Here is a 111,178-nt window from a genome sequence, read left to right on the forward strand (position 1 = left end):
ATTTGAGGGCTCAGCGCCCGCCGCGCTTGCCAAGCCCGAAACCGACGACTACCAAAATCAAACCCGCAGACTCTCGTAATGAGCGAGGGACCAGCGGGGGGCAGGTCAGGTTCGACTCCCTGACTTCGGCCATACTCTGAAATTCAGGACCCATGGGTTGAGCGCGGCGATCAAGGTAAGAAGCACAAGAGTAAAACGCGCCGGTAGGTCAACGGGTGGACAGAACATCAGCCTAAAACGCTTTGACGATGAGAGAGTGCAGGCGCTCCAAAAAGAAATTCGTATCATTAAGGGCTGCATGGAAAAACATCCGCTTACTCATCCCGAAGGCAACAAGTTCAACACCATCACCCGAATATTCAACAACTGCAGCCTTAATCAAGGTGGAAGAAATTACAGCAACTATCAAAATTATTCAGAGAGCGAGAGACTCACCATGACAATTGATGGAGAACCAGTATGTGAGATTGACATTAAGTCATGCTACCTCGCAATCATCGCTGGTAGATGCGGAATTTCATTGGAGCAAGACCCATATTCTGTCCTGCCTTATGTCAAGAAACATTCCGGAAACTGCGAAGACTACACTCGGGCTAGAAAGCTTATGAAGCTGATGGTTTCAAAGCTCCTATCTGTCGACAGGCAACCTACCAACTTCCCCGAAGGTGAACGAGTAAAGATGCAAGACGGCACCATCAAGACCCTTCCAGTTCAAGAAAAATATCAGGTTCCCAAGAAGGTGAGCGCTAAGAGCCTGTTTGCGGAGATATACCAAACCTACCCCTTTCTTAAAACCTTCGAACTTGGTGTGTTCGATCTGATGTACATTGAAAGCAACGTCATGACAGCAACTATTTTCAGCTAGCCCTTGAGGACGTTCCCAGTTTCCCTGTTCATGACTGCCTTATTTGCAAAATAGAGAATCAAGAAAGGGTCCTGGAGATACTGCGAGAAAATCTGAACCACTATATAGGCGCAGTCCCAGCTCTTGACGTAAGCTACCCTGATGGAACCACTCGAATTCTTGAAGCCATATATCCGGATAGTTTTGTTAATTATATAGACTACGAAGAAACTACCGACCAAGAGGAGGACATTGACTATCCAGTTATAGATGAAGAGGACTACTATGCTAACTACAACTCGAATATCTTAGGAGAGAATAATTATAATTCAAGGCCAGGCAGAGAAGGTATAGAGGAAGAAAAGTCCGAGCCCAGGCCGTGGCTGTTAGCAAATCGCCTTGGTAGCGCTCAAAGCGCAAGGGACTCGGGTAGCTCCTAGGGTAATGACTAGCAAGGGAAGGAAGGTCTAACAAGGCCCTCCTACCCAATTCCAATTTTCAGGTCATAGAAGGCCGAATTAGGAGGTGTTAGGCAGTTTCAGGTAGAGACCCCGCCCAGAACATCAACACCTCATAAAACGCCCTCTCACACAGCCTAAAGACGTATTACCACCTGCTCAAGCGCTTCCCTCTGCCGGTCAAGGTTGTAGCCATGCCCGTAGCCCGCCCCTACACCCAACCTCGACGTCCATCCGCCTATTTGGTCCACCAACTCTGGTGAACATCCAGAATTCCGCAACCTGTCCCTGAGGGTGTGTCGGAAACAGTGGCAAGTCAGATCGCCGTACCGACTTCGGATGTACTTGTTGAGGGTGTTGCTGGCATGGGTGGCGACAACCCCAGAAGGCTTCACCCACCGGGAAAAGATAAATTCATCATCCGGTTTCATCTTCGACAACAGGTCGATGGCACTCTTCGCCGCCCCAACCAAGGGAACAGAACGCTCAGACCCTCTGGTTTTCAGTCGCCTCAGCTCATGTGGCACGAAACTGACTACCCCCTCCTGCTGGTTCACATCCGACCAGCGCAAACCAACCACCTCAGCAAGCCTGGCACCGGTTTCTCCGAGTATTGGTAGGATTAGCCGGGTATCTCGTTCTGAGGCCAGGCATGTACCGTAAAGTTCAGCAAGTTGGGCATCGGTGAACACACCCCGTTTCTTGGTATCTGAATTCTCGCCTTTGATGGTCAGACGAGCGAATGGATTCCGCTTTTCCAGATCTTGCTCAAGGAACCCGTACTCAAGAACAGCATGAAGGGACTGGATTCGTCTCCTGACTGTGGCTGTCTTGTTGCCCTTCTCTAGCAGGTAGGCGACCACCTGACGTGCATCGACCCGCTGGTAGGTCTCTATGGCCCTGTTCCCTGCGACCTCGACCAAGGCCCCTACAGCAAGCCTGACGGGCTGCTCAGCGATGTTCTTCCCAGAGAGGTAGTCGTCAGCGCAAGTCAGCAAGTCCAATGATAAACGCTCAAAGGACTGAACCAACCGCGCCACATCGACGGGCATGACCCTGTCAGCTGCCCACACTTCATCTAGTTTGGTTGAGAGAGCTTCGCCGAGATTCGCAGCACGGCTAGGGTCCCTGCCGAAATTTACGCGAACCACCTTAGCTCCGAAGGCATCAGCCACCCGATCAGGTACTCTGCGATTGTAGTAGTAAGAACAGCCACGCTGAACAATGTATCTCATTTTGTGTGCCATGAAGGCCCCCAAGCGTTGGTTAACACTCGGACACAAAAGGAACTTTCTGGTAAGGTTGGCGCACCTGAGAGGATTCGAACCTCTGGCCTCTGCCTTCGGAGGGCAGCGCTCTATCCAGCTGAGCTACAGGTGCCTGCCTGCCCTCTAACCCGAAACCGTGGGGCGCTGCAACACCCTTCTCGAGGGGAAAGCGGGTTCCTGGGCAGGAAAGTTGGCGGGGCCTTTGGCCGGGGGGCGGTGGGTTGCAAACCCACCCTACGGCCCGACGCGGGCCGGGCCACCTGCGTCAGGCAAAGAGATCATGCGCCAGTTCCAGCGCGTCGATCAGCGCGTCGACCTCACCTTGGGTGTTGTACATGCCAAAGGAGGCGCGGCAGGTGGCGGTCACGCCCAGGTGATCCATCAGCGGCCCGGCGCAATGGTGGCCGGCGCGCACCGCGACGCCCTTCTTGTCGAGAATCGTCGAGATGTCATGCGCATGCGCCGCGCCGTCGAGCGTAAACGAGAAAATCGCCCCCTTGCCCGGTGCCCTGCCCTGCAGCTGCAGCCAGTTCAGCCCGGAGAGCCGCCCCAGCGCATATTTCGTCAGCGCCGCCTCATGCGCGGCAATCTCCTCCATGCCGACGCCCATCATGTACTCGAGCGCCGCGCCCAGCCCGATGGTGGCGACGATGCCGGGGGTGCCGGCCTCGAACTTCATCGGCGGGTCGTTGTAGAGGATGCCGTCGCGGTGGACCTCCTTGATCATGTCGCCGCCGCCCATGAAGGGGCGCATCTCGGCCATGCGGTCCTTTCTCATGAAGATCGCGCCGGAGCCCGAGGGGCCATAGAGCTTGTGGCCGGTGATCGCATAGAAATCGCAGCCCAGCGCATCGACATCGACCGGCCCGTGCACCACCGCTTGTGAGCCGTCGATCAGCGTGGCGATGCCGCGCGCGCGGGCGGCGGCGCAGATCGGCGCAACATCGACCCGGGTGCCCAGCACGTTCGACATATGGGTCAGCGCCACCAGCCGGGTCTTGGGGCCCATGGCATCGATCACCTTTTGCGGGTCGAGCGAGCCGTCGGCCTCGATCTCGACCCACTTGATCACCACCCCCTGGCGTTCGCGCAGGAAGTGCCAGGGCACAATATTGGCGTGGTGCTCCATCACCGACAGCAGAATCTCGTCGCCCGGTTGAAGATGTGGCATCGCCCAGCCATAGGCCACGGTGTTGATGCCCTCGGTGGTGCCGGTGTTGAGCACGATCTCGCCTTCATCGGCCACGTTCAGGAACCGCGCCACGGTGCCGCGCACCGCCTCGTATTTCTCGGTCGCGAGGTTCGACAGGAAGTGCAGCCCGCGGTGCACATTGGCATATTCCATCGAATAGGCCCGGGTCACCGCGTCGATCACCACCTGAGGCTTCTGCGCCGAGGCACCGTTGTCGAGATAGACCAGAGGCTTGCCGTTGACCTCGCGGGACAGGATCGGAAAATCCGCCCGGATTGCGTTCACGTCATACATGTGCGGAAACTCCCACAGTGCTTGCCCCGACCACCGAGAGCATCAGGATCAGCCCGAGAACGATGCCGATCCCGGCCAATCCGATCACGCCCAGGGCCTTGAGTGGCGAGCCAAAACGGTGCGCCACGTCGATGAAATTCACGAAAATCCACAGGCCGTAGAGATTGACGACCATCAGCAGAACCAGCGCCAGTCCCGGCGCCAGAAGGGTCAGCACCGTGGCCGCCAGCTGCACCGCCAGCCGCAGAGCCTGCAGCCAGACCACCAAGACCACCACGTCTGACAGCCCCGCCTCGCCCCCCAGCCAGCGGCCGGCGTGGGCAATGGCAAAGACCGTGGCCAGCGCTCCGCCGCCCAGCATCAGGGCGAACATGAAGGGCGTGGCCATCATCGGCGGCAGTGGCTCGCTGGGCGGCTGCACCATCACACCAAGGTGAAAGGCCAGCGCGTTGAGCGCGATGACCAGCGCCAAAGCCTGCCAGAGCACCGCGCGCGGCAGGTCGAGCATGATCAGCCGCGCCGCCGCCACCCGGGGGGTGGTCAGGGTTTCGGTCACCAGTTCGGTCAGGGCTGCGCGGCTCATGCCGGCGCCCGTTCGGCTTCTCTCAGCCCGCCGAGCCAGAACCACAGGAACAGCAGCAGCGTCGCCAGCTCAACGGTCTGCGGCCCCGGTCCGGGCCCGATGAAGCCGGCCAGAAGACCGGTCAGCAGGATCAGCGGCGAGGCGGCGAGCAGCGCCCAGAAGAGCGCCAGCCGCGCGCCGAAAAAGCTGCCCTTGCCGCCCAGCAGCCGCGCCACCAGATGGCTCAGCGCCGCCAGCGCATAGAAGATCAGCGGCGCGATCATCACCCAGGCCAGCAGTGCGCCGCCCAACAGCGGATTGAGCTCCTGCCCCTCCATATGCGCCTGACGCGCCAGCGGCGGCCATTGCGAGACAAAGACCAGCAGGCAGCCCGCCATCAGGATGGCAAGCGCCCGGTCCTCGCGCGGCCCGCGCGACAGCAGCCGGCGCATGACCGCGCCGGGGCCGCGATAGGTGGCGACGATATCCTGCGTGATAGCCATGGCGCAGCGTCAGTCCCGATGCCGGATCAGCCATCCCTCGATGCGGGAGGTGATCTCTTCTGCCAGCGCCGCGTCCTCGATCTCGAGCACCGCCTCGGCGAGGAAGGCCAGGGTCAGCAGGTTGACCGCCTGCGCCTCGGGCACCCCGCGGGAGCGCAGATAGAACAGCGCCTCCTCGTCGATCGCGCCGGAGGTCGAGCCATGCGAACAGGCCACGTCATCGGCATAGATCTCGAGCTCGGGCTTGGCGAGGAACTGGCTGTCCTCGTCCAAGAGCAGCGACTGGCTGATCTGGTAGCCGTCGGTCTTCTGCGCGCCGGCCTTGACCAGGATCTTGCCCTGGAAGACGCCGGTCGCACCGTTGCGCAGCACCTTCTTGAAGACCTGCCGGCTCTCGCAATTGACCGCGTCATGGGTGACGAAGACGGTGTCGTCGTGGTGAAAATCGCCATCCCCGACACAGGCGCCGGCGACATGCGCCACCGCGTCATCGCCGGTCAGCTCGATAATGCATTCGTTGCGCGTCATCACGCCGTTGGCGGTCAGGGTAAAGCTCTTGAACACCGACTCGGTGCCGAGACGGGCAAAGATATGGGTCACCGCCTGGCGTTCGTGGTCGCGGCCCTGAACCCGGACATGGTGCAGCTTGGCGCCATCGGCCACATCCGCTTCCATCACCTTGTTGAAGCGCGCGGCCGCCGGGCCGGCCTCGAGCAGCGTCGCCTCGGCACCGGCATCGAGCTTGACCACATGGTGCAGGATTGCGTCGGAGGTCTCGGAGCGGTGCTCATAGCGGATCGCGATCGGCTTCGAGGGGGTGCCGGTCACATGGATCAGCAGGCCGTCGCTGGCAAAGGCGGTGTTGAGCGCCGCCAGCGGCCGCTGCACCGGCACCTGGCCGTTGGTCTCGAGCGTGCCGTAAAGGCCCTTGGCCCAGTGCAGATCGCTTCGGGTCTCTGCCAGCCGCTCAATGGTCACGCCCTCGAGCGCCAGATCATCGGAGGCCTCGGCATCGAAGACACCGTCCACGAACACGATGTTGAGCCGATCGACCGCGCTGAAGGTCGGCGCTTCGCCGGTCTCGAAGAGCGCGGCGCGCGGCGCCTCGGGCTGGGTCAGCGTGTCGGGACGGGTGTATTTCCAGTATTCGTCGCGCCGTCCGGGCAGGCCCATCTCGCGCAGCCGGCCCAGCGCGGTCTCGCGCGCCGCCTCTGACCAGCCGCCGCGCGGCAGCTCGAGCGTCGCGATCCGCGCCTCGGTGGCGTCCTGTTTGACTTGCGGCAATGCCATTACGCCACCTCCTCCAGCAGATGGGCGTAGCCGTTCTCTTCGACCTCGAGCGCCAGCTCGGGCCCGCCGGTCTTGATGATGCGGCCACCCGCCATGATGTGCACCACGTCGGGTTTGATGTGGTCGAGCAAGCGCTGGTAGTGGGTGATCACCAGAAAGCCCCGGCCCTCCGAGCGCAGCGCGTTGACGCCATCGGCCACCAGCTTCATCGCATCGACGTCAAGACCGCTGTCGGTCTCGTCGAGGATGCACATCTTCGGCTCGAGCATCGCCATCTGCAGGATCTCGTTGCGCTTTTTCTCGCCGCCGGAAAAGCCCACGTTGACCGGACGCTTAAGCATCTCGGCATCGATCTTGAGGTCCTTGGCCTTGGCGCGGATCAGCTTGAGGAAATCGGTGGCGTTGAGCTCTTCCTCGCCGCGCGCCTTGCGCTGGGCATTGAGCGCGGTGCGCAGGAAGGTCATGTTGCCGACGCCGGGGATCTCGACCGGGTACTGGAACGCCAGGAACAGGCCCGCCGCGGCGCGCTCTTCGGGGTCCATGTCGAGCAGATCGTTGCCTTCAAGCGTCGCTTCGCCCTCGGTCACCTCATAGCCGTCGCGACCGGAGAGCACATAGGAGAGCGTCGATTTGCCAGAGCCGTTGGGGCCCATGATCGCATGCACCTTGCCGGCTTCGACTTTCAGGTCGACGCCCTTGAGGATCTGTTTGTCCTCTTCTTCAAGTTTGACGTGCAGGTTCTTGATTTCCAGCATTTTTTACCTCGTGTAAACGTGTGAAGGCCGCGCTGCCCGAAGGGGCTGCGCCGCGCTGATTTCGGATTTCAGGGATGTCAGAGGAGCGGGTAGCTCACGCCGCGAAACAGGATCGAGCCGGGCGCGGTGGCGCTGCGGACGTCCTCGACCCAGCGGGCCGAAAAGACCTGCGCGAAGAGCTCGGGTTGCATATGGACCAGGTTGTGCATGGTGCACATCGCCAGCGCGATGCCCGCCAGCCGGATCACCAGCGTCCCGGAGGGCGCCGAGAACAGCATCGACAGCGCGGTCAGCACCGCCATCGCACCGACGGCGTCGAGCACCAGATGCATGTCGGCGGTCATCTCGGGATCGGGCAGGTCCAGCAGGTGAAACCCGGCCAGCTGCGACAGGACAAAGGCCAAAAGTCCCAGAAAGAGCGCCCAGAACGGCGCCAAAGGATGCGCCGCCGCGGACCGCGTCTTGCGGCGCATCTGCCCAGCCGCCCTCGGCGAGACCCAGCAAGAGCCGGTGCCGTCCGACACCCCGGGCTGCGGCATACAGCTGACCTTCCCGGAATTGATCCGGGCGATCCGTGCCTGAAAGCTCGCCTGTCCCTGGGTGATCATCACTGCTGCCTCTTACGTCCTTTTCTTGCCCCAACGGTCTCGCAGGAACACGGCAGAAATGCGACAGCTTTGCCATCAATGTGAGATTAATCACAGACATCACGCCGCATCCAAGGTCAGTTCGCCGGTCAAGTCGCGCGCCGCGCCCGTGGCAGAGGCCGCCCCCAGATCGGCGATCTCGCGCAGCCCCTTGGCCGGCACATTGCCGACCCACCGCGCGGCGGCCCAGGCGTTCGGCGCGACCGAACGGCCAGGGCGCAGACGCTTTTGCAGTCGTTTGATACGTAGGATCATCTCAGCTCGCCTGTGTTCGCGGGCGCACACGCCCTCGCCCCGTCGCCGCGGCATCGGCGGGCCATAAGGCCCGCCCCGGTGCCGGTCTTACCCGACAGAGCCTTCCAGCGAGATCGCCACCAGCTGCTGCGCTTCGAGCGCGAACTCCATCGGCAGCGCCTGCAGCACTTCCTTGGCAAAGCCGTTGACGATCAGCGCCACCGCTTCCTCCTCGTCCATGCCGCGCTGGCGGCAATAGAACATCTGGTCGTCGTCGACCTTGGAGGTGGTGGCCTCATGCTCGACCCGCGAGGAATTGTTCCTCACCTCGATGTAGGGCACCGTATGGGCCCCGCATTTGTCACCGATCAGCAGGCTGTCGCACTGGGTGTAGTTGCGCGAGTTCTTGGCCTTCGGATGCATCGACACCAGCCCGCGATAGGTGTTCTGCGCAAAGCCGGCGCTGATCCCCTTGGACACGATCCGCGAGCGGGTGTTCTTGCCCAGGTGCACCATCTTGGTGCCGGTGTCGGCCTGCTGGTGGTTGTTGGTGATGGCGATCGAATAGAACTCGCCCTGGCTCTCGTCACCGCGCAGGATGCAGGAGGGGTATTTCCAGGTCACCGCAGAGCCGGTCTCGACCTGGGTCCACATGCATTTCGCCCGGTCGCCGCGGCAATCGGCCCGCTTGGTGACGAAGTTGTAGATCCCGCCCTTGCCGTTCTCATCGCCCGGATACCAGTTCTGCACGGTCGAGTATTTCACCTCGGCGTCTTCCTCGACGACGATCTCGACCACGGCGGCATGCAGCTGGCTGATGTCGCGCTGCGGCGCGGTGCAGCCTTCGAGGTAGGAGACGTAGGAGCCCTTGTCGGCGATGATCAGCGTCCGCTCGAACTGGCCGGTGTTCTCGGCGTTGATGCGGAAATAGGTGCTGAGCTCCATCGGGCAGCGCACGCCCGGCGGCACATAGACAAACGACCCGTCAGAGAACACCGCCGAGTTCAGCGTCGCATAGAAGTTGTCAGAGACCGGGACCACGGAACCGAGGTATTTCTTCACCAGCTCCGGATGCTCGCGGATCGCCTCGGAGATCGAGCAGAAGATCACGCCGGCCTTCTTCAGTTCTTTCTGGAAGGTGGTGCCGACGGAGACCGAATCGAACACCGCGTCGACCGCCACCTTGCGGCCTTCGGCGGGCGCCTCCTCGGCACCTTCGACACCGGCGAGGATCATCTGTTCCTTCAGCGGGATGCCCAGCTTCTCGTAGGTCGCCAGCAGCTTGGGGTCGACCTCGTCGAGCGACTTGGGCTTCTCCATCATGCTCTTGGGGCGGGCATAGTAATACTGGTCCTGAAAGTCGATCTCGGGATAGTCGACCATCGCCCAGTCCGGCTCCTTCATCTTCAGCCAGCGCTCATAGGCCGCCAGCCGCCACTCGGTCATCCACTCGGGTTCGTCGTTGTTCTTGGAAATCAGCCGGACGATGTCATGCGTCAGCCCCTTGGGGGCATAGTCCATCTCGATCTCGGTTTCCCAGCCATACTTGTAGGTGCTGACCTCGCGGACCGCATCCACGGTCTCCTGGTCGACGCCGTCTTTGACCTGGGTCTGGTCAAGAGCTGCCATGATATCTACCTCCGGTGTCACGCCGCACGGGCGCGATGCTTCTCATATGCTGTGCACCACGCCTCGGCAAAGCGCAGCACGTCGTCTTCCGTGTTCGAAGGGCCAAGGCTCACCCGGATCGCACAGGCCGCCTCTTGCTCTCCATATCCCATCGCGCGCAACACGCGGCTGGATTTGACCTTGCCGCTGGAACAGGCGGATCCGGCGCTGATCGCGAACCCGGCCAGGTCCATCGCCATGACCTGCGTCTCGCCCTTCCAGCCCGGTGCGATCAGGCAAAGGGTGTTGGGCAGGCGCGACGTCGATTTCCCGACTAAAATAATCTCTTTTTCACGAGCCTCAATGGCTTTTTCTAGAATATTTCTAAGTTCCGCCACCCGCTCCCAGACACCGGCCTCAAGATCACGCACCGCCTGCGCGGCTGCGGCGCCGAATCCGGCGATGCCGATCACGTTCTCGGTGCCCGACCGGCGGCCCATCTCCTGGCCGCCGCCGCGGATCTGGGCCGTGATATCCAGCCCTCGCTGCAGCACCAGCGCGCCGACCCCCTTCGGGCCGCCCAGCTTATGCGCCGAGACCAGCGCCATCTCCGCCCCCGACCAGGCAAAGGAAAACGGCAGCTTGCCAAAGGCCTGCACCGCATCGGTCAGCGCCAGACCAGTGGGCAGTTCCTGCAGGATGCCGGTCTCGCTGTTGGCCACCTGCAACGCCGTTCGCGCCGGATCCGCCACCGTCACCCGGCCCGCGCCATCCACCGCCAGCGCATCCTCGGTCCAGGCGCCGACGCAATCATGCTCGATGCCGCCAGACACCAGACCGCGCCCGGCCAGCGCCAGTGCCGCCGCCTCGGTCGCACCGGAAGTGAAAACGATATCCGCCTCTCCGGCGCCCAGGGCCTCGGCCAACTGTCGCCGTGCGGTTTCAATCAGACCCTTGGCGCGGCGGCCCTCGGAATGCACCGACGACGGGTTGCCCACCACGTCCATCGCCTTGACCATCGCCGCCCGTGCCGCCTCGCACAGCGGCGCCGTGGCATTGTGATCGAGATACACCCGCCTCACGCACCCGCTCCTTCATCTTGCCCGAAAACCTCCGGGGGGACTCGCCAAAGGCGATGGGGGGCTGGCCCCCCTGCACCCTCAGCCATCATCGACCACCGAGAACAATCCCGGCACCGCCGGACAGGGTGCCAGCTCGTTGCCGACGATATCCGACAGCCGGGTCTGGTGCAGGAAGACATAGACATGCGCCGAGAGCCCCTCCCACAACCGGTTCGAAAGCGATTGCGCCCTGCTGCCAGACAGACCGCCACTGGCGCCGGCGCCCTTGTGCATGGCGTCCACCGTCTCGTCCACCGCCGAAAGCACTTCGACCACGCGGATCTCGGTCGCAGGCCGCGCCAGGCGATAGCCGCCGCCGGGGCCGCGCACCGAGGCCACGAGTTCGGCCCGGCGCAACTTGACGAAGAGCTGTTCGAGATAGGGCAGCGAAATATCCTGGCGCTGCGAGATCTCGCCCAGCGTCACCAGCCGCCCCTCCGGCTGCAGCGCGATATCGACCAGCGCCACCATCGCATAGCGCCCCTTGGTACTCAGCTTCATCGGTTCTCCCCCAGGGCGCCTGCTGGCCAGTTGACCTCAGTAACCATTAGGCTTATCTGCCACAAGCCCCGTTCCGCTTCCGGCATCGGGTTTAGAACCATTCTAAGGTAGTCGAGCAATTGCGTCAACAATTGCCGTGCCTGTGCGAGGAGTACAGCCCGTTATGCCCGAGGTCATCTTTCCCGGTCCCGAAGGACGGCTCGAAGGCCGCTATCACCCGCAAAAGGAGCGCGATGCGCCGATCGCCATCGTGCTGCATCCGCACCCGCAGTTCGGCGGGACGATGAACAACAAGGTCGTCTACAACCTGCATTACGCCTTCTACAACATGGGTTTCACCGTGCTGCGGTTCAATTTCCGCGGCGTCGGCCGAAGCCAGGGCGAATATGACCAGGGGGTGGGCGAGCTCTCGGATGCGGCCTCGGCGCTGGATTACCTGCAGTCGATGAACAACAATTCCAAGCATTGCTGGGTCGCGGGCTTCTCCTTCGGCGCCTGGATCGGCATGCAGTTGCTGATGCGCCGGCCGGAGATCACCGGCTTCGTCTCGGCCAGCCCGCCGGCCAACATGTATGATTTCTCGTTCTTGGCACCCTGCCCGGCCTCGGGGCTGATCATCAACGGCACCTCCGACCGGGTCGCGCCGCCGGCTGACACCACGTCTCTGGTGGGCAAGCTGCACGAGCAGAAGGGCATCACCATCACCCATGAAGAGATCGAGGGCTCGGGCCATTTCTTCGAGAATGATCACATGGACACGATGATCGGCACCGTCTCGGATTACGTCAAACGGCGTCTCACCGAGACCTCGCGCTGAGGAGACCGTCATGGGCGTGACCGAGGATCTGGCCGACGAGCTGGCCCGCGACACCGTCGAGGCGGCCGAGCTGATCGGCAGCGAGACGCTTGTCGCCGATGTCGCCAAGGTCATCGGCGCCACCTCGACGACGGCCGAAGAGGCCTTTCTGACGGCCGTGCGCGTGCGCATGGCCGCCAAGCGCGGACGGCGCTATCTCGAAGCGCAGCTGCGCGCCTACGAGGCGCAGATCAAACACCAGGACTAGACGCCGCTCTGCGCGCCCTCGCGGGCGCTTATCGCGAGGACGGCCCGCCCGGGCCGGAAGAGCGCGCGCGCACCCGCAGCCAGATGCCGGTGTCAGAGCGCACCGTCAGATGCGCCACCGGCACCGGCGCCGGGCGGTTGCTCAACTCGAAGCGGAAATGCCGCAGCAGATACGACAGCAACAGCGGCCCCTCCACCATGGCAAACCCCGCCCCCGGGCAGACCCGCGCCCCGGCAGAAAACGGCAGATAGGCCTCGCGCAGGCAGGTCTTGCCGTTCTCGGTGGCAAACCGGCCCGGATCGAACCCGTCGGGGTTGTCCCACAGCCGCTCGTGCCGGTGCAGATGCCAGGGGCTGAGCACGATCTGGCTGCCCTTGGGCACGTCCCTGTCGCGGAACCGCTCGGGACAGCGCGCCTCACGCACCATCATCGGCACCGGCGGGTAGAGCCTGAGCGCTTCGCGAAAGACATCGCGGGAGAGCCGAAGGCTGGAGACACAGCTGAAATCGGGGGAGGGCTTGGCGGACCGGCCCTCCGGGGGGAGGTTATTTGGCAAGATGAAGGGGAGCGTCTGCGCTTCTTCGGCAAGCCTGTCCTGCCAGTCGGGGTAGAGCGCCATCAGGTAGAGCGCCCAGGCCAGGGCCGAGGCGCTGGTCTCGTGACCGGCAAGGAAGAAGATCGCCACCTGGTCGACCATCTCGGCGGTGCTGAAGGTCTCGCCGGTCTCCGGGTCGGGTGTGGTCATGATCTTGGTGGCGAGGTCGGCGGGGGCGGTGCCGGCCTCGATCTCGGCCATGCGATCGGCGGTGAGGCTGGTGATCAGCGTGCGAATGGTGCGCGCTGAGGCCCGCGTGTCGCGGCGGAAGAACCGCGGCATCCAGCGCGGCAGCGGCACGAAGGCCGCGAGGTTGAGGATCGGCTGGCTGCGCTGGTAGTGGCGGAACTCCGAGAACACCTGCGCCGCGATCTCGTGCTCGATTGGGATCGAGAACAGGGTGCGGAAGATCACATCGGCCGCCGCATGGCTGGTTTCGGCCTCGACCTCCACGGTCTCGCCGCACCGGGGCGCCATGCGCGTCACCGCGCTCTCTGCCGCCGCCAGCATCGCCGGAAAACTGTGGCGCAGGCGGCCGCCTTCGAAGGCGGGGTCGATGATCCGGCGCTGGCGCTTCCAGGTCTCGCCATTGGTGACGAAGACCGAGTTGCCCAGGAGCGGCCGCAGCCCCTCGCCGATGCGGTCGGACTTGGGGAAATCCTCGGGCCGCGCCTTCAGGACCTGCTTGACCAGGTCGGGCTGGTTGACAAGGTAGGAGCGAAAGAACGGCGTGCGGAACTCGGCCATCCAGGCGCGGTAGAGCCGCGCCGGTTGCGCCGAGAGGATATCGCGGCGGAACAGCGAGAGGTAGCGCAGCAGCGAGACCTTGTCGGCGCGGGCGGGCGGTTTGGGCGGGCGTGTCATGGGGCGGTCGAGGTGAAGCGGTTGACCGGCCGGGTGATCGCCGACTTCGACGATCGACGCGCGCGGTAGCGCTCGGCCAGGGTTTTGGGCCCGGCGGTGATGCGGAAGTAGTCGTAGTCGCCCGGCCGGTCGAAGGCGCAGAGATACTGGAAGTGCAGCCGGAAGAAGCGCCAACGCAGCGCCTTCCAGCGCGCGGGCGACAGCGTCTGGGTGAAGGCGGCCGAGAACACCAGCGGCCATTTCTGGCCCGGTCCGCCCAGCCCGCTCACCGCCACCGGATCGCAGAGCGCGAAGGCACAGCCGTCGCCGGGCGCGGTGACGTCGGCCCAGAAGATCTCGTCGCGTTCGCAGAGATAGGCCAGATCGGCGCGCAGCCGCCAGGCCCGCGGCAGGAAGGTGACCATCGGCACCACCTGGCCAAGGCTGAGAAAACCCAGCGCCGGGCCGTCGGCGCGCACCCGGCCGGAGCGGATCAGGTCGGCCAGCACCGAGACGCCGAGATGGGCGCCGGAGGAATGGCCGACCACCAGGATCTCGTCGACCGGATCGTCGCAGGCGGCGGCGATGCTCTCGGTAAAGCTGGCAATGCGCTGTTCGAGTTCCGGCGGCATGGCGCCGAGCGCCCGGGCGTTGAAGGCGTAATCATGCATCAGGTAATAGACGAAGAGCTTGCCGTCCCAGCGGCGGAACTGCTCGAGCATCGCCCAGGCCAGCGCCGCCCCCGCCGCGCCGCCAAGGAGCGGCCCGAAGAGGCCCAGCCAGGGCCGCAGCACCAGGCCGAGCTTCACCCCGCCCCAGACCGCCAGCCCCGCCAGCAGCGCCTGGCCCAGCAGCATCACCACCGGGTAGAGCGCGGCAATCACCGGACCCTTCTGCAGCCGGGCCAGCCGCCAGAGCGCGCCCGAGCCGATATAGACGAGGGCGGTATAGGCCATCCGCAGGTAGCTCATCGCGATGCCGTGACCCATGGAGGACTTGACGATGTCGGACCAGACCAGCACCTCGACCTCGGTCTTGACCTCTGCGCCGTCGAAGCGGCCGGTGACGTGCCAGCCGTAGTTGGCGGCTTTCGCGCGCGGTCTGAGGGTGATGTCATAGCCCGAGATCGCCGCCTGCCGCGTGCCCTGACGACGGTAGAGTTCGCGGTAACGGCGGGGATGGATCGGGTCGTAGCCGGGGATGTAGAACACCCGGCGTTTGCGGACCGCGCCTGCCGAGCCGGCTGCGCCTGTGTCGGGACTGCTCATCTGCCACTCGCTCTTTTTCGCCGAGCCTAGCGGGGTTTCGTGGCGAGAGTAAGGCGCTGGACAAGCCCTGCGCCCGCTCCTAGACCTGCGCCATGACCGAGACCCTTGATGCCACCCACCTGCTTTGCCCCCTGCCCGTTCTCAAGGCGCGCAAGCGTCTGAAATCGATGCCTGCGGGCGCGATCCTCGAGCTGCGTGCCGACGATCCGGCGGCGGTGGTGGACGTGCCGCATTTCTGCCACGAGGCGGGCCATGCGCTGATCGAGACGCGCCCGGACGGTGACGCCGAGATCTACGTGATCCGCAAGGGCGGCTGACCCTACCCCTCAAGACGGCAGTCAGAAACGAAAAAGCCCCGGCGCATGGCCGGGGCTTTCTGTCTTCAGCGGCCGATCGACCACCAGCCGCGTTTCTTCGGCTTGCTGTCGTCGTCCTCAGGCTCCTGAGCGGTATCGACGGTTTCCAGCACCGGTTCCGGTGTCGCCTCCGGCTCTGCCGGTGCCTCGGGCTCTGCCGCGGGCGCTTGCGCAGCTTCAGCCTCGGGCTTGGGCTCAGCTTCAGCCTCCGGCTCGGCCGGGGTTTCCGCCGCCGGCTGGACCGGGGTTTCCGCCGCCGGCTGGACCGGGGTTTCCGCCTCCGGCTGGACCGGGGTTTCCGCCTCCGGCTGGGCCGGCGCGACTTCTGCCGCCGGCGCCTCCGCCTGCATCTCGGGCTCCGCCGGGGCGTCCGCCTCGGCAGCAACCGGTGCGTGTGCCTCAGGCGCGCTTTGAGCGTCCGGCTCGGCGTCCGCCGGTGCCTCGGCCTGACCCTCGGGCTCTGCCGGGGTGTCCGACCGGAGCTCGGTGTCGGCCGGAGCCTCCGCCTCGGACGTCACCGCCTCAGCGGTCTCGGCGACCTCCTGAACCGGCGTCGCTGCCTCGGTTTCGGGTGCCTCCGCCTCCGGCGCATCGCTCACTTCTGCAGCGGCCTCGACGGCCTCGACCGGCGTCGCCTCGGCAACGGTGGCCTCTTCGGCCGGGGCCTCTTCGGCTTTGGTGCGCGAGGATTTGCGGCGGCTGCTCGAGGTGCGGCGGGTGCGCTTGGGCTTGTCCTCCGAGGCGTCGTCCGCCTCTTTCGGCGCGCGTTCGGCGGCGTCCTTCGCCCCCTCGGCCTCGTCGCTGTCGGCCTCGCCATTGTCCTGGCTGTCGCCGTTCTCCTGGCTGTCGCCATTGCCCTCCTCGGACTTCGACTTCCGCCGACGCCGGCGCCGACGGCGCTTCTTGGGCTTGGGGCTTTCCTCTTCGCCGGTCTCGGGCGTTTCCGCCTCGGCGGGGGCCTCCTCGGCGACCTCGACCTCCTCTTCAGGCTCCTCGGCATCCTCGTCGACCAGATCCATGATCGTGGTGTCGGCCGAGACGACCGGCGCTTCGGCCACCTTGCGGGTGGCGGTCTTCAGCTTCTCGATGGTGAAGTCGGGGCTGACCAGAGAGGGATCGCCCTCGACCCGCACGGCAATGCCGTAGCGCGCCTCGATCAGGGCGATATGCTCGCGCTTGGCGTTCATCAGGTAGTTGGCGATGTTCACCGGGCAGCGCACCAGAAGCTCCTTGCAGCGGCGGCGGGTGCCTTCCTCCTCGAGCTGGCGCAGCACCTGCAGGGCAAGGCTGTCATCCGAGCGGATCAGACCGGTGCCATGGCAATGCGGACAGGGCGCGGTGGTGGCCTCGATCATGCCGGGGCGCAGGCGCTGGCGCGACATTTCCATCAGGCCGAAGCCCGAGATCCGGCCGACCTGAATGCGGGCGCGGTCGGTTTTCAGCTTGTCCTTGATCTTCTTTTCGACGGCGGCGTTGTTCTTGCGCTCGTCCATGTCGATAAAGTCGATCACGATCAGACCGGCGAGGTCGCGCAGACGCAGCTGGCGGGCCACCTCTTCGGCGGCCTCGAGGTTGGTCTTGGTCGCGGTCTCCTCGATCGAGCCTTCCTTGGTGGCGCGGCCGGAGTTGACGTCGATGGCGACAAGCGCCTCGGTCACGCCGATCACGATATAGCCACCGGATTTCAGCTGCACCGTCGGGTTGAACATCGCGCCGAGGTAGCTCTCGACCTGGAAGCGGGCGAACAGCGGCAACTGCTCGGCATAGAGCTTCACGTTCTTGGCGTGGGACGGCATGATCATCTTCATGAAGTCCTTGGCGATGCGGTAGCCGCGCTCGCCTTCGACCAGAACCTCGTCGATGTCGCGGCTGTAGAGATCGCGGATCGAGCGTTTGATCAGGTCGCCTTCCTCGTAGATCTTGGCCGGCGCGATCGATTTCAGCGTCAGCTCGCGGATCTGTTCCCAGAGGCGTTGCAGATATTCGTAATCGCGCTTGATTTCCGACTTGGTGCGCTTGGCCCCGGCGGTGCGGATGATCAGGCCCGCGCCCTGCGGCACGTCGATCTCGCCCGCGATTTCCTTGAGCTTCTTGCGGTCCGGAGCGTTGGTGATCTTGCGGCTGATGCCACCACCGCGCGCGGTGTTGGGCATGAGCACGCAGTAGCGGCCCGCGAGCGAGAGATAGGTGGTCAGCGCCGCGCCCTTGTTGCCGCGCTCTTCCTTGACGACCTGCACCAGCAGGATCTGGCGGACCTTGATGACTTCCTGGATCTTGTAGCGGCGCGGACGCGGCTTGCGCGGCGGCCGGATGTCCTCGTGATCGTCGTCATCGGCCACCGATTCGATATCGCTGTCCTTGTCCGCGGCATCGGGCTTGGCCGGGGTCTCGTCCTCGCCGTCGTCCTCGGTCTCGACCTCGGGGGCGCGGGCGTCCTCGGTATCTTCCGCAGGGGTCTCCTCGGTCGCTTGCGCGGCCTCCTCGCCCTCTGCGGCGGTCTCGGGTTCCTCGACCGGGGTCTCGGCAACGGTCTCCATCGGCGACAGCCCTTCGAGCGTGTCGTCGTCGGCCTCGAGATCGATGGTCTCCATGCCCTCGACTTCACGGCTCTCGACCGCGTCGCTGTTGGCGGTCTTCTCCGCCTTCAACGATGTCCGGCGGCGGCGCTTCTTGGGGCGTGCCTCTTCTTCCTCGTCGCGCGCCTTCATTGCCTCGGCATAGGCGCGCTCTTCCTCCATCAGCGCCTCGCGGTCGGCGACGGGGATCTGGTAATAATCCGGATGGATCTCGGAAAAGGCGAGGAAGCCATGGCGATTGCCGCCATAGTCGACGAAGGCCGCCTGCAGCGACGGCTCGACCCGGGTGACTTTCGCTAGATAGATATTGCCAGCGAGCTGGCGCTTGTTTTCCGATTCAAAGTCGAATTCCTCGACCTTGTTTCCGTCCACCACCACGACGCGGGTCTCTTCCGCGTGGGTGGCATCGATAAGCATTTTCTTGGCCATTGTACTTTCATGCTTTCCCACAAGCAGACGGCCGCGCGGGAGAGCCCGGGCGGCGCGGCGGATTGCAGGAAATGTCCGATTGGGGCGATGGTGGACGCGGTCAGCACAGGCATGGGTGCGGGGCCCATGATGGCCCCTGCTCTTGCCCTCTGAATTCTCGCGCGTTGCATCGCGTTTCTTCTCCGACGGTCCGGCGCATGCGCCCTTCCGCCCGTTTGCGGCCCGCCGCTTTCACAGTCGGGCTGGTCTTGTTGATCGCCGCCACGTCAGTCTGGCGGTCCGGCGATCAGATCGGTCTGTTTCGGAAGGTTCGGGGCGTCTGGCCCGCGTCACTTCGAAAACAGCGAAACTCTCGGGCAGAGGGGCTGCGCCCTTTTGCCTCTCGTCAACATAAGGCGTGAGACGGGGCAATTACAATGACCAATCGTGGCGAAGCGCAAAAGCGATGGCGTTTTAGGTTGGGCTGCGCTGTCGCCGCCAGCGCTGAGCCGCGCCATCGGCGCCCCGGTCATGCCGGAGGCATGACGATGGCGCGCCGGCCTTCGGCCTTGTTCCGCACCGGAGGCAAACCGCAAAACGCGTCCCGGCCCGCCTCACCCCGCAGAATTCAACCGCTTGATCAGGCTCGAGGTGTCCCAGCGCCCGCCGCCCAGCTTCTGCACATCCTTGTAGAACTGGTCGACCAGCGCCGTCACCGGCAGGCTCGCGCCGACCTCGTCGGCGGTCTTGAGACAGATCGCCAGATCCTTGCGCATCCAGTCCACCGCAAAGCCATGCTCGAACTGATCCTCCAGCATTGTCTCGTACCGGTTCGCCATCTGCCAAGATCCGGCTGCCCCGCCGCTGATCACATCGACCACCGCGCGGCCGTCGAGCCCTGCCTTCTGGGCGAAATGCAGACCCTCCGAGAGCCCCTGCACCAACCCGGCAATGCAGATCTGGTTGACCATCTTGGTCAGCTGCCCGGCGCCGCTCTCGCCCAGCCGGCGGCAGGCCTTGGCATAGGCGGCAATCACCGGCGCGGCCCGGTCGTAGGCCGCCTGATCGCCACCGCACATCACCGCAAGCTGGCCGTTCTCGGCCCCCGCCTGGCCGCCAGAGACCGGCGCGTCGACAAAGGCCACGCCCTTTTCCCCGGCCGCCTCGTAAAGCTCGCGGGTCACTGCCGTCGAGACCGTGGTGTGATCGACAAAGACCGCGCCCTTCTCCATGCCGGCAAGCGCCCCGTCCTCGCCCAGACAGACCGCGCGCAGATCGTCGTCATTGCCGACGCAGGCCATGACGAACGCAGCGCCGCGCGCGGCCTCGGCCGGGGTCGCGGCAGCCGCGCCGCCATGCGCGGCGGCCCATGTGTCGGCCTTGGCAGCGGTGCGGTTGTAGACGGTGACCTCATGGCCCGCCTTCGCCAGGTATCCGGCCATCGGATAGCCCATCACGCCCAATCCCAGAAATGCCACCTTCGCCATTGCGTCTCTCCCGCTTTTGTCTTGCACCCAATTCCTTTAAGGGGTTCTCACCCGAGCCGGACGGGATGACAAGAGGCAAGGCAAGAGCGCAGATGGCAAGCTTATTCAAATGGCTGTTCAGGCTGGCAACCGCCCTCGTGGTGCTGTCACTGCTGGCTGCGGGGGCGGTCTATTATCTGGCCTCGCGCTCGCTGCCAGATTACGACAAGACGCTGGCGGTTCAGGGCCTCGACAGCCCGGTCGAGATCGTGCGCAACAACGCCAACGTGCCGCATATCTTTGCCGACAGCGACAATGACGTCTTCTTCGGCCTGGGATACGCCCATGCCCAGGACCGGCTGTGGCAGATGGTGACCCTGCGGCGCACCGTGCAGGGCCGGCTCTCAGAGGTCTTCGGCCGCCGCACCCTGACCACCGACACGCTGATGCGCCGGCTCGATCTCTACCCCAACGCCACCCGGTCGGTGGCGGCGCAGGACGACCGCACCCGCGCCGCGCTCGCCGCCTATGCCGCCGGCGTCAACGCAAGGCTCGACGAGATCAACGCCTCGGCGCTGGGCCGTGGCGCGCCCGAGTTCTTTCTCTTCGACGTGCCAATCGCGCCCTGGCAGCCGGCCGATTCCATCGCTCTGGTCAAGCTGCTGGCGCTGCAGCTGTCGGGCCATCTGGGTGAAGAGGTGCTGCGCGCCAGAACCTCGCTGTTGGTCCCCGACGAAGACCGTCTGCGCGACATCCTGCCGGAGGTGCCGGGGCCGGGTACCGCCGCGCTGCCGGATTATGCCGCGCTGGTGCCGGCGATCGGCAGGGGCCACCAGGACTATGCCCGCCTGCCGCGCGATCCGCTCTCACCGCTGTCGCCGCGCGGACTGGCCGGCGCCTCCAACGCCTGGGCCGCCTCGGCCGCGCGCTCGGCCTCGGGCGGCACGCTGCTGGCCAATGACCCGCACCTGGGCTTCACCGCACCGGCGATCTGGTATCTCGCCCGGCTCGAGCTGCAGACCGGCGGGGTGATCGGCGCTACGGTGCCCGGCGTGCCGGTGGTGATGGCCGGCAAGAGCCCGCATCTGGGCTGGGGGGTGACCTCCTCCTACCTCGACGACCAGGACCTCTATATCGAGCAGCTCAACCCCGACAACCCGCAGCAATACCGCACCCCAGGCGGGTTCAAAGCCTTCGAGACCCGCCGCTCGATCGTGCGCATCAAGGACGAGGCGCCGGTCACCGTCACCCTGCGCTGGACCGACAATGGCCCGGTTCTGCCGGGCTCGCATTTCGATCTTGGCGCGATCACCCCGCAGGGCCACGTCGCCGCGCTGGCCTGGACCGCGCTGGCCGAGGCCGATACTTCGCTCAGCGCCGCCATGGCGCTGATGTATGCCCAGGACATCGAGGAGGCGATGGCCACCGGCGAGGCCTATGTGGCGCCGAGCCAGATGCTCACCCTGGCCGACAAGGACGGCATCGCGCTGCAGCTGGTCGGCCGGATGCCGCGCCGCTCGGAACGTCACGAGAGCCAGGGTCGGATGCCGACCCAGGGCTGGGTTGCCGAGAACCGCTGGCAGGGGCACCTGCCCTATGAGGACAACCCGGTCTTTGTCCGCCCCGAGGGCGGCATCGTCGGCAATACCAACAACAAGGTGATCGACCGGCCCTTCCCCGAGCATGTCTCCTTTCACTGGGGCGACAGCCAGCGGATCGAGCGCTGGACCCGGCTGATGCAGGGCCGCGAGGTCCACACCCGCGACAGTTTCATCGAGGCGCAGCTCGACACCGTGAGTTTCACCGCCCGCTCGCTGCTGCCGCTGATCGGTGCCGATCTGTGGTTCACCGGCGAGGCCGCCCCCGCCGGCACCCTCGCCCGCCAGCGCCAGGTGGCGCTGACCCTGCTGGCCGAGTGGAACGGCGAGATGAACGAGCACCTGCCCGAGCCGCTGATCTATGCCGCCTGGCTGCGGGCGCTGCAGGACCGGCTGATCCGAGACGACCTCGGGCCGCTGGCGGATGAGTATACCCATGTGGAGCCGCTGTTCATCGAGCGGGTCTACCGCGATATCGACGGCGCCAGCGCTTGGTGCGACATCCTGCAATCCTCGCCCGAGGAGACCTGCACCGATATCGCCCGGCTGGCGCTCGAGGATGCGGTGGTCTGGCTCGAGGAGACCCACGGCCGCGATCTGAGCGCGCTGCGCTGGGGCGATGCGCATGAGGCGACCCATGACCACCCGGTGCTGGGCGCGGTGCCGGTGCTGCGGCATTTCGTCAACATCCGCCAGTCGACCTCCGGCGGCGATCACACCTTGCTGCGCGGCCGCACCAAGGGCACCGGGGCGAACCCCTATCTGAACGTGCATGGCGCGGGGTATCGCGGGGTCTATGATTTCGCCGATCCCGACAGTTCGGTCTTTGTCACCTCGACCGGGCAATCGGGGCATTTCCTGTCGCGGCATTACGACGATCTCGGCAGCCTGTGGCGGCGTGGTGAATACATTCCGATGTCATTGGACGAAGAGCTGGCCCGCGCGGCGGCCACGGGGGTGACGCGGCTCACGCCGCGGTAGGGTACGCCCTACGACCGCACCACAAGACGCTGATCCGCGCCATCGCCGACCCGCGGGGTGGCGATCCGACGGTCCTGTATGCCACTTTATGCCGGCAAAGTCCGTATGAGTTCACGACGCAGCGCTAAAGGCGACCAAAGCGTTGCCTCGGGGGGCGGGTCATGCCGGAGGCATGCCTTCGGCATGACGATGGCGCGGCGGCCTGCGGCCTTGTTCCGCACTGGCGGTAGACCGCACCCAACGCCACAGCCACCGTCCCAGCCTTGCGCCGGGACCTCCCAGCCAGCCCAACAGCGCTCTACAGTCGCGAAAACTGCGCTTCCTGCTTGCGTGACCAGGTGACCACCAGCGTGTAGCCCTCCTCGTCCTGGCGCTCATCCGTCACCAGACCGCGCTCAAACAGCCAGGCGCGCTTGCGGCCTTCGCCGAACCCGAGCGTCACCTCGGTCTCGTGCTTCTCGGCATCAAGCGCCCGGGTCACCGCATCGAGGAACTCCTCCATCCCCTCGCCGGTCACCGCCGAGAGCGACACGATCGCATCGTCGCGCGCCGCGCGCGCCTGCAGCGCCGCGCGGTCGTCCGGCGCGATACGGTCGATCTTGTTCCACAGCTCGAGCTGCGGCGTGCTTTCGGGCACGCCCAGACCGCTCAGGATGGCGCGCACATCCTCGGCCTGCTCTTCGGTGTTGTCATGGCTGATGTCGCGCACATGGCAGATCACGTCGGCCGCCAGCACCTCTTCCAGCGTGGCGCGGAAGGCGGCGACCAGCTCGGTCGGCAGGTCCGAGATGAAGCCCACGGTGTCCGACAGGATCACCTCGAGCCCGTTGTCCAGCTCCACCGCCCGCATCGTCGGGTCGAGCGTGGCAAAGAGCATGTCCTTGGCCATCACCTCGGCGCCGGTCAGCCGGTTGAACAGCGTCGACTTGCCGGCGTTGGTATAGCCCACCAGCGCGACGATCGGAAACGGCACCTTGGCGCGCGCCTTGCGGTGCAGGTCTCGGGTCCGGACCACCTTGTCGAGCTGCCGGCGCAGGCGCACCAGCTGATCATCGATCGCGCGTCTGTCGGCCTCGATCTGGGTCTCGCCGGGGCCGCCGACGAAACCGAGCCCGCCACGTTGACGCTCGAGGTGGGTCCAGGCCCGGACCAGCCTTGTGCGCTGATAGGAGAGCGCGGCCATCTCGACCTGCAACACACCCTCCCGGGTGGCGGCGCGGTCGGAAAAGATCTCGAGGATCAGACCGGTGCGGTCGAGCAGCTTGACCCCCCAGTCCTTTTCCAGATTGCGTTGCTGCACCGGGGTCACCGGACCGTCGACCAGCACCAGCTCGACATCGGCGGCCTTGATCCGCGCGCCGAGTTCCTCGATCTTGCCGGAGCCAAACAGCTTGCCGGGCTGCACCGTGCGCAGCCCCACCACTTCTGCGCCGACAACTTCCAGATCGGGCAGCGCGTCGGCCAGGGCCACGGCTTCTGCCAGCGCCGGTTCAGCGGCGCGGCGGTCCTGATCGGACTTGATGTCGGGATGCAAGACCCAGGCGCGGGTCACATGCGCGTCGTGCTCTTTCAAGCGCCCTCGTCACCGTCATAGAGGTTGATGGGCTGGGCCGGCATGATCGTCGAGATCGCATGCTTGTAGACCAGCTGCGACTGTCCGTCGCGACGCAGCAACACGCAGAAATTGTCGAACCAGGTGATCACGCCCTGCAGTTTCACGCCGTTGATCAGGAAAACCGTCACCGGAACCTTGGTCTTGCGCACGTGATTCAGGAACGCGTCCTGAAGGTTCTGTCTGTCCGAAGCCATACCTTATTTGCCTTTATTCTTGCCGTAGTTGCCGCGGATCGGCCCCCTCACTGAGGCGCGAGTATGTCTTGCCCGCAAGGGGTTTTCCAGCCCCGATCGACGACAAATTATGCTGCGGTGCAGCAAAAGTCAATTCCGCCACAGGTTGGGCGACAAAAGCGCGATGATCGCCAGTGTCTCGAGCCGTCCGAGCACCATGGCGGCGCCATAGACCAGCTTGGCGCCGGCGTTGAGCTCGACCAGCACGATCGGCGTCTCGAGCGCCAGGGCGGTGAGCGGCCCGGTGGTCGAGAGCGCCGAGGTGGCAAGCACGATCGCGGCGTCGAACCGCACGCCAAAGCCGCCGAGGATCACGGTGATCGCCGCCAGCGAGAGCGCGAAGAGCATGAAGAAGACCCAGGCCACGAAAGCACCGTGGCGGCGGATGCGCCGGCTGACGGCGCGGGCATTGCCCACCGAGGAGGGATGCACCAGCCGCTCGATCTCGCGTTTGCCGTTGAGGTAGAGCGCGAAGACCCTGAGCAGCTTGACCCCGCCCGCGGTGGTCGCCACCCCGCCGCCGATCATCGCCAGGCCCAGCAGGATGATGCCGGGGCTGTCGAGGCCGGACCAGCTGCGCGCGGCGGCCCAGTCGGCGCTCTCGAAACCGGTGGTCGAGAGGAACGACAGCACGGTGAACATGCTGCCCCAAGCGGCGCGCAGGGCCGACACCAGATCGTCGACCTCGTCGACCTCGAAGGCGCCGACCCAGTGGCGCAGGATCAAGAAGCCCGGCACCAGCACCACGAACAGCAGCCCCATGCGGAACTCCGGGTCATGGCGCAGGTCGGCGGCAGCGCCGGTGACGGTGTCATTGGTGAAGGTCAGCCGCGACAGCGAGAACATCAGGAAGACGAAGACCAGCGCCTCGCCGACGAAGCCCGCGGCGCCGTTCTGCACCCCTCCGATGGGCGAGATGCCCGAGGTCGCCATGGTCGAGGCGGCATGGCAGAAGGCCGCCAGCGGCGCCTCGCCGGCCACCAGCAGGGTGATCCAGAGCGCCAGCGTCAGCCCGAAATAGACCGGGATCAGCCGCCAGGAGGTGCGCATCAGCCGGGTCAGCGGATCGGCGCCCTCCATGGTGGCGACCCGCGCCTCGCCGCCGCCGGGCTCGGCGCTGGCGGTGACCTCGAAGCCGCCGAGGTTGAGCGGCGCGAGGATCGCCGCCGCGGCGATCCACATCAGCAGGCCGCCCATCCAGCCGACCAGCGCCCGCCAGAGGTGCAGCGTGTCCGACAGACGCTCTGGCGCGAACAGCGTGGCCCCGGTGGTGGTGAAGCTCGAGACCATCTCGAGATAGGCGTTGAGAAAGGAGGTGGTGCGCAGCGCCTCGTGGAACGGCACCGCCATGATCAGCGGCAGCACGGTAAAGGCGCCGAGCAGACCCAGCAGCTGCCGCAGCCCGGTGCGATTCTGCGGCTGATGCGACAGGGCGATGCCGATCAGGCTGACAAAAATCAACGTCAGCAGCCCGGCATAGAAGAAGCTGCGCGCCTGGTGGAACTCTGCCGAGGCCAGTGCATGCACCGCCGGCACCATCATCCACATCCCGCACAGCCCCACGAGCTGGAGGAAGAACGGCAGGTTTTTCAGATTTCTGACCATCTAGAAAAAGTCGATCGAGACCTGGAGCAGCCGTTCCACCTCTGGCACGTCCTTGGTCATCGAGAACAGCGCAATGACGTTGCCCTCCTCGATCCTGAGGCTGCCGGTGGGCCGCATCACCTTGCCGTCCTGCAGCACCGCCCCCACCAGAACGCCTTCGGGAAAGTCGATGTCGCGGATCCGCTGGCCGGCGATCGGCGAGGTCGAGAGCACCTCGGCCTCGATCACCTCGGCCTCGGCATCGCCCACCGAATAGACGCCGCGCACCCGGCCGTGGCGGATGTGGCGCAGGATCGAGCTGACGGTGGTGGCGCGCGGGTTGATGTAGGCGTCGATGCCCAGCGGCCCCATCAGCGGTACCAGCGTCGGGTCGTTGATCAGGGCGATGGCAAAGGGGCAGCCCTCGGCCTTGGCACGCACCGCGGCCAGCAGGTTGACCTTGTCGTCGTCGGTGACGGTCAGCACGGCGTCGGCGCGGTGGATATTCGCCTCTTTCAGCAGCGCCGCGTCCAGACCGTCGCCATTGAGAACGATGGTCCGCTCGAGAATATCCGCCGCCCGCTCGGCGCATTTGCGGTTCTTCTCGATCACCTTGGCGCGGATCCGCTCGGTGCGGGTTTCGAGCGCCTGCGCCACCGCGAGGCCGACATTGCCGCCACCGACCAGCACCACGCGCTCCTGCTTGGTCTGCTTCTTGCCGAAGATCTCCATGGTGCGGCCGACATCGTCGATATGGCTCATGACATAGCAATCGTCGCCGGCAAACAGCTGGTCGCCGGCGTCGGGGGCAAAGAGAGTGCCCTCGCGGCGGATCGCCACCACCACCGAGCGCAGGGTCGAGAACAGGTCGGTCAGCTGGCGCAGCGGCGTGTTGAGCACCGGGCAGTCAGCGGTCAGCCTGAGCCCGAGGAACTGCGCCTTGCCGTCGAGAAAATGCTCGGTGTCGAAGGCCGCCGGGGCCGAGAGCCGTTGCAGCGCGGCGTCGGCCACCTCCTTCTCGGGCGAGATCACCACGTCGATCGGCATGTGATCGCGGCGGTAGAGGTCTGAATAGATCGCGTCGAGGTAGCTTTGCGAGCGCAGTCGCGCCACCTTGCGCGGGATCGCAAACACCGAATGGGCCACCTGGCAGGTGACCATGTTGACCTCGTCGGAATGGGTGGCGGCGATGATCATGTCGGCATCGCGGGCGCCGGCCCGGTCGAGGATGTCAGGATAGCTGGCAAAGCCGGCGATGCCCTGCACGTCGAGCGTGTCAGTGGCGCGACGCACCAGATCGGGATTGCTGTCGACCACCGTCACATCATTGCGCTCGCCCGACAGGTGCCGCGCGATCTGCCAGCCCACCTGTCCGGCCCCACAGATGATGACTTTCATGTCACAGGCTCCCCTGCCCTCTGGATCGCGAAAGCCATCCTTGGCAGATGCCGCCAACAGGGTCAACGCGCCGCGCGTCCGGTGCCGCGCGGGCTGTGGCAAATCCGGCAAGGCTCCGCGCCTTCCGGGGCCCGGCGGCGAAAGAGCTTGCAAAACCCGCCCGGGATTGCTGTGAGACGGGCTATCCGCACACCCTACCAGCGAGAGACCCCAGCAGATGACCCCGATGATCCCCCGCCTGCCCGCCCTGGCCCTGCTCTGTGCGCTGACGATCCTGGCCGCCTGCGGCCAGCGCGACAAGGCGCCCGAGCGGGTCTCGGCCAAGGCGCTGGAGTGCATGACGCGGGTGATGTACTTCGAATCGAACCGCTCGAGCCGCGACGGCATGATCGCGGTGGGCACCGTGGTGATGAACCGGGTGGCCTCGGAGGATTTCCCCGACACGGTCTGCGCCGTGGTCTCGCAACGAAACCAGTTCGCGCCGGGGGTGATGACCCGCAAGATGACCGACCGCGGCCTGCCGCTGGCGCAAGAGGCCGCACGGGCGGTGCTGCGCGGAGAGCGTCATCCGCTGATCAGCAAGGCACGGTTCTTCCACGCGGCCTATTACAACGCCAATTTCAACAACATCCACTACGTGGCGACGGCCGGCGGCAATGCGTTCTACGAGAAACGCCCGCCGGCGCTGGTGACCCGCCGGACGCCGCCGAAACAGATCGAAGGCCTCACCGGCGGCTGAGGCCGCGTCGCCGTCGCGCTCGCCGGGAGACCCCGGCGCGGGGGCCGGGGCGCGACGTGGATGTCTGGCAACCATAGCGACACATGGCACCGCTGTAGACCACGCCTCGCCATCGGTTTTGTCTCTACCGTCCCGGCCGCCGCGCCGGGACCTCACCGCTCGCCCGGAGGCCCCGGCGCGGGCGCCGGGGCGCAACGTGGATGATTTGCAGCCAGAGCGACGCATGGCACCGGTGTGGACCACGCCTCACCGCCAGCCACACCGCCGCCGATCCGGCCCCTGCGCCGGGGCGTCGTCGCAGGCCAAGAGGCCCAGAGAGACCGCAGGGCCCTACTGTCCGAACCCCTGCATCGCCTGGAAATCCATCTGTTCCAGCGCTGCCAGCATGGTCTCGGTCTCGGCGCCGGAGGCCTGGATCAGGATACGGTTCGCCACCAGCCCCATGATCTCGTCGTCCTGGATGGCGAATTTCTGGCGGTTCACCCGCTCGACCTTCATCCCCATCATCGCGGCGTTGTTGATCACGCCGGCGACACTGGCGACCATCGGGTTGTCAGCCATCAGCTGGATGGTATAGCGCTGGCCCTCGCCCTCATAGGTCGCCTCGGCCGCGACACCGCCGCCCATCATCGCCAGCCCCTGCGCGGCCTCTTCGTCGAGTTCGCGGGTCCAGCCCTCGGGTGCCGGCGGCAGGAAGGCGCTGAGCGCCCCGGTCTTGAGCCCCAGCAGCTGCTGGCGGGCCAGCTCGATCTCGTCGAGCGCATATTGAATGTCGCCGTCTTGATAGGCGGCGATGGCGCTCTGCAGCGTATCGGTGATCTCGTCGGCGGCCAGTGGCGTCAGCATCAGCGGGGTCGCGGTCAGGCAGGCGGCAGTCAGAAAAGCTCGGGTCACTCGCATGGGACAATCTCTCGTTATGGAACCATGCCCCGGAACCTGCCCCGATATCGCCCTTGAGGCAAGCCCACGCGCCGCGCCTCAGCCCCTCGGCCGCGCCGCCTGCGTCGCCTGCCAGGCGCGCACCGCCTCGAGCGTTTCCCAGCGGTAGCGCGGGTCCTCGGTCACCTTCGCGAACCAGAGCCGCCCCTGGCCCACCCGCCAGGGATCGAGCAGCAGACCCTCCTCCATCGGCCGGCCGGCGGCCGAGACCACCACCGAGACATGCTCGAGCTTGACGTTGCGGGCATTGGCATAGCCCACATGCAGGTCGATCGTCCGCAGCCCCTCGGCCCGCAGCGCGGCGTGCAGTGCATTGGTCCAGTCGCGGCAGACGCCCTTCTCGCGCAGCCCGTGGATCACCTTGATGTTGTGCCTGAGCGGCGGATCGACGACCTGCCAGTCCTCGGCCCAGTCGAGCGGGCGCAGCACCGCGATCCGCGCCACGCGCGCGGCCTCGCCGGCATCGACCCCCGTCCCCAGCGCCAGGAGCGCCCGGGTCAGCTCGGCGATCTTGGCCTCGGGGTCGCCGGTCTCGGCAAAGTTCATCTCGGGCGCCCCGCAGCCCGCCGCCAGCGCCAGCGCCGCGAGGCCAAAGGCCACGCGCCGCCGCGTCATCCTACCTGACATGGATCAGCCCGCCTGTGCCGCCGTCTCGCCGACCCGCGCCACCCGTGCGCCGGATTTCGACGAGGTCACCACGCCCAGCGATTTCAGCTTGCGGTGCAGCGCCGAGCGCTCCATGCCGACGAAAGACGCGGTGCGACTGATATTGCCGCCGAAGCGGTTGATCTGGGTCAGCAGGTATTCCCGTTCGAAGGCCTCGCGGGCCTCGCGCAGGGGCAGCGTCGCCAGGGTGCCGGCCAGCACCACACGGCCCTCTTCCTGCCCCGCCGGCGCATCCTGCGGCAGCTCATGCGCGTCGATCTCGCCGGTGCCGTCGCCGAGGATCAGCACCCGCTCGATCAGGTTCTTCAACTGCCGCACATTGCCCGGCCAGGTCATCGTCTGCATCAGCGCCACCGCCTCGTCAGACAGGCTGCGCATCGGCAGGCCCTGGCCGTCGTGGCAGGCCTTGATGAAATACTCGGCCAGCACCGGGATGTCCTCGCGCCGCTCCTCGAGCGAGGGCACGGCGATCGGCACTACGTTGAGCCGGTGGAACAGCTCCTGGCGGAAGCGCTCGGCGTCGATCTCCTCTTCGAGGTTGCGGTTGGTCGAGGAAATCACCCGCAGGTCGACCCGCACCTTGTCGGTGCCGCCGACCCGGGTGAACTGCTGATCGACCAGCACGCGCAGGATCTTGGACTGGGTGCCCAGCGGCATGTCCGCCACCTCGTCGAAATAGACCACGCCGCCATGCGCCTGTTCGAGCAGACCGGCCTCGATGCCGCGCTCGGCGCTCTCGCGGCCAAACAGCAGCTCTTCCATGGTCTCGGGCTCGATCGAAGCGCAGTTGACGGTGACAAAGGGCGCCTCGGCGCGGGCGGAATGGGCATGGATATAGCGCGCCGCCACCTCCTTGCCGCTGCCCGCCGGGCCGGTGAGCATCACCCGGCCATTGGATTTCGTCACCTTGTCAAGCTGACCCAGCAGCGTGCGGAAGGACGCGCTGTCGCCGACCATCTCGGCGGCGGTGCTCTCCTTGCGCTTGAGCTGCTGGTTCTCGCGCCTGAGCCGCGAGGTCTCCATCGCGCGGCGGATCACCACCAGCAGCTGGTCGATGTTGAAGGGCTTCTCGATGAAGTCGTAGGCCCCTTGCTTGATCGCCGCCACCGCGATCTCGATATTGCCATGCCCCGAGATGATCACCACCGGGATGCCGGGGTTGTCACGCTTGACGGTCTTGAGGATGTCGATCCCGTCCATCCGGCTGTCCTTGAGCCAGATGTCGAGGATCATCAGCGCCGGCGGCTCGTCGTTGAGCGCCGCCATGCATTCATCCGACCCGCCGGCAAGACGGGTGGTAAAGCCTTCATCTTCCAGAATATCCCCGATCAGCTCGCGGATATCGCGTTCGTCGTCGACAATCAGAATATCGCTCATTTGCTCGTGTCCCCTCGGTCCTCTTCACTGGCACTGTCCTGGCCGACCGCCAGTGGCAGTCGGATCACGGCCATCGCCCCGCCGTCGGGCTGGCCGTCAAATCGCGGCGCGTCTTCCAGAGCGAGACTGCCGCCATGTTCCTCGATGATCTTCTTGACGATGGGCAGGCCAAGGCCGGTGCCCTTGTCGCGCGTCGTCACATAGGGCTCGAACAGCCGCGCGCGGTCTTCCGGCAGGCCGATGCCGGTGTCGATGATGCGGATCAGCGCCTGACGGCCCTCTGCTTCGCAGGTGACGCGGATCACCGGCCGGTGGCCCTCTGGCGCACCGCGCTCCTGCAGGGTCTCGATCGCCTCGCCGGCGTTCTTGATCAGGTTGGTCAGCGCCTGGCTGATCATCGTGGCGTCGAGATCGGCCATCATCGGGCCCTCTGGCAGCGCCACGTCGAAGACCACATCGGGCTGGCCGCTTTCCTGCAGCAGCACCGCACCGCGCAAGAGCGCGATCACATCTTCGGGTGCACGCTCCGGCTCGGGCATACGGGCGAACTTGGAAAATTCGTCGACGATGCGGCGCAGGTCGTTGGTCTGGCGCACGATCACCCCGGTCAGCTCCTCGAGCTTGGCGCCGCTCTCCTCGCCCAGCTCGCGGCGGAACTTGCGATGGATGCGCTCTGCCGAGAGCTGGATCGGCGTCAGCGGGTTCTTGATCTCATGCGCGATGCGCCGGGCCACGTCGCCCCAGGCGGCCATGCGCTGCGCCGCCACGAGGTCCGAGACGTCGTCGAAGGCCACCACATAGCCCTCGAGCCCGCCATCCTCGCGGCTTCGCGTCGCCATGCGCACCAGCAGGTTTTCCTGTCGGCCCTCGCGCACCACCTTGACCTCCTGCTGCACCACGTTGCGTTCGCCGGCGGCCAGTTGCTCGAACAGCGGGCCGAACTCGGGCACGGCGACCTTCAGCGGCACGGTCTGGCGGTTCTCGCTCCAGCCCAGCAGCCGCTCGGCCGAACGGTTGACGAAGGAGACCCGGCCGGCATCATCAAGCCCGACCACGCCGGACGTGACCGAAGAGAGCACCGAATCGAACATCCGCCGCCGGCGTTCGATCTGGCGGGTGTTGTCGAGCAGGGTCTCGCGCTGGCCCTTGAGCTGGCGGGTCATCTGGTTGAAGTAGCGGCCGAGCATGGCGATCTCGTCGTCGCCCTCCTCCTCGCGCACCCGCACGTCGAGGTCCCCGGCCCCCACCCGTTGCGCCGCGCCGGTCAGCCGGCCCACCGGGCGCGACAGCCGCTCGGCAAACCACAGGCCCAGCCAGATCGAGGCCAGCACCAGCAAGAGTGCAAAGCCCAGGTAAATCAGCGCAAAATCGAACAGCCGCCGGCCGCGCTCGCTCTCTTGCTGCTGATAGAACTGCGCGGTCTGCTGGGTGTCGTCGAGCAGGTCGAGCAGCTCGCCGTTGACGTTGCGGGAAATATAGAGGTAGCGGTCGGGAAACTCGCGCAACGGCACGATGGCGCGGAACTCGCTGTTCTCCCAATCCTCGATCAGGCTCAGGCTGTTGTCGCCCTGACTGGCGGCAATCTGCGTTGGGCTCGGTTTCTCGAAATCGAACAGGTAGGAGCGTTCACCGCGGGTGCGCAGCTCGCCGGTGCCGTCGATCAGATAGGCCTCGCGCAGCCCGCGCTGGATCAGCCCCTGACCGTCGGTCAGCACCTTGCGCAGGTTGGTGGTGGGATCGCGCATCACCGTCGGCCGCTGGGCGTCGATATAGCCGGCAAGCGCGCGGGCATCCTCGGCCAGATCCTCGCGCTGCTCGGCCTGATAGGCCTTGGCAGCCGACAGGGACGCGCCAACCACCTGCCGCACCCGGTCCGAGAACCAGGTCTCGAGGCCGATGTTGATCGTCAGAACGGCAAAGACCGCCACCGTCACCGTCGGAATCAGCGCCATCAGCGCAAACACCCCGGTCAGCCGCAGGTGCAGCCGCGAGCCGGCAGAGCGCGCCCGCCGCGCCGCCACCATCCGCGCCACCCGTTGCAGCACCAGCGCCGCGATCAGCAGCACATAGACGAAATCCGCCAAAAGGATCAGCCGCAGCCCCGGCGCGCTGGCGCCCATGTTGAGCGGGCCCATGACGAGGAAGGTCGCAAAGGCCAGGCAGGGCCCGAGCAGAACCAGCGTCAGCGTCGCCACATTCTGCACCCGGCGCAGACGCGCCCAGCGGCGCAGACCCTCAAGAGAGACCCAGCCGCGGGGCGGTATTCTACCACCGCCGTTCAAACCTCGTGCCGATGCATGTGCCCCTGTGGCCACAGACCGCCCTCGCTCAGATGTGCCGCTTGCGCGACTAACCGCCATATCATGTGGCACTCTCCAGTCGAACCACAGGGGTTGCGACATCGGGGCCACTCATGTGGCAGTATTACATCAACTTGCGGCGCCGTGTCACGGGAATATCGAGGTCGGTGATTTTCTTGCGGAGGGTATTGCGGTTGATGCCCAGCAGTTCAGCGCATTTCGCCTGATTTCCGCCGGTGGCCTCGAGCGCGATCTCGATCAGCGGGAATTCCACCTCCTTGAGAATACGCTGATAGAGCCCCGGCGGCGGCAAAAGCGCGCCGTGCAGATCGAAGTAACGCCGCAGGTGGCGGGAAACCGCCGCCCCGAGCTTTTCACTGCTGCCACCCGACAGAACCGGCTCCATCTCCGGTTGATTGCCAAGCACCAGCTCAACCTCTGTGCGGGTGATCTCCTCGGCCCGGCTGGTCAGGCTCAGCCGCCGCACCGCGTTTTCCAGCTGGCGCACGTTGCCGGGCCAGCTATAGGCGCGAAACAGATCGGCCGCATCGGTCGAGAGCCAGCGTTTGGGCGCACCGTCTCGTTCGGCGCGGATGAGGAAATGATCGGTCAGCAGGGCGATGTCCTCGACCCGCTCGCGCAGCGACGGCACCTGGATCGAGGCGCCGGAGAGCCGGTAATAGAGGTCCTGCCGCAGCCGCCCCTTGTCGAGCGCCTCGGCCAGATCGCCCTGGCTGGTGGCCATGAAGCGCGGCACGTGATCGCCCGGGGTATCGATCATCCGCACGATCCGGGCCTGGATGTCGTCTGGAATGTCGGTGATCTCGTCGAGCAGCAGGGTGCCGCCCTTGACCCGGGCCAGCACCCGCGCCGGGCCTTCGATGTCCTGCAGCTCGTTGCCGGTGACGGTGACGAAGGGCAAGGTGCGCCGATCGGAAAAGTCGTGAATTGCGCGCGCGATCAAGGACTTGCCGGTGCCACTTTCACCAGAGATCAGCACCGGCAGATCGGTGTTCATCACCCGCGCCACCAGCCGGTAGAGCGCCTGCATCACCGGCGTGCGGCCGACCAGCGGCAGCTCGTCGGGCTGGTCCGGCACCTCGGGCGCCGGCCGCGAGGGCGCGCTGCGCGCCTCGAGCGCGCGGGCGGTGCGCTTCATCAGGTCCGGCAGGTCAAACGGCTTGGGCAGGTAGTCATAGGCCTCGGCCTCGGCCGCCTGGATCGCGGTCATGATGGTGTTCTGCGCCGAGATCACGATGACCGGCAGATCGGGCCGGTCCTGGCGGATTTTCGGCAACATTTCCAGCCCGTTGCCATCCGGCATGACGACGTCGGAAATGACCACGTCACCCTTGCCCTCGCCGACCCAGCGCATCAGCGTGGTCAGCGACGAGGTGGCATGCACCTTGCAGCCCGCGCGGGTCAGCGCCTGTGTCAGCACCGTGCGAATGGTGCGGTCGTCGTCAGCAACCAGAATAGTGCCGTCCATGGGAAACCCTCCTACGCCCCGTCCGCCGCGGCGCCCTTGGGCACCATCGGCAGGGAAATGCGAAACACCGTGCGCCCCGGCACGGAAGTGACTGAAATCCAACCGTCATGGTCGGAGATGATCTTGCTGACCAGCGCCAGCCCGAGCCCGGTGCCGTTCTCGCGGCCCGAGACGAACGGCTCGAAGATGTCGCCCTTGAGCGCCTCGGGCAGACCGGGGCCGTCGTCGATCACCTCGACCTGAAGCGGCAGGGTCTGGCCGGTGCCGTCCGAGCGGCGCAGCCGGAAAGCGCGTTCGTAATAGGTGTGCAACCGGATCACGCCGCCCTCCGGGCCGGCGGCCTCAGAGGCGTTGCGGATCAGGTTGGAGACCACCTGCAACAGTTGGTCGGCATCGCCCCAGACATGCGGCAGCGAGGGGTCGTAATCCTCGATGATCTTCATATGCGCCGCCGCGCCGACCAGCGCCGAGCGCCGTGCGCGATCAAGCACATCGTGGATATTGACCGCGCGGCGTTCCGGTGCCGAGAGGTTGCCGAACTGCTCGACCTGCTCGAGAAGCTTCACGATCCGACGGGTCTCACCAACGATAAGATCCGTCATTTCAAGGTCTTCTGCGCTGAGGTTCATGCTCAGCAACTGCGCCGCACCGGCAATGCCGGCGAGCGGGTTCTTGATCTCGTGGGCCAGCATCTCGGCCATGCCGATGGCGGATTTGGCGGCGGATTTGGCCGATTGGCTCTGAGTCATCCGCCCGGCAAGCTCGCGCGGCGAGATCAGCAGCATCATGGCGCCCGGCGCGCCTTGCAGCGGTGCGACCTGAAGGTTGCATTGCAGCGGCGCGCGGTCGCCGGTGCCGACATCGACATCATTGACGAACAGCGCCGTGCCCTGTTCGCGGGCGCGTCCGAGGCTGTCTTCCAACGGCGCATCGACGGCCAGCCGGTCCCAGACCGGCTCGCCCCGCAGCGCCTTGGCGGACGAGTTGAAGAACCCCTCGGCGGCCGGGTTCACATCGACGATGTGATCGCTGCCGTCGATCCAGATCGCCGGCACCGGCAACGAGGACCAGACGGCATTCTCCGCGGTGGCGGCCGGCGCGGTCATGCTGCCACCTCGGGCTGGGCGGCCAGCGCATCTGGCAGACGGGCGATCACGTCGGCTGGGGTGCGACTGGTGAGAACGGCGCGGCGCAGGCCGGGTTCGGTGCCCGCCACATCCATGTACCAGCCCAGATGCTTGCGCGCGACGCGCAGCCCGAGCTCTTCGCCGTAAAACGTCAACATCGCCTCGTAATGCCTTGTGACCATGTCTGAAAATTCCTTGCCGGTCGGAATGTTCGGCGCCGGCGTGCCAAAAAGATCATGCGCCACCTGCGCCAGGATCCACGGCCGGCCTTGCGCCCCGCGCCCGATCATCACGCCTTGTGCGCCGGATTTCTCCATGGCTTCAGCGGCTTGCGTGCTAGAAGTGATGTCGCCATTGGCAATGACGGGGATGTCGACCGCCGCGCTCACATTGGCAATCGCCGACCAGTCGGCGCGGCCCTTGTAGAACTGGCAGCGGGTGCGGCCGTGGATGGTGATCATCTTCACCCCCGCCGCCTCGGCCCGCCGCGCCAGCTCGGGCGCGTTGCGCAGGGCGTCGTCCCAGCCCAGACGCGTCTTCAGCGTCACCGGCAGGTCGACCGCCGCCACCACCGCTTCGATCAGCGTCAGCGCATGGTCGAGATCCTTCATCAGCGCCGATCCCGCCGCCCCGGCGCCGCTGGCCGAGGTGACCTTCTTGGCCGGGCAGCCCATGTTGATGTCGATCAGCCGGGCGCCATTGGCCTCGATCTGGCGGGCCGCCTCGGCCATCCAATAGGCCTCTCGCCCGGCGATCTGCACCGAGGTTGCCGCGACGCCATAGCCCAGTTCGGCCTTCTCGCGCACGCCGGGCTTGGCTTGCACCATCTCCTGGCTGGCCACCATTTCCGAGACCACCAGCCCCGCGCCAAAGCTCTGGACGAGGTTGCGAAACGGCAAATCGGTGATTCCCGCTAAAGGTGCGAGGAAAACCGGGGGGTTGAGCGATAGGTTTGCCACCTGAATGGTCACGTGCTTAATCCTTGTGCATTCCCCTTCCGGCCTATCGCCTGCTTGCCGCGGTTTCAATCTCTGCCGCCGTTTCTGCGGTTGCGAAAAGGACGCTTGCCCAAAAAACGGGCAGCGACCCCGGGGCAATTGCCGTTTGCTTCGGCAGGTCGTATCAGGCGGCCATGAAAATCGCAGCCCTGATCGTCGCCGCAGGCCGCGGCACCCGTGCAGGCCCCGGCGCGCCGAAACAATGGCGCCCGCTGGCCGGGCGGCGCGTGGTGGACTGGACGCTGGCGGCCTTTGACCGGCCAGATATCGCCGCGCGCGCGCTGGTGATTCACCCCGACGACCGCGCCGAGGCCGCCGGTCTCGACGTGCAGCTGATCGACGGCGGCGCGACCCGGTCGGAGAGCGTGCGGAACGGGCTCGAGGCGCTGGCGGACCAGGAGTTCGACGCCGTGCTGATCCACGACGTGGCGCGGCCCTGCGTGCCGGCAGCTGTGGTCGACGCGGTGATCGCGGCCCTGCACAGGTCTCCGGGCGCGGCCCCGGCGCTGGCGGTGACTGATGCGCTCTGGACCGGCGCGGCCGCGCGCGTCACCGGCACCCGCGACCGCGACGGGCTTTACCGGGCGCAGACGCCGCAGGGCTTCCGCTTTGACGCCATCCTCGCCGCGCATCGCGCGCACCGGGACGAAGCCGCCGATGACGTCGCCGTGGCGCGGGCTTTCGGGCTGGACGTGGCCATCACCCAAGGCGCAGAAGAGAACCTGAAAATCACCCTGCCCGCAGATTTCGCGCGGGCCGAAACCCTGTTGAAAGGAGCCGCGATGCGTATCGGCACAGGCTATGACGTGCACCAGTTCTGCGAGGGCGCCCACGTGATGCTCTGCGGTGTCGCGGTGCCGCACGCGCGCGGGCTCAAGGGCCATTCCGACGCCGATGTCGGCATGCATGCGCTGACCGACGCGATCTACGGCGCGCTGGCCCGCGGCGATATCGGCCAGCATTTCCCGCCCTCCGATCCGCAGTGGAAGGGCGCCGAGAGCCATATCTTCCTGCGCCATGCGGTCGATCTGGCGGCGGAGATGGGCTATGCCCTGGGCAACGCCGATATCACGCTTATCTGTGAACGGCCCAAGGTGGGTCCGCATGCCACGGCCATGCGCGCCGCCCTGGCAGACATCATGGGGTGCGACATGGATCAGGTCTCGGTCAAGGCGACCACATCGGAGAAACTCGGCTTTACCGGCCGAGAAGAGGGCATCGCGGCGCAGGCCAGCGTGCTGCTGGTGCGGGCATGAGCCGGCTGATCGCGACCTGGTTCTACGCCGGCTACCTCAAGCCCGCGCCGGGCACCTGGGGGTCGCTGGCCGCCCTGCCTTTTGCCTATGTGCTGCATCTCGCCGGCGGGCCCTGGCTGCTGGCGCTGGCCTGCGCGCTGGTCTTTGCCCTGGGCTACTGGGCCACCGGGGTCGAGACCGCCGGCAAGGCCGATCATGACCCCTCGGAGATCGTCGTCGACGAGGTGGTGGGCCAGTGGCTGGCGCTCTGGCCGGTGTCCTATGGCGCGGTCTTTGCCGGTGCGGATGTGCTGCGGCTCTGGCCCGGGATCCTCGCGGCCTTCCTGTTCTTTCGTCTGTTTGACATCTGGAAGCCGGGGCCGGTCGGCTGGGCCGACCGCAAGGGCGGACCGCTGGGGGTGATGCTCGACGATGTGCTGGCCGGAATCGCCGCGGCCGTGGTGGTGATCGTGCTGGCGGCGCTGGCGCATCTGGTGTTGATCCCATGAGCCTTGCGGCAGACCTGATCTCGGCGGCGCGGCTGGCGGGGAAGAAGGTGACCTGCGCCGAAAGCTGCACCGGCGGCATGGTGGCCGCGGCGCTCACCGATCCGCCCGGCGCGTCGGAGGTGTTCGGTTTCGGCTTCGTCACCTACGCAAACCGGGCCAAGCAGGACCTTCTGGGCGTGGCGCCCGCAACCCTCGAGGCGCATGGCGCGGTCTCGGAGCCGGTGGTGCGCGAGATGGCCGAAGGCGCGCTGGCCCGCGCCGGCGCCGATGCGGCGGTGGCGATCAGCGGCATCGCCGGGCCCGGCGGCGGCAGCGCCGAGAAGCCCGAAGGCCGGGTCTGCTTTGCGCTGGCGACCGACACCGGCACAAGTTGCGAGACCATCGATTTCGGTGCGCTTGGCCGGGCGCAGGTGCGCGCCCGCGCCCGCGACCATGCGCTGGCCCTGCTCTTGCGCGCCCTGCCCGGAATTTAGGCAGACCTGCGCAATTCACGCACGAAATTCAGGCACACCACGGATGCCGCGGTTTTGTGCGGCCTTGAGCGGCGTTGCTGCTTTTTTTTGCAGCGACTTTGCGGTTTTTCCCGGGAAACCGCACTCAAGAAGGAATCCGAGGGATGAACGGAGCTGATACCGCCTGGATCATCGTCGCAACGGCGCTGGTCCTGTTCATGACACTGCCGGGGCTTGCCCTGTTTTACGGCGGCCTGGTGCGCGCCCGCAACGTGCTCAGCGTCTTCATGCATTGCTACGCCATTGCCTGCCTGATGAGCGTGCTGTGGTTCGTCGCCGGCTATTCGATCGCATTCGGCGGCGGCGACAGCGGGCTCTGGGGCGGGCTCGACAAGATGATGCTGCTGGGGATGAGCACCGATGACCTTGCGGGCACCCTGCCAGAGGTGCTGTTCTTTGCCTTCCAGATGACCTTTGCCATCATCACCCCGGCGCTGATCGTCGGCGCCTATGTCGAGCGGGTGGGCTTCGGCTTCGTGCTGCTGTTCTCCGGCCTCTGGATGCTGCTGTGTTATGCGCCGGTGGTGCATTGGGTCTGGGGCGGCGGCATGCTGGCCGATGGCGGCCTCTTCGGCGAGACCGGCGTGCGCGATTTTGCCGGCGGCATTGTGGTGCATGAGACCGCCGGTCTCGCGGCGCTGCTGATCGCGGTGTTCCTCGGGCCGCGCCGCAACAAGACCACGCCGCCGCACAATCCCGGCTTCGTGATGATCGGCGCGGCGATGCTCTGGGTCGGCTGGTTCGGCTTCAACGGCGGCTCGCAACTGGCGGCCGATGGCGGGGCCGCGATGGCACTGACGGTGACGCATCTCTCGGCGGCCACCGCCTCGCTGAGCTGGGCGCTCTGGGAGAAGATCAAGTTCGGCAAGGCCTCGCTCGTCGGCATGGTCACCGGCACCATCGCGGGGCTGGCCTCGATCACCCCGGCCTCGGGCTTTGTCGGCCCGGTCGAGGCGCTGATCATCGGCGCGGTGGCCGGCGTGCTCTGTCAGGAGGCGGTGAACCTGATCCGCAATGCGCTCAAGATCGACGACACGCTCGACGTCTTCGCGGTGCATGGCGTCGGCGGCATCTTCGGCACGATCATGATCGCGGTCTTCGGCGCCGGCAGTTTCGTGGCGCAGCTGGGCTCGCTGGTGATCGTCGGGGTGTTCACCGTGGTGGTCACGGTGGTGCTGATCTACGTGGTCCGGGCGATCACCCCGCTGCGGGTCGACGAGGAGACCGAGCACAGCGGGCTCGACATCATGGTGCACGGCGAGCGGGCCTACGACCACGCCAGCTGAGCCGCGCCGGGGGGGGGGGCGCACGGGGGCTCTGCCCCCGCCGCCTGCGGCGTCTCCCCCGAGGGTATTTGTGAACAGAAGAAGGGCCCCTGCGGGGGTCCTTTTTGCGCTCGGGCGTGGTGTCGGGGCCCGCGGTCGTGGAACAGGGGCGTGGCGGGGCGTGTTGGTCTGGTGACACAGATGCACAGAGGAAGGCCAAGACATGCATAGCCATACCGCCCGGGTTCAAGACATCGACATGCGCTGGCAGGAGACCGGCACCGGCGATCCGGTGATCCTGGTCCACGGCATCCCCACCGGCCCGGCGCTCTGGCGCCATGTGGCGCCGTTGATCGAGGGCCGCCGGGTTCTGGCGTGGGAGATGGTGGGCTATGGCAGCTCGATCCCCGAAGGCCGCGACCGCGATATTTCCGTGGCGGCCCAGGCTGGCTATCTCGCGGCCTGGATGGAGGCGCAGGGCCTCTCGCAGGCGGTGGTGGCCGGGCATGACCTTGGCGGCGGTGTGGCGCAGATCCTCGCCGTGCGGCACCCCGAGAAGGTGGCAGGGCTGTTTCTGACCAATGCGATCTGCCACGATAGCTGGCCGGTCCCGGTGGTCAAGGCGGTGGCCGCCACCGGCTCGTTGCTGAAACATGCGCCTGACGGATCGGTGCGGCAGTTCATGAAGCTGATGTTCTCGAAGGGTCATGACACCGAGGCCGCGCGGGCGGCGGCACTGGAGGTGCATGCGCCGCAGTACGAAGCCCATGACGGCGCCGAGGCCTTCGTGCGGCAGACGCAATCGCTCGACAATGCCGACACCCGCGCGGTGGCCGAGGCCCTGCCCCGACTTGGCATCCCGGCGCGGATCGCCTGGGGGGTCGAGGACGAGTTCCAGACGCTGGATTACGGCGAGCGGCTGGCCAGGGACCTGGCGGCGCCGCTGCGGCGGATCGAGGGCGGGCGGCATTTCACCCCGGAAGACCATCCGCAGATCATCGCCGAGGAGATCAATGCGCTGGTTCGCGAGGTTGACGCGGCCGAGGCGCCGGAGACCGGGCGGCAACGGATCGGTTGATCCTGGCTTGGCGGGGGCGCCGTTGCTGCGGTGCAGGTCGCGACGCCCCGGCCGGCGTGCGTCTGGGAAGATCACAGGCTGCCGGGCCTGCGGCTGGCCGCGCCCCGGGGCTGCGTCGGCACATGCAACGAACCGAGGTTTGACGGATATCGACTGCGCCCGCCCCCGTCGGGGCGGCGTTTTCGGTCGAAAGCCGGGCGTCAGCGGCGTCTCAGCCGTAGAGGTGTTTCGCCCGGGTCTCGAAGGCGCGCACGATCTGGCGCATCGCCTCGTTGAAGACCACGCCGATGATCCTTTGCAAGATCGCGTTCTTGAACTCGAAATCGACAAAGAACGACACGTCGCAGCCGCCGTCCTCCCGGTCGGTAAAGCGCCAGTCGGACTTCATGTACTTGAACGGGCCGTCGAGGTATTCGGTCTCGATCTCCTTGGCCTCTGGCCAGAGGATCACCCGGCTGCCGAACCGCTCGCGGAAGACCTTGAATGAGATCACCAGGTCGGCCTCCATCAGCACCGAGCCATCGGGTTGCGGCTCCTGCTTGCGGATCCGCGCGGCGGCGTTCCACGGTAGGAATTCTGGATAACGGCCCACGTCCGCCACCAGATCGTACATCTGCTGCGCGGTATAGGGGAGATGGCGGGTTTCGGAATGGGTTGGCATCTGGCCCCGGATTTGTCATGACAGTTCGGGGCCCATGTCGCCCGTTGAACGCCGGATTTCAAGGGGTGGGTCATGTCACAGCGTCCATATGTCATCGATCAGATGATCTCGGCCAAGGCCATTGCGGCCCGCATCGAAGAGCTTTGCCACGACATCCGCGGCGAATTTTCCAAGACCGAGAAGCTGGTGGTGGTGGGCCTGCTGCGCGGCTCCTTCGTGTTCATCGCCGATCTGGTGCGCGAGCTCGACCTGCCGGTCGAGGTCGATTTCATCGAGGCCTCCTCGTACGGCGACGCGATGGAATCAAGCCGCGAGGTGCGGATTCTCAAGGACCTGCGCGGTGCGATCGAGGGCCGTGACGTGCTGGTGGTCGAGGATATTGTCGACACCGGCCACACCCTGAGCCATGTGGTGGCGCTGTTGAACTCGCGCCATCCGGCCCGGCTGCGGTCGATCGCCCTGCTCGACAAGCCGACCCGGCGCGAGGTCGATTTCCGTGCCGACTGGATCGGCTTTGAGATCCCCGATGAATTCGTCGTGGGCTACGGCATCGACTATGCCCAACGCGACCGCAACCTGCCGTATATCGGCAAGGTCCGGTTCACCGGATGACGGCGATGCACTGGCTCTACCGCATGTCGCTCTGGGCCCGGCGCCCGCCTTCGGCCCGCCGTGTCAAGCTGGTGCTGGCGGTGATCGCCGCCTGTCTGGCGCTCTATGCCGTCGAGCGCTGGGTCGGCTGGCCCGAGGCGCTCACCGCCGAGCGGCTGCGTTGGGGCGGGCCACGGCCCTGATCTCAGCCGCCGGCGAGTTCCGCCCCGTGGACCTGCAGCACTTCTGACACCACCGCCATGAACCGCGCCATCCGCGGCGAGCCGGCCAGATCGCGGTGGCAGAGCACCCAGACCGGGATGCGCATCTCGGGCAGCCCGCGTGCGACCCGTTGCAGCCCGGGACAGGCGGCGGCGAGGATCTGCGGCAGGATGGCGATCCCCTGCCCCTGCAGGGCCATCTCGCGCAGGACCAGAAAGCTGTCGGCGCAGGCGGTGATCTGTCCGGACGGCACATGCTCGGCCATCCACTGCGCCGGCGCGGCGCGCGCCAGAGGCCCGGCGAGGCCCAGCCAGCGGGTCTCTTCTGCATCGCGGGCGTAGGTGGCAAAGCCCAGCTCCGCCGCCGCCGTGCCGGCCATGTCGGCGGGTTTGCTGCGCGCCGGGCGCACCGTCACATCCGCCTGCAGCCGACCCATGTCGAGATGCACGTTGCTCGACATCAGGCAGACCCGGTGCGGCGCCATCACCTCGGAGATCCGGCCCATGCCGGCGGCCAGCACCCCGGCGCAGAAACTATCGGTCGAGGTCAGCCGCAGGAAATCGCCCGCCACCGCCGCATCACCGCGCAGCAGGTGGCTGACCCGGCCCAGAGCCTGTGCCGCTTCTCGCGCCGCCTCGATCACGTCTGCGCGATCCGTGCGCAGCCGATACCCCTGTTGCGAGCGCTCGAACACCGGCGTGCCATGCGCCTCTTCAAAGGCGGCGACGCGGCGCAGAACCGTTGCGTGGTTGACCCCGAGCACCCGAGCCGCACCGCTGACCGACCCGGTGTCGGCGACGCACAGCACGAATTTCAGGTCGTCCCAGTTGTCGTTGTGCATGAATGCGGACCTGTTTCGCAGGGTTGCGGAATATGTTTGTGATACGGGACGTGCATACTATGGTTCGCTTTAGGCACCAACTTCGGGAAGGTACTGATGAAAAAGATTGTAACTGTTCTGGCCGCCGCCGCAATTCTCTCTGGCGGGGCCACCGTGGCGCAGGAATACAAGAACCAGATCAAGGCCCGTCAGGGCACGATGTGGGTGATTGCGCTCAACCTCGGCACCCTCGGCGGGATGGCCAAGGGCGAGACCGAATATGACGCCGAGGCCGCCACCATGGCCGCCGAGTCGATCCAGGCGGCGTCGAACGTACATTTCGCGTCGCTGTTTCCCGAAGGATCCGATGGCGAGATGAACGAGGGCTCGACCGCCAAGCCAACCATCGCCGGCGACCTCGCGGGCTTCAACGAGAAATGGGCCGCGCTTGGCGCCGCGGCCGACAAGGCGGTGGCCGAGGTGGGCACCGGCACGGAGGCGCTCGGGCCGGTGATGGGCGCGCTTGGCGGCGCCTGCAAGTCCTGCCACGAAACCTATCGCATCCCGCAGTGATCCTGGCCGATGGCTAAGGTCCTGAAAGTTCTGGTTCCGGCCGCGATCGTCGCGGCCGGGCTGGCTTGGGTTCTGACCGCGCCGAGCTCGGTCGCCGAGGATGCCTTTGTCGACCCCGAGGGTGGCGAAGTCGACCGCGGCGAGACGGTGTTCAATGCCGCCGGCTGCGCCTCGTGTCATGCGGCGCCCGGCGCCACTGGCGACGACAAGCTGGTGCTGGCCGGTGGCCAGTCCTTCCCCTCGCCCTTCGGCGCCTTTACTGCGCCCAATATCTCGCCCGATCCCGAACATGGCATCGGCGACTGGACGCTGCAGGACCTGGCCAATGCACTGCTGCACGGCGTCTCGCCCGAGGGCGCGCATTATTTCCCGGCCTTTCCCTATACCTCCTATGCCAAGATGGGCGACCGCGACATCACCGACCTCTATGCCTACCTGCAGACCCTGCCGGCGAGCGACACGCCCTCGCAGGCCCATGAGGTCGGCTTTCCGTTCAACATCCGTCGCAGCCTTGGCGGCTGGAAGATGCTGTTTTTCGACGAAAGCTGGGTGATGGACGGCAATGACCTTGGCGCCGATCTGACCCGCGGCCGCTATCTGGTCGAGGCGCTGGGGCACTGCGGCGAATGCCACACCCCGCGCAACACGCTTGGTGGGCTCGACCGCAGCCGCTGGATGGCCGGGGCGCCGGATCCCTCTGGCAAGGGCACGATCCCCGGGCTGACGCCGGATCAGCTTTCCTGGTCGGCCACCGATATCGCCTATTATCTCGAGAGCGGCTTTACCCCGGAGTTCGACAGCGCCGGTGGCCATATGGCGGCGGTGATCGAGAATACCGCCAAGCTGAGCGCCGAGGACCGTGCCGCAATTGCCGCATATGTCAAGGCATTGCCGGCGGCAGAGACGGCAGACACGGGGTCCTGAGGCAGAATCGGTGTAGGCTTCTCCGGAGATATCTGGGGGGATATGATGCATGTGGTGATTGCCGGGGCCGGTCCCACCGGGCTGACGGCCGCTGTCGAGCTGGCCCGTCTGGGCGCGCGCGTCACGACGCTGGAGCAGCGCCCTGGCCCCTCCTACCTGTCACGCGCCGTGGGGCTTCAACCGCGCTCGCTCGAGATCCTGCGGCCCTCTGGCGTGGCTGATGCCATCCTGCGCGAGGCGGTGGCGTTTTCCGGCATCACCTTCCACCTGCGCGCCGAAGAGGTGGCCCGCCTGCCGCTGGGCTTCGATGACGCCAGCCGGCTCTGGGGGCTGGCGCAGGACCGCACCGAGGCGCATCTCGAGACCGCGCTGGCGCATTACGGCGAGATCGTCCGCTACGGCGTCGAGTTCCGCGGCTTTCACCAGACCCGCGACGGCGTGGTGGTGGAGACCGGCGATGGCCAGCTTGAGGCGGATTACCTGATCGGTGCCGATGGCGTGCATTCTGCGGTGCGAGAGGCCATGGGGCTCGACTTCCGCGGCCGCGAGTTGCCGGGGCTCTGGTCAATCGCCGATGTCGATGCCGAGGGCTGGCGCGATCCGACGCGGTTTCAGGGCTTCCTGCTGGACCAGGGCGACGTTCTGGTGGTGGTGCCGCTCGAGGAGAACCGGTTCCGGGTGATTGCCTCGCGCGAGGATGCGCTGGCGGCACTGCCGGTGCCGATGGACATCCGCCGGGTGCGCCGGCGCGGCAGCTTCACCGTCTCGGTGCGGCAGGTCAAGCGCTACCAGGAGGGCCGGGTGTTCCTGGCCGGCGACGCGGCGCATTGCCATTCGCCGGTGGGCGGGCGCGGCATGAACCTCGGGATCGCCGATGCCGCCGACCTGGCGCAGAGGATCATCGACGGCACCACCGACGGCTATACCGAGACCCGCCACCCCGAGGGGGCACGGGTGATCCGCCTGTCAGAGTGCGGCCGCAAGATGCTCAACACTACCAGTGCCACCCGCCGCGGGCTGGCGCTCCGGGCGATGAAGCTCGGCGCCGCGATGCCGCCTTTGGGGCGGGCGCTGGTGCGGCGGTTGGTGTCGGGGTGAGCGTGAGGTGCGGTTCGGTGGGTTGGAAACCCACCCTGCGGACGGTTGGGTCGGTTTGCCGGAAGTGGTGGGTTGGAAACCCACCCTACGGCTATGGTGGTGATCTGCCGGGGGTGAAGGTGGGTTGAAAACCCACCCTACGGGGGATGGTCGTGACCCGCCGGAGGGTGTAGGGGGTGGAACCCCACGATGCAGCCGATTAGCCGTTATCCGCCGGGGAAGGCCCGCACCCCACCGGAACGAGAAGACGAGTCGGTGGGTTTTCAACCCACCTCGCCAAAGCCCCTGTCGCGGGGCCTTCAGACCTTGGCGAGCTTCGCCTCGCGGTTGGCCTTCAACCGGGCGAAATCATCGCCGGCGTGATACGACGAGCGGGTCAGCGGCGTGGCCGAGACCATCAGGAAGCCCTTGCCATAGGCCGATTTCTCATAGGCCGCGAACTCATCGGGATGTACGAACCGTTCCACCGCGTGATGCTTGGGCGTCGGTTGCAAATACTGGCCAATGGTCAGGAAATCCACATCTGCCGCGCGCATGTCGTCCATCACCTGGGTCACCGACTGACGGTCTTCGCCCAGGCCCACCATGATGCCGGACTTGGTGAAGATCGACGGATCAAGCTCCTTGACCCGCTGCAACAGCCGCAGCGAGTGGAAGTAGCGCGCGCCGGGGCGGACCTCGGGGTAGAGGCCCGGCACCGTCTCGAGGTTGTGGTTGAAGACATCCGGTTTCGCCTCGACCACCACCTCAAGCACCTCCGGGGCGCATTTCAGGAAGTCCGGCGTCAGGATCTCGATGGTGGTGGCGGGCGCGCGGTGCCGCACGGCGCGGATCGTCTGGGCGAAATGCTCGGCACCGCCATCGGTGAGGTCGTCGCGGTCGACCGAGGTGATCACCACGTGGTTGAGCCCCAGCTTGTCGACCGCATGCGCCACCCGGCCCGGCTCAAAGGCATCGAGGCTCTCTGGCCGACCGGTGGCGATGTTGCAGAAGGTGCAGCCACGGGTGCAGATGTCGCCCATGATCATCATGGTGGCATGGCCCTGCGCCCAGCATTCGCCGGCATTTGGGCAGCTGGCCTCTTCGCAGACCGTCACCAGGTTGTTCTCGCGCATGATCTTGCGGGTGGTGTTGTAGCCCTCGCCGCCCGGTGCCTTGACGCGGATCCAGCTTGGTTTCTTGGGCTGGGCATTGTCCGGGCGATGTGCCTTTTCCGGATGACGCTGCTCAGGGATCTTGAGGTCTCGCACGATGTCTTCCCCGCGACTTTGGCTGTTTGCTCCGCCTATAGCACAGCCGCCTGCCCTGAGCCATGCCCATAGAGCAAGCCTGCCATGCCGAGGCCCCGCCGGGCCGCTCGGGTCTTGCTCCCTGCCGGCAGAATCCCTTAGACCTCAGGTACATTCTGCGGTTGCGAAGGGTTTACTTCGCTTGTGCAGCATTACATATCCCCCAGGCCGGTGCGCCCGGCCACAGATGAGCGCCAGAGGCCTGGCCCAGACGATTGACGGAGAGCAAGATGAAAACCGGATTCAAACTTCCCGACGTGACCTTCCGCACCCGCGTGCGCGACGACAGCATCGACGGTCCCAACCCCTTCCGCTGGGAAGACAAGACCACAGCCGACTATTTTGCCGGCAAGCGGGTGGTTCTGTTCTCCCTGCCCGGCGCCTTCACCCCCACCTGCTCGACCTACCAGCTGCCCGGTTTCGAGAAGAACGCCGCGACCTTTGCTAGCCACGGCATTGACGCGATCTACTGCATGTCGGTCAACGACGCCTTCGTGATGAACAAATGGGCGGCCGACCAGAAGCTCGAAACCGTCTCGGTGATCCCCGACGGGTCGGGCGAGTTCACCCGCAAGATCGGCATGCTGGTGGCCAAGGACAACCTCGGCTTCGGCATGCGCTCCTGGCGCTATGCGGCGATCGTCAAGGACGGCGTCGTCGAAGCCTGGTTCGAGGAACCCGGCCTGGCCGACAACCACGGCGAAGACCCCTACGGCGTGTCCTCGCCCGAGACCCTGCTGGAGTACCTGGCGGATCAAGCCAAGGGCGTCGCGGCGGAATAAACCGGGTTCCGGGGCGCTGCCCCCGTCCTCGCGAGCGAGGACTCCCCCGAGGTATTTTTGAACAGAAGAAGGACCGAGGCGCGCCCTTGGTCCTTTTTTCGTGTCGCCGGGAGGTTTCGCGGCAGGACACGCCAGCCCAGCGCCCGTCTCAGCCGGGCACCGCTGCCACCATGGCACACATCAGCACCCTGGCCTCGGCATCGCTCAGCCCCTGCCCGATCGCCAGGGCGTGCCAGGCCGGAAAGCTCAGTGCATGGGCCAGCGCCGCACCGCGCAGCGGCGGGCCCGGCGCGGGCGCGAGCGCGGCATGCAGATCGGCCAGCCAGGCCTGAAAACCGGCCAGCGTCTCGCGCAGCGCCGGCGAGGTCTCGGCATCGCGGATCACGTTCGACAGCATCCGGACATTCGGCCGGTAATAGCCATAGACCGCGGTCAGTGCCGCCTCGAGCCGGCGGCTTTCATCTTCGAGCGCCGACAGCTGCGACACGTCCGGCAGCGGGTTCTGCGCCAGCCAGCGCGAGGAACAAGCAGAAAACAGCGCCACCTCGTCGGGGAAATGCCGGTAGACCGTGGCCCGGCGCACCCCGGCACGCTCGGCCACCGCGCTGATCGTGGTGCGCGCCGGGCCGATGCTGCCATGCAAGTCCACCGCCGCCTGGGCAATCCGCGCCCGGGTCTGCGCCTCTTCCTCGGCGCGTTTGCGTTTCACATAGCTTCTTTTTTCATCGGACACTTGTGTTCATCCAATATTGACTCGACTCACCGAACCGCCCTTAGTTGATGGTACACACATGTTCATTGAAAGGAAACGATATGGATCAGGTGGCAGACAGGGCTCCGGCGCGAATCGTCGGGCCGGCGGAGGGCAAACTGGGGTTTCTGGGCACGATCGGCGTGCGGTTCCTGATCGACGGGGGCGAGACCGGCGGCGGGTTTTCTCTGGTCGAACATCCGATGTCGCCGCGGGCGCTGGCGGCGCCGCTGCACCGGCACCTCAACGAGGATGAATACAGTTTCGTGCTCGAAGGCCGGATGGGCGCGTTGTTGGGCGATCAGGTTGTCGAGGCCGGGCCGGGCGACCTGGTGTTCAAGCCGCGCGGCCAGTGGCACACCTTCTGGAACGCCGGCGACCGCCCGGCCCGCATTCTCGAGATTATCGCCCCGGCCGGCTTCGAGCGGTTTTTCGAGCGGTTGTCGGACCTGGGCGGGGTGACCGCCGTGCCGCCCGAGACGCTTGGCGCGCTCTGCGAGGAATATGCGCTCGAGATGGACCCGGACAGCGTGCCGGGGCTGCTCGAGCGCTTCGGGCTGCGGTTTCCGGGCGAGCCGGTGGCGGGACAGGTGTTTGACGGCGCGGCCGGCTGACGGCGGGACCTGCGCGGGCGGATGGCTGCGCCTTTGGGGGCTCTGCCCCCGCCGCCTTTGGCGACTCCCCCGAGGGTATTTTTGAACAGAAGAAGAAGGATCGGGCGGGCGTTCAGAGGATCGGCCAGGGGCTGGTGGGCTTGGTGCGGCGCAGGACGAAGTTGGTGTGGCTGGCACGCACCAGGCCCGAGGCGAGAATGCCGCGCATCAGGAAGTGCTCGAGGTCCTCGGGGTCCTTGGCGGCGATCTTGAGGATATAGTCGCTTTCGCCGGTGACGCTGGCGCATTCGGTGATCCGGTCCTCGGTCTGCACCAATCGGTTGAAGGCCGCGATCGTCTCTTCGCGGTGGTCCATCAGGGTGACGAAGACATAGGCCAGCGCGTGCAACCCGAGATGCTTGGGGTTGAGCCGCGCGGTGTAGCCGGTGATCAGGCCGGTCTCCTCCATCCGCTTGATCCGCCGCCAGCAGGGCGAGGTGGAGAGCGCCACACGGTCGGCGATCTCCTGAATGCTCGCCTTGCCGTCGGTCTGCAGGATGTGGAGGATCCGCCGGTCGGTCTCGTCGAGGGTGAGGGTCATCTTGCCTCCAGATCGCGTTTGAACGGCAAAGCTTGCCTCAAACTTCTCATCTACAGGCAAGATCGGCAAGAAATTCCTCCCGCGCCGGCGCAGTCTGGGGGCGAGGAGGAGACACCATGCCGAAATCGACCAGCTATGCCGCAAAGATCCCCGACGACCGGGGTTTCATTGCCTATGACGCCAGCGAGGACGCCGTCTGGCGCGATCTATACGACCGGCAACTGCCGAACGTGCAGGCGCATTCCGCAAGCGCCTATCTTGACGGGCTGGCGCGGGTCGACCTGCCGCGCGACCGTGTGCCGCAATGCCCGGAGGTGTCCGAGACCCTGCGGGCGCTGACCGGCTGGCAAGTGGCGCCGGTGCCGGCCCTGATCCCCTTTGGCAGGTTCTTCGGGATGCTGGCCGAGAAGACCTTTCCCGCCGCGTCCTTCATCCGCCGGCGCGAGCATTTCGACTATATCGAGGAGCCCGACATCTTTCACGAGCTTTTTGGCCATGCGCCGCTGTTGACCGACCCGCGGTTTGCCGGCTTCAGCCAAGCGATCGGACAGGCCGGGCTGCGCGCCGAAAGCAAGGACTATGCCTGGCTGATCCGGCTCTACTGGTTCACCATCGAATTCGGACTGGTGGTCGAGGACGGCCGGCACAAGGCGCTGGGCTCCGGGCTGGCCTCGTCGGTGACCGAACTGCCCTGGGCGGTGCAGGCCGAGGGGGCAGAGCGGCGGCCGTTCGACATCATCGACATCCTGCGCACGCCCTACCGGATCGACATCCACCAGCCGATCTATTTCGTGATCGCCGCGCTTGACGATCTTTTCGCCGCGGCCGAGCGTGACCTTCTGGCGGATGTGCACCGGGCGCAGGCGCTGGGGCTGCATGCCCCGGCCTATCCGCCGAAAACCGATGCGGCCTGAGGATGCGGCCTGAGGAGGACATGACATGACGACCTGCAATATCGGTGGCGGCTGTTCGGCGGATACGCCGGTGCTGGACCAGGACGCGGCGCGCGATCAGATCGCCGGGCTGGCCGGCGACTGGCAACTGTCTGACGAGGGCACCACCATCACCCGGCGGATCACGGTGAAGGGCTTTGCCAAGGCGGTCTACCTTGCCAACCTTGCCGCCTGGATGGCCGACCAGCATGGCCATCACCCGGATGTGGCCTTTGGCTGGGGCTATTGCGCGGTGAGCTATACCACCCATGAGGCCGGCGGGCTGACCGAGGTCGACATCGCCTGCGCCCGGGAGTTTGACGCGCTGCTGGCGTAAGCCTCAGCCGATCAGCGTCTCGCCGCCCTGCACCTCGTCGTAGAACCGGCGCAGCCGTTGCAGGGCGATGCGCAGCACGATCTTGCCGGAGCGCGCCGACCAGCCCATGCGCTTCTCTGCGGTCTCGAGCCCCTCGAGATAGCAGCAGCAGCGCAGCGCCACGTCGCCGAGGCCGGGGCCGAGATCGCGCAGCGCATGGGCCACCCGGCGGCGGGCCTCGGTGCTGGCCATCGGGCCGTCGCCGCTGCCCGGGGTCTGGGCGCCACCGGTGAGGAAACTGTCCCAGTTCTGGGTGGTGCGCTGGGCCATCTGGGCAATTTCGAAATCCTCGCGCAGGCGCTCGCCGGCGGCCACCAGATCATCACTCAGGAACCGCGTGCCATCCTTGTCGCGACGTCGCGCCAGCAGGGTCAGCGGCGTCTCGTTGGCGGTGTAGCGGATGCGTTTGCGCAGAGGTGCGGCCTCGGCCGGCGCGGCCGAAAACGGCGCCTGCGCCTCGGCCATGCCCTGCGGCTGCAGCGCGCCGCTTTCCTCCTGCGCCAGCAGGCGGCTCAGCGCGGCGCGGCCGGCGGCGGTGATGTGATAGCGCGCGATCCGGCCCGGAAGCTTGCAGTCGATCCATTCCTTCAGCGCCAGTGCCTCGGCGATATGGGTGTCGACCACCGCCGTGCGTTGGGTGGTGCCGGAGGCGGTGTCGCGCACCACCACCGCCTTTTCCATGTCTGGTACCACCGCCAGAACCGCGCCACTCTCGGTCAGCCGCCGCAGGATGCGCCGCGCCTCGCGGGCCAGGGTCTCGTCATCGGTCCGGGTGCAGTCGGGCCGGGGGAATGGTGCCGCCATGGGATCGCCTTTCGCAGTTGGCGCCTTCAGGCCGGTGGATTTCCCGAGTTGCCGCAGGGCGGCGTCGACAAGCGGATCGTCACGGCGGTTTTCCAGCCGTCGCACCTGTCGCAACACGGTGGAGGGATGACAGCCCGACAGCCGTGCCAGCTGCCGCAGCGAAAGCCCCTGCTCCACGTGCCGGATATAGTGTGCAGCCGCGGCGGGCACCCAGGCGGGCCAGTCTCCCGCCACCGGCAGATCGATCACCTGCGAGGCTCCGCACTCAGTCTTGCACAAGGCTCATATCCCACGTCTTCTCAAGTTACCCACAACCTAAAGGCGACAAGGTTACTCGTTGGTTAACAGTTGTCGCTGGGAGACATCATTGTTTCCAAAGGATAAACAAGTCTGACGCCGGCGCACTCTGACCAGCGTGAAAACGCAACACCCGCAAAAGCTGTGCAACTCTCTGCGCCATCAGTTCAGCGAGAGGACCCGCCATGCAAGACGCCCTGACCCTTCTGCGCCAGCTTCACCGTCCGCGGCTTTTGATCCGCGCCGCCCGCGCCGGGCTGGCGGACTATCGCCGCAGCATCCACTTGCGCCGCTCGCTGGGCAGCGAGCCGCCGCGCCGGGCCGGGCCGGCGCTGATGCGGCTGATCGAGATCGAACGCGGGCTCAACGATGCACGGCTGCAGAAATGCGCCAGCTACTGCGTGGCGCGTCACGTCGAGGTGCTGGTGGCGATGATGGGCGAGGCGCAGATGCTGCGCCCCGGCGTCTGACCCGGCTCAGGTAAAGCTGTCCGGCATCGAGGCCTTCTTTCTGGCGACATAGCCGGCCAGCGCCTCGTTGATTGCCGGATCGAGCATCGGCTGCTGGTAATCGGCCAGCAGCCTCTCGACCCGCTCGGCGGCCAGCGTCATGGTATCGCGGGCGCCGTCTTCGTCCCAGGTCTCGAAGGGCTTGTAGTCGAACAGCTGGGTCTTCCAGAAGGCATCCTGGAAATTCGCCTGAGTGTGGGCACAGCCTAGGTAATGCCCGCCGGGGCCGACCTCGCGAATGGCATCCATCGCCTGGGCGTTCTCGTCGGCCATGACGCCGGCAGCCATCTTGTGCAGGGTGCCGAGCTGGTCGGCGTCCATCACGAATTTCTCGAAGCTCGACACCAGCCCGCCCTCGAGCCAGCCGCAGGCGTGCAGCATGAAGTTGACCCCGCCCAGCAGCGCGGCGTTCAGCGTGTGCGTCGTCTCGTAGGCGGCTTGGGCATCGGGCAGTTTCGAGCCGCAGAGCCCCCCGCCGGAGCGGAACGGCAAGCCCATGCGCCGCGCCAGCTGGCCGGCGCCATAAAGGATCTGGCTGGCCTCCGGGGTGCCGAAGGTGGGCGCGCCGCTGTTCATGTCGATCGAGGTGACGAAGGCGCCGAAAATCACCGGCGCGCCGGGGCGGACCAGCTGCGCATAGGCGATCCCGGCCAGCACCTCGGCCAGCACCTGGGTCAGCGTGCCCACCACCGAGACCGGCGCCATCGCCCCGCCGACGATAAAGGGCGAGAGGATGCAGGCCTGGTTGTTTTTGGCATAGACCTCGAGCGCGCCCATCATCACGTCATCGAAGGTCAGCGGCGAGTTGACGTTGATCAGCGAGGTCATCACCGTGTTCTGCTGCACGAAGTCACGGCCAAAGAGGATCTCGCACATCTCGACCGAATCCTGTGCGCGCGAGGGCTCGGTGACCGAGCCCATGAAGGGCTTGTCGGACAGCGTCATATGGGCCTGCAGCATGTCGAGATGGCGCTTGTTGACCGCCACGTCGGTGGGTTCGCAGACCGTGCCGCCGGAGTGGTGCAGCCATTTCGACATGTAGCCCAGCTTCACGAACTTGCGGAAATCGGCCATCGTCGCATAGCGCCGCCCGCCCGCCATGTCGCGCACGAAGGGGGGGCCGTAGACCGGCGCGAGCACCAGGGACTTGCCGCCGATCTCGACGTTGCGGTCTGGGTTGCGGGCGTGCTGGGTAAAGCGCGACGGCGCGGTTTCGCAGAGCTTGCGCGCGAGGCCGCGCGGGATATGCACCCGCTCGCCCTGGACATCGGCGCCGGCCTCCTTCCACAGCGCGCAGGCGCCGGGGTTGTTGACGAAATTGACGCCGATCTCTTCCAGCAGGGTCTCGGCGTTGCGCTCGATGATCTCCAGCGCTTCTTCGGTCAGCACCTCGTAATTCGGGATGTTGCGCTCGATGTATTTCGCCGTGTCAAAGCTCACCGCCGACCGTGCCGCGCGCCGTGCCGCGCCGCCGCCTCCCCGTGCCCGCCTGCGACCTGCTGCGTCTGACATATGCTCACCCTTTCGATCTTTCCCGGGCGTCTGCCGGTGGTTACCCCGGATTTACAGCAGGGCCGCGGCGGCGCGTGTGGGGAATCCGCCCTTTGAGGCGGGAAAACGACATGCCGCCGGTCTCATTCCGCCGCAGGGCGCAGCCGCCAGCCGGTTTGTTCGGGCAAAAACACCTCGATCGCCGCGCTGGCCACCACCTGGGTGTCGCCGTCGGGATGGGTCACGTCCATGCCGCCAGCCACCACGGTGATCGTCACCCGGCCGACGGGGAATTTCCCGGCCAGCGCGCCGGTCTCGACCGCGTCGGGCTGTTGCACCCCCAGCGTCACCCTGATCTGCACATCGTCGGGCGGCAGCTTCAGCGTCTTGACCACATGCAGGCTGGAATGGCGCAGCGCGTCGTCGATCGCGCGGCCGGCGGCCTTGGTGTAGTCCTGACCGTGCAGGTCCACGCCCTGCCCCATCTCGATGATCAGCCGCCTCATGCCACCCGCTCCATGTCGAACGACACCGTCAGCGCCACATGGGCGATCACCGTCGGATGGCCCGCGCCCTCGGGCCGGGGTATGTCGAGCCCGCCCTGCACCACTTCGACCCGCGGCGCGCCATAGGGAAAGACCGCCGCCACCGCCGCGCGGTCGACCTTCTCAGGACGCTGCACCGCGATCCGCACTGAAATCGCCATGTCGGCCTTGTCGAAGCCGAAGAGCTCGGCCGCGTTGATCGAATTGTGCCAGAGCGCGTTTTCCACCGCGCGTTTGGCCGCCTGCGTGTAGTCGCCCCGCCGCAGCGAAGTGCCCATGCCGAACTCGGTCAATATCCGTTCCATCACCATCCTCCGTTTGCCGCAGGCAAGCCCGAAGCGCGCTGCAAGGTCAACGGTCAATCCCCCGCAACCTTTGACCGGTGCCCAAAGGATGTGCATGATGATGAAGGGAAAACACGGTGGCGCAATGACGACCCAGAGCGAGACCCAGACCGCGTCCGACGCATCCAATGTGCTGACGGCGCGGAACGAGCGCAAGACGCTGACATCGCCAGAGATCACCGCGGTGGCGCATCTCTATCGCGGCGAGGTCTATCGCTCGACGATCTGGCGCACCCGGCTCGACACCACGACCAACTGGTCGGTGGTGACGCTGGGGGTGGCGCTGTCGATCTCCTTCTCCTCGCCCGAAGCCTCGCCCCTGCCGCTGGTTCTGGTCGGCGTGCTGATCATGCTGTTCCTGTTTCTGGAGGCGCGGCGCTACCGCTACTTCAATGTCTGGCGCGCGCGCTGCCGCTGGCTCGAGAATCATTTCTACGCGCCGATGCTCTATGACGGTGACCTGCACCTCGAGGAGAACTGGCAGAAGACCCTGGCCGAGGATTACCTGCGGCCGCGCTACCATGTCTCCTTTCTGGTGGCGATCGGCCGGCGGATCCGGTCGAACTACCTGTGGATCCTGCTGATCCAGACGCTGGCCTTCGCCGGCAAGATCGCGGTGCATCCGACACCGATCACCGGCTGGGAGCAGGCAATCAACCGCGCCGATGTGGGCCCCATCCCCGGCGAGGTCCTGATCGCCGGCGGCGTGATCTACGTGACGACCTGGACCGGTCTGGCGATCTGGTCCTACCGCCGCGATGCCCGGCGTGCGGCCCAGCGCCGGCGGCCGCGGTCGGATTCGATGGGCTGAACCCGCGTCACCCCGTCCCGGCCGCCGCGCCGGGACTTCCTCGGGGCGGTCGCAGTGATCCTTGGCACGCCAAGAGGCCCGGCAAATCGCATTGACACTCTTGCCCTCCCCCCCGCACGCGCCTAAAGCGCTGTCATGACACCCGAGACCCATGACCGCCTTCTGATCATCGACTTCGGCAGCCAGGTGACGCAGCTCATTGCGCGCCGCCTGCGCGAGCTGAATGTCTATTGCGAAATCCACCCCTACCAGAACGTGACCGACGGCTTTCTGGCCGAGTTCGCGCCCAAGGCCGTGATCTTTTCCGGCGGGCCGGATTCGGTGATGCGCGAGGGCTCGCCCCGGCCGCCGAAATCGGTCTACGAACTGGGCGTGCCGATCCTCGGCATCTGCTATGGCCAGCAGGTGATGATGGCCGACCTCGGCGGCAAGGTCGAGGCCGGCGAACATGCGACAGCCGAGTTCGGCCGGGCCTGGGTCACCCCGACAGAGACCCGTCCCGATCTGCTGACCGGCTGGTTCCTCGACGGCTCGGGCCGCGAGCAGGTGTGGATGAGCCACGGTGACCATGTCTCTGAAATCGCGCCGGGATTTGCTGTCTACGGCACCTCGCCCGGCGCGCCTTTTGCGGTGACCGCCGATCTCGAGCGGCGGTTCTACGCGGTGCAGTTCCACCCGGAGGTGCACCACACCCCGAACGGCAAGACGCTCTACGAGAACTTCATCCGCGACGCCGGCTTCAAGGGCGACTGGACGATGGACGCCTACCGCGAGGAAGCGATCGCCAAGATCCGCGACCAGGTGGGCGAGGCCAAGGTGATCTGCGCGCTCTCCGGCGGGGTCGACAGCTCTGTCGCGGCGGCGCTGCTGCACGAGGCGATCGGCGACCAGCTGACCTGCGTCTTCGTCGATCACGGGCTCTTGCGGCTGAACGAGGCCGAGGAAGTCGTCGGCATGTTCCGCGACCACATGAACCTGCAGGTGATCCACGCCCAGGAACAGGAGCTGTTCCTCGGCGAGCTTGACGGCGTCTCTGACCCGGAAACCAAGCGCAAGATCATCGGCCGGCTGTTCATCGACGTGTTCCAGAAATACGCCGACGAAATCGAGGGCGCGCAGTTCCTGGCGCAGGGCACGCTCTACCCCGACGTGATCGAATCGGTCTCGTTCTCGGGCGGCCCCTCGGTGACGATCAAGTCGCACCACAATGTCGGCGGCCTGCCCGAAAAGATGGGCCTGAAGCTGGTCGAGCCGCTGCGCGAGCTTTTCAAGGACGAGGTCCGCGCGCTGGGCCACGAGCTCGGCCTGCCCGCCAGCTTCATCGGCCGCCATCCCTTCCCCGGCCCCGGCCTCGCGATCCGCTGCCCCGGCGAGATCACCCGCGAGAAGCTCGACATCCTGCGCAAGGCGGATGCGGTCTATATCGACCAGATCCGCAAGCATGGGCTCTATGACGAGATCTGGCAGGCCTTTGTCGCGATCCTACCGGTGCGCACGGTCGGCGTGATGGGCGACGGCCGGACCTACGACTTCGCCTGCGCCCTGCGCGCGGTCACATCGGTTGACGGGATGACGGCGGATTACTATCCGTTCAGCCACGACTTCCTCGGCGAGACGGCGACGCGGATCATCAACGAGGTCAAGGGCATCAACCGGGTGACCTACGACGTGACCTCGAAGCCGCCGGGCACGATCGAGTGGGAATGACGAGCGGTAGTCTCCATTGGCAAACGCGCGCCGACCCCTATTCTGGGTCGGCGTTTTCGTTTCATGGGGTCGTCCGATGCTGTTTGTCTTTTCGCTTTTCAGGAACACCGCCTTTTTGCTGATCACCTGCGCCACGCTCGCCGTCTCCACCGCCGGGCTTGCGGTCAAGACCCTCTCGCTTTCGGCGCAGGTCGCGACCCTGAGCGCCTCGGCCGCCGGCAGCGCGCTGGCGCAACGCAAAGCCGTCGCCAAGGCAGTGGCCCGGAGCAAATCCAAGGCGCGGTTGCGCCGAGTGATGGTCGGTGTGCCACTGCTTGGACTCGCGGCCGCGGCCGCCTTTGAGCGGCAGGACTATCTTGACTGGCAACAGGACAATCCCGGGGGCACGCTGGGCGATTACGGCTGCGATGTCGCGCGATCCAGCGCCGAAGTGATGGATGACGTGCTGCAGGAGTTGCCTGAGCGGGTGCGGCCGAGCCCTGAAATGGTCATGAGCCTGCTGCCGGATTGCGATCCCCTGTAACCGTCACTCCGTCAGCGTCGGCGGCGGCCGCCGGAAGATCTCGCGGAACATCCCCGGCGTCAGCGCCGAGAGCGGGTTGACCGAGATCTTCGGCGCGCTGGCCTGGCCGCGCAGGTTGAAATTGAACCCGAACAACCCCTCGCCCTTGCGCGAGAACAGCTGGCCCACGAAGTTCACCACATAGATCGGCGACAGCACGCCCTGCATGTCCATCGTCTTGCTGGCGAGGTCGTAATAGCCGTCAAGGCTGATTCCCATCGACGGGCCCACCGCGCTTGACCGGGTCAGGATCACCTGTTTCGGCGTCAGCCGGAACCGCGCCTCCACCTCGGGAAAGGAGATGCCCTGACCGCCGAGTTGTTCGAGCAGGCCGATCACCGAGATCGCGTTCAGCAGCTCGGCCATCACCGGCGCATTGCGGATGCGGGTGTCGCGGATATCGAGCTCGCCGTCAAATGTGCCGGGGGCGCCGGTGGGCAAAAGTTTCAGGTGAAAGCTGCCACCATGCATGTTCTTGAGCATCCCGGCATCGCGCAGCACCGCGCCCGCATCGTCTGACTTGATCACCAGCCGGCTGCCCTTGTCGGTGGGCTGGATGCTGCCGCGCACCGGCACGCCGCCGTTGAGCCTGGCCTGGAACTCGCCCAGCATGCCGCCGCTCAGCGCGAAATCGCCACGAAATCCGCTGAGCACGATGCCGTCGGTGATCTGCAGGCGGTCCGGCGCCAGCACCAGCGGACCGGCACCCGTGCCACCGCCGCCGCTGCCGCGGGTCGAGGTGAAGGGCGCGTTGCGCATGTCGATCCGCCCACCAGAGACCTGCACCGCCGGCGCCACGCCGCGGCCACGACCGGTCAGCGTCACCGGCGCGTCGATCCAGTCACCGGCGCGCAGCCGGCTGATCGCCAGAGATTGCAGCCCGCCGGTCTCGCGCAGGGTCAGCCGGCCTTCGAGGTCGAGCCCGGGCGCGTTCAGCGCCAGGCTGTCGACCCGCACCGGCTTGGACAGCACGCCGGCCAGCGCCAGCTTGCCGGTGCTGCGCGGCCCCATCGACCAGCCGATGGCGTCGAGCCGCAGCCCGAGGCCGGCGAGGTCGGAGGTCAGCGAAAACGCCGGCGGGCGGCCCTTGACCAGCGCCAGCTCGAGCCGCCCGCTGCCCCGCCCCGAAACCGAGCCCGGCGGCAGCGCGACGTTGAAGGTCTCGAGCGCCTCGGGCGAGAGCGCCACATCCGCCACCACGCGCGAGCCTGCCTCGGCGGCGCCCGGGCCCAGCGGCGTCTGCCAATGGCCATCGAACGGCACGCCAGCAAGCGTACCCGGGCCTTCGATCCGCAGGTGATCGTTGCTGGCGGAAAAGCGCAGATGATCGGCCGCCAGCACCTTGTCGGGCACGATCTTGCCGGTCGAGATGTCAAATCCCCGCCCGGTGACGGCAAAGCGCACCGACCCCTTCGGCGGCTTCTTCTGCAGCGGAAAGTCGATCTGCCCGGTGGCCTGCACCCGGCCCTCGGCAATGTCGATCGGCCGCCCGGCCTTGTCGAGCGCGTACATCGGCGCCTGGTTGAGCACCCAGAGCGCGGCCTTCAGCGGCCCGGCAGCAGCCAGCTGCACCTGCGCCGGGCTGGGTTTCACCCGCACATCGGGGATGGTGAAGACCGTGCCGGCCGCGTCGAGCGTGCCGCCCTCGCCGGCCTGCAGCACGCCGCGGTCGACGCTGACCGCCAGCCGGTTGTCCTCGAACTGCAACAGTCCAGAGGCGCCGGTGACGGGCGGCAGCGTGCGCATGAACTGCACCGTGACATCGGCGACCTCGACGCTGAGAAATAGCTCGGGCGCGGCGGCCGCGGGCGTGCTGCGCAGCCGCAGCGCAAGGTTGCGCAACCGGCCCTCGCGCACGTTTTCGGCGATCCATGCGCGGGTCTTCACCTTGACGCCGGCGGGCCAGAAGCCCAGCAGCTGCTCCGGCCCGATTTCGTCGACCTGCGCCATGACCGAGATGTCCCAGCCCTCCGGCGCGGCCTCGACCCGCCCGCGGGCGCGCAGGGTCTGGCCGGTGTCCGACAGCGCCAGCCGGCCGATCCGCAGCACGAAGGGATCAAGCGCCAGATGGAAATCCAGTGCCGCCGAGGTCAGTGTCTGTGGCGCGTCATAGAGCCCGACCGGGTTGGCGCTGATCCCCGACAGGCTGACCTGCCCCTGCAGCGAGCTGGGCAGGCCGCTGTCCGCCCCCTCGAGGATGGCGCTGCCGTCACCGGTGGCGTTGATCCAGTCGCTGACCACCGCGAGCTCGTTGAACCGCAGGGTGTCCTCGGCCGGGTCATAGGTGAAATAGCTCCGCGCCGAGGTGAAGGGAATCGGCCGGGTGGCATCGCTGGGCTGCACCACGCCAGCGCCGATCGACAGTGTGGCGCTCAGCGGACCAAGCCTGCCGTCTTCCTGAAACGAGGTGCGCAGCGCGCCCGAGATCGGCGCCCGCAGCACCCCCAGCCAGGCCAGCGCCGCGCTCTGGCTGGCGATGTCGCCAGAGGGCACGTCGGTGACGGCGATCCCGAGGCTGACCCCGTCGGAGCCGATGGCGCTCTCGCCGAAAACCTCCAGCGTGGAGGCATAGGACCTGCCGCTGAGCAGCGCGAAATCGCCGCGCAGCTGCAGGATGTCGCGCTCGCGTGACAGGGCGATGCGGCCGCCGTCCACTGTCCAGTTGCGGCGCGCGCGGGCGTCCTGGTACTGCAGGGTGACGGCGTTGATCTCGATCTCGGCGAGGGCTGCGAACTGTGGCTGATAGAGCAGGTCGTCGATCTGGCTGATCAGCCCGTTGAGGCCGATGCCCGCCTTGCCCATGCCGTCGCCAAGGGCCAGGTCGAAGGCGCCATCGGCGCCGCGCCGCAGCCGCAGGAACACCCCGGCGACGGAAATGCTGCGCGGCTGCAGGCGCCCCTGATAGAGCGAGCGGCGGGCGATCTTGACCTCGGCATGCGACAGTTCGAGCAGCACCCGCCCGGTCCCGGCCTGGCGCAGTTCCACATCCTCGAGCGCGATCTCGGGGCGCAAATCGGAATGCACGAAGAGCGTCATCTCCGAAAAGCTGAGTTCGTAGCCGGGCAGCTGCCGCGCGATCCGGGTCTCGATCTCGGCGCGCAGCCAGTCGGGCGCGTTCAGCGGCCGGCCGAGCAGTGACAGCCCGCCCCAGACCAGCGCCCCCGACAGGACCGCCACCCAGAACACCATCATCAGCGCCGCCCGCGCCACGATCATCCGCTTGCGCGGTCCGGGCCTTGCACCGCGGCGCACGCGCTTGCCGGCGTCGGTCTGTTCCTGATTTTCGCTGCTCACCGGCTCGAGCCGCCTCCCGGGATTTGACAAGCGTCTGAATTTCTGGCCTGCCAGGTCCTAATATTGGGTGTAGGCCCGGCAACCAAGGGAAAGCGGATCACATGACCTCCAGCCAGCTTCAAACCGGCGAAATCGTGCCGGACATCACCCTGCCGCGCGATGGCGGCGACACCGTCAGCCTCGGCGCGCTGCGCCCCGCCCCGGTGGTGCTGTTCTTCTACCCGCGCGACCTGACCTCCGGCTGCACCAAGGAGGCGATCGCCTTTTCTGGCCTGCGCACGGAGTTCGAGGCCGCCGGCGCGCAGGTTTTCGGGATTTCCAAGGATTCGGTTCAAAGTCACGACAAGTTCGTTGCGAAACATGACCTGACTGTACCGCTTCTGTCGGACGAGGCCACTGATATCGCCGAAAAATTCGGCGTCTGGCAGGAAAAGAAGATGTACGGCAAGACCTTCATGGGCATCGTGCGCTCGACCTTTCTGATCGATGGCGAGGGCCGGCTGGTGCGCGAATGGCGCAAGGTCAAGGTCGATGGCCACGCCGAGGAGGTTCTCGAAGCGGTGCGCGGGCTGTGAGCCTGACGCTGGCCGAAATGGCGGTCGAGGTGTTGAGCACCGCCGATGGCCGTGAAAAGACCCGGCTGTCGCGCGCCCATGCCGCCACGTGGCTGGGGGCGCGGGCCGCGGGCAAGTCTCTGCCGGTCGGGCACGCCGCGCCGCCGCTGCGCCCGGCGCGGCCCGAAAAGCCCGCGCTGCTGTCACCGCGCGACGTGCCCAAGCGCAAGCCGGGCAGTCCGGCGGGGCGTGTGGCGCTTCTGCATGCGGTTGCACATATCGAACTGAACGCTGTCGATCTGCACTGGGATATCCTCGCCCGCTTTACGGAAACCGACTTCCCACCGGGTTTCTATGACGACTGGGTCAGGGCCGCCGACGACGAATCGAAGCATTTCAACCTGATGTGCGACTGTCTCGAGGCCGAGGGCAGCTTCTACGGCGCCCTGCCTGCCCATGCCGGCATGTGGCGCGCCGCCGAGGACACGGCCCAGGACCTAATGGGCCGGCTTGCGGTGGTGCCGATGGTGCTCGAGGCGCGTGGGCTCGACGTGACGCCGGGGATGATCGAGGTCTTTCGCAAGGCGGGCGCGACCCGCGCGGTCGAGGCACTGGAGGTGATCTACAGCGAGGAAGTCGCGCATGTGGCCTATGGCTCGAAGTGGTTCCACTTCCTGTGCGGGCGGCACGATCTCGACCCGAAGGACGTCTTTCACCAGCTGGTCACAAAATATTTCAAGGGCCCGCTGAAACCGCCGTTCAACGAGGAAAAGCGCGCCGAGGCCGGCCTTCCGCCGGATTTCTACTGGCCGCTGACCGAGACCGGCGCCGCCTAGCCCGCCGCCGGCCGTTTGAAAGACCGCTGAGCTTACCTAACGCAACCCCTTCCGATATCGGCGAATTTTCGCCCATCGGGCCGTTTGAGCGCCGCTTTGCCGAATCAAACGGCCTGCAAACTTGCGCGTGTGTAAAGCTCTGGTTAAGGAGGCTGAGGGGCCAGGTGCGGGGAACAACGCGCCACCGGACGAACAAGATAAGGGACAGCTGCGGTGCGGACACGGCTAGCGATCAGACTTCACGCGATTCTCGAGAGATATTTTCCGGAACGCCGCCTGTTCCTGCGCTCGGACACCGACACCCGATTCATCCGGCTGAAACCCGAAACCCAGTTCATCGCATTCACCGGCTCGGCGCTGGTGATCGCCTGGTCGATCATCGCCACCGCCATCCTGCTGATGGATTCGATCGGTGCCGGCAACTTCCGCGAACAGGCCCGCCGCGACCAGCAGACCTACATGGCGCGGCTCAATTCTCTGAGCCAGGAACGCGACGCCCGCGCCAACGATGCCCTCGCCGCTCAGGCGCGTTTCAATTCCGCGCTCGAACAGATCTCGGTGATGCAGTCCGAGCTGCTCGGCTCCGAGATCCGCCGCCGCGAGTTGGAAACCGGCATGGAGGTGGTGCAGGCCACCCTGCGCGACGTTATGTCCGACAAGAAGGTAGTCGAATCCGAATTTGCCACCCTGCAGGCGGCGCTCGACAACGGCGGCACCCTGCCCGGCCAGTCCGGCGCCGACAGCGAGACCGTCGACCTCTTGGCCAACGCGCTGGAGCGCACCGCCCAGGAACGCGACCGGGTGGTCGCCGACGCCCAGCAGGCGCTGATCGCCGCCGACGCCATGGCCACCGAACTGCGCAGCATGGAAGAGAAGAACGACGCCATCTTCCGCCAGCTCGAAGAGGCGATGACGATCTCGGTCACCCCGCTCGACAAGATGTTCAAGGCCGCCGGCATGAACCCCGACAACATCCTCGACAAGGTACGCGCCGGCTATTCCGGCCAGGGCGGCCCGCTGATGCCGCTGAGCTTTTCCACCAAGGGGGGCGAGCTGACCGAGGACAGCAAGCGCGCCAACCGCATCCTCAACCAGATGGATCGGCTCAACCTCTATCGCATCGCCGCCGCCAAGGCGCCCTTTGCCGCGCCGCTGAAGGATTCCTATCGCTTCACCAGTGGCTTTGGCTATCGCTGGGGCCGGCTGCATGCCGGGGCCGATTTCGCCGGCCCGCATGGCACGCCGATCTATTCCACCGCCGATGGTGTCGTGGTCCATGCCGGCTGGCAGTCGGGCTATGGCAAGCTGGTCAAGATCCAGCATGAATTCGGCATCGAGACACGCTATGCGCATATGTCGAAAATCCGCGTGCAGAAGGGCCAAAGGGTCTCGCGCGGTGATCGCATCGGTGATATGGGAAACACAGGACGCTCCACCGGCACGCATCTGCACTATGAGGTCCGTGTTGGCGGCAAAGCCGTCAATCCAATGATTTATCTGAAGGCTGCGAAAGATGTTTTCTAAAAGCAAAATCAACGAGCCCGGCCCCAAGGCCGATGACGCTGCAAGACCTGCGGCCGCAGAACAGAAGAAGCCTACCATGCCTCCACAGCCCGACTACAAGCCCTCCTCTTCGCCCAAGGCCAAGCCGCCGGCATCGGTCCTGTCGTCGGATTTGCATGTGGTCGGCAACATGAAGACCACCGGCGACATCCAGGTCGAAGGCACCGTCGAGGGCGACATCCGCGCCCACCTGCTGACCATCGGCGAGACCGCCACCATCAAGGGCGAATGCGTTGCCGATGACGTGGTGGTCAATGGTCGCATCGTCGGCCGTGTCCGGGGCCTCAAGGTCCGTCTTACCGCGACCGCGCGGGTCGAGGGCGACATCATCCACAAGACCATCGCGATCGAGAGCGGTGCGCATTTCGAAGGCTCGGTTCAGCGCCAGGACGATCCGCTGAACGCCAAGGGCAAGGCCCCGGCGCAGCCGCAGCAACAGCCGCAGCAGCGCCCCACCGGGCAATAAGCCGGGCCAAAAGATCGGGCCAGTTAGCCTCATTATGACCTGCCAAGGCCTCGCGATCCGCGGGGCCTTTTGCGTTCCGGCGGTGGCCTGTCGACCCGGCTGGTCCTGAGGTCAGACGATCTCCGCCACCTCCACCCCGGTGGCCTTGGCGACCTTCTTCAGCCGGTCGAGCACGGCGTCACTGTCGGGGTTGCTGCGCGGATCGAGGATCTTCAGCCGCACCGCATCGGCTTCAATCTCGAGCCTCGCATGGTCGAGGATCTCGGGCACCGCGGCCGAGAACCGGTGCCCCAGCTGCATCACCCGGCCGAGGATCTCGGCCCGGCGCAGATCGGCCGGTGCCAGCAGCGCATCGGTGACCGCCCGCACCTCGCCGTCGAGCTTGCCGCCGTAGCGGCAGAGGATGGTGACCGCCAGGAAGGCGCGCTCCGGATGGGTGATGCCAACGAAGGGAAACTGCAGCAGCCGCTGAAAGCTCTCTTTCGGGCGGATTTTCTCGTGGTCGCGCCAGCCGATGTCGGTCAGCGCACAGGCCGCCAGCCGCAGTCGGCGCCCGGCCAGGGTCTCACCGGGAAAGAGATCGTCGGTCCAGCGCCCCAGTGCCGCGCTGAACTCCGGCACCCGCGCCGTCGGCAATCCGATCGTCTGGGCGCATTCCAATAGCGGATCTCGGTATTGCTCGTCTTCGTCGAGTTGGCGATAGATCCAGCCTTCGCGCAGCCCGAAGGCGGAAAACACCACCCGCTCCGGCGCCAGCTTCTTGAGCACGCGTGACATCACCAGCGCCGAGGCCGCCAGCGTCTCGATTCGCCGGCCGGGCACATCGGGCAGCTCGGCCACCTCCTCGGGGGTCATCTTGGCGATGGTCTTGGCCATCTTGCGCAGCTCTTCCGCCGGCATCTCGAAGCCATGCACCACGGTGATCGGCGCCTTGTCCTGGGCGATCCGCACCCGCGCCAGCGCCCGCCAGCCGCCGCCGATGGCGTGAAACACCGGCTCGGTCAGCAGCGGCGGCAGGCTCTCGGCCAGGATGCCGTCGACCCATTGCTTGGCCTCGCCATAGCCCGCCTCAAGCCGCGCCTTCACCGGCAGCGCGCCGAGCGGCATGGAGGTGACGCGCTCGCTCACCCGGTCGCCGATCACCTCGGCGACCTCGAGACTGCCACCGCCAATATCGCCGATCATCCCCTTGGGCTGGAAGAAGCCGGAAATCACGCCGTAAGCGGTGAAATGCGCCTCTTCCTCACCAGCCAGAATGCGCGGCTTCAGCCCGGTGGCCTCGGTGATCGCCGCGATCAGATCGTCGCCGTTCTTGGCCTTGCGGGTGGCCTCTGTCGCCAGCACGTCGATCCGCGTGACATCCATCGCCTTGGCGATGGCGCTCATCCGGGTGATCGCATCGACCGCCCGGGCGATGGTCTCGTCCGAGAACCGCCCGTCGTCGCCCAGCCCGGCCCCCAGCGCCACCAGCGACTTCTCGTTGAAGCGGGGGAAAGGCGCGCGGCTCAGATCGTCATAGACCACAAGGCGGATGGAATTGGAGCCGACGTCGATGACGCCGTAATGCGCCTGCTGGCGGTCGAGAACCCGCCCGGTCTCGATCTCGATCACCCGCGGGTCGAGGTCGCCCTGTCCGGAACCCTGCATCAGCCTGCCCGCCTCCTTCGCACAAATCCTTCTGCGAAGGTGGCATTTCAGGCCGCGACTTGTCTACGGTCTTGGCGCGGGCAAGGCCTGCAACCGGTCCTCAGGCCTCGAGCTCGGCATCCCAGTAGAGGAAATCGACCCAGCTTTCATGCAGGTGGTTGGGCGGGAACTTGCGGCCCATGTTGCGCAGCTCTTCCGCCCCGGGCTGGCGCGGCGGCTTGCGCAGGTTCATCCCGGCGCGGGCCAGCGACTTCGAGCCCTTCTTGAGGTTGCAGGGCGCACAGGCCGCCACCACATTCTGCCACGAGGTCACCCCGCCGGCGGCGCGCGGCACCACGTGGTCGAAAGTCAGCTCGCGCTTGGTGCCGCAGTACTGGCAGCGAAACTCATCCCTCAGAAAAAGATTAAAGCGCGTGAAGGCCACGCGCTTTTGAGGTTTGACATAATCTTTCAGGACGACGACCGAGGGGATCCGGATGGTGGTCGAGGGGCTTCTGACCTGATGGTCATACTCGGCCACGATGTCGACCCGGTCGAGCCAGGCCGCCTTGACCGCATCCTGCCAGGGCCAGAGCGACAGCGGGTAGTACGACAGCGGCCGGTAATCCGCGTTGAGCACCAGTGCGGGGTATTGCCTCAGCGCCGATGGCTCGCGCACAAAATCCGTCCTGAAATCACCGTCCATGGGTCGTCACATCCTCTTGTCCGCTCCGCTATGCCTCATGTCCGCGCTTCTTGAGATCGCTTTTGGTAATACGACTATATCTCGCGTTTCCAATCAGGCAAGCGCCTAAACATGGAGAGCCGCCCCAAGAGTTAGGGGAGTTTCGTAACGCTGTCATGACGGGCACCCCGGCGGCAACAAGCCGCTCATCTCACCGGCCCCCACCGCGCCACTGCGTCCCGCCGCCTCTTGGCCCGACCACGCGCCTCCGCTATCGTCACCCCATGCCGACCCCGCCCGCCATCGCCGGCGTTCTCGAAGCCGCGCTCTATGCCCGTGATCTCGATGCCGCCGAGTCCTTCTACCACGGCGTGCTGGCGATGGAGGTGGTGCTGCGTCTGCCCGGCCGCCACGTGTTCTTCCGCGCCGGCGAGACGATCCTGCTGGTCTTCAACCCCGAAGAGACCGCCAGACCCTCGCAAAACCCAAAGATGCCGGTCCCGGCCCATGGCGCGCGCGGCCCCGGACATGTCTGCTTCCGCGCCTCCCGCACCGAGATCGCCCGATGGCGCGCGCATGTCACCGCCCAAGACATCGCCATCGATGCCGAGTTTGACTGGCCCAACGGCGCCCGCTCGCTCTACATCCGCGATCCCGCAGGCAACTCGGTGGAATTCGCAGAGCCGCACCTCTGGTCCTGACGTACAGGCCCCCCGCTTCTTCTGTTCAAAAATACCTTGGGGGGAGGCCGCAGGCCCGGGGGGCAAAGCCCCCCGTCCAGCCGGAGCCGCCAGCGCAGCCGCCGGTCCTGGCGCGAAGAGCCTTGGGCGGTCTGGGGGGGGTCTGGGGGGGGTCTGGGGGGCCCGCCCCCCAGCCGGTCGACACGCCAGAGGCGTGGCGAAACTCAGAGCGCCGGCATCAGAACCCGCATTTGTCGCGCAGAAACGCCAGCGCCACGCCCAGCCCGTCGGGTGCGATCCCATGCGCCGTGCCCTTCATGATATGGGCAAAGACCTCCTTGAACCCGGCCTTCTGCAGCGCCTCGGCCGCCTCCGGCAGCGATTGCGGCGGCACCACGTCGTCCTGATCGCCGTGCACCAGCAGCACCGGTGGAAAGCTCACCGCCTCGTCCTCGAGCAATTCCGGCGCCAGCAGCCGGCCGGAAAAGCCCACCACGCCTGCCACCGCATCCTCGCGCCGGGGCGCCACGTGCAGGCTCAACATCGTGCCCTGTGAAAAGCCGAACAGGGCCACCTGCTCGGGCAGCACGTCCTCGTCGACCATCACCGAATCGAGATAGGCGGTCAGGTCTTCCGCCGCCCGCGCCATGCCGGCCTCGGCCTCTTCCTGCGATGCGCCGTCGATCCAGGGGATCGGAAACCACTGGAACCCCATCGGCGCCCCGGCGCAGGCCTCCGGCGCGTCCGGCGCCAGGAACAGCGTGTCGGGCAGGTGTTCGCTCAGCGGATCGGCCAGCCCCAGCAGATCGGCGCCATTCGCGCCGTAGCCATGCAGAAAAATCACCACCGAACGCAGCTCGCCGGAGACCGGCTCCTTGCGGCCGGATGTCAGAACACGAGTCATCAAATACCTTCCCTTGCCTTGGCATGTTTGTAGTAGGCCCAGAGCGCCCGGGCCGCAACCGAGCGCCAGGGTGACCAGGCCTCGGCCATCTGCCGCAAGGCGCGGTCTTTCGGCCGCTCGGGCAGGTTAAAGAGCAGCCGCGCCGCCTCTTGCAGGGCGAGGTCGCCGGGGGCAAAGACATCCGCCCGTCCGAGCGAGAACATGGCGTAGATCTCCGCCGTCCAGACGCCGATTCCCTTGACCGCCACCAGCGTCGCGATCACCTCGGCATCTGGCGCGCGGCGCAGCGCCGCGAAATCGATCTCCGCGGTGGCCAGCGCCTGCGCATAGGCCGCCTTCTGGCGGCTCAGCCCGAGGGCGCGCAGCGCGGTCTCGTCGCTGGCGCGGATCGCCTCCGGTGTCACCATGCCGGCGGCCTGCAGCCGGCCCCAGATGGCGCTGGCCGAGGCGACCGAGACCTGCTGGCTGACAATCGCGCTCAAGAGCTGGGCAAAGCCGTCGTCGCGCCGCCGCAACGGCAGCGGGGCGCAGGCATCAAGCGCCGGGGCAAATCGCGGATCGGCGCGGCGCAGCCAGTCGGCGCCCTCGGCGACGCAGGCGTCGCTCTCGATGATCCGCCCTACCCCAGCCATTGCGCGATCCTCGCCTCGGCCGCGGCCAGATCGCGCACCATCGGCACCAAAGGCCGACGCGGCCGGTCGATCATCCCGACCCGCAGCCCGAGCCGCCGCGCCGCCTCGAGTTTTGGCCAGCCGCCGGGCCCGCCGGCGTTGCGCAGGATCAGCCAGTCGATCCTCAAACGGCGAAACAGCGCCACCTCGCCCGCCACCGAGAACGGCGAGGCGCCGCGCAGGAAGCGGCCGCGCGGCAGCGGAAAGGCATCGTGGTGCTCCGACAGCTGGCGGCTGATGACATAAGCCTCGCGCAGGTTGGCAAAGCGCATCAGCCCCTCGCGCCCGGTGGCCAGAAACACCCGCGCGCCACGCGCCACATGGCGTGCCGCAGCAGACTCGTCACGCAGCCTGACCCAGCGGTCGCGCCGCCCCGGTCGCCAGCCCGGTCGCTCGAGCCGCAACAGAGGCACGCCGGTGTCCTTGGAGGCCCGCCAGGCCTGCCAGCCGCTCTGCCAGTCGTTTGGGTGGCTGACGTCCAGGATCAGTCGCGCGCCGCTCTGTCGCAGTGCGGCGTCCAGCGGTCCGGACAGCACCGGCAACGGCCAGTCATGCGTCCGCCGCTCGGGCGCCGGCAAGATCACCGCCGCCCGCCCCCGCAGCCGGTCGGCCAGCGCGCGGGCCTCGGCAGAGCCGCCGATCAGCAGGATGTCAGTACCGCGCGCAAGCATCGGGTCAGGTCTCGCCATGGTCGCGCGCGGGGATGCGCGCGGCCTTCAGACGCCGAGGATTGGCCCGATCTCCGGCCAGCGTCAAGCACCCGCCAGGCGGCAAACCGGAACATCCCGGCGCGGCGCGTGTTAGCCACATGAGCCGTAGTGACAAGGAGAGACACCCGTGAAACTCATTCCAATCCTGGTGGTCGTCGCCGTCCTCGTGGCAGGCTACCTGATAATCGAGACGCCATTCAGCAACCAGCCGCCAGAGGTCGACCCGGTGTCCGCCGAGGACTTCGATGCCTTGGGTGGTGAAGACAGCGACGGGTCCGAACTGGTCGGCGATGTCGACAATGATCCGCCGGCGCAGCCGATCGAGCAGACCCAGTTTGACGAGGGCGCCTCGGCCGGCACCACCGAGGCCGCGCTGAACCGCCCGCCGGAAGAGCTGTTGACGGTGGAGGGCTTCGAGTTTGTCGCCGTCCGCAACCTGATCGAGAGCTCTGACCTGCCGGCGATCCGCAAGGAGGTTCTGGTCGACAGTCTCAACAATGCGCGGAGCGACGAGGAACAGCTTGAAAGCATCCTCGCCGAGGTGCGCGAAGAGCTCGAAATCTGACCCGTTCCGCCGCCGGGCCGCCCGAGGGCGATCCGGCGACGGCCGCGGTCACTCTCCCTGCCGCGGCAGATTGAGAAAGAACCGCACCATCTCGGCGCTGGCATCGGGGCCCTGTGCGTCGGTGTGGCTGCCCGAGGGGTGCCCGCCCGACCAGGCATGGCCGAGGCCGGCAACGTTCCAATATTCCATCGCCGCGTGGCCGCTGTCCGAGAGCACGCTGGTGCGGGTGAAACTGCGCCCGCCGGCATTGCCGCCATCGATCACCTCGGCGCCCTCGGGGCGGGTCTCCTCGGCGATGCGGTCACCGTTCACCGGCGCGACGGTGGTGTCGGCGCTGCCGTGAAACACGATGGTCGGCACCGGCGTGCCGCTGGCGGCGGGCGCCGACGACGGCTTGCCCCCCATCGCGGCAAAGGCCCCGGCCATGGTGTCTGCGGCCTTGTAGGGCAGGCCGGAATGCGCGCCGACGCCGGAATAGAGATCGGGATAGCTGCGCCCAAGGATCACCGCCATCGCGGCCCCGGCCGAGAGACCGGCCACAAAGACCTTGTCCTGCGGCACCGCGTGACGTTCGCGCAGCTCTCGGGTCAGCCCGGCCAGGATCGCCGGCTCGCCGCCGTCGCGTTCCTGGTCAGAGGCCTGGAACCAGTTCCAGCAGGCGTTCATGTTGGCCGACCGCGGCTGTTCGGGATAGACCACGATCAGCCCGTGCTGATCGGCCAGCCGGTTCATCTTGGTTCCATTGGCAAAATCGACCGGCGATTGGGTGCAGCCGTGCAGCATCACGATCATGCCCCTTGGGGCGCCGGTCAGCGCCGGCACATAGACGCGGTAATCGCGGCTGCCTTGGGCACAGGCATAGTTGCCGGCGTCAAACCGCGCGCCCTTCGGCAACGGGGCCTCCTGCGCCGGGGTCGGCATCGTGCCGTGCGGCATCCGCGCCGCAAGGTCAGACAGGGTCTGGCCCAGCCCCTTGCGCGGTGACGCCTGCGCCGGAGCCGGCGTCTTGGCTCCCGCCGCGGCGGTCTCGCCACCGCCCAGCGTGTTGCGGATCATGTCGGTGGCCGCCGAGAGGTCGCCCGACCGCACGAGGTCTGTGGCCCGGCGCATGGCCGAGGTGAAACGAGGTGTCATCTTGTCATCCTTGAAAGGTTACTGCTCAGCCGATCCTGTCGCCCAATGCCGTCTTCACCGCCGCGCTGGCCTGTAACGCACCCAGCACGGTAATCGAACCGATTGTGGCCCGTGCAAGTTCCGGGGTGACGTCACTGGAAATCCGCGCCAGCCCCACGACCTTGATATGCAGGACCTCGCCCGCCGCCTGCACCGCCTCGAGATCGGCGGCGCTGTAATCGCGCAGCCCGAGGTCCATGGTATGGCGCTCGATGGTCTTGCTGACCGCGTCCGACTGGGTGTCGAGCTGGCGGCGGATCGCGGTGCGGATGAAATCGCTGCGGTTGGAGTAAAACCCCTCCTGCACCAGCAGATCGATCCGACCGAGGTCGACATAGCCCAGGTTGATGGTGATCTTTTCGGTCTCGGGCGGCTTGTCCCTGAGGCGTCTGACGGTGTTCATGTTGACTTCTCCATCCATATGGATGGTATATGGCTGTTCCTCGCGACGAAACAAGGCTGACCCAACGGCAGCCGGCTTTGCGCCACGCCCTGCATTCCCCGCTTGCCGCTCCCGGCCGCTGCGATTACCGATTGCCAGATGACAGATCTTGCCGCTCCCGCCCCCGCCTCAGACAGCCGCGCCAGGCGCAATGTGATCGTGCTCGTGCTGGCGCAGGCGGTGCTTGGCGCGCAGATGCCGATGATCTTCACCATCGGCGGGCTGGCGGGACAGTCGCTGGCCTCCAACATCTGTTTCGCGACGCTGCCGATCTCGCTGATCGTGATCGGCTCGATGGTCACCGCGACGCCGATTTCCGCCTTCATGCAGCGCTACGGCCGCCGCGCCGGGTTCTTCGTCGGCGCGCTTGGCGGCGCGCTCGGCGGGGTGATCGGCGCCTATGGGCTCTATCTGCAGAGCTTTCCGGTGTTCCTGCTGGGGTCCTTCCTCACCGGCGTCTACATGTCGGCGCAGGGCTTCTACCGCTTTGCCGCCGCCGACACCGCCTCGGATGCCTTCCGCCCCAAGGCGATTTCCTATGTCATGGCCGGCGGCCTTGCCTCGGCCGTGCTCGGCCCGCAGCTGGTCAAGCTCACCGCCGATGCCTATGTGATCCCCTTCCTTGGCACCTATGCCGCGGTGATCGCGGTCAACCTGCTGGGCGCGCTGCTGTTTCTCTTCCTCGACATCCCGAAACCGCCGGCGCCCTCACCCGATGCGCCCAAGGGCCGCACGCGGCGCGAACTGCTCACGACGCCGCGCATCGCGGTGGCGGTGATCTGCGCCATGGTCTCCTATGCGCTGATGAACCTGGTGATGACCTCGACGCCGCTGGCGGTGGTGGGCTGCGGGTTCGACAAGAACAATGCCGCCGACGTGGTCACCGGCCACGTGCTGGCGATGTTCGCGCCGTCGTTCTTTACCGGCCACCTGATCGCGCGCTTCGGGGTCGAGCGGATCGTCGCCCTGGGCCTGCTGATCCTAGGCATCGCCGGCGGGGTCGGTCTGGCCGGGGTGGACCTGGAGAACTTCTTCATCGCGCTCATCCTGCTCGGCATCGGCTGGAACTTCGGCTTCATCGGGGCCACCACGATGCTGGCGGCGGCCCATGCGCCCGAGGAACGCGGCAAGATGCAGGGGCTCAACGACCTGATCGTCTTTGGCGGCGTTTCCGTGGCCTCGCTGGCCTCTGGCGGACTGATGAACTGTTCGGGCGGCACGCCGCAGGCCGGCTGGATCGCCGTCAACATGGCGATGGTGCCGTTTCTGGTGCTCGCCGGTGGCGCGCTGATCTGGCTGATGCTGCGGCCGAAGCCGGGGCTGGCCTGAGCCTCAGGTGCCGCGCAGGGCGCGCCAGATCAGCCGCGCCCGCTTGCCCGCATCCGACAGGCCAAGACTGCCCCGCGCCACCCGTCCGGGGTCGCTGACCGCCTGCTGCAACACCGCCCCGGCCTGCCAGGTGCTGCGCAAAGGCACGCCAAAGCCGCCCCCCAGCGCCGCCCGTCCCCGCCGCAACCGCACCAGCGCCGCACTGGCCAGCTCGCGCACCGCCTCCGGCCGGCCATCGACCAGTGGCCTGCGGCCCCGCGCCTCGAGCTCAGGCACCGCCACCAGATACTGCGCCACCCCGGCGCCATAGGCAATGTCGCGCACCGCCGCCTCATTGGGTGTGCCATGCCACAGCGTCGCCGCAAGCAGCAGGTTGCCCGAGGTGGCGTCGATATAGCCGTCAAACGCCGCGTGATCGGCAAAGCCCTCGCGGCTGATGTCCTGCCGCCGCCCCTCGATCAGCCCGTCCAGCAGCGCGACCTGCGCCGGCGTGAGCACCAGCGCCAGCGGCGTCACCACCTCGTGCCGCCGCACCAGCCCGCCGGCGGCTATTTCGGCCAGCGCATCGCGCCACCATTGCAGCCGCATCTCGGCAATCATCGGCTCCTGGGTGAGCCAGGGCGCGCGCGCGACCTCGAGATTGAAGGCATAGAGCGGAAACAGCCGCGCCCGCGCCGCCACCCCGCAGGACATCACCGCCATGAAGCGGTCAGGGTCGCCCGTCTCGACCAGGGCGGCGCAGGCGTGCCAGGGCTCCATCAACCGGCGTCGCGCAGCAGTTTCCAGCGGATCGCATCCAGCAGCGCCTCCATCGAGGCATCGACGATATTGGGCGAGACGCCCACCGTCGACCAGCGCCGGCCCGTGCCATCCTCGCAATCGATGATGACGCGGGTAACCGCCTCGGTGCCGCCTTGGGTGATGCGCACCTTGAAGTCGACAAGGTGCATGTCATCGATCGAGGCTTGGTACTTGCCCAGATCGCGGCTCAGCGCCTGTGACAGCGCATTGACCGGCCCGCGGTCGGTGCCCTCGGCGTCATGGCTCTCGCTGACCGAGAGGATCTGCGCGCCGTCGATGGTCACCGCCACCACCGCCTCAGAGGCGCTGATGATCTCGCCCAGCGCATTGCGCCGCCGCTCCACCGTCACCCGGTAGCGATCGAGCTCGAAGAACCGCCGCGCCTGGCCCAGCTCCTCGCGCGCCAGGAGCTCGAAGGAGGCCTGTGCCCCGTCATAGGAATAGCCTTCGGTCTCGCGCGCCTTGACCCGGTCGAGGATGCGGCCCAGCGCCGGATCACCCTTCTCGACGGCCAGACCGGCATCGGCCAGCCGCTTGCGCAGGTTCGACTGCCCGGCCTGGTTCGACATCGGGATGATGCGGGCGTTGCCCACCACCTCCGGGTCGATATGCTCATAGGTCGCCGGGTCCTTGAGGATGGCGCTGGCATGCAGCCCGGCCTTGTGGGCAAAGGCCGAGGCCCCCACATAGGCCGCCTGCCGCATCGGCACCCGGTTGAGGATCTCGTCGAGCATCCGGCTGATCCGCACCAGCCCCGAAAGCGCCTCGCGCGGCACGCCGATGTCGAACTGCCCGGCATAGGGCGCCTTCAGCAGCAGCGTCGGGATCAGCGTCGTCAGATTGGCATTGCCGCAGCGCTCGCCCAACCCGTTGAGCGTGCCCTGCACTTGCCGTGCACCGGCCATCACCGCCGCCAGGGTGCCGGCCACGGCGGTCTCGGTGTCATTGTGGGTGTGAATGCCCAGCCGGTCGCCGGGGATCCCTGCCGCAATCACCTCGCCCACGATCTGCCCGATCTCCTCTGGCAGCGTGCCGCCATTGGTGTCGCAGAGCACCACCCACCGCGCTTCGGCCTCCAGCGCCGCCCGGCAGGCCTCGAGCGCGTAATCGGGGTTCGACTTGTAGCCGTCAAAGAAATGCTCGGCATCGAACAGCGCCTCGCGGCCCTGCGCCACGATATGGGCGACCGACTTGGCGATGTTCTCGGTGTTCTCGGCCTGGCTGATCCCCAGCGCCGTCTCCACGTGCCAGGAATGGCTCTTGCCCACGAGGCAGACCGCGCCGGTGCCGGCATTCATCACCGCCGCCAGCACATCGTCGTTCTCGGCCGAGATCCCGGCCCGCTTGGTCATGCCAAAGGCGGTCATCTGCGCCCGCGTCTTGGGCGCCGCGTCGAAGAACGCGCTGTCGGTGGGATTGGCCCCCGGCCAGCCGCCCTCGATATAGTCCACGCCCAGAGCATCCAGCGCCTCGGCAATCCGCAGCTTCTCGGCGGTCGAGAACTGCACCCCTTGGGTTTGCTGCCCATCGCGCAGGGTGGTGTCGTAAAGATAAAGCCGCTCAGCCATGACAGCCCCCCTTGCTTCTTCTGTTCAAAAATACCCTTCGGGGGGAGTCCGCCCCGGCGGACGGGGGGCAGACAGCCCCCCAGCATCGTTTGCCGGGCATCACAAGGCCTCCAGCTTGGCGGCGTCAAACCCCGGCCCCGGCACCAGCTCGACGCCGGATTTGCTCATCCGCACCTCGACACCCGCCGCAATCAGCCCCTGTTTCAAGGCATCGACGCCAGAGAAATCCTTGCTGTCCATCGCCGCCGCCCGGGTCTCGTTGAACCGCGCGACAAGGCCCGAGAGGTCGACGTCGGCGCCGTCCCAGCCGCCCAGATCGTCACTCAGCAGCCCGAGCACCCCCGCCCCGGCCTTCAGCGCCGGGGCCTCACCGGCCGCCGCCAGCCGGTGCAGCTCGGCAATCGCGCCGGCGGTATTGAGGTCATCCTCCACGGCCGCCACAACCGCCTCCGGCACATCCCCCGCTTCCACGCCCTCGCACAGCCCGCGCCATTTGCGCAGCACCGCCTCGGCCTCGTCGCGCTTTTTCGCGGTCCAGTCCATCGGCTTGCCGTAATGGGTCGAGAGGAACACGAAGCGGATCACCTCGCCCGGCACGCCCTCATCCAGAAGGTCACGCACGGTGAAAAAGTTGCCGAGCGATTTCGACATCTTCCGGCCCTCCACCTGCAGCATCTCGTTGTGCAGCCAGACCTTGGCGAAGTCCCCCTCGGGATGGGCACAGCAGCTCTGGGCGATCTCGTTCTCGTGGTGCGGGAACATCAGGTCGTTGCCGCCGCCGTGGATATCGAACGTATCCCCCAGCAAAGCATAGGACATCGCCGAGCATTCGATATGCCAGCCCGGACGCCCGCGGCCCCAGGGGCTGTCCCAGCCCGGCAGATCGTCGGAGGAGGGCTTCCACAGCACGAAGTCCATCGGGTTGCGCTTGTAGGGCGCTACCTCGACCCGCGCGCCGGCGATCATGTCATCGACCGAGCGCCCGGAGAGCGCGCCGTAATCGCCATAGCTCTCCACCGAGAACAGCACATGGCCCTCGGCGGCATAGGCGTGCCCCTTGGCAATCAGCCCTTCGATCATCTCGATCATCTGCGGGATATACTGCGTCGCGCGCGGCATGCTCGTCGGCTCCAGCGTGCCCAGCGCCGCCATGTCGTCGAGATACCACTGCGTTGTCTCGGCGGTGATCTCGGCAATCGAGCGGCCGCTCTCGGCCGCGCGGGCATTGATCTTGTCGTCGACGTCGGTGAAATTGCGCACATAGGTCACGTGGTCCGGCCCATAGGCATGGCGCAGCAGCCGGAACAGCACGTCGAACATGATCACATTGCGCGCATTGCCCAGGTGCGCGCGGTCATAGACCGTCGGACCGCAGAGGTAAATCCGCACGTTCGCCGGGTCGATCGGGGTGAACACCTCTTTGCGGCGGGTGCGGGTGTTGTGCAGTCTGATCTCGGTCATAACCTCTCCTCACGGGCGCGGCATCAAGGTCCACGGGCGCTCGCGGCGGGCTTAGCAAGATCGATTCACAAAGGAAAGAAAGAGCAGGCCCGCCGACAGATGTCAGCGGGGAATGCAGCAGATGATGATTGCCTTGATGCTCATGGCCCTCAGGTAGCACAGGGCCCGGCCTTCGCCAAGCGCGCTTTTGCCGGCGCGCGCTGGTCGCGCAGCGTGAACCCCACGCCCAGCGCGATCAGCCCGGCACCGGCCCAGGTCATCGCGCCATAGCGCTCGCCCAGCAGAAGCACCGCCGCCGCCATGCCAGTCGCCGCCGCGACATAACCGATCTGGCTCAGCATCACCGGGCCGCCAAGGCGTTGCAGCCGGAAGAAGGCCGGGAACGTCACCCCCGCCACCGCCATTTGCGCCAACGCCACCGACGGGATCTCGGCCACCGCCTGCAGGGGAATGCCGCCGTGGGTGGCCAGCAGCAGAGCGACGAAGGTCAGCGCCGCCGCAAGGTGGCTCCAGAAGGCCAGCGCCATCGGCTCGGCTCCCTCGGGCCAGTCGAGGGTGCGATAGACATTGCCCACCGCCAGGATCACCGGGATCGCCACCGCCGCCAGCGCCCAGGGCGAGAGCCCCGCCACCTCGCCGCGCCCCAGTGCCACCAGCATCGCGCCGCCCATGCCCAGCGCGATGCCGATCAACCCGAGCACCCGTGGCGCGCGCAGGCCAAAGACCAGCGACAGCCCGAGGGTGAAGACCGGCGAGAGCGCGAACATCATCCCCACCTGCCCCGCGCCGACATGTGGAATGGCGGCAAAGACCAGCAGGTTGGCCCCGACAAAGGTGATCAGCCCGGCCAGCACCACATAGCGCAGCGCCGCCCCCCGAGGCACGATCAATGCCCGTCGCGCCAAGAGCCCCGGCAGCAGCGTCAGCGAAGCACCGAGCGAGATCAGCAGCGCCCAGAGCGCCGGTGGCACGCCGGCCGCCCCGGCCAGCTTGCCCAGCGGAAAGTTCAGCCCGGTCAGCACGCCGACATAGACCAAAAGAAACGGCACCGAATTAGGCATAACTGACCACCTCGTATTCCACCCCGTCGGGCCCGTCGAAATAGAACCTCTGGCCGGGCTCGTAATCGCCGTGATTGCCGGGCTGATAGCCGGCCGCGATCACCTGTTGCTCGACCGCCGCGATATCCTCGACCACGATACCGATGTGATTGAGCGCGCCGAGACGGGTGTAACGCGCCGTCTGCCCTTGGGTTCGCGCCCTTGGCGCATAAAGCGCGAGATAGCTGGTCTCGGTGCCCACATGCACCGTCTGACCGTCCCGCCCCGGCCCCTGCCAGCGGATGCGCCAGCCAAAAAGCTCTTGCAGCACCGCAGCGGTGGCCTGCGGGTCGTCGACGGTGATGTTCGCGTGTTCCAGATAGGCCATGCCTGTCTCCGTGTCTTGTTGATGGTGTCAGGCTACGAGCTCAGGTAAGAATCAACAGGAAAGTTTCGTTCATTATCAAGAGGCACCACATGGCAACGCGCGGCTTGAGCATCGGATTCGTGGCAGAGCGTACCGGGTTGGCGGTCTCGGCGGTACGCTATTACGAGGAACAGGGGCTGGTGCATCCCGACCGCAATGCCGGCGGCCAGCGCAGTTTCGAGCGCTCGGACATCCGCCGGCTGAGCTTCGTGCGCATCGCCCAAGGCCTTGGGTTTTCCATCGCCGAGATCCGCGCGGCGCTGGCCGGCCTGCCGGAGAAGCGCACGCCGACGAAATCCGACTGGGAGCGGATCTCGAACGAGTTCGGCCGGGTGCTCGACGCGCGGATCGCCCAGATGCAGGCGCTGCGCGAGAAACTCGACGGCTGCATCGGCTGTGGCTGCCTCTCGCTCGACCGCTGCAAGCTCTACAATCCAGACGACCGCGCCGCCAGGCTGGGGGACGGGCCGCGGTACCTGTTGGGAGACCAGCCCTCTGATGCCGAATGACTTGCGCGACTCGCCGGCCCCGCGCACCATGCGCGGATGTCACGCGAGATGGTCAATGCAATCTGTGCCGCCCTGCCCGGGGCGGAGGTCTCCGACCCCTGGGGCGGCGGTCATGACGCCTGGAAGGTGGGCGGCAAGATGTTTTCCAATACTGGCTCGATGGGCACCGGCGTCTCGCTCAAGACCGCCGATATCGAGACCGCCACCGCGTTGATCGACATGGGTCGCGCCACCAAGGCGGCCTATCTCCACCGCTCCTGGGTGTTTGTGCCGTTCGACCGGATCGGCCCCGATGACATCACCGAGGACGAGCTGCGCGAGCGGCTGCTGACTTCCTACCGGCTGGTCCGTGGCAAACTGCCCAAGAAGGTGCAGGCCGGTCTCGCGCCGCTGGATGACACTGGCGCATAGGCGGCATGGGGCGGCGATGGGCATGGTCGAAAGCATGACGGTCCGGCCGGGCGACGGGCCAATTCAGCGAGAGGTGGCAGCGCGATGAGCGAACCGGTCAGTTCGATCCGCAACCTCGGACCGGCGATGGAGGCCGCCTGCGCCGGGGTCGGCATCACCTCGGCCGAAGACCTGCGCGCGCTCGGTGCCGATGTCGCCTATGGCAAGCTGATCGCCAGCGGCATGCGGCCGCATTTCATCGGCTATTACGTGCTGGTCATGGGGCTGCAGGGCCGGCCGTGGAACGATTGCCAAGGCGAGGAGAAGAAGGCGTTGCGCAAGCGCTTCGATGCACTCAAGGCGGCGCACAAGCCCGCCAAATCCGCCGACCTCGCGCCAGACGGTGCCTTCGAGCACATCCTCGACCAGATCGGCGTGGTGAAGAAGCGCTGAGGGCCTGCGCGCGATGGCATCCCCGTCGCGGGGATCAGGTTCCGGGCCAGATCAGTTCCAGCCGGATGCCACCCGGTTCGGCAAACATCATGTGCCGCCGCGGGCCGCTACCCATGGCTTCGGGCATGAACTCCACCGCCACCCCGGGCCAGTTTGCCACCTTCTCCGCCAGGGTGTCGAGCGCCTCGGCGCTTGCCACCTCGAGCGCCAGATGGTGCAGACCGACATTGGCGCGGCGGTCGAACCCGGTGATCCCGGAGGACCGGTCGACCTGCCAGAGCGTCAGCCGCAGCTGCCCGTCGGTCACGGTACTGCGCGGATAGCTCGGGTCGCGGGCGCTCTCCTCCCAGCCCAGCACCGAGACGAAAAACCCGGTGGTCTCGTCCAGATCGCGCACCGCGAGGCCGAGGTGGTTCAGTCCCTGTGTCTCGGCCATCTGCTGCTCCTGCCTCTTGGTCGGTCAGAGGAAGGTAGCGGCAAAGCAGGCCCGGCGCAAAGGCTGCGGGAAATCCCCGGGCCAAGGCCCGCGCATGTGGCGGGAGGATGTCGGGCCGGGCCCGAGGATGGCGCGATGCCAAGGTCTCACCCATGCTGCAAACGAAAACGCCGCCCCGCTGCCGGGACGGCGTCTGTCTTTACGGCAACCGGAGGTCGGTTCAGCCGACGAGTTCAAGACCCGAGAAGAAATAGGCGATTTCTTCCTTGGCGGTTTCCGGCGCGTCGGAGCCGTGCACCGAGTTTTCGCCCACGGATTCGGCGAATTCGGCGCGGATCGTGCCCGCGGCCGCGTCGGCGGGGTTGGTGGCGCCCATCACGTCGCGGTTGGTCTGGATGGCGTTCTCGCCTTCCAGCACCTGCACCACGACCGGCTCGGAGGCCATGAAGTCGCACAGCTCGTCATAGAACGGGCGCTCGGCGTGCACTTCGTAGAACTTGCCGGCCTGAGCCTTGGTCAGCTGGATGCGCTTTTGTGCGACGATGCGCAGGCCCGCATCCTCGAACTTGGCGTTGATCTTGCCGGTGAGGTTGCGGCGGGTGGCGTCGGGCTTGATGATCGAGAGGGTGCGTTCGGTTGCCATTGGGGCAGTCTCCTGTGTGAACGCCGGGAGATGCGCCCCGGCCGGTCTGAAATCGGGCGTGCGATACCACGGGTCCCGGGCCATGGAAAGGGGGCTTTGCCCGCTCGGGCTTTGCCCTCACCCCGAGGAATATTTTTAGCCGGAAGAAGCCCGGGGCGTGCTGGTGTGTGGGTCGCGGCTCTGCTAGAGCGCGGCCATGCTGACGATTGATGACATCTCCTACTCGGTAGAAGGGCGCCTGCTGCTTGACGGCGCCAGCGCGCGGATCCCCGCCGGCCACAAGGTCGGCCTGATTGGCCGCAACGGTACCGGCAAGACCACGCTGTTCCGGCTGATCCGCGGCGAACTGGCGCTTGAGGGCGGCGCGATCACCCTGCCGCAGCGCGCCCGCATCGGCGGCGTGGCGCAGGAGGTGCCGGCCAACGAGGTCTCGCTGCTCGACACCGTGCTGGCCGCCGATACCGAACGTGCGGCGCTGATGGCCGAAGCCGATCACGCGCAGGACGCCACGAGGATCGCCGAGATCCAGACCCGGCTGGCCGATATCGACGCCTGGAGCGCCGAGGCGCGGGCGTCGTCGATCCTCAAGGGTCTGGGGTTTGACGATGCCGAACAGGCGATGCCCTGCTCTGCCTTCTCCGGCGGCTGGCGGATGCGGGTGGCGCTGGCGGGCGTGCTCTTTGCCCAGCCCGACCTGCTGCTGCTCGACGAGCCGACCAACTATCTCGACCTCGAGGGCGCGCTCTGGCTGGAAAGCTACCTGGCGAAATACCCCCATACGGTGATCATCATCAGCCACGACCGCGGGCTGCTCAACCGCGCCGTGGGGGCGATCCTGCATCTCGAAGATCGCAAGCTGACCTTCTATCAGGGCCCCTATGACCAGTTTGCCCGGCAGCGCGCCGAGCAGCGCGCGGTGCAGGCCTCGATGGCCAAGAAGCAGCAGGCCCGGGTGGCGCATCTGCAGAGCTTCGTCGACCGGTTCCGCGCCAAGGCCTCGAAGGCCAAGCAGGCGCAGGCGCGGCTGAAGATGATCGAGAAGATCGATCTGGTGGCCGCCCCCGAGGAAGTGGCGCGGCGGGTCTTCACCTTTCCGCAGCCCGAAGAGCTGTCGCCGCCGATCATCTCGATCGAGGGCGGCGAGACCGGCTATGGTGACACGCCGGTGCTGCGCCATCTGAACCTGCGGATCGATCATGACGACCGCATCGCCCTGCTGGGCAAGAACGGTCAGGGCAAGTCGACGCTGTCGAAGCTCTTGTCGGACCGGCTGCCGCTGATGTCGGGCAAGATGACCCGTTCGGCCAAGCTGCGGATCGGCTATTTCGCCCAGCACCAGGTCGACGAGCTGCATATCGACGAGACGCCGCTGCAGCATCTGCAGCGCGAGCGGCCCGACACCATGCAGTCGAAACTCAGGGCGCAGTTGGCGGGCTTCGGCCTCGGTGCCGACCAGGCCGAGACCGAAGTGGGGCGTCTGTCCGGCGGTCAGAAGGCGCGGCTCTCGCTGCTGCTGGCGACGCTCGACGCGCCGCATCTGCTGATCCTCGACGAGCCGACCAACCACCTTGATATCGAGAGCCGCGAGGCGCTGGTCGAGGCGCTGACCGCCTATGGCGGCGCGGTGATCCTGGTCAGCCACGACATGCACCTGCTGTCGATGGTGGCCGACCGGCTCTGGCTGGTGTCAGGCGGCGGGGTCAAGCCCTTCGACGATGACCTCGAGGCCTATCGCCGGCTGCTGCTGTCGTCTGACAAGCCGGCGAAGGCGGACAAACCAAAGGCCGTGAAGGACGACAAGCCGCGCCGGGCGACCCGCGAGCGGCTGATGGCGCTGCGCGCCGAGGTCCGCAAATGCGAGGACCGGGTCGAGAAGATCACCGACATGCACGGCAAGCTGCAGCGCAAGCTCGCCGACCCGGCGATCTATGACGACGCCAAGACCGCCGAGCTGGCGGAGTGGAACCGCAAGTTCGCCGAGGTCGAGGAAGGTCTGAAACGCGCCGAGGCGCTGTGGATGGCAGCGCTGGAAAAGCTGGAAAAGGCGGGCGGCTGACGCCGTGACCCGGCCTCGGCCACCCGCCCCGGGCTCGACCCGGGGCCACCCTGCCCTGTCTCGGAAATCGGCTCGCGTCACCGCCCCGGCCGCCGCCCGGTAAGCCGCCCCCGTGGCGACAGACGGGGTCGCAGCCGTTGCCGCGCCTGTCGTCTTCGCCCTTGCCAAATGCCGCGCGCCGTGGTGCCTAGGGCCATGGACAGCGCCTTTCTCATCTCCGCCTTCGTCACGCTCTTCGTGGTGGTCGATCCGATCGGCCTGACGCCGCTTTTCGTGGCGATGACCTCTGGCATGTCGCCGCGGGCGCGCCGGGCGATTGCCATCAGGGCCTGCGTGGTGGCGGTGGCGATCCTGGCGCTCTTTGGCGCGCTGGGGGAATCGGTGCTGGGCTTCATCGGCATCTCGATGCCGGCCTTCCGCATCGCCGGCGGCCTGCTGCTGTTTCTTACCGCGCTCGACATGCTGTTCGAACGCCGCACCAAGCGCCGGGAGGACCGTGCCGAGGAGGCCGAGGACGAGGACGACGATCATGACCCTTCGGTCTTTCCGCTGGCCATTCCGCTGCTCGCGGGGCCCGGCTCCATCGCCTCGATGATCCTGCTGACCGGTGCGCATCCCGGGGTCGAAGGCTATCTCTGGGTGACCGGGATGATGCTGGCGGTGGTGGCGATCGCCTTTCTGCTGTTTCTCGCTTCCGGGCTGCTGGAACGCGGGCTGGGGCGCACCGGCATCGTGGTGGTGACGCGGCTTTTGGGGATGCTTCTGGCCGCGCTGGCAGTGCAATTCGTGCTCGACGGGCTGCGCGATTACGGGATGGCCACGGGGCTGGCCTCGTAAAGCCCGGCCTTCCGCCCTATCTCTCAAGGCAAAGGAGCGCGCGCATGTCGGCCATGGACACCGGACAATTGATCTATCTCGTGATGCTGCTGGGCGCGGTGGTGTTGTGGTTCATCGTGGCCAACCGCAACTCGCTGGGCAAGGTAATGCAGCATGCGGCGCTCTGGGGGCTGATCTTTCTTGGCGCCATCGCCGCCGTCGGGCTCTGGGACGATATCCGCCAGACGGTGATCCCGCGGCAGGCGGTGTTTTCCGACCAGGGCCGGATCGAGGTGCCGCGCAGCCCCGACGGGCATTACTACCTGACGCTGGATGTGAACGGCCATCCGACGCGCTTCGTGGTCGACACCGGTGCCACCTCGATCGTGCTGCTCGAGGAGGACGCCCGCGCCGCCGGCCTCTTGCCAGAGCAGCTGCGCTATACCGGCACCGCGATGACCGCCAATGGCGCGGTGCGCACGGCGCTGGTGGTGCTTGACGAGATCGGCTTCGAGGGCATGACCGACCGGCGGGTGACCGCCTTTGTCAACGAGGGCGAGATGGCCGAGAGCCTGCTCGGCATGTCCTACCTGCAACGCTTTGACCGGCTGGAGATCTCGGGCGGGCGGCTCATTCTGGAGCGCTGAGCGCCGAGAGCGTGGTTTCGAGATACTCTGCCCAGCCCGCGGCCATGGGCAGCAGGCGACCCTCCTGCTGCAGGGCCGTGACGATATCCATCGCCTCGGTCAAATGCGTCTTTGGCGTCTCGCCAGTCAGCGCCAGGTTCGACAGGGTCAGCGCCAGATCGTGGCGCCAGCGCACATTGGCCGGATCGCGCAGCACCAGCGCGCGCTGGATCGCCAGCGCCTCGGCAAAGGCCGTGCGCGCGGCCTCTGCCTCGCCGCGCGCAAGGGCAATGACGCCGACATTGCCGAGGCTGTAGCCCAGGTCCTGCTGCCAGAGGCTGTTGCCCGGCGTCTCGGCCAGCAGGGCGGCGCGCAGCTTCCGGGCGGTGTCATAGGCCTGCGCCGCTGCCGCCAGATCGCCCTCGGCCTGGGCCAGGCCGCCCAGCCGGTCGTGGACAAGGGCCAGGCTGCGCCGCCAACCGCGGTTGCCGGGGTCCTGCGCCAGCAGCGTCTCGAGCAGCTGCAGGCTCTGGTCAAAGGCCGCGCGGGCCGCCGCCAGCTCGCCCAACTGCCACAGCGCGATGCCGAGCAGGTCCTGGCTGATCGCAAGGTCGCTCTGCCAGACCGCATGCGCCGGGTTCTGCGCCACCAGCGCGCGCATCGGTGCCAGCCCGGCCTCGAAGGCATCGCGCGCCGCCGCCGGATCGCCCTGCGCCAGCGCCGCCTGGCCGATCTTGTTGTAGGTGATCGAGACGTCGCGGCCATGCCCGGCGCCGGTCTCCTCGAGCCGCAGGAGGATCGCCAGAGCCTGGGCATAGTCGGCCCGCGCGGCCATGGCATCGCCCAGCGCCAAGGCTGTATCGCCGGTCAGGTTGTGGCCGATCGAGAGGTCACGCTGCCATTGCGCATTGGCCGGATCGCGTGCCGCCAGCCGCTGGCGCACCGCGAGCGAGGCGGCAAAGCTGGCCTGCGCCGCCCGCAGATCGCCCGCCTGGCTCTGCGCGTTGCCGGATTTCTCATGCGCGATGGCGAGGTCGCGCTGCCATTCGCTGTTGCCGGGATCGGCCTGCGCCAGCACCCGCGAGATCGCCAGCCCGGCGGCGTATTCCGCCTGCGCCGCCGTCAGCTCGCCCTGCCCCAGCGCCACGTCCCCCAGAACGGTGTGCATGATCGACAGGTCGCGCTGCCACAACGGCTCTTCCGGTTCGGCCGCCGCCAGCCGCTCGAACACCGCCAGCGCCTGCAGATAGCCCGCCCGCGCGCCCGCGGTATCGCCCAGCGCCAGCGCCACATCCGCCAGCCGGCGATGGCCCAGCCCGACGCCGCGCTGCCAGTCGCGATTGTCCGGATCCTGCGCCACCAAAGCCTCGTTGATTGCCAGCGCCTGCGCATAGGCGGCGCGCGCCTCGGCCAGATTGCCAAGGTCGAGGTTCATCTGGCCAAGCCGTTCGAGGCTGATCGACAGGTCGCTTTGAAAGACGAGGGTCTCCGGCGCGGTCTCGGCAATCTCGGTGATCCCCGCCAGCGCTTCGTGGTAGAGCGCCGCCGCGCCGGCCCTGTCGCCGGCAAAGCGCGCCACGTCGCCAAGATGGTTCTGCGCCACCCAGATGGCGCGCTGGCGGGTGATGTCGCCGGGGCGTTCCGCCAGCCGTGCCTCGGCCGCCGCGAGGCTGCGGGCAAAGGCCTCCCTGGCGCCGCCCAGATCGCCGGTGGTCATCAGCACCCGGCCAAGCTGATCGGTCACTAGCCGCAACTGATCGGGCGTCTCGCCGCCCAGCGCGCCGGCCTCTTCAAAGAGCGCCGCCGCCCGACGGTAATCGGCGATGGCCAGATCGCGGCGCAGATCGGCCTCGGCTGCGCGGGCGTTGAGGCTGTGGGTCTCGGCCTCGGAGATGGTCCGCGTCAGGTAGTTCTCCTTCAGTGCATCGCGCGAGCGGGCGTCGATCGCCGCCGCCTCGGTCAGACGGGCGCGGGCGGTATCGAAGGCGCCGAGTTCGAGATGGCCCTCGGCCGCCTGCCGCAGCGCGGTCACCGCCGGATCATCCGAGGCCAGGGTCGCCATGTCGCGGCGCAGCTCGGTGAAGGCGCGGGCCGCGGCGGTGAGCTCGGCGGTCTGGTCGTCAGACGGGCGACGGGCGAGATCGGCCGAGAGGAAGGCCCCGAAGAGCGGCGCCAGCGGCATGTCGTTCTCGGCCGCGATGCGCTCGATCAGTCCGCGGTGCGCCGGCTGCAGCCCGGCCATCGCCAGAAGCAGCGATTCGCGCTCCGGCAGCTCAGAGGTGCCGCCGGCAAAGACCATGGCCGGCAGGCCGCTCTCGACATAGGGCAGCTGCTTGCCGCGGGTGCGGTCGTAGACGTCCTGCTGCACCAGCGTCAGCACCTGGCGGATCTCGAGCCCCGGGGTCTCGAGATGGCGGGCCAGCGCCTCGGTGAAGGGCGAGTTGCTGCCGCTGCCATCAAGCGCCGCCTGCCCGGGGGCGGCGGAAAAGGCGTAGAGCAGATTGTCGGACCGGCCAATGCGCGCCAGCCCCGGTTTGATCCCGTCGCGACCGCCAAGGCGCGCGGCGCCGCGCCCCTCGCTGCCGAAGGGATCGGAGCGGCAGGCGTCGACGATCAGCAGGCCCACCGGCGCCACCTGCTGCAACATCTGCGCCACCGTCTCGAGCGGCAGCGCCCCGGCCTGCAGCTCGGCCACCGAGCCGGCCGGCGCGTCGACCGGCAAGAGCAGGTTCTGGCCTGCGACCTCCATGCCATGGCCGGCAAAGAACACCAGCGCCACCGCGGCGCCCTCGGCGTCATAGGCGAAATCCTCGAGCGCGCGGCGCATCCGGCGCAGGTCGCGATTGGTCTCGACGTAGACGTCAAAGCCCAGCGCGGTCAGCCTGTCCTCGAGCACCCGGGCGTCGTTGACCGGGTTCTGCAGCGGTCTGAGCGCCTCGTAGCGCTCGGCCGCGAGGATCAGCGCGGCGCGGGTTTCCGGCCAGGCGAGACCCGGTAGCAGCAGCAAGAGAATCGACAGAAGCCAGCGCATGCCGCAGGGTAACCCGGGAGGCGGGGCGCTCAAATGATTTCTGCCGTCATGCGCCTCCGGTCAGTAAAGGGAGAGTACGATGGATTTGGGCGCGTTTTCGGTGAGCCTCGCAGTCAGAGACCTGGCGGCGTCGCGGGCCTTCTACGAGGCGCTGGGGTTTTCGCCGATGGGCGGTGACGAGGCGCAGGGCTATCTGATCATGGAGAACAAGGGGGCGGTGATCGGCCTGTTCCAAGGAATGTTTCCGCGCAACATGCTGACTTTCAACCCGGGCTGGGATCAGGCGGCGCAGCCGGTCGAGGGCTTTACCGACGTGCGCGCGTTGCAGGCCGCGCTGAAGGATATGGGCATGGAGATCGCGCAGGCGACCGACCCTGACGGCACCGGGCCTGCGAGCTTTGTGGTGATCGATCCGGATGGCAATCCGGTGCTGGTCGACCAGCACGTGTGAGCCTGTGCGGCTGGGGCCCCGTCCCGGGCTTGACCCCGGACCTCATGGGCCGCGTCAGCGGCGCGGCGCCGGATCAGGACCCGCGCGTGGGCGGGCCTATGACCGCCGATCCGTGAGCCTGTCAAGCGGCTGCCCGCGGGGTGCCGCCGCAACGGCAATGCACGGCAATTTATCCCGGCAAAGTCCGTGAGACCTCGAATGGCACCGCCTGCTGCCGTCAAAGCGGCAGCCCGCTACGCCAGAGGCGTGCCACAATCATTGGCGCACCTTTGGTGCGACGAGGCGGGCAGCCGCTGGCCCGGCGGCCTTCGGACTTGCTCCGGGCCAGGGGAAGCAGACGGTTGCTTGCGTCGGGCAAGACGCTCTTCGCACCGCCCAGCCAGTATGTCAGCCCATCAGCCCCGCTGCCTTACCCGCTCTCAGCCTTCTTCTCCCAGCGGCCGCTCTCCTCGGACCAGTACTGCGCCGCGCAGCCCGCGCCGGTCAAAGCCTTCCACTGGCCGCGCGCCCGGTCCACCGCCTGCGGATCGCCGCCGTCGAACAGCACGCAGACCCGCTCCAGCGCCGCCACCTCCTCGGCCGAGACCTCGGCCCCGTCCACCGCCATCAGGCATTGCGGATCATTCGCCGCCGCCCCCGAGGTCAACAACACCGGCTGCAGCGCATCATGCGGCCCGCCGGCGCGGCCATGCGGCAGGAAACTGTCGTCGGCCCCCTGCCAGAGCCGCTCGTCCAGCCAGTCGAGCCGCGCCTCGTCGACCCCGCGCACCGCCACCCGCCAGCCGGCGCCGCGCGCCTTGTCGAGCAGCATCGGCAGGGTCGCCTCGAGCGGCCGCTGCGTCAGGTGATAGAAGAAGGCGGCGCCCAAGGGCTCAGCCCCGCTCGAACCGGTCGCGCACCAGCCGGTCGAGCGCCATCACGCCCCAGCCGGTCGCCCCCTTGGGCGCCAGGTCGGTGTCCTTGGCGACCTGCGCCACGCCGGCGATGTCGAGGTGAATCCACGGCGTCTCGTCCTGAACGAAGCGCTTGAGGAACTGCGCCGCGGTGATCGAGCCGGCAGGCCGGCCGCCGACGTTCTTCATGTCGGCCTTCTGGCTCTTGAGCTGGTCGTCATAGCTCTGGCCCAGCGGCAGGCGCCAGGCACCCTCGCATTCTGCCTCGGCGGATTTCAGGAAGGCGTTGCACAGCGGGTCGTCGTTCGAGAACACGCCGGCATTGTCATGGCCCAGCGCGATGATCACCGCGCCGGTCAGCGTCGCCAGATCGATCATCCCGGCCGGCCGGAAGGTCTCTTGCGCGTACCACATCACGTCACACAGCAGGAGCCGGCCCTCGGCGTCGGTGTTGATCACCTCGACGGTGTCGCCCTTCATGCTCTTGACGATGTCGCCGGGGCGGGTGGCATTGCCAGAGGGCATGTTCTCGACCAGCCCGACCAGCCCGACCACATTGGCCGGCGCCTTGCGCAGCGCCAGCGCCTTCATCACGCCCGAGACGACGCCGGCGCCGCCCATGTCCATGGTCATGTCTTCCATGCCGGCGGCGGGCTTGAGCGAGATGCCCCCGGTGTCGAACACCACGCCCTTGCCGACCAGCGCCAGCGGCGCCTCGCCCTCGGTGCCGCCCATCCATTTCATCACGACCACCTTGGAGGGGCTGTCAGAGCCCTGCCCCACGGCGAGAAGCGCACCCATGCCAAGCTCTTCCAGCCGGTCTTCCTCCAGCACCTCGACCTCGACGCCGAGATCGCCCAGCGCCACCAGCCGGTCGGCAAACTCGGTGGTGGTCAGCACATTGGCCGGCTCGCTCACCAGATCGCGGGTAAAGAACACGCCTTCGGCCACAGCGGCCATCGGCGCGAACTCGGCCGCGAGCTCGTCGGGTTTCGAGCACATCACGGTGACGGAGGCCTTGCGCGGGGCGTCGCGGCCGGTCTTGTGATCGGCGAACTCGTAGCCGCGCAGGGCCAGCCCCATTGCCACTTCGGTGATCCGCGCCCGCCCGCCGGCCAGCACCAAGAGATCGGCTGTGCCGCGGGCCTTGGCCAGCGCCGCGCCGGCCTTGCGCGCGATGTCCACATCCGGACGGCGCGGCAGCTTGAGCACATCGACCGCCTCGGCTTCCATCCCGGTGGGCGAGGCCAGTGACGCCAGATCACCGGGCTTCATCTCGGCAAAGGCCTTGCTCTCGGCAAACCGGCTCAGCGCCTGCCGCATCTGCCGGTTGACCCGCCGCGCACCGGGATCGAGCCGGCCCTCCTCGTCAAGGATCACGGCCACCCGCCCGGGCGCATCGGCCACGCGGTCGAGGTCGGTCTCGGCAAAGGTGATCTTGGCGGGGCTGGTCATGGTCAGGTCTCCGGTACGAGGAACATTGCGGTGAGTGCCACTAGTCCTAGTGCGCGGCCCCCCGCTGAACCACCCCTTTATGTGTGGGCGCCGCCAATATCCAGTTTTCCCTTGCGTGAAAATCTTCTAGGGTCGCGGCAGATGAAAAGAGGTTGGGGGTCCTGTTGGCCAGATTCGACAGATACATGCTGTCGCAGCTCTTCACGCTTTTCGGCTTCTTCGCGCTGGTGCTGGTAGCGGTCTACTGGGTCAACCGGGCGGTGATCCTGTTCGATCAGCTGATCGCCGACGGCCATTCGGCCTTTGTCTTCCTCGAGTTCACCGCCCTGTCGCTGCCGCAGGTGATCGGCATGGTGCTGCCGATGGCGGCTTTCGCGGCCTCGATCTATGTCACCAACCGGCTGTCGAACGACAGCGAGCTGACGGTGATGCAGGCCACCGGCTTCTCGCCGTGGCGGCTGGCGCGACCGGTGCTGGTCTATGGCCTGATGCTGGCGATGATGATGTCGGTGCTGACCCATCTGCTGATCCCCGCCAGCCTCGAGCAGCTGAAAGAGCGCGAGCGCGAGATCGCCGGCTCGATCAGCGCACGGCTGCTGCGCGAGGGCACCTTCCTGCACCCGGCTGAGGGGGTGACCTTCTACATCCGCGAGATCTCGCCCGAGGGCGAACTGGCCGATGTCTTCCTGTCGGATGTGCGCAACGACACCCGCCACATCACCTATACCGCCGAAAAGGCCTATCTGCTGCGTGATGACGATGGCCCGAAGCTGATCATGCGCGACGGCATGGCGCAGGTGCTGACCCCCAAGACCGGCCAGCTCTCGACCACCAATTTCGCCCAGTTCTCGCGCGATATCAGCGGCTTGATCGCCCAGAACGGCCAAGGCCCGCGCAAGCTGCGCTATGTGTCCACCCGTGAGACGCTGTTCGACACGCTGGCCGTGGCCGAAGAGGTCAACGATCCGCCGGGCGAGGTGCTGCTCGAGGGCCACCAGCGGATCTCTCAAGCGCTGGTCACCATCGTGGCGGCGCTGATCGGCCATTCGGCGCTCTTGGCCGGCGGCTTCAGCCGGTTCGGCATCACGCGGCAGATCGTGCTGGCAGTGTTCCTGCTGGTGGTGGTGCAACTGGTCGAGGGCGCGATGACCGAGCCGGTGCGCGGCGACATGGCGCTCTGGCCCTTGGCCTATGTGCATGTGGGGATCGGTCTGGCGATCGCGCTGGCGCTTTATTGGCGGGCCGATCATCCTGCGGCGTTCCGGCGCCGGCGGCCGGCCCTGACGGAGGGCGCGGCATGACGCTTCACGCCTATTTCGCCCGCCGCTTCGCCACCATCTTTGGCGGCATGCTGGCAATCTTCTTCCTGTTCGTCATGTTGCTCGATCTGGTCGAGCAACTGCGCCGCTTCGACGAGGACGTGGGCTTTGGCCAGGTGCTGCAGGTAACCCTGCTCAACACCCCGGAGGGGCTCTACCAGATGCTGCCGCTGGTGATGATCCTCTCGGCGATCGCGCTCTGCCTGGCGCTGGCACGCTCGTCGGAACTGGTGGTCAGCCGTGCCGCCGGGCGCTCCGGCCTCTCGGCGCTGACCGGGCCGGTGGTGGTCGCGGCGCTGATCGGCGGCATCGCCGTGGCGGCCTTCAACCCGATCGTGGCGGCCACCTCGCAACGCTACCACGACCTGCGCGAGCTCTATGACAGCGGCGGCACCTCGACGCTGTCGATCGGCCGCGAGGGGCTCTGGCTGCGCCAGGGCGACGTCATGGGCCAGACGGTGATCCACGCCGAACGCTCGAACCCCACCGCCACGGTGCTGCATGACGTGACCTTTATCGGCTATGCTGCCAACGGCGGTCCGGTGCGGCGGATTGCGGCCGAGGAGGCGGCGCTGGCCACCGCGCAATGGGTGCTCAAGAACGCCAAGGTCTGGCCGCTGATCTCTGGCCTCAACCCGGAAACCAATGCCGCGGTACATGCCGAGCTGCGCCTGCCCTCGACCCTGACGCAAGAGCGCATCCGCGACAGTTTCGGCAAGCCCTCGGCGGTGGCGATCTGGGACTTGCCCGACTTCATCGCCCAGCTCGAGAACGCCGGCTTTTCGGCCCGGCGCCACGCGGTCTGGCTGCAGATGGAGCTGGCGCGGCCGGTCTTTCTGGTGTCGATGGTGCTGCTTGGCGCGGCCTTTACCATGCGCCACACACGCTTTGGCGGCACCGGGCTGTCGGTGCTGACGGCGCTGATGCTGGGCTTCGGGCTGTATTACCTGCGCAACTTCGCGCAGATCCTCGGCGAGAACGGCCAGGTCCCCGCCATCCTCGCCGCCTGGGCACCGCCGGTGGCGGCGGTGCTGATCGGCCTCGGCCTCATCCTGCACATGGAGGACGGCTGATGCTGCGCCGCCTGCTTCTTGCGCTCTGCTGCGCGCTGGCCCCGCTGTCTCTTGCCGCCCAGGAGGCCGGCACGGACGACCCGGCACTGCTGGTCGCCGATACCGTGGTGGTCACCCCCGACGAGCGGCTGATCGCCGAGGGCAACGTCGAGGCGCTTTATGACGGCACCCGGATCTGGGCGCGGCGGATCACCTATGCCCGCGAGACCGACAGCCTGATCATCGAGGGCCCGATCCGCATCGACGACGGCGAGAGCATCGTCATCCTCGCCGACAGCGCCGAACTGGACAGCGATCTCGAGAACGGGCTGCTCAGGGGCGCGCGCATGGTGCTCGACCAGCAGCTGCAACTGGCCGCGGTGCAGCTTGCCCGCGTCGAGGGGCGCTATACCCAGCTGTCCAAGGTCACCGTGACGTCGTGCCAGATTTGCGGACCGCAGGGCGTGGCGCTCTGGTCGATCCGGGCGCGCCGGGCGATCCATGACGAAGCGGCGCAGCAGCTCTATTTCGACGGCGCCACCTTTCGCGTGCTCGATGTGCCGGTGATGTATATTCCCCGCCTGCGGCTGCCCGACCCGACGCTGGAACGCGCCCGCGGCTTCCTGTTTCCCTCGATCCGCACCACCACCGAGCTCGGCACCGGGATCAAGCTGCCCTATTTCATTCCGCTCGGCGATCATGCCGACATCACGGTGACCCCCTACCTGTCGCAAGAGACCCGGACCCTCGAGCTGCGCTACCGGCAGGCCTTCGTCAACGGCGATATCGAGCTGAACGGCGCCGTCACCCGCGACACGCTGCTGCCCGACGAGATGCGCGGCTACCTGTTCGGCGAGGGGTTCTTCGATCTCGGCAACCGCTACGAGCTGAGCTTCAACTTCGAGGTGACGACGGATGAATCCTACCTCTCGGAGTACGACTATTCCGGCAAGGACCGGCTCGACAGCGAGATCTCGCTGAGCCGCACCACCCGCAATACCAGCCTGCTGGCCGAGCTGGTGCACTACAACACCCTGCGCGACAACGAGCTGAACTCGACCCAGCCGACAATCATTCCCGACCTGCGCTACGAGCGCCGCTACCAGCTCTCCAACCGCTTGGGCGGCGAGCTGCGGCTGGGGCTGCTGGGGCACAGCCACATCCGCTATTCCGAAAATAACGGCAGTGGCCGCGACGTCAGCCGCGCCGGGGCCGAGGCGGACTGGCGCAACCAGTGGACCTATGGCTCGGGGCTGCAAATCGCGGCACAGGCCGGGTTGGCCTTTGACCAGTTCACGACCGGAGATGACACCAGCGTCGCCGCGGTCGACAGTTCGGTCACCCCCTCGGCCGCGCTGACCTTTCGCTATCCCTTTCTGCGCAGTGGCGCCGGCGGGGCGCGGCAACTGCTTGAACCGGTGGCGCAGATCGGCTGGGTCGGCGGCCGTGACGCCGATGTCGCCAACGACGAAAGCACCCGGCAGGAGCTTGACGAAGGCAACCTGCTGTCGCTGTCGCGGTTCCCGGCCGAGGACCGGCGCGAGCGCGGCTTGGCAACGGTGCTGGGGCTGCGTTTCCTGCACAAGGCGGCCAGCGGCTGGGAGGCCGGGCTGTCGGTCGGCCGGGTCTATCGCAACGCGCAGAACGACGATTTCACCGCCACCTCAGGGCTGGACGAGGCCACCTCCGACTGGCTCTTCGCCACCCATTTCCGCAGCACCGACGGGCTCTACATCCAGTCGCGCACGCTCTGGGACGACACCGGAGAGGTCAGCAAGTCCGCCGCCCGCGGCGCCTGGTCGAACGATCGCGTCGACCTTGGCGCCTCCTTTATCCTGCTGCCCGCCGACAGCGACGAGGACCGCGACGAGAAGGTGGCGGAATGGAGCTTTGACGGGTCCTACCGGTTCAGCCGGCATTGGACCGTCTCGGGCGATGCGCAATATGACATCGCCGACAACCGCGCGGTCGAGGCGGGCCTTGGCCTCGCCTATCGCAACGAATGCATCGAGGCGGCCTTTACCGCCGACCGGACCTTCGCCGATTCATCCAATCTGGACCCTTTCACCACTTATGGTCTAACAGTGACGCTAAAAGGGTTCAGCACCGGCGGCGACGCAGGAAGCTACAGCAGGACATGCAGACAATGATTTCACGATTTCTCCGGACCGCGGCCGCGGCGCTTCTGATCGCGCCGCTGGCGCCCCTGTCGCTGCCCGCCCAAGGGCTGTTCTCGCCGGCCATCCAGATCGACGAGATGGTCATCACCAATTACGAGATCAACCAGCGCGTGGCCTTTCTCGGCGTGCTGCGCGCGCCCGGCAACCCGCAGGAGCTGGCCCGCGAACAGCTGATCGAGGACCGGCTCAAGCTGCGCGCCGCGCGCGAGATGGGGATCACCGTCACCCCCGAGCAGATCGCCGAGGGGATGGAGGAATTCGCCGGCCGGGCCAACCTGACCGCCGAGCAGCTGATCGCCGAACTGTCGAACCTCGGCGTCGCGGCCGAAACCTTTCGCGATTTCGTGCAAGCGGGTCTCGCCTGGCGCGAGGTGGTGCGCACGCGGTTCGCCGGCAGCGCCCAGGCCAGCGAGGCCGAGATCGACCGCGCCCTGGGCGCTGCCGGCGGCGGCTCTTCGGTGCGGGTGCTGCTGGCCGAAATCATCATGCCGGCGCCGCCCCCCGAGGCCGAGGCGGTGATGGCGCGCGCACAACGCATCGCCCGGACCACCTCCGAGGCCGAGTTCGCCGCCGCCGCGCGGCAGTATTCCGCCACTGCCACCGCCCGGTCGGGCGGCAAGCTTCCCTGGCAGCAGATCGAGGATCTGCCCCCCGTGCTGCGGCCCTTGGTGCTGGCGCTCTCGCCCGGCGAGGTCACCGATCCGCTGGCCATTCCGAACGCCGTGGCGCTGTTCCAGCTGCGCGCCATCGAGGAGACCGAGTTCGCCCGGCCGAGCTATGCGGCGGTGGAATATGCCGCCTATTACATGACCGGCGGCCGCAGCGCAGAGACCCTGGCCCAGGCCGCTGCGATCGAGGCCCGGATCGACACTTGCGATGATCTCTACGGCGTGGCCAAGGGCCAGCCCGAAGAGGTGCTGGACCGCACCACCCTGCCGCCAGAGCAGCTCCCCGCCGACATCGCCCTCGAGCTGTCGAAGCTCGATGCCGGCGAGACCTCGACCGCGCTGACCCGCGCCGGCGGCCAGACGCTGGTCCTGCTCATGCTCTGCGGCAGAACCCCTGCCGTGGAAGAAGCCCCCGACCGCGAGGCGGTGGCCACCGGTCTGCGCAACCGGCGCATCGGCAGCCTGTCGGAAAGCTACCTCGAGCAGCTGCGCGCCGATGCCCGGATCATGGAGCTGAATTGAGCCCCGCGCCCGCCTCTTCGCTGCCCGTTGCGCTCAGCTGCGGCGAGCCGGCGGGTGTGGGCCCCGAGCTTGCTTGCCGCGCCTGGGAGGCGCTGCGCGAACGGTTGGCGTTCTTCCTGATCGGCGACGCCCGCCACCTGCCCGACACCGCGCCACACGTGCGGATTGCCGACCCCGCCGAGGCCGCCGCGGCGATGGCCCACGGCCTGCCGGTGCTGCACCGCGATTTCGGCCCGGGCGTGACGCCTGGCGTGGCGCAGGCCGCCCATGCGCAGCCGGTGATCGACGCGATTGCCGAGGGGGTCTCTCTGGTGATGGCGGGCCGGGCGCGGGCGCTCTGCACCGCGCCGATCCACAAGCAGGCGCTGGCCGAGGGCGCAGGCTTTGCCTATCCCGGCCATACCGAATACCTCGCCGCGCAGGCCGGTGTCGAGCGGGTGGTGATGATGCTGGCCTCGCCCGAATTGCGGGTGGTGCCGGTGACGATCCACCTGTCGCTGGCCGAGGTGCCCGCGGCGCTGACACCCGCGCTGCTGGAGGAAACGCTGCGGATCACCCACGCCGGGCTGGTGCAGCGCTTCGGCCTTGCCGCGCCGCGGATCGCGGTGGCCGGGCTCAACCCCCATGCCGGCGAAGGCGGGCGGATGGGCCGCGAGGAGATCGCGCTGATCGCCCCGGTGCTCGACCGGCTGCGCGCCGAGGGCATGGAGATTGCCGGGCCGCTGTCGGCCGACACGATGTTTCACCCGGCCGCCCGCGCGCGCTATGACGTGGCGGTCTGCATGTATCACGATCAGGCGTTGATCCCGATCAAGACGCTGGATTTCGACCGCGGCGTCAATGTCACCCTCGGGCTGCCCTTCCTGCGCACCTCGCCCGATCACGGCACCGCCTTCGACATCGCCGGTCAGGGCCTTGCCAACCCGGCCTCGCTGATTGCGGCGCTGGAGATGGCCGGCAGCACAGCGGCAGAGCCTGCCTGACATGCGCCTTTACGAGAGAGACACCGCCTGATGGCCACGATTGACGACCTGCCGCCGCTGCGTGACGTGATCACCGATCACGGGCTGGTGGCGAAAAAGGCGCTGGGGCAGAACTTCCTGCTCGACCTCAACCTCACCGCCAAGATCGCCCGGCTGGCCGGCGAACTGTCGGGCTGCGACGTGCTCGAAGTCGGCCCCGGCCCCGGCGGTCTGACCCGCGGTCTGCTGGCCGAGGGGGCGCGCAAGGTGCTGGCGATCGAGAAGGACACCCGCTGCCTGCCGGCGCTGGCCGAGATCGCCGCGCGCTATCCCGGCCAGCTCGAGGTGATCAATGGCGACGCGCTGGAGATCGACCCGACGGCCTATCTGATGCCGCCGATCCGCATTGCTGCCAACCTGCCCTACAACGTCGGCACAGAGCTTCTGGTGCGCTGGCTGACGCCGCCCGACTGGCCGCCGTTCTGGCACTCGCTGACGCTGATGTTCCAGCGCGAGGTGGCGCAGCGGATCGTCGCCGGACCGGGATCGAAGACCTATGGCCGGCTGGCGATCCTGTCGCAATGGCGCACCGATCCGAAGATCGTGATGCATCTGCCGCCAGAGGCGTTTTCGCCGGCACCCAAGGTCTCGTCTGCCGTCGTGCATCTGACCGCCCTGCCCGCGCCGCGCTTTCCGGCCGATGCGAAGATCCTGCAGGAGGTGGTGGCCCGCGGCTTCAACCAGCGGCGCAAGATGCTGCGGGCGAGCCTGAAGGGGCTGCATCCGGCGGTCGAGGACCTGCTGCACGCCGCCGGGATCGCGCCGACCGAACGCGCCGAACAGGTGCCGCTCGAGGGTTTCTGCGCCCTTGCCCGCGAGGTCGAGGCGGCGCGGAAGTAGGCTTTCCGGACCGGAGACCTCGACTATCGCCTGCGTTGCGGGATGCGGCGAGAGGCCCCGGATCCGCTCCGGGGCGCGGCTGCGCAAGAGCGGTCCGCCACAGTGAGCGACCGAGCCGTCATGCCCACGGCCCCGCGTGCCGGCCCTGCGCAGGGACCTCGACGCCAGCCGCCGCGGCTGCGGGTCACAGGAGGCCCCGGGACAAGCCCGGGGCGCGGTCACCTGCAAGCCATCTGTAGGCCAACCAATTGAGGCGTCACGCCCCCGGACCGCGCGCCAACGGGCTTGTGGCAGCCGCGGGGCGACGGGTGCCGCGGGTGCCTGGGCTGCTGCAAGCCCGCCAACCGCCTGGCGGCATGAAAAAAGGCTGGCCGCAAAGCGCGACCAGCCTTCTTCCTGCATCTCGATCCCGCCAGCTTACTCGGCGGCTTGCGACGGCTCATCCTTGGCCGGGGCCTCTGAGGTCTCCTTGGCGGCGCTGTCCTTAGGCGCGGCATCCTTGGACGCGGCCTCCTTGGGGGCAGAGCGCCGCGAGGTCCGCTTGGCCGGGGCCGGTTTGGCGCGCTCTTCCTTGGCAGCTGGGTCCTTGGACGCCTCGCCACCCTCGTCGGAGGTGCCACTGTCGGCCTTCTTGCGCGCAGGCTTGCGACGCGGGCGCTTGGGCTTTTCTTCCTCGACCTTGCTCTCCGGCGTGTCGACCAGGTTGCTGTCGGAACTGGTGTCGGACACCTCGAGCACATCTGGCTGCGGCGCCTCGGCCGGATCGGCGCTCTGGCCGCCCTGGCTTCCTTGGCCCCCCTGGTTGCCTTGGCCCCCCTGGCCGGTGTCAGTGTCATTGCCGTTGCCGCCCGAGGACTCACGCTCCTGCCGCTCTGACCGCTCACGGTCGCGCTGGGCCTGGCGTTCGCGGTTCTGCCGCTCCTGCTCCTCGCGCTTGGAATCCTGTTCCTTCTGAGCCTCGCTCAGGAGCCTCAGGTAATGCTCGGCGTGCTGCTGGAAGTTTTCGGTCGCCACCCGGTCACCGGCCAGCTGGGCATCGCGTGCCAGCTGGTTGTACTTGTCGATGATCTGCTGCGGCGTCCCGCGCACCTTGCCCTCGGGGCCGGAGCTGTCGAAGACCCGGTTGATGATGTTGCCACCACCAGAAGGCTTATTGCGGTTCGATCGCGACCGCGACCGTGACTTGGATGATCTCATTATACTGTTATCCAGCCCGTTTTTGGATAGTCTCTAGCCGGTGTGCCAAACGCGGTGCTTGTGGCGCGATGCATTCGGCAATCATGCTCTTGTGCGGCGAGTGTCTCGCGGGGCGCAAAGCGCGACCCATCTGCGACGACACCCAAGCACTAACCATGACAGAGACATCCTTACAAGGGGGTAAATGCCGCAGATCCCGACCGAAAGGGCCAAAAGCGGCAGATTTGCACCGATTCCTGTCGGTCTTCAGTGGTTTTTGCGAGCGCTAACGGCACGGTCGCGCCCGTCGAGATCATGGATCACCACAACGTCAGACAGCCCGCCCTCGTCCATCAGGGTCGCCACCGGCAGCGCCTGCTGCCAGCCGATCTCGACCAGCAGCCGCCCGCCGGGCTCGAGAAACCGCCCCGCGCTGGCGGTGATCGCGCGGTAGGCCGAGAGCCCGTCGGCCTCGTCGGTGAGCGCCAGCCGCGGCTCGTGGGCGAGCTCGGGGGCCAGCGCCGCCATCTCGTGATCGGCGATATAGGGCGGGTTGGAAACGATCAGGTCAAAGCTGCCATCGACCTGACTGAACCAGTCGCTCTGCCGCAAAAGCGCGCAATCCGACAGCTCGAGCGCCGCGCGGTTGCGCGCCGCCACGTCAAGCGCCGCCGACGAGACATCGACGCCCAGGCCCCAGGCGCCCTGGCTCTCGGCCAACAGCGTCAACAGGATGCAGCCCGAGCCGGTGCCGAGGTCGAGTACCCGCTCAAAGGGCTGCGACAGCGCCGCCTCGATCAGCGTCTCGGTTTCGGGCCGCGGATCGAGCACATCCCGCGTCACCTCGAACTCGCGGCCGTAGAACATCCGCGTCCCGGTGAGATGCGACACCGGCTCGCGCGCCAGCCGGCGGGCGATCAGGCTCTCGAAGCGCGCTGCCACCTCCGGATCGACCGGTTCCGGCAGCACCAGCGTCAGCCGCCCGGCCGCCTGCCCCAGCGCATGCGCCAACAGCCTGCGGGCATCACGGCCGGCGCCGTCGATGCCGGCGGTCTTGAGCGCGTGGGTGGCGCGGGCCAGCAATTCCGAGCCGGTCATGTCATCGCCGCCAGCTGGGTTGCCTGGAAATCGGCGGTCAGCGCATCGACGATCTCGTCGAGATCGCCCTGCATCACCTGATCGAGCTTGTAGAGCGTCAGGTTGATGCGGTGATCGGTCATCCGTCCTTGCGGGAAATTGTAGGTCCGGATGCGTTCGCTGCGGTCGCCGGAGCCCACCTGGCTCTTGCGGTCGGCGCTGCGCTCGCTGTCGACCCGGCTGCGCTCGAGATCGTAGAGCCGGGTTTTCAGCACCTGCATCGCGATCTCGCGGTTGCGGTGTTGGGATTTCTCGGACGAGGTCACCACCAGCCCGGTGGGAATATGGGTGATCCGCACCGCCGAATCGGTGGTGTTCACGTGCTGGCCGCCTGCACCGGAGGCGCGCATGGTGTCGATGCGGAGGTCGCCCGCGTCGATATGGATATCGACATCCTCGGCCTCTGGCAGCACCGCGACGGTGGCGGCCGAGGTATGGATGCGCCCGCCACTCTCGGTCGTGGGCACCCGTTGGACCCGGTGCACGCCGGATTCGTACTTCAGCCGGGCAAAGACGTTTTCGCCCTTCACATGCGCCACCACTTCCTTGATGCCGCCAAGCTCTGTGGCGTTCTCCTCGATGATCTCGAAGCTCCAGCCCCGCGCCTCGGAATAGCGCTGGTACATCCGCAGCAGGTCACCGGCAAAGAGCGCCGCTTCCTCGCCGCCGGTGCCGGGACGGATCTCGACGATGGCGGGGCGCTTGTCGGCCGCATCCCGGGGCAAGAGCGCCAGCTGCAGCGCGTGTTCGGTCTCCGGCAGGCGCTTTTTCAGCAACGGCAGCTCGTCTTCCGCCAGTTCGCGCATGTCGGGATCGGACAGCATCGCCTCGGCCTCGGCCATGTCCTCCTGCAGCTGCCGCCACAGGCCGATCTGGTCCACCACCGGCTTGAGATCGGAGTATTCCTTGGCCAGAGCGGCAATGTCGCCCGCCTCGGCCCCGGCGTTCATCCGGGCTTCCAGGTACTGGAACCGGTCTTCGATCTGGCGCAGGCGGTCTTCGGGGATCATCAGGTGGTTTCAACTCGTAAGATTTGGGAGATGCAAGAGTTTCGTGATAAACTGCTCTCATGTTGAGAGGAAGTACCCTTTTGCTCCTGCTGGCCGCCGCCGCCCCTGCTCTTGCCGATGTCACCGGCCCGGGCGGGCGCACCATCGATTGCTATTGCACCGACCGCAGCGGCGCGCGCGTGGAACTGGGCCAGACCATCTGCCTGCAGGTCGACGGGCGGATGTTCATGGCGCAGTGCCAGATGTCGCTCAACGTGCCGATGTGGCGCGAGGTGGCGCAGGGATGTCTGGGCGCGTCACACGGCCGCCAGCCAAGCTTCGACCCGGGCGCGGTTGACGCCGAGATCTGACGGCCCAAATCGCGCCCGTCCGTAGATTTCCAAGACCGTGCCCTGCGGCGTCTCGGTCAGGCTGAGGGTGGTGTAGTCGGGAAACCCCACCAGCCGGCTGCGGGTGACATAGGTGATCCGGCCTTCTTCCAGCGATCCGGCCAGCACCTGCGTCCGCGGGGTGGCGCGGATCTCGGCATCGAGCGCGGCAAACCGCGCGCGGTCGGCGCTTTCACGGTGCACATGGGCGTTGGCGCCGGTCTCGTCACCGAGGTCCGTGCGCCCCGAGGCGACATGCCAGCGCGCCGCGTCCTGAGGCGCGAACCGCACCCAGGCGAGCCCGGACAACACCATCAGAAGAAGAGCAAGCGCAGATAACTTCAATTACTTACACTCCTTTCTTGAGGTGGTTCCAGCCCCAGAGGCAGATCAGCTCGACCGCCACATGGGCGCCGGCGATGGCGGTGGCGCCGGTGGTGTCGAACGGCGGCGAGACCTCGACAATATCACCGCCGATCATGTTGATCCCCGCCAATTCACGCAGCGCTACTGCCGCCTGAGCGGTGCTCAGCCCGCCCCAGACCGGGGTGCCGGTGCCCGGCGCAAAGGCCGGGTCGAGGCAGTCAATGTCGAAGGTCAGGTAAGTCGGGCTGTCGCCGACGATCTCCCGCACCCGCGCGGCGGCCTGTTTCGCGCCGATGTCATGCACCTCGCGGGCGTCGATCAGATGCATGCCGTGGCGGTCGGGGTTGTCGGTGCGGATGCCCACATGCACCGATCGCGACGGATCGACGATCCCGAGCTTGATTGCCTTGTAGAGAAAGGTGCCGTGGTCGATGCGGTCGAAATCATCGTCGGTCCAGGTGTCGGAATGGGCATCGAACTGGATCACCGACAGGGGCCCGAACTTTTCCGCATAGGCCTTGAGGATCGGCAGGGTGATGAAGTGATCGCCGCCTAGCGTCACGGTGCCGACGCCCTGGGCGAGGATGCCGGCAATGTGACGTTGCAGCGTGTCGGGAAACTCGGCCACCTTGGCATAGTCGAAGGCGAGATCACCGTAATCGACGATGCTGAGCGCTTCCATGGGATTGTACCCCCAGCCATAGGGCGCGTCGGGGCTTTGCAGCGCGCTGGCCTCGCGGATCGCGCGGGGGCCGAAGCGGGTGCCGGGGCGGTTGGTCACCGCCTGATCGAAAGGCACGCCGGTGACCGCCAGATCGACGCCGGAGAGGTCCTTGCTGTAGCGCCGCCGCAGGAAGGAGGTCGCCCCGCCGAAGGTGTTCTCGAACCCGAGGCCGGTGTAGCCTTGCCGCGTAAAGGCTTCGTCTACCTTGGTTTTTGCGTCTTCCAGCGCCATCGACATATCCTTTCGCCTCGGCCGGGGTCTGGACTTCATGCCCGCCCCGCGACAGGGTGCAGACAAACGCAAATGACCGGGGGCTGCAATGGCTGACGACGCTTTGATCCACGATCCCAAGGGCGGCATGCCGCGGCTGCTGGAAATCATGCGGCGGCTGCGCGATCCGGAGGCGGGCTGTCCCTGGGACATCGAACAGGATTTCAGCACCATCGCACCCTATACCATCGAAGAGGCCTATGAGGTCGCCGACGCCATCGAGCGGCAGGACTGGGGCGAGCTCAAGGGCGAGCTGGGCGACCTGCTGTTCCAGTCGGTGTTCCACGCGCAGATGGCCGAGGAGGCCGGGCTGTTCAGCTTTGACGACGTGGCCAACACCATGTCCGACAAGATGGTCGCGCGGCATCCGCATGTCTTCGGCGACGAGAGCCGCGACAAGAGCCCCGAGCAGCAGACACGCGACTGGGAGGCGATCAAGGCCGCCGAGCGCGCCGGCAAGGCGCAGAAAGGCGCGCTCGAGGGCGTGGCCGTCGGGCTGCCGGCGCTGCTCAGGGCCTTCAAGCTGCAGAAACGCGCCGCGCGGGTCGGCTTCGACTGGCCCGAGACCGCGCAGGTGCTCGACAAGATCGCCGAGGAGGCGCACGAGCTGGTCGAGGCGCGCGACACGCTGACCCGGGACGCGGTTGAAGAGGAAATGGGCGATCTGCTCTTCGTCATGGCCAACCTTGCACGACATCTCGACGTCGAACCGGAGGCGGCGCTGCGCCGGGCCAATGCGAAATTCACCCGGCGTTTCAGGTCGATAGAGGCCGCTCTTGCCGCATCGGGGCGGACAGCCGAGGAGTCGACGCTGGAGGAAATGGATGCGCTCTGGGATGCCGCCAAGGCCGATGAGCGCCGGGCGGCGGAATGAGCCTCAGCGCAGCAATGTGATCCCTTCGAGGCCGGCAATCCGCTCGAGGTCTGCGCTGTAACGTCCTGACAAAACACTCTTTTCACTCTCGGAATACCGGGTGACCCCGAGATCGCGGTCATCCTCGGAGAAATCGCGGATCACCTGCTGCCACTCGGCCCGCGGCAGGGTTTCACCGGCGTGGTAGCGCGCCTGCAGATGGCGCAGCGCAGCGTCTGTGGCCGAACGGTTCACGCTGTTCGTGGGCTCCCCCAGCGGGCCGTCGAGCGCCGGCATCAACCGACGCAGCAGGTCGCAGCTGCGGCCGCGGCGCGCGTAATCCGCCACAAGCAGTTCCTGCGGCGCGAGAATGTCGCGAAACGCCTGCACCAGCTCTACCCAACCGCGGTCCATGGCGAGAAACCCCGGCACCCGCCCGGCGAAATCGCCCACCGGATGATCCTCGGCCCGTTTGCGATAAGCGCTCGCGAACAGCGTGTCGTAGCTGCGCAGCAGCAGCAGAACCCGGCGGGTCTGCCCGCCGGCGGCGGCGATCGCGTTGGCCATAAGCCGCAGGCGCTGCTCGGCCTGGGGATAGAACTGGCCGCGCAGAAAGGGGAACATCTGTCCGGGAATGTTCTCCTCCGAGAGCAGCAGCGCCCTTGAAGGATCAGGGCTGTGATGGCGCAGCCGCCGCAGCACGCCGTCATGTCCCGCCTTGTTGAGCGGCAGCCGCAAGGTGCCCCCCGGCGCACCTTCGCGGCCGGGATAGGCCACGTCGCAACCCACGGCATCCAGCGCCACCCGGTTCACCGCGAGACAGAGCTGGAATGACGATGTGCCGGTGCGATGGGCGCCGGCGTGGATCAGGATCTCTTTCGGCATCTCGGGGTCCTGGTTTGGGAAACCTTGCGGGTTTATGGCGGTTGCCGCATACCGCTTATGGACTTTCGGGGCTGCGATTGACAAGTTGGCGGCCACGAAGCCCTGGCCCGAACGAGGTCCCATGACAGCACGCAAGATCATCATCGACACCGACCCCGGACAGGACGACGCGGTGGCGATCCTTCTCGCCCTGGCCAGCCCCGAGGAGATCGAGGTGCTGGGCATCACCGCCGTGGCCGGCAACGTGCCGCTGGCGCTGACCGTGAAAAATGCCCGCATCGTCTGCGAGCTGGCCGGCAAGACGGACGTGCCGGTGTTCGCCGGCTGCGACGCGCCGCTGACGCGGCCGCTGGTGACCGCCGAGCACGTGCATGGCAAGACCGGGCTCGACGGTCCGGTTCTGCCGGACCCCGAAATGCCTCTGCAAGAGCAGCACGCGGTCGATTTCATCATCGAGACCCTGCGCGCCGAGCCCGCAGGCACGGTGATGCTCTGCCCGCTGGGACCGCTGACAAATATCGCCACTGCCTTTGATCGCGCGCCCGAAATTGCCGGCCGGGTGCAGGAGATCGTGCTGATGGGCGGCGCCTATTTCGAGGTCGGCAACATCACCCCGGCGGCCGAGTTCAACATTTACGTCGACCCGGAAGCTGCTGATATCGTGTTTAAATCAGGCGCGCCGATCACTGTGATGCCACTTGACGTGACGCATAAGGCGCTGGTCACCAAGGCGCGCAACGACGGCTTTCGCGCACTTGGCACACCGGTAGGCCGCGCGGTGGCCGAGATGACCGATTTTTTCGAGCGGTTCGACAAGGAGAAATACGGCTCCGATGGCGCGCCGCTGCATGACCCTTGCGTGATTGGCTGGCTGCTGAGGCCAGAGTTGTTCTCGGGCCGGCGGATCAATGTCGAGATCGAGACCGGCTCTGAATTGACTCTCGGGATGACCGTGGCCGACTGGTGGGGCGTCACCGACCGCAAGGCCAATGCGCTCTTCATCGGCGATGTCGACGCCGATGGGTTCTTTGATCTGCTAACGGAAAGGCTGGCCCGGTTATGAGCACAAGGTTGCACCTCGCCGGTCCCGACGACCTTGAGCGGCTGATGCCGCTGACCACCGCCTTTTCGGTCGAGACCGGCATCAAGACCGACGACGACTGGCGCCGCGCCGCTGTCGCGCCGCTGCTCGAGGGCTCGCCGCATGGTGCGGTCTACCTGATCGGGCCGCAGAAGGCGCCGGTGGGCTATATCATCCTCAGCTTCGGCTGGTCGCTGGAATTCGGCGGCATGGACGGCTTCGTCGACGAACTCTACATCCGCCCCGCCGTGCGTGGCCGCGGCATGGCGACCGATGTGCTCTATTCGCTGCCGCGGGCGCTGCGCGATGCCGGGCTGAAGGCGCTGCATCTCGAGGTCAATCGCGAGGACGCCTCGGCGCAGCGGCTCTATCGCAAGGCGCATTTTCAGCTGCGCGGCGGATATTCATTGATGTCGCTGAAGTTGTGAGGCCATGCTGGGCCGGACGGCCCTCTCCTTCATGCGGATAACATCATGAATTTCCTGCAGATCACATCGCTGCTGATCGTCCTTGCCGGGCTTTTTGGCGCGATCAACTACCTGGTGCTCAAGCTGCCGGCGGCGATCGGCATTCTGGTGGTGGCGCTGCTCGCCTCGTTCGGGATCATGGCGCTCGACCTCGTGCTGCCGGCGCTGGGGCTGGCCGACACGGTGCGCGCCACGGTGCAGGGGCTGGAATTCTCCGACGCGCTGCTCGAGGGGATGCTGGGGCTGTTGCTCTTTGCCGGAGCGCTGCATGTCAAGCTCTCGGACCTGCGCGAGCAATGGCGGCTGGTCTTCCTGATTGCGACGCTGGGGGTTGGCCTGTCGACGTTGATCGCGGGCTTCGGCTTTTTCTGGATGACCGGCATGCCGCTGCTGGTGGCGCTGGTCTTTGGCGCGCTGATCTCGCCCACCGATCCGGTGGCGGTGCTCGGCGTGCTGCGAGAGGCCAACCTGCGCAAGGAACTCGAGACCAAGATCGCCGGCGAGTCGCTGTTCAACGACGGCGTCGGCTACGTGGTCTTTCTGGTGCTGGTCGGGCTGGCCTTTCCCGCCGGCGACGCGCATGGCGGCGGGCTGCAGGCGGCGGCGCTGCTTTTCGTGCAGGAGGCGCTTGGCGGCGCGGTGCTGGGGATCGTGCTGGGCTGGCTGACCTTCCGGCTGATGCGGCGGATCGACGATTACTCGCTCGAGGTGCTGCTGACCCTCGGGCTGGCCTTTGGCGGCTATGAACTGGCGGTGGCGCTGCATGTCTCGGCGCCGATCATGGCGGTCTGCGCCGGGCTCTTGATCGGCGATATCGGCACCAAGCACGGCATGACCGAAGAGACCCGCAACTACGTCGAGGCGTTCTGGAAGCTGATCGACGAGATTCTCAACGCGGTGCTGTTCCTGATGATCGGCTTCGAAGTCTTTGCGCTGGCCTTCGACGTCAGCGATCTGGTGATCGGCGTGATGTCGATCGCGCTGGCGCTGGTGGCGCGGCTGGTGGCCGTGGCGGTGCCGGTGCTGGTGCTGCGCCCGTTCCGCAGCTTTCCGCGTGACGTGATCCCGCTCATGACATGGGGCGGGCTCAAGGGCGGCATCTCGGTCGCGCTGGCGCTGTCGCTGCCCGAGGGCGAATGGAAGCCGCTGATCCTGACCGCGACCTATGTGGTGGTGATCTTCTCGATCATCGTCCAGGGCCTTACCGTCACCCGCCTGGCCAACCGGCTGGGCCGCGAGCCGGATCTCGTCTGATGGCGCTGTTCGTCTTTGATTTCGATGCCGAGGGCCGGGCGCATGAGGGCGCGCTCGACCGTGAGGTGGCCGAGGGTTACTGGCGCTGGGTGCATTTTGATCTGGCGGCGCCGGGCACGGTGGCCCGCGTCGGCCAGCTGGTCTCGGAAGAGGCGGCCGAAGTGCTGGTCCAGCCCGAGACGCGGCCGCGCTACCTGGCGCTCGGCGAGGCGATGATCCTGATCCTGCGGGGGGCCAATTTCAACCCCGGCCAGTCGGCCGATGACATGGTCTCGCTCAGGCTCTGTGCCAGTGCCTCGCTGGTTGTCACGCTGCGCCACCGGCCGATCTTTGCGGTGCGCGACCTGCAGGGCGAGCTCGACGGCGGTCGCTGCCTGCCCGGCGGCCCGGGCGAGCTGGTGGCCGAGCTGACCGAGCGGCTGGTCGACCGGATCGAACAGGTCTCGCTCAGGCTCGACGATCAGGTCGACGCGCTGGAAGAGGCGATCCTTGATCCCGACTGCCCGCCGGATGTGCTGGCCCCCCTGCCCGAGCTGCGCCGTGCCTCGATCCGCCTGCTGCGCTACCTGCGGCCACAGAGCGAGACCCTGCGGCGGCTCGAGAGCCGGCCGGTCGACGCGATGGTGCTGCCGCAGGACGAGATCCGCGAGAGCGCCAACCGGGCGCAGCGCGCGCTCGAGGAGCTTGACGCGGTGCACCAGCGGCTCGATGCGCTGGCCGATCACCAATATGCCCAGAAGGCCGACCAGCTGTCGCGCAATGGCTATGGCCTTTCGGTGGTGGCGGCGATCTTTCTGCCACTGGGGTTCGTCACCGGACTTTTCGGGATGAATGTCGGTGGCCTGCCCTTCGATGACACGCCGCTGGGCTTTGCCATCGTCTGTTTCAGCATGGCCGGTTCGGTCATCCTCGTGCTGCTGATTCTGCGGCTCCTGCGGCTGATCTAGGCTTTGCCCGATTCCCCCCTTACTTGCGCGGAAAAACCTGCCAGAGTGGGCGCAATCCATTTCAACGGGAGGATACGACATGGGATTGATGGGCACTTTGGCCAAGGTCGCGCTCGGCTATGCCGCGGCGCGCGGCGTGGATCACATGAGCCGCAACCAGGGGCTCGGCGGCATGTTGGGCGGTGCGCAACTGCCCCCCGGTGAGGCCAAGGCCAGCCAGAACCCCTCCGCCGAGGCGATGGGCCAGGTGCCGGGCATGGAGCAGATGCGCGGGATGATGGCGCAGATGCGCGAGAGCGGTGCCCAGAGCATGGGGCAGGCGCAGGACATGTTCTCCAAGATGATGGGCGCCGGCGGCGGCGCGGGGATGAACCTGCAGGAGATGATGGGCAACCTGATGGGCAGCAAGACCGAATCCACCGGCGCCAAGGGTGGCGGTCTGCTGTCGGGCGCCGGCGGCGCCGGGCTGGCGGCGCTGCTGTCGATGGCCGGTGGTGCCGCGGCGGCTCAGGGCAAGGGCGTCAGCGCCATGCTCGACCAGGTGCCGGAAGGACCCGGCACGCCAGAGGCCGAGGAGGCCGCCGGGCTGATGCTGCGGGCGATGATCCAGGCGGCGAAATCCGACGGCGGCATCGACGCCGAGGAAAAGGCCCGCATCCTCGAGACCGTGGGCGAGGATGCCGACGCCGAGAGCCAGGCCTTCGTCAAGAAACAGCTCGCGGCCAAGGTCGATCCCAAGGCGCTGGCCGCCGACACGCCGGAGGCGCAGAAGATGCAGGTCTATTCGATGTCGCTGATGTCGATCCGGGTGGATACCGCGGCCGAGGCGAAATACCTCGACGAGCTGGCCTCTGAATTGGGGCTCGACCAGCAGACGGTGAACATGCTGCACCTGCAGATGGGGGTGCAGCCGCTCTATGCCTGAGCTTCGGGCGTGACCCTCTGGCCCGGCGCATGTGCCGCCGGGCCAAAGCCTGCCCCGACTGCGCATCGGCGCTCTTGCCCTTTGCCCTCCATCTGCGTAAACCGCGCCGGACGATTTCAGGCAGGACGACCCCATGCCCCTTCTGGTGATGAAATTCGGCGGCACCTCTGTCGCCACGCTCGACCGTATCCGCCGCGCCGCCAAACGCGTGGGCGTGGAAGTGGCCAAGGGCTATGACGTGATCGTCATCGTCTCGGCCATGGCGGGCGAGACCAACAAGCTCGTCGGCCTGGTCAACGAGACCTCGCCGCTGTTCGACGCGCGCGAATACGATGCGATCGTATCCTCGGGCGAGAACGTGACCGCCGGCCTGATGGCGCTGACCTTGCAGGAAATGGACGTGCCGGCGCGTAGTTGGCAGGGCTGGCAGGTGCCGCTCAAGACCACCAACGCCCACGCCGCCGCGCGGATCACCGAGATCCCCACCGACAACATCAACGCCAAGTTCGCCCAAGGCATGCAGGTGGCCGTGGTCGCGGGCTTTCAGGGCATCGCCCCGGATGGCCGGCTCACCACGCTGGGCCGGGGCGGATCGGACACCACCGCAGTGGCCTTTGCCGCCGCCTTTGGCGCCGAGCGCTGCGACATCTACACCGATGTCGACGGCGTCTATACCACCGACCCGCGGATCTGCGAAAAGGCCCGCAAGCTCGACAAGATCGCCTTTGAAGAGATGCTCGAGCTGGCCTCGCTGGGCGCCAAGGTGCTGCAGACCCGCT

Annotated in this window: 111 protein-coding genes and 1 tRNA gene (1 of these 112 cut by a window edge); 52 read left to right on the forward strand and 60 right to left on the reverse strand. The window is 66.9% G+C overall.

Features of this window, described 5'->3' with window-relative positions; all coding sequences use genetic code 11:
* Positions 1-157: 157 nt before the first annotated feature.
* Positions 158-865 carry a hypothetical protein gene (locus VOI27_RS04840; RefSeq protein ID WP_323764175.1) on the forward strand — a complete coding sequence of 236 codons (708 nt, stop codon included), beginning with the start codon at positions 158-160 and terminating at the stop codon, positions 863-865.
* 574 nt (positions 866-1,439) lie between these two features.
* Here VOI27_RS04840 and VOI27_RS04845 read toward each other — a convergent pair.
* From VOI27_RS04845 to VOI27_RS04900, 12 genes are all read right to left on the reverse strand, one after another.
* Positions 1,440-2,549, reverse strand: coding sequence for a tyrosine-type recombinase/integrase (locus tag VOI27_RS04845; RefSeq protein WP_323764176.1), 1,110 nt, complete (start codon positions 2,547-2,549; stop codon positions 1,440-1,442).
* A 56-nt stretch (positions 2,550-2,605) separates the two neighbouring features.
* Positions 2,606-2,682 (reverse strand) — tRNA-Arg (locus tag VOI27_RS04850).
* Positions 2,683-2,835: 153 nt separating this feature from the next.
* Positions 2,836-4,056, reverse strand: a complete 1,221-nt coding sequence (locus VOI27_RS04855; protein ID WP_323764177.1) for a cysteine desulfurase — start codon at positions 4,054-4,056, stop codon at positions 2,836-2,838.
* Positions 4,049-4,639, reverse strand: coding sequence for a YIP1 family protein (locus tag VOI27_RS04860; RefSeq protein WP_323764178.1), 591 nt, complete (start codon positions 4,637-4,639; stop codon positions 4,049-4,051). The genes VOI27_RS04855 and VOI27_RS04860 overlap by 8 nt, the downstream gene beginning before the upstream one ends.
* Positions 4,636-5,121 (reverse strand): YIP1 family protein, encoded by a 486-nt coding sequence (locus tag VOI27_RS04865; protein ID WP_323764179.1) that lies wholly within the window; start codon positions 5,119-5,121, stop codon positions 4,636-4,638. The genes VOI27_RS04860 and VOI27_RS04865 overlap by 4 nt, the downstream gene beginning before the upstream one ends.
* 9 nt (positions 5,122-5,130) lie before the next feature.
* Positions 5,131-6,411 carry a Fe-S cluster assembly protein SufD gene (sufD, locus tag VOI27_RS04870; RefSeq protein ID WP_323764180.1) on the reverse strand — a complete coding sequence of 427 codons (1,281 nt, stop codon included), beginning with the start codon at positions 6,409-6,411 and terminating at the stop codon, positions 5,131-5,133.
* On the reverse strand, positions 6,411-7,166 hold the full coding sequence (gene sufC, locus VOI27_RS04875; RefSeq protein ID WP_323764181.1) for a Fe-S cluster assembly ATPase SufC: 756 nt from the start codon (positions 7,164-7,166) through the stop codon (positions 6,411-6,413). Before sufC ends, sufD begins: the two co-directional genes overlap by 1 nt.
* A gap of 77 nt (positions 7,167-7,243) precedes the next feature.
* Complete coding sequence (locus tag VOI27_RS04880; protein ID WP_323764182.1) at positions 7,244-7,774, reverse strand: hypothetical protein; 531 nt, start codon at positions 7,772-7,774, stop codon at positions 7,244-7,246.
* 99 nt (positions 7,775-7,873) lie between these two features.
* Positions 7,874-8,068: a hypothetical protein gene (locus VOI27_RS04885; protein WP_323764183.1), complete on the reverse strand. Its 195-nt coding sequence runs from the start codon at positions 8,066-8,068 to the stop codon at positions 7,874-7,876.
* Positions 8,069-8,155: 87 nt separating this feature from the next.
* Positions 8,156-9,676: a Fe-S cluster assembly protein SufB gene (gene sufB / locus VOI27_RS04890; RefSeq protein ID WP_323764184.1), complete on the reverse strand. Its 1,521-nt coding sequence runs from the start codon at positions 9,674-9,676 to the stop codon at positions 8,156-8,158.
* Between the two features lie 17 nt (positions 9,677-9,693).
* The gene (locus VOI27_RS04895) at positions 9,694-10,737 is read right to left on the reverse strand and encodes a cysteine desulfurase family protein (protein WP_323764185.1); all 1,044 of its coding nucleotides are present in this window, start codon (positions 10,735-10,737) and stop codon (positions 9,694-9,696) included.
* A 78-nt stretch (positions 10,738-10,815) separates the two neighbouring features.
* Positions 10,816-11,277, reverse strand: coding sequence for an Rrf2 family transcriptional regulator (locus tag VOI27_RS04900; protein WP_323764186.1), 462 nt, complete (start codon positions 11,275-11,277; stop codon positions 10,816-10,818).
* A 163-nt stretch (positions 11,278-11,440) separates the two neighbouring features.
* Here VOI27_RS04900 and VOI27_RS04905 point away from each other — a divergent pair, with 163 nt between their 5' ends.
* Both VOI27_RS04905 and VOI27_RS04910 read left to right on the forward strand, forming a co-directional pair.
* Positions 11,441-12,094, forward strand: a complete 654-nt coding sequence (locus VOI27_RS04905; RefSeq protein ID WP_323764187.1) for an alpha/beta hydrolase — start codon at positions 11,441-11,443, stop codon at positions 12,092-12,094.
* A 10-nt stretch (positions 12,095-12,104) separates the two neighbouring features.
* Positions 12,105-12,341: a hypothetical protein gene (locus VOI27_RS04910; protein ID WP_323764188.1), complete on the forward strand. Its 237-nt coding sequence runs from the start codon at positions 12,105-12,107 to the stop codon at positions 12,339-12,341.
* Between the two features lie 28 nt (positions 12,342-12,369).
* Here the strand turns inward: VOI27_RS04910 and VOI27_RS04915 are convergent, their stop codons facing one another.
* Together VOI27_RS04915 and VOI27_RS04920 are read right to left on the reverse strand one after the other, a co-directional pair.
* Entirely contained in the window at positions 12,370-13,800 is a 1,431-nt protein-coding gene (locus VOI27_RS04915) for a cytochrome P450 (RefSeq protein ID WP_323764189.1), read from the reverse strand.
* Positions 13,797-15,047: a hypothetical protein gene (locus VOI27_RS04920; protein WP_323764190.1), complete on the reverse strand. Its 1,251-nt coding sequence runs from the start codon at positions 15,045-15,047 to the stop codon at positions 13,797-13,799. Before VOI27_RS04920 ends, VOI27_RS04915 begins: the two co-directional genes overlap by 4 nt.
* Positions 15,048-15,139: 92 nt before the next feature.
* Here VOI27_RS04920 and VOI27_RS04925 point away from each other — a divergent pair, with 92 nt between their 5' ends.
* Positions 15,140-15,364 carry a sulfurtransferase TusA family protein gene (locus VOI27_RS04925; RefSeq protein WP_323764191.1) on the forward strand — a complete coding sequence of 75 codons (225 nt, stop codon included), beginning with the start codon at positions 15,140-15,142 and terminating at the stop codon, positions 15,362-15,364.
* 65 nt (positions 15,365-15,429) lie between these two features.
* Here the strand turns inward: VOI27_RS04925 and VOI27_RS04930 are convergent, their stop codons facing one another.
* Together VOI27_RS04930 and VOI27_RS04935 are read right to left on the reverse strand one after the other, a co-directional pair.
* Positions 15,430-18,408 (reverse strand): ribonuclease E/G, encoded by a 2,979-nt coding sequence (locus VOI27_RS04930; RefSeq protein ID WP_323764192.1) that lies wholly within the window; start codon positions 18,406-18,408, stop codon positions 15,430-15,432.
* Between the two features lie 593 nt (positions 18,409-19,001).
* Positions 19,002-19,874, reverse strand: coding sequence for an NAD(P)-dependent oxidoreductase (locus tag VOI27_RS04935; RefSeq protein WP_323764193.1), 873 nt, complete (start codon positions 19,872-19,874; stop codon positions 19,002-19,004).
* A gap of 92 nt (positions 19,875-19,966) precedes the next feature.
* Here VOI27_RS04935 and VOI27_RS04940 point away from each other — a divergent pair, with 92 nt between their 5' ends.
* Positions 19,967-22,432 (forward strand): penicillin acylase family protein, encoded by a 2,466-nt coding sequence (locus tag VOI27_RS04940; protein WP_323764194.1) that lies wholly within the window; start codon positions 19,967-19,969, stop codon positions 22,430-22,432.
* Between the two features lie 298 nt (positions 22,433-22,730).
* On the opposite strand, the gene hflX is transcribed toward VOI27_RS04940, so the two are convergent.
* From hflX to trkA, 4 genes are all read right to left on the reverse strand, one after another.
* A complete protein-coding gene (gene hflX / locus VOI27_RS04945; RefSeq protein WP_323764369.1) occupies positions 22,731-23,984 on the reverse strand; it encodes a GTPase HflX in 1,254 nt (417 codons plus the stop codon).
* Positions 23,985-24,001: 17 nt separating this feature from the next.
* Positions 24,002-24,241 carry an RNA chaperone Hfq gene (gene hfq, locus VOI27_RS04950; protein ID WP_048531263.1) on the reverse strand — a complete coding sequence of 80 codons (240 nt, stop codon included), beginning with the start codon at positions 24,239-24,241 and terminating at the stop codon, positions 24,002-24,004.
* Positions 24,242-24,370: 129 nt separating this feature from the next.
* Positions 24,371-25,885, reverse strand: a complete 1,515-nt coding sequence (locus VOI27_RS04955) for a TrkH family potassium uptake protein (RefSeq protein WP_323764195.1) — start codon at positions 25,883-25,885, stop codon at positions 24,371-24,373.
* Positions 25,886-27,262 carry a Trk system potassium transporter TrkA gene (gene trkA, locus VOI27_RS04960; RefSeq protein ID WP_323764196.1) on the reverse strand — a complete coding sequence of 459 codons (1,377 nt, stop codon included), beginning with the start codon at positions 27,260-27,262 and terminating at the stop codon, positions 25,886-25,888.
* 217 nt (positions 27,263-27,479) lie between these two features.
* Between trkA and VOI27_RS04965 the strand changes: the two genes are divergently transcribed.
* On the forward strand, positions 27,480-28,001 hold the full coding sequence (locus tag VOI27_RS04965; protein WP_323764197.1) for a cell wall hydrolase: 522 nt from the start codon (positions 27,480-27,482) through the stop codon (positions 27,999-28,001).
* 330 nt (positions 28,002-28,331) lie between these two features.
* Here the strand turns inward: VOI27_RS04965 and VOI27_RS04970 are convergent, their stop codons facing one another.
* From VOI27_RS04970 to dusB, 7 genes are all read right to left on the reverse strand, one after another.
* A complete protein-coding gene (locus tag VOI27_RS04970; protein WP_323764198.1) occupies positions 28,332-28,901 on the reverse strand; it encodes a hypothetical protein in 570 nt (189 codons plus the stop codon).
* Between the two features lie 78 nt (positions 28,902-28,979).
* Positions 28,980-29,567, reverse strand: coding sequence for a hypothetical protein (locus VOI27_RS04975; protein ID WP_323764199.1), 588 nt, complete (start codon positions 29,565-29,567; stop codon positions 28,980-28,982).
* Between the two features lie 3 nt (positions 29,568-29,570).
* Positions 29,571-30,983, reverse strand: coding sequence for a sigma-54 dependent transcriptional regulator (locus tag VOI27_RS04980; protein ID WP_323764200.1), 1,413 nt, complete (start codon positions 30,981-30,983; stop codon positions 29,571-29,573).
* Entirely contained in the window at positions 30,980-33,178 is a 2,199-nt protein-coding gene (locus VOI27_RS04985; protein ID WP_323764201.1) for a PAS domain-containing sensor histidine kinase, read from the reverse strand. Before VOI27_RS04985 ends, VOI27_RS04980 begins: the two co-directional genes overlap by 4 nt.
* 229 nt (positions 33,179-33,407) lie before the next feature.
* The gene (locus VOI27_RS04990; RefSeq protein WP_323764202.1) at positions 33,408-34,772 is read right to left on the reverse strand and encodes a response regulator; all 1,365 of its coding nucleotides are present in this window, start codon (positions 34,770-34,772) and stop codon (positions 33,408-33,410) included.
* An 11-nt stretch (positions 34,773-34,783) separates the two neighbouring features.
* Positions 34,784-35,878, reverse strand: coding sequence for a two-component system sensor histidine kinase NtrB (locus tag VOI27_RS04995; RefSeq protein ID WP_323764203.1), 1,095 nt, complete (start codon positions 35,876-35,878; stop codon positions 34,784-34,786).
* A complete protein-coding gene (gene dusB, locus VOI27_RS05000) occupies positions 35,875-36,870 on the reverse strand; it encodes a tRNA dihydrouridine synthase DusB (protein WP_323764204.1) in 996 nt (331 codons plus the stop codon). Before dusB ends, VOI27_RS04995 begins: the two co-directional genes overlap by 4 nt.
* A gap of 161 nt (positions 36,871-37,031) precedes the next feature.
* On the opposite strand from dusB, the gene VOI27_RS05005 reads away from it, so the two are divergent.
* From VOI27_RS05005 to VOI27_RS05025, 5 genes are all read left to right on the forward strand, one after another.
* Positions 37,032-38,153 (forward strand): bifunctional 2-C-methyl-D-erythritol 4-phosphate cytidylyltransferase/2-C-methyl-D-erythritol 2,4-cyclodiphosphate synthase, encoded by a 1,122-nt coding sequence (locus VOI27_RS05005; protein WP_323764205.1) that lies wholly within the window; start codon positions 37,032-37,034, stop codon positions 38,151-38,153.
* The gene (locus tag VOI27_RS05010) at positions 38,150-38,641 is read left to right on the forward strand and encodes a phosphatidylglycerophosphatase A (RefSeq protein WP_323764206.1); all 492 of its coding nucleotides are present in this window, start codon (positions 38,150-38,152) and stop codon (positions 38,639-38,641) included. The genes VOI27_RS05005 and VOI27_RS05010 overlap by 4 nt, the downstream gene beginning before the upstream one ends.
* Positions 38,638-39,114, forward strand: a complete 477-nt coding sequence (locus VOI27_RS05015; RefSeq protein ID WP_323764207.1) for a CinA family protein — start codon at positions 38,638-38,640, stop codon at positions 39,112-39,114. The genes VOI27_RS05010 and VOI27_RS05015 overlap by 4 nt, the downstream gene beginning before the upstream one ends.
* A 143-nt stretch (positions 39,115-39,257) precedes the next feature.
* A complete protein-coding gene (locus tag VOI27_RS05020) occupies positions 39,258-40,439 on the forward strand; it encodes an ammonium transporter (RefSeq protein ID WP_323764208.1) in 1,182 nt (393 codons plus the stop codon).
* Between the two features lie 202 nt (positions 40,440-40,641).
* Complete coding sequence (locus VOI27_RS05025; RefSeq protein WP_323764209.1) at positions 40,642-41,496, forward strand: alpha/beta hydrolase; 855 nt, start codon at positions 40,642-40,644, stop codon at positions 41,494-41,496.
* Between the two features lie 211 nt (positions 41,497-41,707).
* Here VOI27_RS05025 and VOI27_RS05030 read toward each other — a convergent pair whose 3' ends face one another.
* The gene (locus tag VOI27_RS05030) at positions 41,708-42,157 is read right to left on the reverse strand and encodes a type II toxin-antitoxin system RatA family toxin (protein WP_323764210.1); all 450 of its coding nucleotides are present in this window, start codon (positions 42,155-42,157) and stop codon (positions 41,708-41,710) included.
* A gap of 72 nt (positions 42,158-42,229) precedes the next feature.
* On the opposite strand from VOI27_RS05030, the gene hpt reads away from it, so the two are divergent.
* Together hpt and VOI27_RS05040 are read left to right on the forward strand one after the other, a co-directional pair.
* Positions 42,230-42,769, forward strand: a complete 540-nt coding sequence (gene hpt, locus VOI27_RS05035; protein WP_323764211.1) for a hypoxanthine phosphoribosyltransferase — start codon at positions 42,230-42,232, stop codon at positions 42,767-42,769.
* 5 nt (positions 42,770-42,774) lie between these two features.
* Entirely contained in the window at positions 42,775-42,951 is a 177-nt protein-coding gene (locus tag VOI27_RS05040; RefSeq protein ID WP_416374646.1) for a hypothetical protein, read from the forward strand.
* Positions 42,952-42,953: 2 nt separating this feature from the next.
* Here VOI27_RS05040 and VOI27_RS05045 read toward each other — a convergent pair whose 3' ends face one another.
* Positions 42,954-43,811 (reverse strand): LysR family transcriptional regulator, encoded by an 858-nt coding sequence (locus VOI27_RS05045; protein WP_323764213.1) that lies wholly within the window; start codon positions 43,809-43,811, stop codon positions 42,954-42,956.
* Positions 43,812-43,907: 96 nt separating this feature from the next.
* On the opposite strand from VOI27_RS05045, the gene VOI27_RS05050 reads away from it, so the two are divergent.
* From VOI27_RS05050 to VOI27_RS05060, 3 genes are read left to right on the forward strand one after another with little or no spacing between them, the layout of a single operon-like run.
* Positions 43,908-44,363 (forward strand): cytochrome c, encoded by a 456-nt coding sequence (locus VOI27_RS05050; RefSeq protein ID WP_323764214.1) that lies wholly within the window; start codon positions 43,908-43,910, stop codon positions 44,361-44,363.
* Between the two features lie 9 nt (positions 44,364-44,372).
* Positions 44,373-45,287, forward strand: coding sequence for a cytochrome c (locus VOI27_RS05055; protein WP_323764215.1), 915 nt, complete (start codon positions 44,373-44,375; stop codon positions 45,285-45,287).
* A gap of 42 nt (positions 45,288-45,329) precedes the next feature.
* Positions 45,330-46,385, forward strand: coding sequence for an FAD-dependent oxidoreductase (locus VOI27_RS05060; protein ID WP_323764216.1), 1,056 nt, complete (start codon positions 45,330-45,332; stop codon positions 46,383-46,385).
* Positions 46,386-46,684: 299 nt separating this feature from the next.
* On the opposite strand, the gene lipA is transcribed toward VOI27_RS05060, so the two are convergent.
* Positions 46,685-47,635: a lipoyl synthase gene (gene lipA, locus VOI27_RS05065; RefSeq protein WP_323764217.1), complete on the reverse strand. Its 951-nt coding sequence runs from the start codon at positions 47,633-47,635 to the stop codon at positions 46,685-46,687.
* A gap of 269 nt (positions 47,636-47,904) precedes the next feature.
* On the opposite strand from lipA, the gene VOI27_RS05070 reads away from it, so the two are divergent.
* Entirely contained in the window at positions 47,905-48,456 is a 552-nt protein-coding gene (locus VOI27_RS05070) for a peroxiredoxin (protein WP_323764218.1), read from the forward strand.
* Positions 48,457-48,604: 148 nt separating this feature from the next.
* Here the strand turns inward: VOI27_RS05070 and VOI27_RS05075 are convergent, their stop codons facing one another.
* Positions 48,605-49,165: a TetR/AcrR family transcriptional regulator gene (locus VOI27_RS05075; protein WP_323764219.1), complete on the reverse strand. Its 561-nt coding sequence runs from the start codon at positions 49,163-49,165 to the stop codon at positions 48,605-48,607.
* 104 nt (positions 49,166-49,269) lie between these two features.
* Here VOI27_RS05075 and VOI27_RS05080 point away from each other — a divergent pair, with 104 nt between their 5' ends.
* Positions 49,270-49,821: a cupin domain-containing protein gene (locus tag VOI27_RS05080; RefSeq protein ID WP_323764220.1), complete on the forward strand. Its 552-nt coding sequence runs from the start codon at positions 49,270-49,272 to the stop codon at positions 49,819-49,821.
* Positions 49,822-49,933: 112 nt separating this feature from the next.
* On the opposite strand, the gene VOI27_RS05085 is transcribed toward VOI27_RS05080, so the two are convergent.
* Complete coding sequence (locus VOI27_RS05085) at positions 49,934-50,401, reverse strand: Lrp/AsnC family transcriptional regulator (protein WP_323764221.1); 468 nt, start codon at positions 50,399-50,401, stop codon at positions 49,934-49,936.
* Between the two features lie 116 nt (positions 50,402-50,517).
* Here VOI27_RS05085 and phhA point away from each other — a divergent pair, with 116 nt between their 5' ends.
* Positions 50,518-51,315 carry a phenylalanine 4-monooxygenase gene (phhA, locus tag VOI27_RS05090; RefSeq protein WP_323764222.1) on the forward strand — a complete coding sequence of 266 codons (798 nt, stop codon included), beginning with the start codon at positions 50,518-50,520 and terminating at the stop codon, positions 51,313-51,315.
* Between the two features lie 25 nt (positions 51,316-51,340).
* Positions 51,341-51,670 carry a 4a-hydroxytetrahydrobiopterin dehydratase gene (locus VOI27_RS05095; protein ID WP_323764223.1) on the forward strand — a complete coding sequence of 110 codons (330 nt, stop codon included), beginning with the start codon at positions 51,341-51,343 and terminating at the stop codon, positions 51,668-51,670.
* Between the two features lie 3 nt (positions 51,671-51,673).
* On the opposite strand, the gene VOI27_RS05100 is transcribed toward VOI27_RS05095, so the two are convergent.
* Positions 51,674-52,792 carry a DUF6456 domain-containing protein gene (locus VOI27_RS05100; protein WP_323764224.1) on the reverse strand — a complete coding sequence of 373 codons (1,119 nt, stop codon included), beginning with the start codon at positions 52,790-52,792 and terminating at the stop codon, positions 51,674-51,676.
* A gap of 203 nt (positions 52,793-52,995) precedes the next feature.
* Between VOI27_RS05100 and VOI27_RS05105 the strand changes: the two genes are divergently transcribed.
* Positions 52,996-53,280 carry a DUF6477 family protein gene (locus VOI27_RS05105; protein WP_323764225.1) on the forward strand — a complete coding sequence of 95 codons (285 nt, stop codon included), beginning with the start codon at positions 52,996-52,998 and terminating at the stop codon, positions 53,278-53,280.
* Positions 53,281-53,286: 6 nt separating this feature from the next.
* Here the strand turns inward: VOI27_RS05105 and VOI27_RS05110 are convergent, their stop codons facing one another.
* The 3 genes from VOI27_RS05110 to VOI27_RS05120 form a co-directional block, all read right to left on the reverse strand.
* The gene (locus tag VOI27_RS05110) at positions 53,287-54,831 is read right to left on the reverse strand and encodes a trimethylamine methyltransferase family protein (protein ID WP_323764226.1); all 1,545 of its coding nucleotides are present in this window, start codon (positions 54,829-54,831) and stop codon (positions 53,287-53,289) included.
* A 122-nt stretch (positions 54,832-54,953) separates the two neighbouring features.
* Positions 54,954-55,316 carry a Lin0512 family protein gene (locus tag VOI27_RS05115; protein ID WP_323764227.1) on the reverse strand — a complete coding sequence of 121 codons (363 nt, stop codon included), beginning with the start codon at positions 55,314-55,316 and terminating at the stop codon, positions 54,954-54,956.
* Positions 55,313-55,666 (reverse strand): Lin0512 family protein, encoded by a 354-nt coding sequence (locus tag VOI27_RS05120; protein WP_323764370.1) that lies wholly within the window; start codon positions 55,664-55,666, stop codon positions 55,313-55,315. Before VOI27_RS05120 ends, VOI27_RS05115 begins: the two co-directional genes overlap by 4 nt.
* Positions 55,667-55,784: 118 nt before the next feature.
* Between VOI27_RS05120 and VOI27_RS05125 the strand changes: the two genes are divergently transcribed.
* The 3 genes from VOI27_RS05125 to VOI27_RS05135 all read left to right on the forward strand — a co-directional run bounded on the left by VOI27_RS05125 (position 55,785) and on the right by VOI27_RS05135 (position 58,740).
* Positions 55,785-56,510 carry a DUF2270 domain-containing protein gene (locus VOI27_RS05125; RefSeq protein WP_323764228.1) on the forward strand — a complete coding sequence of 242 codons (726 nt, stop codon included), beginning with the start codon at positions 55,785-55,787 and terminating at the stop codon, positions 56,508-56,510.
* Positions 56,511-56,645: 135 nt separating this feature from the next.
* Positions 56,646-58,217 (forward strand): glutamine-hydrolyzing GMP synthase, encoded by a 1,572-nt coding sequence (gene guaA, locus VOI27_RS05130; protein ID WP_323764229.1) that lies wholly within the window; start codon positions 56,646-56,648, stop codon positions 58,215-58,217.
* 76 nt (positions 58,218-58,293) lie between these two features.
* Positions 58,294-58,740, forward strand: coding sequence for a hypothetical protein (locus VOI27_RS05135; RefSeq protein WP_323764230.1), 447 nt, complete (start codon positions 58,294-58,296; stop codon positions 58,738-58,740).
* Positions 58,741-58,743: 3 nt separating this feature from the next.
* Here the strand turns inward: VOI27_RS05135 and VOI27_RS05140 are convergent, their stop codons facing one another.
* Entirely contained in the window at positions 58,744-62,073 is a 3,330-nt protein-coding gene (locus tag VOI27_RS05140) for a DUF3971 domain-containing protein (protein ID WP_323764231.1), read from the reverse strand.
* Positions 62,074-62,174: 101 nt separating this feature from the next.
* Here VOI27_RS05140 and VOI27_RS05145 point away from each other — a divergent pair, with 101 nt between their 5' ends.
* The 4 genes from VOI27_RS05145 (at position 62,175) to VOI27_RS05160 (ending at position 65,492) form a co-directional block, all read left to right on the forward strand.
* Positions 62,175-62,648, forward strand: coding sequence for a peroxiredoxin (locus tag VOI27_RS05145; RefSeq protein ID WP_323764232.1), 474 nt, complete (start codon positions 62,175-62,177; stop codon positions 62,646-62,648).
* A gap of 17 nt (positions 62,649-62,665) precedes the next feature.
* Positions 62,666-63,463, forward strand: a complete 798-nt coding sequence (locus tag VOI27_RS05150) for a ferritin-like domain-containing protein (RefSeq protein WP_323764371.1) — start codon at positions 62,666-62,668, stop codon at positions 63,461-63,463.
* 213 nt (positions 63,464-63,676) lie between these two features.
* Positions 63,677-64,987 (forward strand): M23 family metallopeptidase, encoded by a 1,311-nt coding sequence (locus tag VOI27_RS05155; RefSeq protein ID WP_323764233.1) that lies wholly within the window; start codon positions 63,677-63,679, stop codon positions 64,985-64,987.
* The gene (locus VOI27_RS05160) at positions 64,977-65,492 is read left to right on the forward strand and encodes a polymer-forming cytoskeletal protein (protein ID WP_323764234.1); all 516 of its coding nucleotides are present in this window, start codon (positions 64,977-64,979) and stop codon (positions 65,490-65,492) included. Before VOI27_RS05155 ends, VOI27_RS05160 begins: the two co-directional genes overlap by 11 nt.
* A gap of 111 nt (positions 65,493-65,603) precedes the next feature.
* Here VOI27_RS05160 and VOI27_RS05165 read toward each other — a convergent pair whose 3' ends face one another.
* Together VOI27_RS05165 and VOI27_RS05170 are read right to left on the reverse strand one after the other, a co-directional pair.
* Positions 65,604-67,139 (reverse strand): Ppx/GppA phosphatase family protein, encoded by a 1,536-nt coding sequence (locus tag VOI27_RS05165; protein ID WP_323764235.1) that lies wholly within the window; start codon positions 67,137-67,139, stop codon positions 65,604-65,606.
* Positions 67,140-67,239: 100 nt separating this feature from the next.
* On the reverse strand, positions 67,240-67,824 hold the full coding sequence (locus VOI27_RS05170) for an HNH endonuclease (protein WP_323764236.1): 585 nt from the start codon (positions 67,822-67,824) through the stop codon (positions 67,240-67,242).
* A gap of 263 nt (positions 67,825-68,087) precedes the next feature.
* Between VOI27_RS05170 and VOI27_RS05175 the strand changes: the two genes are divergently transcribed.
* Positions 68,088-68,504 carry a VOC family protein gene (locus VOI27_RS05175; protein ID WP_323764237.1) on the forward strand — a complete coding sequence of 139 codons (417 nt, stop codon included), beginning with the start codon at positions 68,088-68,090 and terminating at the stop codon, positions 68,502-68,504.
* 217 nt (positions 68,505-68,721) lie between these two features.
* Here the strand turns inward: VOI27_RS05175 and VOI27_RS05180 are convergent, their stop codons facing one another.
* The 3 genes from VOI27_RS05180 to VOI27_RS05190 are packed head-to-tail and all read right to left on the reverse strand — an operon-like array spanning position 68,722 to position 70,729.
* Positions 68,722-69,387: an alpha/beta hydrolase gene (locus tag VOI27_RS05180; RefSeq protein ID WP_323764238.1), complete on the reverse strand. Its 666-nt coding sequence runs from the start codon at positions 69,385-69,387 to the stop codon at positions 68,722-68,724.
* Positions 69,387-70,019: a DNA-3-methyladenine glycosylase 2 family protein gene (locus VOI27_RS05185; protein ID WP_323764239.1), complete on the reverse strand. Its 633-nt coding sequence runs from the start codon at positions 70,017-70,019 to the stop codon at positions 69,387-69,389. Before VOI27_RS05185 ends, VOI27_RS05180 begins: the two co-directional genes overlap by 1 nt.
* A complete protein-coding gene (locus VOI27_RS05190) occupies positions 70,007-70,729 on the reverse strand; it encodes a precorrin-6A/cobalt-precorrin-6A reductase (protein WP_323764240.1) in 723 nt (240 codons plus the stop codon). The genes VOI27_RS05185 and VOI27_RS05190 overlap by 13 nt, the downstream gene beginning before the upstream one ends.
* A 166-nt stretch (positions 70,730-70,895) precedes the next feature.
* On the opposite strand from VOI27_RS05190, the gene VOI27_RS05195 reads away from it, so the two are divergent.
* The gene (locus VOI27_RS05195; protein WP_323764241.1) at positions 70,896-71,333 is read left to right on the forward strand and encodes a hypothetical protein; all 438 of its coding nucleotides are present in this window, start codon (positions 70,896-70,898) and stop codon (positions 71,331-71,333) included.
* A 48-nt stretch (positions 71,334-71,381) separates the two neighbouring features.
* Here VOI27_RS05195 and VOI27_RS05200 read toward each other — a convergent pair whose 3' ends face one another.
* Complete coding sequence (locus VOI27_RS05200; protein WP_323764242.1) at positions 71,382-72,467, reverse strand: PHB depolymerase family esterase; 1,086 nt, start codon at positions 72,465-72,467, stop codon at positions 71,382-71,384.
* A gap of 25 nt (positions 72,468-72,492) precedes the next feature.
* A complete protein-coding gene (locus VOI27_RS05205) occupies positions 72,493-72,909 on the reverse strand; it encodes a CopG family transcriptional regulator (protein ID WP_323764243.1) in 417 nt (138 codons plus the stop codon).
* Between the two features lie 138 nt (positions 72,910-73,047).
* Between VOI27_RS05205 and VOI27_RS05210 the strand changes: the two genes are divergently transcribed.
* Positions 73,048-74,277, forward strand: coding sequence for an MFS transporter (locus tag VOI27_RS05210; protein WP_323764244.1), 1,230 nt, complete (start codon positions 73,048-73,050; stop codon positions 74,275-74,277).
* A gap of 3 nt (positions 74,278-74,280) precedes the next feature.
* Here VOI27_RS05210 and VOI27_RS05215 read toward each other — a convergent pair whose 3' ends face one another.
* The 5 genes from VOI27_RS05215 to VOI27_RS05235 form a co-directional block, all read right to left on the reverse strand.
* Positions 74,281-75,036: a squalene/phytoene synthase family protein gene (locus VOI27_RS05215; protein ID WP_323764245.1), complete on the reverse strand. Its 756-nt coding sequence runs from the start codon at positions 75,034-75,036 to the stop codon at positions 74,281-74,283.
* A complete protein-coding gene (gene cimA, locus VOI27_RS05220; protein WP_323764246.1) occupies positions 75,036-76,646 on the reverse strand; it encodes a citramalate synthase in 1,611 nt (536 codons plus the stop codon). Before cimA ends, VOI27_RS05215 begins: the two co-directional genes overlap by 1 nt.
* 99 nt (positions 76,647-76,745) lie before the next feature.
* Entirely contained in the window at positions 76,746-78,107 is a 1,362-nt protein-coding gene (gene cysS, locus VOI27_RS05225; RefSeq protein ID WP_323764247.1) for a cysteine--tRNA ligase, read from the reverse strand.
* Between the two features lie 149 nt (positions 78,108-78,256).
* Positions 78,257-79,168 (reverse strand): DMT family transporter, encoded by a 912-nt coding sequence (locus tag VOI27_RS05230; protein WP_323764248.1) that lies wholly within the window; start codon positions 79,166-79,168, stop codon positions 78,257-78,259.
* Positions 79,161-79,535 (reverse strand): VOC family protein, encoded by a 375-nt coding sequence (locus tag VOI27_RS05235; RefSeq protein WP_323764249.1) that lies wholly within the window; start codon positions 79,533-79,535, stop codon positions 79,161-79,163. The genes VOI27_RS05230 and VOI27_RS05235 overlap by 8 nt, the downstream gene beginning before the upstream one ends.
* An 89-nt stretch (positions 79,536-79,624) precedes the next feature.
* Here VOI27_RS05235 and soxR point away from each other — a divergent pair, with 89 nt between their 5' ends.
* The 3 genes from soxR (at position 79,625) to VOI27_RS05250 (ending at position 80,926) form a co-directional block, all read left to right on the forward strand.
* Positions 79,625-80,083, forward strand: a complete 459-nt coding sequence (gene soxR, locus VOI27_RS05240; protein ID WP_323764250.1) for a redox-sensitive transcriptional activator SoxR — start codon at positions 79,625-79,627, stop codon at positions 80,081-80,083.
* Positions 80,084-80,119: 36 nt separating this feature from the next.
* Positions 80,120-80,494 (forward strand): MmcQ/YjbR family DNA-binding protein, encoded by a 375-nt coding sequence (locus VOI27_RS05245; protein WP_323764251.1) that lies wholly within the window; start codon positions 80,120-80,122, stop codon positions 80,492-80,494.
* A gap of 84 nt (positions 80,495-80,578) precedes the next feature.
* On the forward strand, positions 80,579-80,926 hold the full coding sequence (locus VOI27_RS05250; protein WP_323764252.1) for a TfoX/Sxy family DNA transformation protein: 348 nt from the start codon (positions 80,579-80,581) through the stop codon (positions 80,924-80,926).
* Between the two features lie 34 nt (positions 80,927-80,960).
* Here the strand turns inward: VOI27_RS05250 and VOI27_RS05255 are convergent, their stop codons facing one another.
* Entirely contained in the window at positions 80,961-81,362 is a 402-nt protein-coding gene (locus tag VOI27_RS05255) for a VOC family protein (protein WP_323764253.1), read from the reverse strand.
* Positions 81,363-81,582: 220 nt separating this feature from the next.
* Entirely contained in the window at positions 81,583-82,005 is a 423-nt protein-coding gene (ndk, locus tag VOI27_RS05260) for a nucleoside-diphosphate kinase (protein ID WP_323764254.1), read from the reverse strand.
* Positions 82,006-82,201: 196 nt separating this feature from the next.
* Between ndk and VOI27_RS05265 the strand changes: the two genes are divergently transcribed.
* The 3 genes from VOI27_RS05265 (at position 82,202) to VOI27_RS05275 (ending at position 85,524) form a co-directional block, all read left to right on the forward strand.
* A complete protein-coding gene (locus tag VOI27_RS05265; protein ID WP_323764255.1) occupies positions 82,202-84,061 on the forward strand; it encodes an ABC-F family ATP-binding cassette domain-containing protein in 1,860 nt (619 codons plus the stop codon).
* Positions 84,062-84,256: 195 nt separating this feature from the next.
* Positions 84,257-84,898: a MarC family protein gene (locus tag VOI27_RS05270; protein ID WP_323764256.1), complete on the forward strand. Its 642-nt coding sequence runs from the start codon at positions 84,257-84,259 to the stop codon at positions 84,896-84,898.
* A gap of 44 nt (positions 84,899-84,942) precedes the next feature.
* The gene (locus tag VOI27_RS05275) at positions 84,943-85,524 is read left to right on the forward strand and encodes a retropepsin-like aspartic protease family protein (protein WP_323764257.1); all 582 of its coding nucleotides are present in this window, start codon (positions 84,943-84,945) and stop codon (positions 85,522-85,524) included.
* On the opposite strand, the gene VOI27_RS05280 is transcribed toward VOI27_RS05275, so the two are convergent.
* A complete protein-coding gene (locus VOI27_RS05280) occupies positions 85,508-88,534 on the reverse strand; it encodes a caspase family protein (RefSeq protein ID WP_323764258.1) in 3,027 nt (1,008 codons plus the stop codon). The two genes, VOI27_RS05275 and VOI27_RS05280, sit on opposite strands and share 17 nt — an antisense overlap.
* A gap of 79 nt (positions 88,535-88,613) precedes the next feature.
* On the opposite strand from VOI27_RS05280, the gene VOI27_RS05285 reads away from it, so the two are divergent.
* Positions 88,614-88,985, forward strand: a complete 372-nt coding sequence (locus VOI27_RS05285; protein WP_323764259.1) for a VOC family protein — start codon at positions 88,614-88,616, stop codon at positions 88,983-88,985.
* Positions 88,986-89,394: 409 nt separating this feature from the next.
* Here VOI27_RS05285 and VOI27_RS05290 read toward each other — a convergent pair whose 3' ends face one another.
* Both VOI27_RS05290 and VOI27_RS05295 read right to left on the reverse strand, forming a co-directional pair.
* Complete coding sequence (locus VOI27_RS05290) at positions 89,395-89,853, reverse strand: DNA polymerase III subunit chi (RefSeq protein WP_323764260.1); 459 nt, start codon at positions 89,851-89,853, stop codon at positions 89,395-89,397.
* A gap of 4 nt (positions 89,854-89,857) precedes the next feature.
* A complete protein-coding gene (locus VOI27_RS05295) occupies positions 89,858-91,333 on the reverse strand; it encodes a leucyl aminopeptidase (protein WP_323764261.1) in 1,476 nt (491 codons plus the stop codon).
* Between the two features lie 164 nt (positions 91,334-91,497).
* Here VOI27_RS05295 and lptF point away from each other — a divergent pair, with 164 nt between their 5' ends.
* Genes lptF through rsmA form a run of 6 tightly spaced genes read left to right on the forward strand, consistent with a single transcriptional unit; the run spans position 91,498 to position 98,936 of the window.
* The gene (gene lptF / locus VOI27_RS05300; RefSeq protein ID WP_323764262.1) at positions 91,498-92,634 is read left to right on the forward strand and encodes an LPS export ABC transporter permease LptF; all 1,137 of its coding nucleotides are present in this window, start codon (positions 91,498-91,500) and stop codon (positions 92,632-92,634) included.
* Positions 92,631-93,725: an LPS export ABC transporter permease LptG gene (gene lptG / locus VOI27_RS05305; RefSeq protein WP_323764263.1), complete on the forward strand. Its 1,095-nt coding sequence runs from the start codon at positions 92,631-92,633 to the stop codon at positions 93,723-93,725. The genes lptF and lptG overlap by 4 nt, the downstream gene beginning before the upstream one ends.
* Positions 93,725-95,854, forward strand: coding sequence for an LPS-assembly protein LptD (locus VOI27_RS05310; protein ID WP_323764264.1), 2,130 nt, complete (start codon positions 93,725-93,727; stop codon positions 95,852-95,854). The genes lptG and VOI27_RS05310 overlap by 1 nt, the downstream gene beginning before the upstream one ends.
* The gene (locus tag VOI27_RS05315; protein ID WP_323764265.1) at positions 95,851-97,074 is read left to right on the forward strand and encodes a peptidylprolyl isomerase; all 1,224 of its coding nucleotides are present in this window, start codon (positions 95,851-95,853) and stop codon (positions 97,072-97,074) included. Before VOI27_RS05310 ends, VOI27_RS05315 begins: the two co-directional genes overlap by 4 nt.
* Positions 97,071-98,057: a 4-hydroxythreonine-4-phosphate dehydrogenase PdxA gene (gene pdxA / locus VOI27_RS05320; RefSeq protein ID WP_323764266.1), complete on the forward strand. Its 987-nt coding sequence runs from the start codon at positions 97,071-97,073 to the stop codon at positions 98,055-98,057. The genes VOI27_RS05315 and pdxA overlap by 4 nt, the downstream gene beginning before the upstream one ends.
* A gap of 30 nt (positions 98,058-98,087) precedes the next feature.
* Positions 98,088-98,936: a 16S rRNA (adenine(1518)-N(6)/adenine(1519)-N(6))-dimethyltransferase RsmA gene (rsmA, locus tag VOI27_RS05325; protein WP_323764267.1), complete on the forward strand. Its 849-nt coding sequence runs from the start codon at positions 98,088-98,090 to the stop codon at positions 98,934-98,936.
* 417 nt (positions 98,937-99,353) lie between these two features.
* On the opposite strand, the gene VOI27_RS05330 is transcribed toward rsmA, so the two are convergent.
* The 3 genes from VOI27_RS05330 to prfA form a co-directional block, all read right to left on the reverse strand.
* Entirely contained in the window at positions 99,354-100,133 is a 780-nt protein-coding gene (locus VOI27_RS05330) for a DUF4167 domain-containing protein (protein WP_323764268.1), read from the reverse strand.
* 246 nt (positions 100,134-100,379) lie between these two features.
* The gene (gene prmC, locus VOI27_RS05335) at positions 100,380-101,210 is read right to left on the reverse strand and encodes a peptide chain release factor N(5)-glutamine methyltransferase (RefSeq protein WP_323764269.1); all 831 of its coding nucleotides are present in this window, start codon (positions 101,208-101,210) and stop codon (positions 100,380-100,382) included.
* Positions 101,207-102,259: a peptide chain release factor 1 gene (prfA, locus tag VOI27_RS05340; RefSeq protein WP_323764270.1), complete on the reverse strand. Its 1,053-nt coding sequence runs from the start codon at positions 102,257-102,259 to the stop codon at positions 101,207-101,209. Before prfA ends, prmC begins: the two co-directional genes overlap by 4 nt.
* Positions 102,260-102,318: 59 nt before the next feature.
* Between prfA and VOI27_RS05345 the strand changes: the two genes are divergently transcribed.
* On the forward strand, positions 102,319-102,609 hold the full coding sequence (locus VOI27_RS05345; RefSeq protein WP_323764271.1) for a hypothetical protein: 291 nt from the start codon (positions 102,319-102,321) through the stop codon (positions 102,607-102,609).
* Here the strand turns inward: VOI27_RS05345 and VOI27_RS05350 are convergent.
* Together VOI27_RS05350 and speB are read right to left on the reverse strand one after the other, a co-directional pair.
* A complete protein-coding gene (locus VOI27_RS05350; RefSeq protein ID WP_323764272.1) occupies positions 102,556-102,972 on the reverse strand; it encodes a DUF1499 domain-containing protein in 417 nt (138 codons plus the stop codon). The genes VOI27_RS05345 and VOI27_RS05350 overlap by 54 nt on opposite strands.
* A 4-nt stretch (positions 102,973-102,976) precedes the next feature.
* Positions 102,977-103,948, reverse strand: a complete 972-nt coding sequence (gene speB, locus VOI27_RS05355) for an agmatinase (protein ID WP_323764273.1) — start codon at positions 103,946-103,948, stop codon at positions 102,977-102,979.
* An 88-nt stretch (positions 103,949-104,036) separates the two neighbouring features.
* Here speB and mazG point away from each other — a divergent pair, with 88 nt between their 5' ends.
* Positions 104,037-104,861: a nucleoside triphosphate pyrophosphohydrolase gene (gene mazG, locus VOI27_RS05360; protein ID WP_323764274.1), complete on the forward strand. Its 825-nt coding sequence runs from the start codon at positions 104,037-104,039 to the stop codon at positions 104,859-104,861.
* Between the two features lie 3 nt (positions 104,862-104,864).
* Here the strand turns inward: mazG and VOI27_RS05365 are convergent, their stop codons facing one another.
* On the reverse strand, positions 104,865-105,725 hold the full coding sequence (locus VOI27_RS05365) for a hypothetical protein (protein WP_323764275.1): 861 nt from the start codon (positions 105,723-105,725) through the stop codon (positions 104,865-104,867).
* Positions 105,726-105,846: 121 nt separating this feature from the next.
* On the opposite strand from VOI27_RS05365, the gene VOI27_RS05370 reads away from it, so the two are divergent.
* From VOI27_RS05370 to VOI27_RS05395, 6 genes are all read left to right on the forward strand, one after another.
* Positions 105,847-106,788 (forward strand): nucleoside hydrolase, encoded by a 942-nt coding sequence (locus tag VOI27_RS05370; RefSeq protein ID WP_323764276.1) that lies wholly within the window; start codon positions 105,847-105,849, stop codon positions 106,786-106,788.
* Positions 106,785-107,234 (forward strand): GNAT family N-acetyltransferase, encoded by a 450-nt coding sequence (locus VOI27_RS05375; RefSeq protein WP_323764277.1) that lies wholly within the window; start codon positions 106,785-106,787, stop codon positions 107,232-107,234. Before VOI27_RS05370 ends, VOI27_RS05375 begins: the two co-directional genes overlap by 4 nt.
* Before the next feature lie 45 nt (positions 107,235-107,279).
* Positions 107,280-108,527, forward strand: a complete 1,248-nt coding sequence (locus tag VOI27_RS05380) for a sodium:proton antiporter (protein ID WP_323764278.1) — start codon at positions 107,280-107,282, stop codon at positions 108,525-108,527.
* Complete coding sequence (locus VOI27_RS05385) at positions 108,527-109,474, forward strand: CorA family divalent cation transporter (protein ID WP_323764279.1); 948 nt, start codon at positions 108,527-108,529, stop codon at positions 109,472-109,474. The genes VOI27_RS05380 and VOI27_RS05385 overlap by 1 nt, the downstream gene beginning before the upstream one ends.
* 79 nt (positions 109,475-109,553) lie before the next feature.
* Positions 109,554-110,399, forward strand: coding sequence for a DUF533 domain-containing protein (locus VOI27_RS05390; RefSeq protein ID WP_323764280.1), 846 nt, complete (start codon positions 109,554-109,556; stop codon positions 110,397-110,399).
* Between the two features lie 133 nt (positions 110,400-110,532).
* Positions 110,533-111,178 carry the 5' portion of an aspartate kinase gene (locus tag VOI27_RS05395; RefSeq protein ID WP_323764281.1) on the forward strand. The gene runs 593 nt beyond the window's last position, so only the first 646 of its 1,239 coding nucleotides appear in the window; the start codon lies at positions 110,533-110,535; the stop codon falls past the right edge of the window.

Source organism: Marinovum sp. (assembly GCF_034669705.1).
Taxonomy (GTDB): Bacteria; Pseudomonadota; Alphaproteobacteria; order Rhodobacterales; family Rhodobacteraceae; genus Marinovum.

Bases quoted from the DNA above. Each gene is read 5' to 3' on its own strand.
- VOI27_RS05085 (WP_323764221.1), bottom strand. From the start codon at position 50,401: ATGACCCTCACCCTCGACGAGACCGACCGGCGGATCCTCCACATCCTG.
- VOI27_RS05110 (WP_323764226.1), bottom strand. From the start codon at position 54,831: ATGTCAGACGCAGCAGGTCGCAGGCGGGCACGGGGAGGCGGCGGCGCG.
- VOI27_RS04940 (WP_323764194.1), top strand. From the start codon at position 19,967: ATGGCAAGCTTATTCAAATGGCTGTTCAGGCTGGCAACCGCCCTCGTG.
- VOI27_RS05385 (WP_323764279.1), top strand. From the start codon at position 108,527: ATGGCGCTGTTCGTCTTTGATTTCGATGCCGAGGGCCGGGCGCATGAG.
- hfq (WP_048531263.1), bottom strand. From the start codon at position 24,241: ATGGCTTCGGACAGACAGAACCTTCAGGACGCGTTCCTGAATCACGTG.
- VOI27_RS04880 (WP_323764182.1), bottom strand. From the start codon at position 7,774: ATGATCACCCAGGGACAGGCGAGCTTTCAGGCACGGATCGCCCGGATC.
- VOI27_RS05315 (WP_323764265.1), top strand. From the start codon at position 95,851: ATGATTTCACGATTTCTCCGGACCGCGGCCGCGGCGCTTCTGATCGCG.
- VOI27_RS05275 (WP_323764257.1), top strand. From the start codon at position 84,943: ATGTCGGCCATGGACACCGGACAATTGATCTATCTCGTGATGCTGCTG.
- phhA (WP_323764222.1), top strand. From the start codon at position 50,518: ATGCCGAAATCGACCAGCTATGCCGCAAAGATCCCCGACGACCGGGGT.
- VOI27_RS05280 (WP_323764258.1), bottom strand. From the start codon at position 88,534: ATGCGCTGGCTTCTGTCGATTCTCTTGCTGCTGCTACCGGGTCTCGCC.
- VOI27_RS04925 (WP_323764191.1), top strand. From the start codon at position 15,140: ATGACCGAGACCCTTGATGCCACCCACCTGCTTTGCCCCCTGCCCGTT.
- soxR (WP_323764250.1), top strand. From the start codon at position 79,625: ATGGCAACGCGCGGCTTGAGCATCGGATTCGTGGCAGAGCGTACCGGG.
- prfA (WP_323764270.1), bottom strand. From the start codon at position 102,259: ATGATCCCCGAAGACCGCCTGCGCCAGATCGAAGACCGGTTCCAGTAC.
- VOI27_RS05080 (WP_323764220.1), top strand. From the start codon at position 49,270: ATGGATCAGGTGGCAGACAGGGCTCCGGCGCGAATCGTCGGGCCGGCG.
- VOI27_RS05025 (WP_323764209.1), top strand. From the start codon at position 40,642: ATGCATAGCCATACCGCCCGGGTTCAAGACATCGACATGCGCTGGCAG.
- VOI27_RS05005 (WP_323764205.1), top strand. From the start codon at position 37,032: ATGAAAATCGCAGCCCTGATCGTCGCCGCAGGCCGCGGCACCCGTGCA.
- VOI27_RS05095 (WP_323764223.1), top strand. From the start codon at position 51,341: ATGACGACCTGCAATATCGGTGGCGGCTGTTCGGCGGATACGCCGGTG.
- VOI27_RS05270 (WP_323764256.1), top strand. From the start codon at position 84,257: ATGGACAGCGCCTTTCTCATCTCCGCCTTCGTCACGCTCTTCGTGGTG.
- VOI27_RS05175 (WP_323764237.1), top strand. From the start codon at position 68,088: ATGCCGACCCCGCCCGCCATCGCCGGCGTTCTCGAAGCCGCGCTCTAT.
- VOI27_RS04990 (WP_323764202.1), bottom strand. From the start codon at position 34,772: ATGGACGGCACTATTCTGGTTGCTGACGACGACCGCACCATTCGCACG.
- VOI27_RS05105 (WP_323764225.1), top strand. From the start codon at position 52,996: ATGCAAGACGCCCTGACCCTTCTGCGCCAGCTTCACCGTCCGCGGCTT.
- VOI27_RS05180 (WP_323764238.1), bottom strand. From the start codon at position 69,387: ATGACTCGTGTTCTGACATCCGGCCGCAAGGAGCCGGTCTCCGGCGAG.
- VOI27_RS05120 (WP_323764370.1), bottom strand. From the start codon at position 55,666: ATGGTGATGGAACGGATATTGACCGAGTTCGGCATGGGCACTTCGCTG.
- VOI27_RS05285 (WP_323764259.1), top strand. From the start codon at position 88,614: ATGGATTTGGGCGCGTTTTCGGTGAGCCTCGCAGTCAGAGACCTGGCG.
- VOI27_RS05330 (WP_323764268.1), bottom strand. From the start codon at position 100,133: ATGAGATCATCCAAGTCACGGTCGCGGTCGCGATCGAACCGCAATAAG.
- VOI27_RS05115 (WP_323764227.1), bottom strand. From the start codon at position 55,316: ATGAGGCGGCTGATCATCGAGATGGGGCAGGGCGTGGACCTGCACGGT.
- ndk (WP_323764254.1), bottom strand. From the start codon at position 82,005: ATGGCAACCGAACGCACCCTCTCGATCATCAAGCCCGACGCCACCCGC.
- VOI27_RS05345 (WP_323764271.1), top strand. From the start codon at position 102,319: ATGTTGAGAGGAAGTACCCTTTTGCTCCTGCTGGCCGCCGCCGCCCCT.
- VOI27_RS05205 (WP_323764243.1), bottom strand. From the start codon at position 72,909: ATGAACACCGTCAGACGCCTCAGGGACAAGCCGCCCGAGACCGAAAAG.
- VOI27_RS05010 (WP_323764206.1), top strand. From the start codon at position 38,150: ATGAGCCGGCTGATCGCGACCTGGTTCTACGCCGGCTACCTCAAGCCC.
- VOI27_RS05310 (WP_323764264.1), top strand. From the start codon at position 93,725: ATGCTGCGCCGCCTGCTTCTTGCGCTCTGCTGCGCGCTGGCCCCGCTG.
- guaA (WP_323764229.1), top strand. From the start codon at position 56,646: ATGACACCCGAGACCCATGACCGCCTTCTGATCATCGACTTCGGCAGC.
- VOI27_RS05245 (WP_323764251.1), top strand. From the start codon at position 80,120: ATGTCACGCGAGATGGTCAATGCAATCTGTGCCGCCCTGCCCGGGGCG.
- prmC (WP_323764269.1), bottom strand. From the start codon at position 101,210: ATGACCGGCTCGGAATTGCTGGCCCGCGCCACCCACGCGCTCAAGACC.
- VOI27_RS05255 (WP_323764253.1), bottom strand. From the start codon at position 81,362: ATGGCCGAGACACAGGGACTGAACCACCTCGGCCTCGCGGTGCGCGAT.
- VOI27_RS04975 (WP_323764199.1), bottom strand. From the start codon at position 29,567: ATGTCAGGTAGGATGACGCGGCGGCGCGTGGCCTTTGGCCTCGCGGCG.
- VOI27_RS05190 (WP_323764240.1), bottom strand. From the start codon at position 70,729: ATGCTTGCGCGCGGTACTGACATCCTGCTGATCGGCGGCTCTGCCGAG.
- VOI27_RS05200 (WP_323764242.1), bottom strand. From the start codon at position 72,467: ATGACACCTCGTTTCACCTCGGCCATGCGCCGGGCCACAGACCTCGTG.
- VOI27_RS05030 (WP_323764210.1), bottom strand. From the start codon at position 42,157: ATGCCAACCCATTCCGAAACCCGCCATCTCCCCTATACCGCGCAGCAG.
- VOI27_RS05165 (WP_323764235.1), bottom strand. From the start codon at position 67,139: ATGCAGGGTTCCGGACAGGGCGACCTCGACCCGCGGGTGATCGAGATC.
- VOI27_RS05185 (WP_323764239.1), bottom strand. From the start codon at position 70,019: ATGGCTGGGGTAGGGCGGATCATCGAGAGCGACGCCTGCGTCGCCGAG.
- VOI27_RS05250 (WP_323764252.1), top strand. From the start codon at position 80,579: ATGAGCGAACCGGTCAGTTCGATCCGCAACCTCGGACCGGCGATGGAG.
- VOI27_RS05135 (WP_323764230.1), top strand. From the start codon at position 58,294: ATGCTGTTTGTCTTTTCGCTTTTCAGGAACACCGCCTTTTTGCTGATC.
- VOI27_RS05160 (WP_323764234.1), top strand. From the start codon at position 64,977: ATGTTTTCTAAAAGCAAAATCAACGAGCCCGGCCCCAAGGCCGATGAC.
- VOI27_RS05170 (WP_323764236.1), bottom strand. From the start codon at position 67,824: ATGGACGGTGATTTCAGGACGGATTTTGTGCGCGAGCCATCGGCGCTG.
- VOI27_RS04900 (WP_323764186.1), bottom strand. From the start codon at position 11,277: ATGAAGCTGAGTACCAAGGGGCGCTATGCGATGGTGGCGCTGGTCGAT.
- VOI27_RS05015 (WP_323764207.1), top strand. From the start codon at position 38,638: ATGAGCCTTGCGGCAGACCTGATCTCGGCGGCGCGGCTGGCGGGGAAG.
- sufD (WP_323764180.1), bottom strand. From the start codon at position 6,411: ATGGCATTGCCGCAAGTCAAACAGGACGCCACCGAGGCGCGGATCGCG.
- VOI27_RS05375 (WP_323764277.1), top strand. From the start codon at position 106,785: ATGAGCACAAGGTTGCACCTCGCCGGTCCCGACGACCTTGAGCGGCTG.
- cysS (WP_323764247.1), bottom strand. From the start codon at position 78,107: ATGACCGAGATCAGACTGCACAACACCCGCACCCGCCGCAAAGAGGTG.
- VOI27_RS04955 (WP_323764195.1), bottom strand. From the start codon at position 25,885: ATGGTCAGAAATCTGAAAAACCTGCCGTTCTTCCTCCAGCTCGTGGGG.
- VOI27_RS04935 (WP_323764193.1), bottom strand. From the start codon at position 19,874: ATGGCGAAGGTGGCATTTCTGGGATTGGGCGTGATGGGCTATCCGATG.
- VOI27_RS05050 (WP_323764214.1), top strand. From the start codon at position 43,908: ATGAAAAAGATTGTAACTGTTCTGGCCGCCGCCGCAATTCTCTCTGGC.
- VOI27_RS05040 (WP_416374646.1), top strand. From the start codon at position 42,775: ATGCACTGGCTCTACCGCATGTCGCTCTGGGCCCGGCGCCCGCCTTCG.
- VOI27_RS04970 (WP_323764198.1), bottom strand. From the start codon at position 28,901: ATGCGAGTGACCCGAGCTTTTCTGACTGCCGCCTGCCTGACCGCGACC.
- VOI27_RS04865 (WP_323764179.1), bottom strand. From the start codon at position 5,121: ATGGCTATCACGCAGGATATCGTCGCCACCTATCGCGGCCCCGGCGCG.
- VOI27_RS05390 (WP_323764280.1), top strand. From the start codon at position 109,554: ATGGGATTGATGGGCACTTTGGCCAAGGTCGCGCTCGGCTATGCCGCG.
- VOI27_RS04855 (WP_323764177.1), bottom strand. From the start codon at position 4,056: ATGTATGACGTGAACGCAATCCGGGCGGATTTTCCGATCCTGTCCCGC.
- VOI27_RS04965 (WP_323764197.1), top strand. From the start codon at position 27,480: ATGACCCCGATGATCCCCCGCCTGCCCGCCCTGGCCCTGCTCTGTGCG.
- VOI27_RS04845 (WP_323764176.1), bottom strand. From the start codon at position 2,549: ATGGCACACAAAATGAGATACATTGTTCAGCGTGGCTGTTCTTACTAC.
- cimA (WP_323764246.1), bottom strand. From the start codon at position 76,646: ATGGCTGAGCGGCTTTATCTTTACGACACCACCCTGCGCGATGGGCAG.
- VOI27_RS04910 (WP_323764188.1), top strand. From the start codon at position 12,105: ATGGGCGTGACCGAGGATCTGGCCGACGAGCTGGCCCGCGACACCGTC.
- VOI27_RS04885 (WP_323764183.1), bottom strand. From the start codon at position 8,068: ATGATCCTACGTATCAAACGACTGCAAAAGCGTCTGCGCCCTGGCCGT.
- speB (WP_323764273.1), bottom strand. From the start codon at position 103,948: ATGGCGCTGGAAGACGCAAAAACCAAGGTAGACGAAGCCTTTACGCGG.
- VOI27_RS04930 (WP_323764192.1), bottom strand. From the start codon at position 18,408: ATGGCCAAGAAAATGCTTATCGATGCCACCCACGCGGAAGAGACCCGC.
- VOI27_RS05215 (WP_323764245.1), bottom strand. From the start codon at position 75,036: ATGGAGCCCTGGCACGCCTGCGCCGCCCTGGTCGAGACGGGCGACCCT.
- VOI27_RS05265 (WP_323764255.1), top strand. From the start codon at position 82,202: ATGCTGACGATTGATGACATCTCCTACTCGGTAGAAGGGCGCCTGCTG.
- VOI27_RS05365 (WP_323764275.1), bottom strand. From the start codon at position 105,725: ATGCCGAAAGAGATCCTGATCCACGCCGGCGCCCATCGCACCGGCACA.
- rsmA (WP_323764267.1), top strand. From the start codon at position 98,088: ATGGCCACGATTGACGACCTGCCGCCGCTGCGTGACGTGATCACCGAT.
- sufC (WP_323764181.1), bottom strand. From the start codon at position 7,166: ATGCTGGAAATCAAGAACCTGCACGTCAAACTTGAAGAAGAGGACAAA.
- VOI27_RS05070 (WP_323764218.1), top strand. From the start codon at position 47,905: ATGAAAACCGGATTCAAACTTCCCGACGTGACCTTCCGCACCCGCGTG.
- VOI27_RS05020 (WP_323764208.1), top strand. From the start codon at position 39,258: ATGAACGGAGCTGATACCGCCTGGATCATCGTCGCAACGGCGCTGGTC.
- VOI27_RS05060 (WP_323764216.1), top strand. From the start codon at position 45,330: ATGATGCATGTGGTGATTGCCGGGGCCGGTCCCACCGGGCTGACGGCC.
- VOI27_RS04995 (WP_323764203.1), bottom strand. From the start codon at position 35,878: ATGACCGCGCCGGCCGCCACCGCGGAGAATGCCGTCTGGTCCTCGTTG.
- VOI27_RS05145 (WP_323764232.1), top strand. From the start codon at position 62,175: ATGACCTCCAGCCAGCTTCAAACCGGCGAAATCGTGCCGGACATCACC.
- VOI27_RS05230 (WP_323764248.1), bottom strand. From the start codon at position 79,168: ATGCCTAATTCGGTGCCGTTTCTTTTGGTCTATGTCGGCGTGCTGACC.
- VOI27_RS04920 (WP_323764190.1), bottom strand. From the start codon at position 15,047: ATGAGCAGTCCCGACACAGGCGCAGCCGGCTCGGCAGGCGCGGTCCGC.
- mazG (WP_323764274.1), top strand. From the start codon at position 104,037: ATGGCTGACGACGCTTTGATCCACGATCCCAAGGGCGGCATGCCGCGG.
- VOI27_RS05295 (WP_323764261.1), bottom strand. From the start codon at position 91,333: ATGACCAGCCCCGCCAAGATCACCTTTGCCGAGACCGACCTCGACCGC.
- VOI27_RS05125 (WP_323764228.1), top strand. From the start codon at position 55,785: ATGACGACCCAGAGCGAGACCCAGACCGCGTCCGACGCATCCAATGTG.
- trkA (WP_323764196.1), bottom strand. From the start codon at position 27,262: ATGAAAGTCATCATCTGTGGGGCCGGACAGGTGGGCTGGCAGATCGCG.
- VOI27_RS04905 (WP_323764187.1), top strand. From the start codon at position 11,441: ATGCCCGAGGTCATCTTTCCCGGTCCCGAAGGACGGCTCGAAGGCCGC.
- VOI27_RS05370 (WP_323764276.1), top strand. From the start codon at position 105,847: ATGACAGCACGCAAGATCATCATCGACACCGACCCCGGACAGGACGAC.
- VOI27_RS04915 (WP_323764189.1), bottom strand. From the start codon at position 13,800: ATGACACGCCCGCCCAAACCGCCCGCCCGCGCCGACAAGGTCTCGCTG.
- VOI27_RS05210 (WP_323764244.1), top strand. From the start codon at position 73,048: ATGACAGATCTTGCCGCTCCCGCCCCCGCCTCAGACAGCCGCGCCAGG.
- VOI27_RS04980 (WP_323764200.1), bottom strand. From the start codon at position 30,983: ATGAGCGATATTCTGATTGTCGACGACGAACGCGATATCCGCGAGCTG.
- VOI27_RS05380 (WP_323764278.1), top strand. From the start codon at position 107,280: ATGAATTTCCTGCAGATCACATCGCTGCTGATCGTCCTTGCCGGGCTT.
- VOI27_RS05235 (WP_323764249.1), bottom strand. From the start codon at position 79,535: ATGGCCTATCTGGAACACGCGAACATCACCGTCGACGACCCGCAGGCC.
- VOI27_RS05055 (WP_323764215.1), top strand. From the start codon at position 44,373: ATGGCTAAGGTCCTGAAAGTTCTGGTTCCGGCCGCGATCGTCGCGGCC.
- lptG (WP_323764263.1), top strand. From the start codon at position 92,631: ATGACGCTTCACGCCTATTTCGCCCGCCGCTTCGCCACCATCTTTGGC.
- VOI27_RS05045 (WP_323764213.1), bottom strand. From the start codon at position 43,811: ATGCACAACGACAACTGGGACGACCTGAAATTCGTGCTGTGCGTCGCC.
- sufB (WP_323764184.1), bottom strand. From the start codon at position 9,676: ATGGCAGCTCTTGACCAGACCCAGGTCAAAGACGGCGTCGACCAGGAG.
- hpt (WP_323764211.1), top strand. From the start codon at position 42,230: ATGTCACAGCGTCCATATGTCATCGATCAGATGATCTCGGCCAAGGCC.
- VOI27_RS04860 (WP_323764178.1), bottom strand. From the start codon at position 4,639: ATGAGCCGCGCAGCCCTGACCGAACTGGTGACCGAAACCCTGACCACC.
- VOI27_RS05150 (WP_323764371.1), top strand. From the start codon at position 62,666: ATGGCGGTCGAGGTGTTGAGCACCGCCGATGGCCGTGAAAAGACCCGG.